Origin of the sequence: Paenibacillus sp. FSL P2-0136, from assembly GCF_037975325.1 — a bacterium.
GTDB classification, from domain to species: Bacteria; Bacillota; Bacilli; order Paenibacillales; family Paenibacillaceae; genus Paenibacillus_AQ; species Paenibacillus_AQ silagei.
Window position 1 is genome coordinate 1,094,281 of the sequence record NZ_CP150244.1, and the last position, 115,343, is coordinate 1,209,623.

General features: G+C 54.5%; 106 protein-coding genes and 1 other annotated feature (1 of these 107 running past the window's edge). Of the genes, 72 read left to right on the forward strand and 34 right to left on the reverse strand.

The annotated features are described in order from the left end of the window. Position 1: 1 nt before the first annotated feature. The 10 genes from NYE26_RS04635 to NYE26_RS04680 all read left to right on the forward strand — a co-directional run bounded on the left by NYE26_RS04635 (position 2) and on the right by NYE26_RS04680 (position 10,732). Positions 2–1,162, forward strand: a complete 1,161-nt coding sequence (locus tag NYE26_RS04635) for a hypothetical protein (protein WP_339254220.1) — start codon at positions 2–4, stop codon at positions 1,160–1,162. After that, positions 1,159–2,430 (forward strand): CpaF family protein, encoded by a 1,272-nt coding sequence (locus NYE26_RS04640; RefSeq protein WP_339254222.1) that lies wholly within the window; start codon positions 1,159–1,161, stop codon positions 2,428–2,430. Before NYE26_RS04635 ends, NYE26_RS04640 begins: the two co-directional genes overlap by 4 nt. A gap of 53 nt (positions 2,431–2,483) precedes the next feature. After that, positions 2,484–3,284 carry a type II secretion system F family protein gene (locus tag NYE26_RS04645; protein ID WP_339257317.1) on the forward strand — a complete coding sequence of 267 codons (801 nt, stop codon included), beginning with the start codon at positions 2,484–2,486 and terminating at the stop codon, positions 3,282–3,284. Positions 3,285–3,302: 18 nt separating this feature from the next. Beyond that, entirely contained in the window at positions 3,303–4,175 is an 873-nt protein-coding gene (locus NYE26_RS04650; protein ID WP_339254224.1) for a type II secretion system F family protein, read from the forward strand. A 13-nt stretch (positions 4,176–4,188) separates the two neighbouring features. Further along, positions 4,189–4,377, forward strand: a complete 189-nt coding sequence (locus tag NYE26_RS04655) for a Flp1 family type IVb pilin (protein ID WP_036727518.1) — start codon at positions 4,189–4,191, stop codon at positions 4,375–4,377. Further along, positions 4,374–5,039, forward strand: a complete 666-nt coding sequence (locus NYE26_RS04660) for a TadE family protein (protein ID WP_339254226.1) — start codon at positions 4,374–4,376, stop codon at positions 5,037–5,039. Before NYE26_RS04655 ends, NYE26_RS04660 begins: the two co-directional genes overlap by 4 nt. A 241-nt stretch (positions 5,040–5,280) precedes the next feature. After that, positions 5,281–7,440, forward strand: coding sequence for a hypothetical protein (locus NYE26_RS04665; protein ID WP_339254227.1), 2,160 nt, complete (start codon positions 5,281–5,283; stop codon positions 7,438–7,440). Between the two features lie 13 nt (positions 7,441–7,453). Further along, the gene (locus tag NYE26_RS04670; protein ID WP_339254229.1) at positions 7,454–8,446 is read left to right on the forward strand and encodes a TadE/TadG family type IV pilus assembly protein; all 993 of its coding nucleotides are present in this window, start codon (positions 7,454–7,456) and stop codon (positions 8,444–8,446) included. A 25-nt stretch (positions 8,447–8,471) separates the two neighbouring features. Continuing rightward, positions 8,472–8,981: an A24 family peptidase gene (locus tag NYE26_RS04675; protein WP_339254231.1), complete on the forward strand. Its 510-nt coding sequence runs from the start codon at positions 8,472–8,474 to the stop codon at positions 8,979–8,981. 38 nt (positions 8,982–9,019) lie between these two features. Next, a complete protein-coding gene (locus NYE26_RS04680; RefSeq protein ID WP_339254233.1) occupies positions 9,020–10,732 on the forward strand; it encodes a DUF6382 domain-containing protein in 1,713 nt (570 codons plus the stop codon). Positions 10,733–10,774: 42 nt separating this feature from the next. Here the strand turns inward: NYE26_RS04680 and NYE26_RS04685 are convergent, their stop codons facing one another. Together NYE26_RS04685 and NYE26_RS04690 are read right to left on the reverse strand one after the other, a co-directional pair. Further along, a complete protein-coding gene (locus NYE26_RS04685; protein ID WP_339254235.1) occupies positions 10,775–11,677 on the reverse strand; it encodes a TIGR01777 family oxidoreductase in 903 nt (300 codons plus the stop codon). A 22-nt stretch (positions 11,678–11,699) separates the two neighbouring features. After that, complete coding sequence (locus tag NYE26_RS04690) at positions 11,700–12,164, reverse strand: DUF2621 family protein (RefSeq protein ID WP_339257319.1); 465 nt, start codon at positions 12,162–12,164, stop codon at positions 11,700–11,702. Between the two features lie 172 nt (positions 12,165–12,336). Between NYE26_RS04690 and NYE26_RS04695 the strand changes: the two genes are divergently transcribed. From NYE26_RS04695 to NYE26_RS04760, 14 genes are all read left to right on the forward strand, one after another. Beyond that, positions 12,337–13,464 (forward strand): deoxyribonuclease IV, encoded by a 1,128-nt coding sequence (locus NYE26_RS04695; protein ID WP_036727528.1) that lies wholly within the window; start codon positions 12,337–12,339, stop codon positions 13,462–13,464. Positions 13,465–13,509: 45 nt separating this feature from the next. Beyond that, complete coding sequence (gene purU / locus NYE26_RS04700; RefSeq protein ID WP_339254237.1) at positions 13,510–14,406, forward strand: formyltetrahydrofolate deformylase; 897 nt, start codon at positions 13,510–13,512, stop codon at positions 14,404–14,406. A 274-nt stretch (positions 14,407–14,680) separates the two neighbouring features. Beyond that, on the forward strand, positions 14,681–15,463 hold the full coding sequence (locus NYE26_RS04705) for an SAF domain-containing protein (RefSeq protein ID WP_339254239.1): 783 nt from the start codon (positions 14,681–14,683) through the stop codon (positions 15,461–15,463). Positions 15,464–15,493: 30 nt separating this feature from the next. Beyond that, the gene (locus NYE26_RS04710) at positions 15,494–16,558 is read left to right on the forward strand and encodes a hypothetical protein (RefSeq protein ID WP_339254241.1); all 1,065 of its coding nucleotides are present in this window, start codon (positions 15,494–15,496) and stop codon (positions 16,556–16,558) included. Continuing rightward, complete coding sequence (locus tag NYE26_RS04715) at positions 16,555–18,129, forward strand: ATPase, T2SS/T4P/T4SS family (protein ID WP_339254243.1); 1,575 nt, start codon at positions 16,555–16,557, stop codon at positions 18,127–18,129. Before NYE26_RS04710 ends, NYE26_RS04715 begins: the two co-directional genes overlap by 4 nt. Then, complete coding sequence (locus NYE26_RS04720) at positions 18,122–19,180, forward strand: hypothetical protein (protein WP_339254245.1); 1,059 nt, start codon at positions 18,122–18,124, stop codon at positions 19,178–19,180. Before NYE26_RS04715 ends, NYE26_RS04720 begins: the two co-directional genes overlap by 8 nt. A 29-nt stretch (positions 19,181–19,209) precedes the next feature. Beyond that, positions 19,210–20,061 carry a hypothetical protein gene (locus tag NYE26_RS04725; protein ID WP_339254247.1) on the forward strand — a complete coding sequence of 284 codons (852 nt, stop codon included), beginning with the start codon at positions 19,210–19,212 and terminating at the stop codon, positions 20,059–20,061. Between the two features lie 100 nt (positions 20,062–20,161). Then, entirely contained in the window at positions 20,162–20,371 is a 210-nt protein-coding gene (locus tag NYE26_RS04730) for a hypothetical protein (RefSeq protein ID WP_036727541.1), read from the forward strand. Positions 20,372–20,376: 5 nt separating this feature from the next. Then, the gene (locus NYE26_RS04735) at positions 20,377–20,520 is read left to right on the forward strand and encodes a hypothetical protein (protein WP_155991580.1); all 144 of its coding nucleotides are present in this window, start codon (positions 20,377–20,379) and stop codon (positions 20,518–20,520) included. 15 nt (positions 20,521–20,535) lie between these two features. Next, a complete protein-coding gene (locus tag NYE26_RS04740; RefSeq protein ID WP_339254249.1) occupies positions 20,536–20,916 on the forward strand; it encodes a hypothetical protein in 381 nt (126 codons plus the stop codon). 20 nt (positions 20,917–20,936) lie between these two features. Continuing rightward, the gene (locus NYE26_RS04745; RefSeq protein WP_339254251.1) at positions 20,937–21,434 is read left to right on the forward strand and encodes a hypothetical protein; all 498 of its coding nucleotides are present in this window, start codon (positions 20,937–20,939) and stop codon (positions 21,432–21,434) included. Between the two features lie 73 nt (positions 21,435–21,507). Beyond that, positions 21,508–22,107, forward strand: coding sequence for a hypothetical protein (locus tag NYE26_RS04750; RefSeq protein WP_339254253.1), 600 nt, complete (start codon positions 21,508–21,510; stop codon positions 22,105–22,107). Between the two features lie 11 nt (positions 22,108–22,118). Next, positions 22,119–24,395, forward strand: a complete 2,277-nt coding sequence (locus NYE26_RS04755) for a hypothetical protein (protein ID WP_339254255.1) — start codon at positions 22,119–22,121, stop codon at positions 24,393–24,395. Positions 24,396–24,411: 16 nt separating this feature from the next. After that, entirely contained in the window at positions 24,412–28,287 is a 3,876-nt protein-coding gene (locus NYE26_RS04760) for a hypothetical protein (RefSeq protein WP_339254257.1), read from the forward strand. A 78-nt stretch (positions 28,288–28,365) separates the two neighbouring features. Here NYE26_RS04760 and NYE26_RS04765 read toward each other — a convergent pair whose 3' ends face one another. Next, entirely contained in the window at positions 28,366–29,010 is a 645-nt protein-coding gene (locus tag NYE26_RS04765) for a hypothetical protein (RefSeq protein ID WP_339222834.1), read from the reverse strand. Positions 29,011–29,328: 318 nt separating this feature from the next. Between NYE26_RS04765 and tkt the strand changes: the two genes are divergently transcribed. Together tkt and NYE26_RS04775 are read left to right on the forward strand one after the other, a co-directional pair. Further along, a complete protein-coding gene (gene tkt / locus NYE26_RS04770) occupies positions 29,329–31,377 on the forward strand; it encodes a transketolase (RefSeq protein ID WP_339254259.1) in 2,049 nt (682 codons plus the stop codon). A gap of 35 nt (positions 31,378–31,412) precedes the next feature. After that, positions 31,413–31,730, forward strand: coding sequence for a pyrimidine/purine nucleoside phosphorylase (locus NYE26_RS04775; protein WP_339254261.1), 318 nt, complete (start codon positions 31,413–31,415; stop codon positions 31,728–31,730). Positions 31,731–31,811: 81 nt separating this feature from the next. On the opposite strand, the gene NYE26_RS04780 is transcribed toward NYE26_RS04775, so the two are convergent. The 4 genes from NYE26_RS04780 to NYE26_RS04795 all read right to left on the reverse strand — a co-directional run bounded on the left by NYE26_RS04780 (position 31,812) and on the right by NYE26_RS04795 (position 35,855). Continuing rightward, complete coding sequence (locus NYE26_RS04780; RefSeq protein ID WP_339257321.1) at positions 31,812–32,564, reverse strand: ABC-2 family transporter protein; 753 nt, start codon at positions 32,562–32,564, stop codon at positions 31,812–31,814. 48 nt (positions 32,565–32,612) lie between these two features. After that, complete coding sequence (locus NYE26_RS04785; protein ID WP_339254263.1) at positions 32,613–33,443, reverse strand: hypothetical protein; 831 nt, start codon at positions 33,441–33,443, stop codon at positions 32,613–32,615. Positions 33,444–33,470: 27 nt separating this feature from the next. Beyond that, positions 33,471–34,286: an ATP-binding cassette domain-containing protein gene (locus NYE26_RS04790; protein ID WP_339254265.1), complete on the reverse strand. Its 816-nt coding sequence runs from the start codon at positions 34,284–34,286 to the stop codon at positions 33,471–33,473. Positions 34,287–34,955: 669 nt separating this feature from the next. Further along, on the reverse strand, positions 34,956–35,855 hold the full coding sequence (locus NYE26_RS04795; protein ID WP_327196471.1) for an NAD(P)-dependent oxidoreductase: 900 nt from the start codon (positions 35,853–35,855) through the stop codon (positions 34,956–34,958). A gap of 260 nt (positions 35,856–36,115) precedes the next feature. Here NYE26_RS04795 and NYE26_RS04800 point away from each other — a divergent pair, with 260 nt between their 5' ends. From NYE26_RS04800 to NYE26_RS04810, 3 genes are all read left to right on the forward strand, one after another. After that, positions 36,116–37,471 (forward strand): glucose-6-phosphate isomerase, encoded by a 1,356-nt coding sequence (locus tag NYE26_RS04800; protein WP_036700477.1) that lies wholly within the window; start codon positions 36,116–36,118, stop codon positions 37,469–37,471. Positions 37,472–37,597: 126 nt separating this feature from the next. Next, positions 37,598–38,230 (forward strand): YigZ family protein, encoded by a 633-nt coding sequence (locus NYE26_RS04805; RefSeq protein WP_209876642.1) that lies wholly within the window; start codon positions 37,598–37,600, stop codon positions 38,228–38,230. Between the two features lie 3 nt (positions 38,231–38,233). After that, entirely contained in the window at positions 38,234–38,815 is a 582-nt protein-coding gene (locus NYE26_RS04810) for a TetR/AcrR family transcriptional regulator (RefSeq protein ID WP_339254268.1), read from the forward strand. Between the two features lie 144 nt (positions 38,816–38,959). On the opposite strand, the gene NYE26_RS04815 is transcribed toward NYE26_RS04810, so the two are convergent. Then, positions 38,960–39,361 carry a secondary thiamine-phosphate synthase enzyme YjbQ gene (locus NYE26_RS04815; protein WP_339257323.1) on the reverse strand — a complete coding sequence of 134 codons (402 nt, stop codon included), beginning with the start codon at positions 39,359–39,361 and terminating at the stop codon, positions 38,960–38,962. A 194-nt stretch (positions 39,362–39,555) separates the two neighbouring features. Here NYE26_RS04815 and cysT point away from each other — a divergent pair, with 194 nt between their 5' ends. The 5 genes from cysT to NYE26_RS04840 all read left to right on the forward strand — a co-directional run bounded on the left by cysT (position 39,556) and on the right by NYE26_RS04840 (position 44,317). Further along, positions 39,556–40,371: a sulfate ABC transporter permease subunit CysT gene (cysT, locus tag NYE26_RS04820; protein ID WP_036727564.1), complete on the forward strand. Its 816-nt coding sequence runs from the start codon at positions 39,556–39,558 to the stop codon at positions 40,369–40,371. Beyond that, complete coding sequence (locus NYE26_RS04825) at positions 40,368–41,165, forward strand: sulfate ABC transporter permease subunit (protein WP_036727565.1); 798 nt, start codon at positions 40,368–40,370, stop codon at positions 41,163–41,165. The genes cysT and NYE26_RS04825 overlap by 4 nt, the downstream gene beginning before the upstream one ends. A gap of 2 nt (positions 41,166–41,167) precedes the next feature. Then, positions 41,168–42,232, forward strand: a complete 1,065-nt coding sequence (cysA, locus tag NYE26_RS04830; RefSeq protein ID WP_036727567.1) for a sulfate ABC transporter ATP-binding protein — start codon at positions 41,168–41,170, stop codon at positions 42,230–42,232. A 29-nt stretch (positions 42,233–42,261) separates the two neighbouring features. Next, entirely contained in the window at positions 42,262–43,335 is a 1,074-nt protein-coding gene (locus tag NYE26_RS04835) for a sulfate ABC transporter substrate-binding protein (RefSeq protein ID WP_339254270.1), read from the forward strand. A 199-nt stretch (positions 43,336–43,534) separates the two neighbouring features. Further along, complete coding sequence (locus NYE26_RS04840) at positions 43,535–44,317, forward strand: MBL fold metallo-hydrolase (protein ID WP_036727571.1); 783 nt, start codon at positions 43,535–43,537, stop codon at positions 44,315–44,317. A 185-nt stretch (positions 44,318–44,502) separates the two neighbouring features. Here the strand turns inward: NYE26_RS04840 and NYE26_RS04845 are convergent, their stop codons facing one another. Both NYE26_RS04845 and NYE26_RS04850 read right to left on the reverse strand, forming a co-directional pair. After that, positions 44,503–45,480: an SDR family oxidoreductase gene (locus NYE26_RS04845; RefSeq protein WP_036727572.1), complete on the reverse strand. Its 978-nt coding sequence runs from the start codon at positions 45,478–45,480 to the stop codon at positions 44,503–44,505. A 211-nt stretch (positions 45,481–45,691) separates the two neighbouring features. Beyond that, positions 45,692–46,630, reverse strand: coding sequence for an AraC family transcriptional regulator (locus tag NYE26_RS04850; RefSeq protein WP_339254272.1), 939 nt, complete (start codon positions 46,628–46,630; stop codon positions 45,692–45,694). Positions 46,631–47,113: 483 nt separating this feature from the next. On the opposite strand from NYE26_RS04850, the gene NYE26_RS04855 reads away from it, so the two are divergent. After that, the gene (locus NYE26_RS04855) at positions 47,114–48,877 is read left to right on the forward strand and encodes an ABC transporter ATP-binding protein (RefSeq protein ID WP_339254274.1); all 1,764 of its coding nucleotides are present in this window, start codon (positions 47,114–47,116) and stop codon (positions 48,875–48,877) included. 4 nt (positions 48,878–48,881) lie between these two features. Here the strand turns inward: NYE26_RS04855 and NYE26_RS04860 are convergent, their stop codons facing one another. From NYE26_RS04860 to NYE26_RS04870, 3 genes are all read right to left on the reverse strand, one after another. Further along, on the reverse strand, positions 48,882–49,238 hold the full coding sequence (locus NYE26_RS04860; protein ID WP_339254276.1) for a hypothetical protein: 357 nt from the start codon (positions 49,236–49,238) through the stop codon (positions 48,882–48,884). Positions 49,239–49,435: 197 nt separating this feature from the next. Beyond that, complete coding sequence (locus NYE26_RS04865) at positions 49,436–50,248, reverse strand: Cof-type HAD-IIB family hydrolase (protein ID WP_339254278.1); 813 nt, start codon at positions 50,246–50,248, stop codon at positions 49,436–49,438. A 141-nt stretch (positions 50,249–50,389) separates the two neighbouring features. Further along, positions 50,390–51,301 carry a DMT family transporter gene (locus tag NYE26_RS04870; protein WP_339254280.1) on the reverse strand — a complete coding sequence of 304 codons (912 nt, stop codon included), beginning with the start codon at positions 51,299–51,301 and terminating at the stop codon, positions 50,390–50,392. Positions 51,302–51,532: 231 nt separating this feature from the next. Here NYE26_RS04870 and NYE26_RS04875 point away from each other — a divergent pair, with 231 nt between their 5' ends. Further along, positions 51,533–52,243, forward strand: coding sequence for a metal-dependent hydrolase (locus tag NYE26_RS04875; protein WP_036727589.1), 711 nt, complete (start codon positions 51,533–51,535; stop codon positions 52,241–52,243). Between the two features lie 107 nt (positions 52,244–52,350). Here the strand turns inward: NYE26_RS04875 and NYE26_RS04880 are convergent, their stop codons facing one another. After that, positions 52,351–53,355, reverse strand: coding sequence for a lipoate--protein ligase (locus tag NYE26_RS04880; protein ID WP_339254282.1), 1,005 nt, complete (start codon positions 53,353–53,355; stop codon positions 52,351–52,353). 754 nt (positions 53,356–54,109) lie between these two features. On the opposite strand from NYE26_RS04880, the gene cobD reads away from it, so the two are divergent. From cobD to NYE26_RS04940, 12 genes are all read left to right on the forward strand, one after another. After that, positions 54,110–55,201 carry a threonine-phosphate decarboxylase CobD gene (gene cobD / locus NYE26_RS04885; RefSeq protein ID WP_339254284.1) on the forward strand — a complete coding sequence of 364 codons (1,092 nt, stop codon included), beginning with the start codon at positions 54,110–54,112 and terminating at the stop codon, positions 55,199–55,201. Beyond that, positions 55,198–56,277, forward strand: a complete 1,080-nt coding sequence (locus NYE26_RS04890) for an adenosylcobinamide amidohydrolase (protein ID WP_339254286.1) — start codon at positions 55,198–55,200, stop codon at positions 56,275–56,277. The genes cobD and NYE26_RS04890 overlap by 4 nt, the downstream gene beginning before the upstream one ends. Before the next feature lie 40 nt (positions 56,278–56,317). Then, the gene (cbiB, locus tag NYE26_RS04895) at positions 56,318–57,274 is read left to right on the forward strand and encodes an adenosylcobinamide-phosphate synthase CbiB (RefSeq protein ID WP_339254288.1); all 957 of its coding nucleotides are present in this window, start codon (positions 56,318–56,320) and stop codon (positions 57,272–57,274) included. Positions 57,275–57,369: 95 nt separating this feature from the next. After that, positions 57,370–58,113, forward strand: coding sequence for a histidine phosphatase family protein (locus NYE26_RS04900; RefSeq protein ID WP_339254290.1), 744 nt, complete (start codon positions 57,370–57,372; stop codon positions 58,111–58,113). Positions 58,114–58,797: 684 nt separating this feature from the next. Next, positions 58,798–60,258 carry a PLP-dependent aminotransferase family protein gene (locus tag NYE26_RS04905; protein ID WP_339254291.1) on the forward strand — a complete coding sequence of 487 codons (1,461 nt, stop codon included), beginning with the start codon at positions 58,798–58,800 and terminating at the stop codon, positions 60,256–60,258. A gap of 9 nt (positions 60,259–60,267) precedes the next feature. Beyond that, positions 60,268–61,329: a D-alanine--D-alanine ligase gene (locus NYE26_RS04910; protein WP_339254293.1), complete on the forward strand. Its 1,062-nt coding sequence runs from the start codon at positions 60,268–60,270 to the stop codon at positions 61,327–61,329. Further along, entirely contained in the window at positions 61,326–62,543 is a 1,218-nt protein-coding gene (locus tag NYE26_RS04915; protein ID WP_339254294.1) for an aminotransferase class I/II-fold pyridoxal phosphate-dependent enzyme, read from the forward strand. The genes NYE26_RS04910 and NYE26_RS04915 overlap by 4 nt, the downstream gene beginning before the upstream one ends. 980 nt (positions 62,544–63,523) lie before the next feature. Continuing rightward, entirely contained in the window at positions 63,524–64,585 is a 1,062-nt protein-coding gene (cobT, locus tag NYE26_RS04920) for a nicotinate-nucleotide--dimethylbenzimidazole phosphoribosyltransferase (protein ID WP_076081873.1), read from the forward strand. Beyond that, positions 64,582–65,145 (forward strand): bifunctional adenosylcobinamide kinase/adenosylcobinamide-phosphate guanylyltransferase, encoded by a 564-nt coding sequence (gene cobU, locus NYE26_RS04925; protein WP_339254296.1) that lies wholly within the window; start codon positions 64,582–64,584, stop codon positions 65,143–65,145. Before cobT ends, cobU begins: the two co-directional genes overlap by 4 nt. Continuing rightward, on the forward strand, positions 65,142–65,954 hold the full coding sequence (gene cobS, locus NYE26_RS04930; RefSeq protein ID WP_339254297.1) for an adenosylcobinamide-GDP ribazoletransferase: 813 nt from the start codon (positions 65,142–65,144) through the stop codon (positions 65,952–65,954). The genes cobU and cobS overlap by 4 nt, the downstream gene beginning before the upstream one ends. A 287-nt stretch (positions 65,955–66,241) precedes the next feature. Next, the gene (locus NYE26_RS04935) at positions 66,242–67,798 is read left to right on the forward strand and encodes a cobyric acid synthase (RefSeq protein WP_339257325.1); all 1,557 of its coding nucleotides are present in this window, start codon (positions 66,242–66,244) and stop codon (positions 67,796–67,798) included. Positions 67,799–67,800: 2 nt separating this feature from the next. Then, complete coding sequence (locus NYE26_RS04940; RefSeq protein ID WP_036727604.1) at positions 67,801–68,127, forward strand: YnfA family protein; 327 nt, start codon at positions 67,801–67,803, stop codon at positions 68,125–68,127. A gap of 445 nt (positions 68,128–68,572) precedes the next feature. On the opposite strand, the gene NYE26_RS04945 is transcribed toward NYE26_RS04940, so the two are convergent. Further along, complete coding sequence (locus NYE26_RS04945) at positions 68,573–70,183, reverse strand: methyl-accepting chemotaxis protein (protein WP_235191958.1); 1,611 nt, start codon at positions 70,181–70,183, stop codon at positions 68,573–68,575. Between the two features lie 379 nt (positions 70,184–70,562). On the opposite strand from NYE26_RS04945, the gene NYE26_RS04950 reads away from it, so the two are divergent. Further along, positions 70,563–71,270, forward strand: a complete 708-nt coding sequence (locus NYE26_RS04950; RefSeq protein ID WP_339254300.1) for a queuosine precursor transporter — start codon at positions 70,563–70,565, stop codon at positions 71,268–71,270. Positions 71,271–71,384: 114 nt separating this feature from the next. Here the strand turns inward: NYE26_RS04950 and NYE26_RS04955 are convergent, their stop codons facing one another. Next, positions 71,385–72,479: a Xaa-Pro peptidase family protein gene (locus NYE26_RS04955; protein WP_339254302.1), complete on the reverse strand. Its 1,095-nt coding sequence runs from the start codon at positions 72,477–72,479 to the stop codon at positions 71,385–71,387. A 174-nt stretch (positions 72,480–72,653) separates the two neighbouring features. Here NYE26_RS04955 and NYE26_RS04960 point away from each other — a divergent pair, with 174 nt between their 5' ends. The 3 genes from NYE26_RS04960 to NYE26_RS04970 all read left to right on the forward strand — a co-directional run bounded on the left by NYE26_RS04960 (position 72,654) and on the right by NYE26_RS04970 (position 75,460). Continuing rightward, positions 72,654–73,859, forward strand: a complete 1,206-nt coding sequence (locus tag NYE26_RS04960; RefSeq protein ID WP_339254304.1) for a PQQ-dependent sugar dehydrogenase — start codon at positions 72,654–72,656, stop codon at positions 73,857–73,859. A gap of 135 nt (positions 73,860–73,994) precedes the next feature. Then, positions 73,995–74,837, forward strand: a complete 843-nt coding sequence (locus tag NYE26_RS04965; protein ID WP_339257327.1) for an SDR family oxidoreductase — start codon at positions 73,995–73,997, stop codon at positions 74,835–74,837. A 119-nt stretch (positions 74,838–74,956) separates the two neighbouring features. Then, positions 74,957–75,460, forward strand: coding sequence for an N-acetyltransferase family protein (locus NYE26_RS04970; RefSeq protein ID WP_339254306.1), 504 nt, complete (start codon positions 74,957–74,959; stop codon positions 75,458–75,460). A gap of 19 nt (positions 75,461–75,479) precedes the next feature. Here NYE26_RS04970 and NYE26_RS04975 read toward each other — a convergent pair whose 3' ends face one another. After that, positions 75,480–75,833: a helix-turn-helix domain-containing protein gene (locus NYE26_RS04975; RefSeq protein ID WP_036727611.1), complete on the reverse strand. Its 354-nt coding sequence runs from the start codon at positions 75,831–75,833 to the stop codon at positions 75,480–75,482. A gap of 90 nt (positions 75,834–75,923) precedes the next feature. Between NYE26_RS04975 and NYE26_RS04980 the strand changes: the two genes are divergently transcribed. The 8 genes from NYE26_RS04980 (at position 75,924) to NYE26_RS05015 (ending at position 83,470) form a co-directional block, all read left to right on the forward strand. Further along, a complete protein-coding gene (locus NYE26_RS04980; RefSeq protein WP_036727612.1) occupies positions 75,924–76,184 on the forward strand; it encodes a YqkE family protein in 261 nt (86 codons plus the stop codon). Between the two features lie 362 nt (positions 76,185–76,546). Beyond that, positions 76,547–77,986 carry an RtcB family protein gene (locus NYE26_RS04985; RefSeq protein WP_339254309.1) on the forward strand — a complete coding sequence of 480 codons (1,440 nt, stop codon included), beginning with the start codon at positions 76,547–76,549 and terminating at the stop codon, positions 77,984–77,986. A 2-nt stretch (positions 77,987–77,988) separates the two neighbouring features. Further along, a complete protein-coding gene (locus NYE26_RS04990; protein ID WP_036727614.1) occupies positions 77,989–79,275 on the forward strand; it encodes an AAA family ATPase in 1,287 nt (428 codons plus the stop codon). Positions 79,276–79,864: 589 nt separating this feature from the next. Then, positions 79,865–80,368, forward strand: coding sequence for a sigma-70 family RNA polymerase sigma factor (locus NYE26_RS04995; protein ID WP_339254311.1), 504 nt, complete (start codon positions 79,865–79,867; stop codon positions 80,366–80,368). Continuing rightward, positions 80,361–81,572: an anti-sigma factor gene (locus NYE26_RS05000; protein WP_339254313.1), complete on the forward strand. Its 1,212-nt coding sequence runs from the start codon at positions 80,361–80,363 to the stop codon at positions 81,570–81,572. Before NYE26_RS04995 ends, NYE26_RS05000 begins: the two co-directional genes overlap by 8 nt. 181 nt (positions 81,573–81,753) lie before the next feature. Beyond that, entirely contained in the window at positions 81,754–82,260 is a 507-nt protein-coding gene (locus NYE26_RS05005) for a metallophosphoesterase (protein ID WP_036727618.1), read from the forward strand. Between the two features lie 15 nt (positions 82,261–82,275). Continuing rightward, the gene (locus NYE26_RS05010; protein WP_339254315.1) at positions 82,276–82,734 is read left to right on the forward strand and encodes a GNAT family N-acetyltransferase; all 459 of its coding nucleotides are present in this window, start codon (positions 82,276–82,278) and stop codon (positions 82,732–82,734) included. 25 nt (positions 82,735–82,759) lie between these two features. Beyond that, complete coding sequence (locus NYE26_RS05015) at positions 82,760–83,470, forward strand: HAD family hydrolase (protein ID WP_339254317.1); 711 nt, start codon at positions 82,760–82,762, stop codon at positions 83,468–83,470. 476 nt (positions 83,471–83,946) lie between these two features. Here the strand turns inward: NYE26_RS05015 and NYE26_RS05020 are convergent, their stop codons facing one another. Next, entirely contained in the window at positions 83,947–85,080 is a 1,134-nt protein-coding gene (locus NYE26_RS05020) for an FAD:protein FMN transferase (RefSeq protein ID WP_339254318.1), read from the reverse strand. A gap of 240 nt (positions 85,081–85,320) precedes the next feature. On the opposite strand from NYE26_RS05020, the gene NYE26_RS05025 reads away from it, so the two are divergent. Together NYE26_RS05025 and NYE26_RS05030 are read left to right on the forward strand one after the other, a co-directional pair. Further along, positions 85,321–85,893: a TetR/AcrR family transcriptional regulator gene (locus NYE26_RS05025; RefSeq protein ID WP_076081854.1), complete on the forward strand. Its 573-nt coding sequence runs from the start codon at positions 85,321–85,323 to the stop codon at positions 85,891–85,893. A gap of 201 nt (positions 85,894–86,094) precedes the next feature. Further along, positions 86,095–87,849: an SGNH/GDSL hydrolase family protein gene (locus tag NYE26_RS05030; RefSeq protein WP_339257329.1), complete on the forward strand. Its 1,755-nt coding sequence runs from the start codon at positions 86,095–86,097 to the stop codon at positions 87,847–87,849. 171 nt (positions 87,850–88,020) lie between these two features. Here NYE26_RS05030 and NYE26_RS05035 read toward each other — a convergent pair whose 3' ends face one another. After that, positions 88,021–88,953 (reverse strand): glycosyltransferase, encoded by a 933-nt coding sequence (locus tag NYE26_RS05035; protein WP_339254321.1) that lies wholly within the window; start codon positions 88,951–88,953, stop codon positions 88,021–88,023. Positions 88,954–89,210: 257 nt separating this feature from the next. Between NYE26_RS05035 and NYE26_RS05040 the strand changes: the two genes are divergently transcribed. Beyond that, positions 89,211–89,936: a DsbA family oxidoreductase gene (locus NYE26_RS05040; RefSeq protein ID WP_339254323.1), complete on the forward strand. Its 726-nt coding sequence runs from the start codon at positions 89,211–89,213 to the stop codon at positions 89,934–89,936. A 553-nt stretch (positions 89,937–90,489) separates the two neighbouring features. Here the strand turns inward: NYE26_RS05040 and NYE26_RS05045 are convergent. From NYE26_RS05045 to NYE26_RS05085, 9 genes are all read right to left on the reverse strand, one after another. Further along, entirely contained in the window at positions 90,490–92,070 is a 1,581-nt protein-coding gene (locus tag NYE26_RS05045; protein ID WP_339254325.1) for an oleate hydratase, read from the reverse strand. A 162-nt stretch (positions 92,071–92,232) separates the two neighbouring features. Next, a complete protein-coding gene (locus tag NYE26_RS05050) occupies positions 92,233–92,802 on the reverse strand; it encodes a TetR/AcrR family transcriptional regulator (protein WP_209879708.1) in 570 nt (189 codons plus the stop codon). A gap of 25 nt (positions 92,803–92,827) precedes the next feature. Beyond that, a complete protein-coding gene (locus NYE26_RS05055; RefSeq protein ID WP_209879711.1) occupies positions 92,828–93,223 on the reverse strand; it encodes a hypothetical protein in 396 nt (131 codons plus the stop codon). Between the two features lie 24 nt (positions 93,224–93,247). Continuing rightward, positions 93,248–93,772, reverse strand: coding sequence for a hypothetical protein (locus NYE26_RS05060; RefSeq protein ID WP_339254328.1), 525 nt, complete (start codon positions 93,770–93,772; stop codon positions 93,248–93,250). Between the two features lie 58 nt (positions 93,773–93,830). Further along, entirely contained in the window at positions 93,831–94,802 is a 972-nt protein-coding gene (locus tag NYE26_RS05065) for an RluA family pseudouridine synthase (protein ID WP_339254330.1), read from the reverse strand. Between the two features lie 81 nt (positions 94,803–94,883). Beyond that, a complete protein-coding gene (locus NYE26_RS05070) occupies positions 94,884–95,069 on the reverse strand; it encodes a CLC_0170 family protein (protein ID WP_339254332.1) in 186 nt (61 codons plus the stop codon). A 42-nt stretch (positions 95,070–95,111) separates the two neighbouring features. Beyond that, positions 95,112–96,335 carry a Ger(x)C family spore germination protein gene (locus tag NYE26_RS05075; RefSeq protein WP_339254334.1) on the reverse strand — a complete coding sequence of 408 codons (1,224 nt, stop codon included), beginning with the start codon at positions 96,333–96,335 and terminating at the stop codon, positions 95,112–95,114. Beyond that, positions 96,332–97,429, reverse strand: coding sequence for an endospore germination permease (locus NYE26_RS05080; RefSeq protein WP_339254336.1), 1,098 nt, complete (start codon positions 97,427–97,429; stop codon positions 96,332–96,334). The genes NYE26_RS05075 and NYE26_RS05080 overlap by 4 nt, the downstream gene beginning before the upstream one ends. Beyond that, positions 97,422–99,047: a spore germination protein gene (locus NYE26_RS05085; RefSeq protein ID WP_339254338.1), complete on the reverse strand. Its 1,626-nt coding sequence runs from the start codon at positions 99,045–99,047 to the stop codon at positions 97,422–97,424. Before NYE26_RS05085 ends, NYE26_RS05080 begins: the two co-directional genes overlap by 8 nt. 187 nt (positions 99,048–99,234) lie before the next feature. Here NYE26_RS05085 and recQ point away from each other — a divergent pair, with 187 nt between their 5' ends. The 5 genes from recQ to NYE26_RS05110 all read left to right on the forward strand — a co-directional run bounded on the left by recQ (position 99,235) and on the right by NYE26_RS05110 (position 105,991). Then, a complete protein-coding gene (gene recQ / locus NYE26_RS05090) occupies positions 99,235–101,061 on the forward strand; it encodes a DNA helicase RecQ (protein WP_076081844.1) in 1,827 nt (608 codons plus the stop codon). A 15-nt stretch (positions 101,062–101,076) separates the two neighbouring features. Continuing rightward, the gene (locus NYE26_RS05095; RefSeq protein ID WP_339254341.1) at positions 101,077–103,014 is read left to right on the forward strand and encodes a B12-binding domain-containing radical SAM protein; all 1,938 of its coding nucleotides are present in this window, start codon (positions 101,077–101,079) and stop codon (positions 103,012–103,014) included. Between the two features lie 457 nt (positions 103,015–103,471). Further along, positions 103,472–103,981, forward strand: coding sequence for a GNAT family protein (locus tag NYE26_RS05100; RefSeq protein WP_339254343.1), 510 nt, complete (start codon positions 103,472–103,474; stop codon positions 103,979–103,981). Further along, on the forward strand, positions 103,974–104,561 hold the full coding sequence (locus tag NYE26_RS05105; RefSeq protein ID WP_339254345.1) for a nucleotidyltransferase family protein: 588 nt from the start codon (positions 103,974–103,976) through the stop codon (positions 104,559–104,561). Before NYE26_RS05100 ends, NYE26_RS05105 begins: the two co-directional genes overlap by 8 nt. Before the next feature lie 578 nt (positions 104,562–105,139). Then, positions 105,140–105,991 carry a hypothetical protein gene (locus NYE26_RS05110; RefSeq protein WP_339254347.1) on the forward strand — a complete coding sequence of 284 codons (852 nt, stop codon included), beginning with the start codon at positions 105,140–105,142 and terminating at the stop codon, positions 105,989–105,991. Between the two features lie 564 nt (positions 105,992–106,555). Here NYE26_RS05110 and NYE26_RS05115 read toward each other — a convergent pair. The 4 genes from NYE26_RS05115 to NYE26_RS05130 all read right to left on the reverse strand — a co-directional run bounded on the left by NYE26_RS05115 (position 106,556) and on the right by NYE26_RS05130 (position 110,249). Beyond that, entirely contained in the window at positions 106,556–107,518 is a 963-nt protein-coding gene (locus NYE26_RS05115) for an alpha/beta hydrolase (protein WP_339254349.1), read from the reverse strand. 89 nt (positions 107,519–107,607) lie between these two features. Then, positions 107,608–108,576 (reverse strand): type I phosphomannose isomerase catalytic subunit, encoded by a 969-nt coding sequence (locus NYE26_RS05120; protein WP_339254351.1) that lies wholly within the window; start codon positions 108,574–108,576, stop codon positions 107,608–107,610. A gap of 120 nt (positions 108,577–108,696) precedes the next feature. Next, on the reverse strand, positions 108,697–109,293 hold the full coding sequence (locus tag NYE26_RS05125; protein WP_339254353.1) for a class I SAM-dependent methyltransferase: 597 nt from the start codon (positions 109,291–109,293) through the stop codon (positions 108,697–108,699). Then, positions 109,293–110,249, reverse strand: coding sequence for a TIGR01212 family radical SAM protein (locus tag NYE26_RS05130; RefSeq protein WP_339254355.1), 957 nt, complete (start codon positions 110,247–110,249; stop codon positions 109,293–109,295). The genes NYE26_RS05125 and NYE26_RS05130 overlap by 1 nt, the downstream gene beginning before the upstream one ends. Before the next feature lie 245 nt (positions 110,250–110,494). Here NYE26_RS05130 and NYE26_RS05135 point away from each other — a divergent pair, with 245 nt between their 5' ends. Both NYE26_RS05135 and trmB read left to right on the forward strand, forming a co-directional pair. Next, positions 110,495–110,668 carry a hypothetical protein gene (locus tag NYE26_RS05135; protein WP_179090500.1) on the forward strand — a complete coding sequence of 58 codons (174 nt, stop codon included), beginning with the start codon at positions 110,495–110,497 and terminating at the stop codon, positions 110,666–110,668. Positions 110,669–110,869: 201 nt separating this feature from the next. Then, entirely contained in the window at positions 110,870–111,586 is a 717-nt protein-coding gene (trmB, locus tag NYE26_RS05140; RefSeq protein WP_076160578.1) for a tRNA (guanosine(46)-N7)-methyltransferase TrmB, read from the forward strand. A 79-nt stretch (positions 111,587–111,665) separates the two neighbouring features. Here trmB and NYE26_RS05145 read toward each other — a convergent pair whose 3' ends face one another. Both NYE26_RS05145 and NYE26_RS05150 read right to left on the reverse strand, forming a co-directional pair. After that, the gene (locus NYE26_RS05145) at positions 111,666–112,805 is read right to left on the reverse strand and encodes a glycosyltransferase (protein WP_339254358.1); all 1,140 of its coding nucleotides are present in this window, start codon (positions 112,803–112,805) and stop codon (positions 111,666–111,668) included. A 53-nt stretch (positions 112,806–112,858) separates the two neighbouring features. Next, entirely contained in the window at positions 112,859–113,386 is a 528-nt protein-coding gene (locus NYE26_RS05150) for a phosphatase PAP2 family protein (RefSeq protein WP_036727657.1), read from the reverse strand. Between the two features lie 417 nt (positions 113,387–113,803). On the opposite strand from NYE26_RS05150, the gene NYE26_RS05155 reads away from it, so the two are divergent. Beyond that, positions 113,804–115,045, forward strand: a complete 1,242-nt coding sequence (locus tag NYE26_RS05155; RefSeq protein ID WP_036727659.1) for a glycosyltransferase family 2 protein — start codon at positions 113,804–113,806, stop codon at positions 115,043–115,045. Positions 115,046–115,128: 83 nt separating this feature from the next. Beyond that, positions 115,129–115,272 (forward strand) — a sequence feature (ribosomal protein L20 leader region). 57 nt (positions 115,273–115,329) lie between these two features. Beyond that, positions 115,330–115,343, forward strand: the 5' portion of a protein-coding gene (gene infC / locus NYE26_RS05160) for a translation initiation factor IF-3 (RefSeq protein WP_209879757.1). 484 nt of this gene lie beyond the right edge of the window; 14 of the gene's 498 nt are visible here — the first part of the coding sequence; the start codon lies at positions 115,330–115,332; its stop codon lies off the right edge, out of view.

The window sequence follows — 115,343 nt, forward strand, 5'->3', positions numbered from 1 at the left end:
CATGACGGCAAGAATCGTGCTTGCAGTCCGGGAGAGCCAATATATTGAACCGCTACTGCATTATCTGCACCATAGCGAATACGCGGAGATGCTGCGGATTACGGCTTTCAGCAGACTGGACGCTTTTATGGAATTTATGACAGGCGATGAGCTGCCGGATGCGGTAGCCGGGGACCCGTCCTTCATTGAAGCCTGGCTGGTGGAAGGGAGAAGTACAGTTCCCTGGGCAGTCTTAAGCGAAGGCGGAGAATTGCCGAATGGGCGGGATCTGGCAGGGGGAAGGCATATTGCCAAGTATCAGGCACTGCCGTCGCTGCTGGAAGCGATTCTCCAGTTGAGTGATCTGAAGCGGGTCCGGACGACTGCTCTGCCTAAGGAAGCAACGCTGCTGCTCGGGATTGTCTCGGCTAGCGGCGGCAGCGGCAAAACTACGGTAGCGTTGAACATGGCGAAGCAGCTTGGAGCGGTTGGCCTGTCCGTGTTCTATCTGAATCTGGAGAGTGTGGACAGCAGCGGATTCATTCTGCGGATGCCGGGCAGCCATGTTCCCGGTCTGGAGCGGCTCTTATATGAGCTAAAGGCCGGAGGACCAGAGAATAAGGGAGGAAGAGGGGAGCCGAAATGGACCGATTATGCGTTCAGACATGACAGTCTGCGGTGTGATGCCTTCAGGCCTGTAGAGAATTTCAAGGAGATGCTCCAAATGTCCCGGCAGGACACACTGGATCTACTGGAGGGGCTGGCCGGAGCCGGAAGCTATGATGTGGTTGTTGTAGACACCGGCGCTATCGAAGAGGAACGGGCCCAAGCTGTTCTGATCCGGTGCGGCATTCTGCTGTGGGTACTGAAGAATGACCAGGCCAGTATCCGCAAGACGGAACGCTGGCTCGATTATATTGCCAGTCCTCATTCCAACATGCAGCCGGAGCTGGTGAACAGGAGCCGATTCGTCATGAACGGCTGCACCGGAGTGGAGAATGAAGGGCCGCTATCCGTTGCACTCCGGCTGGATGCTGTACTTCCGTATATTCCATCCTGGGGGTTACAGCATTATGGAGAACTCTGCCTAAGCTCTCCCCTATTCATTGACGGCATTCAGCAGCTCTCCAGAGCTATCGTAGAGCCTGAATTGCCTGGGGTGTTCACAGGGATTCCTGTATGAATGAAGAGATGTTCCGCGCCCTGCGGAGCGACATCCGTGCAGGACTGGATGTTACCTCGGTCATCGGGAATGATGAGCTGGCTGCTTATATTGAACGGATCATTCTGGAGAGGGAACAACTACGCCTCCTGACTGCCCAGGAGAAGCACGAGCTGGTGAAGAAGCTGTTCGATTCCTTCCGGGGGCTGGATATTCTTCAGCCGCTGGTGGATAATCCGGCGATCACTGAGATTATGATCAACAGCCACGAAGAGATCTTTATCGAGGAAGAGGGGATGATCCGCAGGCTGCCGCTGGCTTTTGAATCGGGGAGCAGGCTGGAGGATATCATTCAGATTATCGTCTCCGGCGTCAACCGTGTGGTCAATGAATCCTCGCCGATTGTGGATGCGCGGCTGCAGGACGGCTCGCGTGTCAATATCGTACTGCCGCCTGCCGCGCTGAAGGGTCCGGCTATGACCATCCGCAAATTTCCGGAGACACCGATGACGATGAAGGAGCTGGTGAGGCGTGAAGCGCTCTCGGAGGAAGCGGCTGAGCTGCTGCGGATTCTGGTTGCTGCCAAATACAATATTTTCATCAGCGGGGGTACTGGCTCGGGCAAAACAACCTTTCTAAATGCCCTGTCGCAGTTCATCCCGCCGCAGGAGCGTGTCATTACGGTGGAGGATTCGGCAGAGCTGCAGATCGTTACGGTTCCGAATCTGGTCTCCCTGGAGACCCGGAATGCTAACACAGAGGGGCGGGGCGAGATCACGATCCGTGATCTGATCCGCACCTCGCTGCGGATGCGGCCGAACCGTATTGTCGTCGGCGAGGTGCGGGGGGCTGAATGTCTGGATATGCTGCAGGCGATGAACACCGGCCATGACGGTTCGTTGTCAACGGGCCATTCGAACAGTGCGCTGGACATGCTCAGCCGCCTGGAGACCATGGTGCTCAGCGCTGCTGATCTGCCGGTAACCGTCGTACGTCAGCAGATCAGCTCAGCGATCGATATATTCGTGCATCTGTCGCGGCTGCGTGACCGCTCACGCCGGGTGATGGAGATTAGTGAGGTTGCGGGTATCCGCAGCGGCGAAGTCATACTGAATCCACTATATGAATTTCGGGAGTCGGGCGAACAAGGTGGCCGGGTGCAGGGGAGACTTGAGGTCTGCGGCCATCCGCTTCTGCATACAGACAAGCTGCGGATGGCCGGAATCCTTGATTATCCGCTCAAGCAGTATGAGAGCAGAAGCTCTGCGAAGGAGGCGAGTGTACCTTGAACGTCATGAAGAAGAGCGACCGGCATCCCCTAGCAAGGCGACGCAAAGGGTTCATGAAGTGGACACCGCCCGTACTGCCGGTTGGCGCATCTCAAGGGGGAGAGCAGATGCTGCTGCCGGATTATACCGTATATGAGCTGACCTCCCTGCAAAAAATACTGGTCATTCTGTGTGCCGGCGCCCTGTTGTTCGGTATTGGTTACTTGTTCTATCACCGGCTGCTCCTGGCTGCACTGCTTGTCCCCGGGAGCGCCTACGGGCCGCGGCTGCTGCGCGAATATCTGCTGCAGCGCCGCCGGGCTGCGCTGAATCTGCAATTCAAGCAGATGCTGTTCTCGCTCTCTTCGTCGCTCTCGGCCGGACGTTCGGTGGAGAATGCCTTCCGCGAGGCGGTGCAGGATCTGCGGATGCTTGACCCGGAAGGCGCAAGTGACATGATCTCCGAGCTGAATATTATCTGTGCCCGGATGGAGAACGGGGAGCCGATTGAAGATGCGCTGTATGAGTTCAGCAAAAGAGCAGGAATGGAGGATGTGGAGCGCTTCGCAGATGTGTTCATGGTCTGCAAGCGTACCGGCGGGGATCTGGTTGAGATCGTACGCCGCACATCATCCATCATCGGCGAGAAGCTGGATATCCAGCAGGACATCGCAGTCAGTATAGCCCAAAAGAAATTCGAGGCGAAGGCGCTGCTGGTCTCTCCGCTGATGATGGTGATGTTCATGAGTCTGAGCGCCGGAGACTATATGGAACCTATGTATACTGGGGCAGGAATAGCGGTGTCTACACTGGCGCTGATTGCATTGTTCCTCTGTTACCTCTGGACCCATAAGATCATGGATATTTCGCTGTGAAGGAGGGTGAGTGAAGGGATGTCATTGATCTGTGGTGCGATTCTGCTTCTGCTCACAGCAGGCTGGCTCATTCTGAGGATGAGATGCGGCAGCCGTTATGCTGCTCTGCGGGAGCTGCCTATGGAAGGCCTGCGGCTGCGGCGGCTGGGTGAGCCTCTATTGTTACTAGTAGAACAGGGCAGAATCGCCAGTTATCTCCCCTCTGTGATGTTTCGGATACAACGTTCGCTACAGCGGATCTATGGTATGCGTTACAGTGCAGAACGGACCTTACTGTTTATGGGGGAGATGCTTAGCTACAGCTGGCTGCTTGCCGCAGGAGGAAGTGCGCTGACAAGCTTTACGGGAGAGCAGGCGGGAATAATCCTCGGTGGGCTCTTGGCAGTTGCACTCCCGGTGGCGATGGTTAGCGATCTGCACAAAAAGGTACGTGTACGGGAGCAGAATATTATGCTGGAGCTTCCTGAGCTGCTGAACAGTATTGTTCTGCTGGTCGGCGCAGGTGAGACGGTTCAGCGGGCGATTGTCCGCTGTGTGAACAGCCGTCATGGGGATAGCGCCCATCCGCTCTACGCTGAATTAATGAAGATGACAGCTGAATGGGACGGCGGTTACTCCTTCCAGCAGGCGTTCGAGAACTTCAGTAAGCGCTGTGCTGTACAGGAGGTCTCCATCTTCACCACTACAGTGCTGCTTAATTACCGCAGAGGCGGGGCCGACTTTGTTCTATCGCTGCGGGATCTGTCACGGATGCTCTGGGAGAAGCGGAAGGCGATCAGCCGCACACGCGGTGAACAGGCATCGTCGAAGCTGGTTTTTCCGATGGTGGTTATCTTCTTGATTGTGATTGTGCTGGTGGGAACACCGGCGATTATGATGTTAAAAATGTAGGAGGTAGAGGCGTATGTTAACGCAGATGGCAGAAGGAGTAAGAAGTTTTTGGAGAGATGAAGAGGGGCTGGGAACACTGGAGATGATTCTGATCATTGCTGTCCTGATTGCAGTCGTTCTGGTATTCCGTGAGGAGATTGTGAAGGTGGTTAAGGATCTGATCGGCACGGCCGGAGATAAGAGTCAGGAAGTCTTTGAGTGATTCCGCTGCGGGAAGATGAGGGGAGCTTCACTATCGAGGCTTCACTTCTGCTGCCGATGCTTATGGGGATTACGATGGTGCTGCTGTTCTTCTCCTTATACAGCTATCAGAAGTCGATGCTGCTGCAGATTGCCTCAGCTACTGCGGAGCGGGCTGCTTATAACTGGGAGAATAGTAACCGGGCGGTAAGCGGAAAATTCCAGACCGGAAATGTTGATCCGCTGTACTGGAGAATCGGTGAGGATGGACTATTGGCTTCGCTATTCGGTTCAGGAGCAGAGAATGGCAGTACGGCCATTACACTGCCTGGTAATGCTGAAGAAGGAGGGCCTCTGCCGGTAGTGAAGCTGCGCCGGGCATCACAGATGGTGCCTGCCGGATTACAGGGAGAAATGAGCTATGTCTACGGATTGACTGGCCGCAGAATCAGTACGGAGCTGAAGAAAGTGCTACATCTGCCTGTTCTGGACAATCTGCTAGCCGATAGAGCCGCACCTGAGGTGTATGCCCGCTCCTACGTTACGGAGCCTGTTGAATTCATAAGAACAGTGGATCTCATGCGTTACTACGGGTCGAAGTTCAAACAGGATTCCTCCGCCGGTAAGGAGGGCACCGGCACGGAGAAAAAGCATGCAGCCCAGATGCTTGATAAGCTGCATTAAGGATGACTGGTGATGGAGCAGCTTGGACCGGGGTGTTCAAGAATAAGGTTAAGGGGAAGTTCGGATGCGTATTTTCAGTCACAGCAGGTGCTTAAGCAAATCGCCTGGCCGGAGCCGCTGCTTGAATTACGGCGGTGATCCTATTAGCAGTAGTACATCCCAAGGCACAGGCAAATGGTCACCAGGATATATTGTCAGATGTCTTCGCTCAGCGGAAGGTTCGGTATCTATCTTTCTTATTATGGTGCTTGCCTTTGTATTTCTTTTTAATGCTGTGCTGATCGATTACGCACGGATTGCGGCGGTGAATGTGCAGGAGGAACGTCTGGCGAGAGCTGCTATACGCTCTGTAATGTCCGCTTATGACATTGAGCTGCGCGAGAACTATGGCTTATTCGCCTTCGGCGGCGGGGACGGCAATCAACTGCTATCGAAGGTGCTTAATGACAATCTGTACGAGAGCGGACGGGGGGATGCGTTTAACCTGCTGCCCGTGATGGTCGATTCCTCTTCACTGGACTGGAGCCGTCCGCTGGGTACCTATGAGGTCTTCCGGCGGCAGATTATAGAAGAGATGAAGTACAAAGCGCCGGTTGATTTCGCCCTGGAGCTGGCAGGCAAGCTTAAGCCGTTATCGGCGGCGATGACGGAGGCTTCACGGACAACAGAGATACTGGGTGACTTGCAGCCCTTATATGATCAGCGTGAGGAAGCGCTGGATCTTATGCTGAAGAAGCGCAAGGAAGCTGCTGACAGTGCGCAGAACCTGCAGAAGCTGCTGATGAATCCTCCGGGTGACAGTATTCCGGCGCGTTCGCTTGCATCCTTGGCCGCAAGCTCCGATATCCCGGCGATGTACGGGGATTATGTTAACAAATATTATGACGATTATTACCGTCCCCCCAAGACATGGCCGAAGTACACGGCAGTGCTATCGCAGTATCAGGTTCAGATTGGTGAAGTAACAGGCAAGATACCGGCAGTGCTGGCGGACTTCCAGGAGAAAAATAGCCGTCTGCTGGATGAAGCAGAGGCTGCACTTGAGCAGGTGAACGCGCTGAACCTTCAGATGCAGAGTGTAATTGATCAGGCGGATGCGGATGCCAGTACTGCGGGGGATGATCCTGCCCATAACTGGGACATTCCGGACACGGCCGGAGAGCTTAGCTCAGAGCCTCTTAAGAAGCTGAGAGCACAGGTGGAGGGACTTATCCTTCCCCCGGCTGAGCTTAGCGAGCTGGGGAATAACATTGGGGTACAGCGAAGTGCCGCGCTTCCCTTGGAGCCGCTGGTCTCCGGCTTGCCGTCTATATTAAGTACAGCATCCGGGCTGTATGCCGACTATTCTCTTATGAGCGCAGGGGTTCTTAATGCTTCCCGGGCAGTGCACGGCTATATAAGCAGCTACGGGCAAAACGGTACTGTTATAACGCAGGAAGCGGAACAGATTGAGAACCGCCGCACTGCTGATAGCCAGCGTAAGCAGATAGAAGGGCAGGCGAAGAAGAAGCTTGGCGATGCGATGAAGCTGCTGGATCAGATCCGGGCGCTGGGAAGCAGCGCACATGAAGCGATGGAGCAGTATGGTAGTCTGCGTCAATACTACCAGCAGAATGTGGCCTTTAACGAAGGTCTGGAGCAGGAGCCGGGGGCTACTGTGAACACTGGTGATCAATACGCTGCGGGCAAATCGTCCATGAAAGATATGGATGGGATATATGCTGCTATGGGCAGTGTGCTGGCAGGAGCCAGAGACCGGCTGTACCAGACGGAGTACTCTGCGATGTATTTCCGGCATTTCGATCTGTCTGTGCTAACCTCACTGGCCTCCGGATCTGCTGAAGGATTCGGTGAGCAGTTGGGAGAACAGCTGAAGCCGCAGGCGCAAGAGCTGGAATATATTTTGTACGGATTCTATAATCCTGCAGGCAATGTGGCAGCCGCTTATGGCGAGATCTTTGCTCTGCGGCTGGCTGTGCGGACGATGGAAGGCCTGATTGAGAAAGCAGGTATGGGGAATCCGCTTGTCGTCCTGGCTGCTGCACTGCTCTACGGCATTGAGCAGGCTATCCAGGATATGATACAGCTCTGCACCAAGGGGGAGATTCCCTTATCCAAATATATGACTGCACAGCTCAGCTATCGTGACTATCTTCGGCTGTTTCTCCTATTGCATGGGGGAGGGGAAGAACAGTTGTCCCGGATGCTTGCGCTTATCCGCCTGAATACCGGTATCAATCCGGCAGAGAAATATACATATGCCTCCGCCGGAATCACGATGGGGATGCAGCTTTGGTTTCTGCCGGGTGTAGTGAAGCTGGTGAATTACAGTGCCGGACTGCCAGGTGATGTACGGGGGAAAGTTTATTACAGACAAGCAGCGGCTGACTTTTCTTACTAAGGGGGAGGGTAGAATGAAGCGGTGGCTGAGGAAATCGCCGGACCCTAAGGATGAAGGCAGCATGGTTGTGGAGGCGGCACTGATTCTGCCTGTGTTCCTGCTATTTGTCCTGTTCCTCATCTTCATTATCCAAATGACCATGTATTCAACAGCGCTGCAGAGTACGGCTTCTGACACTGTCAAAATAATCTCAACCCATATGTACCCCGCAGCTCTGGCAATGCAGCAGCAGGAGGGGGGAGGTGGGGAGGAAGCCGGAGAAGCAGGTGAGGCTGAGCACTCAGATGATGCGGACTCCTCCACCATCTGGAGCATACCGCGCCTGTCGATAACGGAATGGAGTGAGGATTACGTGGAGAAGCTTCCGCAGCCGATGGAATCCTGGGTCAAGGCTGTGGTCCGGGAGGGAGAAGGGCCGCTGCAGAAGGTGCAGGCAGGAGCGTCCGAGGCCGCGCTGGATTTGGTGCTTAAGCCGATGCTCCGGCCATATCTATCATCGGACTGGCTAGAATATAGCAGAATTCATGTATCTAATGTTACTGTACCTGATCTGAGGCAAGGGACGCATCCGTATTTCGGTATGGTAGTCAGCTATGAGCTGCCAATGCGAGTCCCGTTCCTGAATGAAAAAATCGTGCTGGAGGCCAGCGCAGTTGAACGCTTATGGGTCGGCAACACCGATTCAACCGGGGAAGGAAATCCGGCTGAACCTGCTGAGGAGACCGGAACCATTATGATCCTGGAGAAGCCGAATCCGGGAGTGGCGAATCACCAGGGCATTATCAAGGTGAAGGTGCCTCCCGGGGCATCGGCCAATCTGTCGATCTTCTATAAGAGCGGCCAGAGTACTGCCAAGTATCTGGGCTGGAAGCAAGCGGATGAGCAAGGGTACATCGAATGGGAATGGAAGATCGGCGTGAATACTACGCCGGGTACCTGGCCCTTCGTGGTTAGTCTGGCTGATGGAGCTACGCTTCAGGCGACTTTTACAGTGGTCAAAAAATAAAAGAGTAGAGAAAAGAGGAGCACGGATGACGGAATGGGCGTTATGGGGTTGCCTGCCGTTCCTGACAGCAGCATTATTCACAGATATACGCTGGATGAGAATTCCTAACTGGATTACACTGCCTGCGCTGATTAGCGGACTGCTACTGCAGTTGATTATCAATGGCTGGCAGGGGCTGCTGTTTTCACTTTGCGGCAGCGTAGCAGGCTTCCTGCTCCTGCTGATTATGTATTTTACCGGGGCGGTGGGGGCTGGCGATGTGAAGCTCTTTGCGGCTATCGGCGCTTGGACAGGAGTGCTTTTCTCGCTTCAGGTTATTGTCTATTCGGTGCTCTTGGGGGCAGTCGTAGGCTGGATCATCATTCTCTACAGGAGGGAGACAGGACGCAGGCTACGCAGCATGATTAGCAGAACAGCCGGGTTCCTGCTGCTCCGCAATATGAGTCTGGCCAAGGGCCGGGAGGGGGAGTTACTCCGGTTTCCCTTTATGCTGGCCGTGTTTCCGGGCTTCATCTGTGCTTATATTTATTTCTGACTTGGCGCTTATTGTTGACAGCTTAGGAGGTGAAGAGATTGTTTGGACTAGAACGTGATTTCATCCAGCAGGATGGAATAACGATGCTGTTGGGCAAATCCGGGGGGCTGAGCGCAGGAGAGCTGAATATGGTGCAGGCCCGGATGCTGATGACCAGCGGGATACCGCATCATTTACGCTTGCTGCTTAGAGAAATAGATCTGCAGGTTACCCTGGAATACACGGTTGCAAGACGTAAAATGCTTGGAGCGCTGCTTAAGAGCGGGAAGCTGAGTATGACGGAATTCTTCGGGCTGATGCTGCAGATCGCTGCCGGGATGGAGGTGGGGCAGCTGTATATGCTGCGTACAGAGCAGTATGCACTTCATGAGGATTTTATCTTTATCGAAGGTCCGCTCAGCAGCGGCAAGGTCTTCCTGACTTATATTCCGTTGGAACTCACAGAGCCTGCACAGAAGCCGGGAGAAGCCTTGAAATCGCTGATCATGGTCTTCATGGGAGCCATCCAGGAGCTATCGGGTGACGGGATACAGCGGTTGCTGCAATATTGCGGGGAAGAAGCCTTTAGTCCGGCGGGGCTGAAGGAGCTGCTCGCAGAAATGCTGACGGAGGTTACACCCCATAAGGACCATGTTGAACGAAATGAGCCTGCACATCTAAGTCCTATGGCTGGCGCAGGCACCTCTGCCGCCGTACCAGGAACGAGGATAGACTGGGCGCAGCCTCAGGCTCGCAGACTGGAAGAACCGGTAAGGGAGAGGTCCGCGGCCGCAGCGTTCTCCCGTGTTCATGGAGATAAGGAGGCGCAGCCTTCCGGTTCGATGCTTAATCCCACGCCTTGGATGAGCGGTACGCCGCAACTGAAGCGGAAGGATGTATTATCAGGAGTTCAGGCAGCAACGGGTACAACAATGAGACCTGTTCAGGCTGAGGACAAGCAGAGTCCTCACAGGACGTATATATTGCTGGGGGCATTATTAGTTGATGCGTTACTATGGAAGTTTCTGTATCTGAATGACCCCCGCACATTGTGGCTGGCAGTTTGTGCTGCGGTGACTCTGATACTTGCGGTTGCATGCTGGCTGGTATGGAGTGGGAGGCTGGCTTGGAGCGAAGCAGAGGAAGAGATGGATGCTCTGGGGGAGGAGCCAGAGGATTATAACAGTACAGCCCGGAGCCGTAAGCTGAGGAGCGACCTGGAGTGGGATTTCAGCAGAAATCCGGTAAATCAGCATCGTCCTCCTGCACCGGTCCACACTCCTCAGCAACCAGAAGCAACAGTGGGGAAGAGTGGATTCACAGCCACACCGGCTGGCAGACAACAGGCTCCGGCGGGAATGACCGCCAGCAGTCCGCAGAAGAAGGAAGCGGCGATGGCTACAGCGCTGCTGACCTGGGAACCCGTTCAGGCTACAGGCAGCAGTCTTCCCCAGGCCGGAAGGACAGTGCCTTATCTGGAAAGAAGCGACCCGGATGACGGGGGAGCTCCCGAACGAATTGAGCTGAACCGCCCAAGCTTCATTATTGGACGCTCCTCTGAAGTGGCTCAGTACATTGAGAAATCGGAGGGGGCTTCACGGGTCCATGCTGAAATCTCCAGAGCCTCAGGAGGATACATTCTGAAGGATCTGGATTCCAGGAATGGGACGCTGCTTGCAGGTGAAGCTATGGTTCCCTACAAAGAATACCCGCTGACCGAAGGCAGCGTGTTCACCATTGTTAAGGGTACCTATACCTTTCGCACAGCTTAGCAGGGGTAGATGTGATGAATGGAATGGTGCGTTTGCAGCAGCCTACTGATTTTTCAGTTGCTCCAGTGCAGGCTGTAGCGTGGGATAGTTGAAGGTGAAGCCGTGATTGATTGCTTTGGAAGGAAGCACACGCTGGCCTTCCAGCAGAATCTCGGACAGCTCGCCTACAGCAGTTTTTAGCAGAAACGCCGGAAGGGGGAACCAATGCGGGCGATGGTAGACCTTGCCGATCATCCGTCCGAACTGTTCATTAGTGACCGGCTGTGGAGCTGTGGCATTAACGGGACCCTCGATCTCAGGCTGGAGAATGCAGAATTCGATCAGGCGCACAATGTCTGTAAGGTGAATCCAGGACATCCACTGCTTACCGGTGCCGATTTTGCCGCCGAAGCCAAGCGAATAAGGCAGCTTCATTTTGGGAAAAGCACCGCTCTCATTCCCAAGCACAACCCCGGTGCGCAGCTTGACCAGACGGATACCGGCATAGGCTTCACCCGCAGCCTCCTCCCAGGTCTTGACCACCTCGGAAGGGAAATCGACAACCCGGGTTTCGGAAGCTTCGGTATAGGTATCCTGCACCGACGTACCATAAATGGCGACTGCTGAGGACTGGACGATCACGCTTGGCTTATGCTGGAGTGAATTCAGCAGCTTACCGGCAGCGGCAACGGTTTCAAGACGTGATTCCATAATCGCCTGCTTCCCCTTAGGGGTCCAACGCTGGCTAAGCGAAGCTCCGGCAAGATTAATCAGCGCATCTGCGCCTTCTGCCGCTTCAGGATTGGCGGCCAGGCTGTCCCAGGTGAGATAGCTAAGCCCCGGATGATCCAGCTTGTTCTCGGGGTTCTTGCGCCCGACACTGATGATCTGATGTCCGCTCTGCAGCCAATATCCGGTAAGCTCGCTGCCGATGAATCCGCTGCCTCCGCAAATGATATATTTCATAGAGGTTGCTCCTTAATATGCTTTATTTGACCAGATGCTTGTAAGGCGCGTAGTCAATGCCGTTCTTCTCCAGGAAGGTGATCAGGAACCTGTTGTCACGCCGGGGCGTAGCAATAATGTACCCTTGGATACAGTGCTCACGGGTAACCTCAGTTGCATGACTCTCTACAGCCAGCTTGCCGATCTCAGCGGCGATAGAGTGCTTGGCAATATCGCGGAACGGGCTAGGCACCGGCTGTACAAGCTGGTCCAGAAAAGCCTTCATCTCGTCGCTCCACAGCGGACGGCTGCGTTCCACCCAGTAGTTCTGCCAGTCCAGCTTGGATTTGCCGTCAGCCTTGGGCAGTACCTTCAGGAATTTGCGGAACATAAAATAGCCGCCGATGCACATGCAGCCCAGCAGTAAAAAGGTCCAAAATGCGATGGAGTTCATAAACCAGTTGCTTGGAGATGTGGATAATAAGCTTGAGGGTAAATGGAAATGCATGAATACACCGCCTTTGACAATGATGATTGTCACTTTCCTTTTGCTCCTCTTGAGTATAGCGTATTTCCTTAGGTTTGCGAAGCGGAAGCGGCCTTTCGGGGCTTGCCTAGATTTATTCTCCCGATCACGGTAGAATAAGGGTTAATTCGTGAAGGAAAGAGGGAAATTAAGCATGCTGAAAATAGGTTCACATGTGTCCTGCGCGGACAAGGGTCTCCTGAGCGCGGCCAATGAAGCAAATGAGTACGGATCTACCTCGTTTATGATATATACGGGAGCGCCGCAAAATACGCGCCGGAAGCCGATTGAATCGATGTTCCCCGAGGAAGGCAAGCAGAAGATGCGGGAGAATGGCGTCGGCGAGATTGTGGTTCACGCCCCTTACATTATTAACCTGGGCTCCTACAAGGAAAATACCTATCAGCTGGCAGTAGATTTCCTGCAGGAGGAGATCCGCCGGACCCATGCGCTTGAGGTCAAGCATATTGTCCTGCATCCGGGTGCATTCACTGATAAGGATGCTGATTACGGCATCCAGCGCATTGCAGACGGCCTGAATGAGGTGCTGGGCGGTACGAATGAGACCGATGTGCATATCGCACTGGAGACGATGGCTGGTAAAGGCACAGAGATTGGCCGCACCTTCGAGGAGCTTGCCTCCATTATAGATAAGGTTGAATTTAATCAGCGGCTATCGATCTGTCTGGATACCTGCCACATTCATGATGCCGGATACGATATCGTGAACGATCTGGATGGGGTGCTGAAGAAGTTCGATGATACGATCGGCCTGGAGCGGCTCGGCGTGATCCATCTTAATGACAGCAAGAACCCGCGCGGAGCGGGCAAAGACCGTCATACACCGATTGGCTCTGGCTACCTAGGATTCGAGACGATCAACAATGTAGTCCAGCATGAAGCACTCGCAGGTCTGCCGTTTATTCTGGAGACGCCTTGGATTGGCAAAGACGCCAAGAAGCTCCGTCCCATGTATGAAGTAGAAATCGCCCTGCTGCGTGGCAACGTTGCTGAACGCTTCGGTGCGGAATTCCTGCAGGAGCTGGAAGAGCTGCATGCCTTTTTTGCCAAGCAGGAGCTGGATTCACGCCGTTATGTGCTGGATGTGTGGGAGCTGCTCAAGAATGATGCCAAGGCCAAAAAAGCTGATCCCCGTGAACCACTGGAACGTCTCTATGATCAAGTCATAGCTGCCGGATTATTCCCTCAGCTTAGTGAGGAAGCCGTTAATCACCGGCTGATCGCCTGGCTTGCAGGCAAACAGCTGCTCGTGAAGGCATAAATCCACATAGATAACGCAAGCAGATGAGAGGATGAACCGAGAACTATGGAATTACATGTGAAGAGAGAGCATTCAACAGGCAGACCTTATCCGGACCGGGCGCGTATGCTCATATCTTGTCCTGACGGACCGGGGATTGTAGCAGCGGTATCGCATTTTTTGTATCAGCATGGCGCGAACATCGTGCAGTCGGACCAATATACGATGGACCCGGACGGCGGAATGTTCTTCATGCGAGTAGAGTTTGACCTGCCTAAGCTGGATGAGCGGCTGGACGAGGTACGTAACATCTTCGGCGGTGTTGCCGAGCGCTTCAAGATGAACTGGCAGATATTCAAGGTAAGCCACAAGAAACGGCTGGCGATCTTCGTCTCCAAGGAGGACCATTGTCTGGTGGAACTGCTCTGGCAGTGGCAGGCGGGTGACCTGGATGCAGATATCGCGCTTGTGGTCAGCAACCACACCGATATGCAGGCTTATGTGGAATCCTTTGGCATTCCGTTCCATCATATTCCGGTCACCGCAGAGACGAAGGCTGAAGCTGAAGCGCATCAACTGGAGGTTATCGGTGAAGATATCGATGTAATCATACTGGCCCGGTACATGCAGATTATCTCCCCTTCATTCATCGAGCATTACCGGCACCGGATCATCAATATCCATCATTCGTTCCTGCCAGCCTTCGTTGGTGGTAAGCCGTACGCCCAGGCCTATCAGCGCGGAGTCAAGATCATCGGGGCGACTGCCCATTACGTGACCGAGGAGCTTGATGGCGGACCGATTATCGAGCAGGACGTTCAGCGGGTCAGCCACAGCGATGATGTGAATGAGCTGAAGCGCATTGGACGTACGATTGAGCGGGTGGTTCTGGCCCGTGCTGTCAAATGGCATATTGAGGACAGAATCCTCGTGCATCACAACAAAACAGTAGTATTTAATTAATAAGCTAATCTTGCCGTAACCATTACAACCACTCCGGTAAAAGTCAGCAACCCAGCTTAACGCAGGGGATATAGAATATCGTTCTGGCCTGGCTTTTACCGGTATTTATCTTCAGCGGGAGCTTCCCGCAGCCTCAGGCTTCACACCCTCACAAGGATAATCTAATACACTTCTCAACTACTAAGGTAAAAAAGCATTTTACCGGCATTTTGGACATAAGCGCCAAGATGTATTTTGCTATGTGCAGAAATCACATTCAAAGGGGGTAAAGGGCTTGTCAACAAAGCACGGACGTCTATTAAAACGCAATTATTTCTTCGCCGGACTCATCCTGCTCATCGGCTTCGGCGGACTGCTCGGCTATGATCTCTACTTCAAGCCTTATGTACTGTCACAAACCGTTGTCAAAATCAAGGTGGCTGGCGGGGGCTTTCTGCCTAAGAATCATGAGCTGACAGCAGAGAATCTCTATCTGGATTCCGTACAGACCAAAGACATCCCGGCAGGGGTCGTCCGTAGTCTGGAGCAGGTGGAACAGAAGATTACGAATGTCAATCTGACGGATGGCAGTATTCTGACCGAGTCACTGGTGGATGTAAGCGAGCTGGAGCCGCAGCAGGACGAAGGGATTTTCCCGATTCCCAAAGACGCCATCTATGCCATCAACGGTTCTCTCCGCAGCAGGGATAAGGTAGATATCTATCTGGTCGAAGGAGACTTACCCGCAAAAGAACGCCGAGGATACAGTCCGGCTGCTGCAGCATCTGTAGCTACTCCCGGAGGGGGACAGGCTTCAGACGCTTCTTCCCTGCTGGAAGCAGAGGCTCCGCCGGAGATCCCTGCGCGCAAAGTATTCTTAAGCGGAGTGACCGTAAACTACGTGCGTACGGAAGATAACAACGATGTACTCGACTCGGAGAACGGCAACAACAATAACCGCTTTACTTCCACCGGGAAGGTGGCAGCCCCGGAGCTGAAGCTGAAGAAGAGCGACGGTGAGCTGCTGGGAGCTTATCTCGAGCAGGGCAAGAAGCTATGGATTGTCCGGGTAGAGTAGGCGTGGACAGAAGGGAAGGGGGAATGAGACTTGAGAATATTCAGTCTGGGCATAGATCAGCTGACGATCAACGAGATTAAGCTGGCAGGATTCACCGTTATTGCGCAAAGTGTGCTGCCGGAGCCTGAGCATGCCGGAGGGCATCTGTTAATGGTGACGAGCGAGCAGGTGCCGGTAGCGGAATTAAGAGAGCTAAGAGGGAGGTATCCGGACTCTTCAATTTTGTACATCTATCTGCAAAAAGGGGTACGGGGTTACCAGGCTATACATATGCAGTGTGAGAGTCTGGGCATATTTTTCATGCCCCCGCGTTCAACCTCAGCAGCAATTATCGATAAGCTGCGCTATATGCTCGAAGATGAGCATAAGGAGAGCGGTAATGTGGTAGGCTTTTTCGGCTCGGGGCCAGGTATTGGCTGCACGAGTATTGCCAAGCTGTTCGCCAGGAGGATTGCCGCTTCAAGGCTGCGGGTGATTATGCTGGGTCTCGACCTGTACGATCCGGGCTATGACCGGAAGACGGCGGTTAGTCTGGACAGGCTGCGGCCGCGGATTACCGGTAAAATGCTGCATGATGAGGACTTCAGCTCACTGGTGAAGCAGGAAGGCTATGCCTATCTGCCCGGGAACTTCGATTACCTAAGCGCCCAGGATTATCAGGAGGAGGAGATCGAATATCTGCTGGCGAGAGCAAGTGAAAGCGCCGATGTGGTGATTGCGGACTTCGGGTCGATTCCCGAGAGCGCCGCGTGGTATGTGGGAATACAGAAGTCGCTGCTGCGCATGATCGTTACACACCCGCGGCATGAACACAGGCTGCAGCCCCTGATGGAGCTGGCCGGACATATGGACCTGCATCCGCAGGACTTCCAGTGGATAATTAACCGCAGCAATGTGGAGGAGCTAACGTCACCGAAGAGCCTGGCCCTGCGTTTTGGCAGCGAGCTTCTGCTGGAGCTACCGTATTATCCATCTTTTCCAGAGAGTCTGCCGCTGGGCAAAAAAGAGCTTCAGCAAGTGGACGATAAGGTCCACGCATTGCTTGTATCACTGGGCCTCGCCCAGGAAACCCGCAAGAAGGGGATATTTCAATGATTAACAACAAGGATGACAGCTTGACGTTGCAGCAGAAGCGGGTGCTATCCGGATGGGCTCCGCTGGACCCTGAGCAGGGCAGGCGGCAGGGACAACGGGACGAGAGCTTACAGGCGGTGCCTGGACGCGTGGACGGAACGCAGAGCAGACGGCTATTCTCACTGAAGCAGAGCGTACTGCGTACCAGTAAGCCCGGCAAAGAGGACTTCTACAGCTTCCTGCACACCATGAAAAGTGAAATGAACGCCGGGCTGGAGCGTGAGGATGACGGGTATTTCGAACTGAATGCGAAGGCGCTGGTTGGTGATCCGCAGGCGGTCAGCTTTTTCATGAACGAGATTGAGAAATATCTGCGCCGGACGCCGTTTACCGGAAAAGTGCCGGAGGCTTACCGCACAGCCGCTGAAGCGCTGTTTCATGAATGGAAGGGCTTCGGCCCCGCCTACCGCTGGTTCACAGACCGTGCCTATAGCGAATCAACGGGACTGCAGATGATCGGGCGGCAAATTTTTTATAACCATCAGGGGAGGTTTGTGGCGTATCCCTATGAGATGCCTTCGCTGGACCGGGTGGAGCAGCTTAAGCGTTCTCTCCTCAAGAGTGATCCCGGCAAGAAGCTGAACAAGGATAATCCTTCCGTTGAATTCAAAATGGATGATCCTCTCTGGCCCGGTCGATTCATTCGTCTAGCTATCTGGGTCTCCCCGCGGGTCTGGGAGGGCTTCACTACCATCTCGCTGCGGCGGCAGGTCGTTGAATTTCTGGATCTGGATGATCAGGCCGGCACGGAATGTATTCCTGCGGAAGCGATTGATCTGATTCGTGCGCTTACCGGGACGTTTCGCAACACGATTATCGCGGGGGCCGTAGGGTCGGGTAAAACCACTTTTGCCAACACGATTGTCGGCGAGCAGCTGCTCGGCTCCTCTTCCTGTATGGGCGTTGTGATGATCGAGAAGCATCCGGAGTCGATTTTACCGTATCAGATCAAAGGCCACCGGATTATTCCCATTCAGGCTTCCAATGAGGAATTGATGGAGGTCGGTGTGGAATCGTTGCGGCATGACCCGAACATTTTGTACATGACAGAAATGAGATATAACGAGTGGGAATTCTATCTATGGAGCGGTGAGAAGGGCTATGACGGCATTACGGGCACCTTTCATACCGTAGATTCAGAGGATATTCCTTATCAGGGGGCGTTTGCTGTATCTACACGGATTGGCGGCAGCCTGAAGGGGCATTTAATCTCAGCGCTGAAATCCTGTGAGCTGGTGTTCATTCTGGAGAGTGTCCCGGATGGGAAGAAACGGCTGGCACGGATCTCCGAGGTCTTTTATGAAGAGGCCAGTAATTCAGTCTTCGCCAATGATCTGATGCGCTGGGAACCGGAGCAGGCGGGCTGGACCTATAATGACAAGCTGACCCAGGCGCTGATCGATAAGATGAAGAAGAAGAATGCCAGAGCGGCACGGATGCTGCTGCAGGAGCTTGGACATCTCGCTGCGCAGAAGCCGATGACTGACCCGCTGAAGGAAAGTCTGAAGTCCAAAATCGTTTTGAATGAATGAGGAGGGAGTGCCTGTGGAGCTGCTGTTCTATATCATCCAGTTTGTGCTTCACCTACTCGTTGCAGGCGGACTCTGGCTGCTGGTCAAGCCGCTGATTGAGCGGCATCTATGGCAGTGGGGGCAAAAGCTGGATCTGCGGATGAGCTTGTTCGGCCACAAGGTCAGCAGCGCGAAGAGGAAAATGTGGCTGTACCGCCATCTGGATGATCTGCTGTATTTTGCCCATAAGCGATACGAGCCGGGCATCAGTGTGCTGCGCTTCGTCACCCGTTCGGGGATGCTGTTCCTCGGGGTATTCCTATCGAGTCTGCTGACTCTTAAAGAGCTGCCGGGGCAGATGAGCTTCAGCAATCCTTTTCTGGAAGGCATGGTGTTGAATGATGGCGCACCTGTGGCGAATGCCTGGCGGCTTCCGCTGTTTCTGGCGGTGCTCTCGGCCTGTATTCCTTATCTGCGGATGAGATATACCTATGCCCAGCGCAAGGTGCGGGGGAGCTACGATCTGCTCGATGTGATCAAAATCGCCACCAAATTCACGCATTTGTCTGCGGATTCCATTTTGTCCAAGACCAGTGACTTGCTGCCGGGGGAGAATGTGTTGAAGACGCCCTTGAGGCTGCTGGGGGCAGCGTTCGCTGGCTATAGCAATGAACGGGAGCTGAACGAGGAAGCCGGGCGTTTTGCCGGAGCGATTGGCACGACGTTTGCCGTAGAATTCGTATCGGATCTGCTCTATTGCGAGAAGGAAGGCACCCGTTATCTCAAAAGCTCGCTCATGACGCTTAACCGCTCAATGGAGCTGCAACGGGAGACTATTCTGACGGTGAAGGCCAGCAGCAGGGATGCGATCAGCCTGGGGCTGTACGGTAATCTGATTGTGCTGGTGTCTTCTGTGGGAACGTTCATGTACATGCTGAAGCCGGATGTGTATTTCAAATTGCAGTTCGAGACAACAATTGGACTTACATTTATGATGGTGATCCTGACGGGCCTATTCATCTCGTTCATGATCAGTACCATCCTCGCCAGACCCAGACTGGACTACCATTAAGGTGATGAATGATGGATAGATTACTACTTTTGATAGCTGTAACAGGTATTGTGTATCTTGCCTTACTGGTCTTTGTCAGCAGCAGCAGCCGTCAGCAGCGGTATGTGCTCCGTCTGGGCCAGCAGTGGAAGGCTTTCGGGGAACGTGTGCACAATGAGCGGCTGCAGCAATTGCTCAATCAGAGCGGACTCTCTATATCAGCAGCCAAAATCACCCTGTTCCGATATGCGGCGGCTTTCCTCTATCTGCTGGCCCAGGTAACGGGAGACTTCATACGATCAGAGCCACTGTCAATATACGATCCTCTGGTTGCTCTGCTGATTCTCGTAATTACCAGCCCGCAGCGGGTGCTGCCGTTTGGTTGGGTGCTGAGCTGGCTGCATCAGAAGACACTGATTCAAAAAGACGGGGAGCTGATCTCCTTCATCCGTCTCTATGAGAACAACCGTCTGCGCAAACGGGGATATGTGGAATTTGGCGCCTTCTGCGCCGGGACGGCCAACCATTTCAGTTACATCCGCCAGGATCTGTATGAGCTGTCGGAGCGGGCGGTGGATGAGGGGACGGAGCGGGCCATTGAATGGTTTTGCAGCAAATTCCCGGAGAACCACATGTTTATCAACGATATTCGTTCGATTCTGCTTGCGACAGAAGGGATGGATGATGACCATGAAGCAGCGAAGTATCTGCAGGAGCAGGGCAAAATTATTACCAAAATCTCAAGTGACCAATATCTGAAGAAATGGTCCTTTATCGGGGACATTTCCACGATCATCAATGTCATTCCGTCGATCGCCACCTTTCTGATGATTGTGTCGCTGGCGATGCAGTACATTATGCTGATCAAAGGGAATTTTAACGGCGTAGGGATGTTCCAATGACGAGTTCAGGCAGGCTGACAGCAAGAAAAAGAACCAAATGAAATTTTTGTTATATTCAAGAATCATTTTAAAATATACAATCAAAAGGGGGATATTAACAATGAAAAAAGACGCTATTTCTACTGGTTTGTTTATCGCAATCGGGTTCCTGTGTGTGGCTATCGTAATCGCTGTATTGATTCCTGTAGTACGGGACGTAATCGATAAAGCGGATGACAACAGACCTGAAATCCCTAAGGTTAGTCTGGTTCAGCCCGCAGATTCTGTGGAAGCAGCAGTAACGTACACAATCGCTGGCCCTTTGGTTTAACAGAGATGAAGAAGGACTCGATTTCCGTCGCTCTGTTTCTGGCTATTGGCTTTGTGATTGCCGGAATTTTTATCGCTGGGGCTACAAGCATTATCGGTGGCAGCCAGGATGATATTATTACCCATGTCAAAGCTGTCGAGAAGTATTAAAAGGAGGCGCTGCGCTTGAAGGCAACCGTCCTCCGGGCCTTGTTCATGTGGCTGGTGCTGTTCATAATCCTGCAGCCGATTTTTACGTACATTGATTATTTGCTCGACCTGCAGGTCAAAGCCAACACCTCGTATATCACGCAAAAGGCAGCGACAGAAGGGATGGTCACTGCCTCCATGAAGGCTGAGGTCATCTCTAACCTGAAGGCTGTAGGATTTCCCGAAGGCTCGATTAAGATCACCAGCGGAACAGAAGTGATCCTTGAACGCAAACAGCGGATTGATGTGTACGTAACCGCACCGCGGGTGAACCTGTTCCCCTACAATTTCTCCGGCGTATCCCAGCCGACCCAGTACTATGGACATGGCTCAATCATGAGTGAATATCTCGATTAATTAAGGGATGAAGCTAACCTATGGATTATATTATCAAGCTGGCCTTTGTCCTGTTGATCTTTATTTATTCCTGGTTTTTTCAGATTCAGAACCAGGAATGGGACCAGGTGCGCAGCATGCTTAAGGATGCCAATAATATGGCCGTCCATGACGCATCTCAGGAGTTGGACGAACCAGCGAAGGCCCAAGGCCGTCTGGTCATTGATCCCGCTGAGGCTTATACCACCTTCCGCCACACCTTGCAGAGTAATCTGGGACTGGATGACGGCTTATCCCCCTTGGCGGGGAGCCGGCTTCAGGCTCAAGTGAAGATCGTCAAGTTCGACATCGTGGATGAATCTACGGGCGATACTTTTCCGCTGCTCTATGAGGACAGTACTTACGGTATCACCAAATACATACAAGGTCCTTCGGTCATCGCCGTTATTCAAACGCAGCACCCGGTGCTGATCTCCAGAAGCAAGGTTCAAGAGGCCATTACAGTGCCGGCGGTTCAGGAGTATAAGCTGAATCGATGAACTATCCGGCAGGGTAATCCTGCACTGAGGCGAGCCTTAGCAGGTCGTACAAACTACTAAAGGAGAGATTCAGATGAAAAAGATAATGATGAAAACAATGTTAGCAACTGCACTGTTAGCAGGTTCGATTTCAGGCCAAGTAGGATCTGCACATGCGACAGCTGCAAAACCGACGGCAGCACCTATTATGAGGGACAACCTGTCTAAGTATGGATTGGTGAAGGATGTGGAGCTGCCGGTGACAGTTACGGCCGGCGGGCTGAGCTATACGTTGGAGAAGATTATGATCTTTGATGCGAAGTCGAAGGATGCCCAGGCGCTGGCTAAACAGTATGGTTACAACTTAGATGGGTTTCAGTATTTTCTTTGGACGAAAATCACTGTGGAGAACAAGAGTGGTAACGTTGTTCAACAAAACGTTAAAGATTTGAGTGCCAAGTGGCGTTTGAACTTTGGTGATCTTTCCAAAGGAGAAGCATTTGGAGCCATGCCCGAAGCGAGTTACTACAAACCTAATAGCAAACAAGCTTTGTGGGATTGGAGTCTAAAACCGGGAGAAAAGCTCAGTACGTACCAAGGATATTTGTATAGTGGAGATTTTAATTACTTTAAGGTCAGCGTAGATTACAAAGGTCAATTCGTCTCAAAATACATCGTTAAACCAAAAGCATGAGGGGAAAATTAATGAAAAACAAAAAAATATGGATTACTACTCTGATGGTCGTCTGTCTGGTACTTAAACCAACCCTTATCTATTCCGCACAAGCAGAAGGGGCTAAACAAGGTAGTATCAGTATACCAGTGACAACCGGGTTAACCGGCTCAGGAAATAGTGCAAAGACATTTTATCTGGATCTGCCCAGCGGGGTCACCGGCCCCGCGGTTAAGGCAGGGACCCTCAAATATTCAGGAAACAATAGTGTCGTAGGAGCAATCACCGTTGAGAATGGGAAGATCAAGGTCACGCTGAAGGGGAATGTGAAGGATGAGACCTTTCCTGTGCAGGGAACAAAGAGTGGGTTTGGTGATCCTTTTGTGAGCAATCCCGGGAATTCCATCTGGCGTTATGCGGATGGACGGCGCTGGCAGATCAACGATTACAAAGAAGACAAGGGATACAACGTAAGCTACAACAAAAACGCAGACGATTACGGAACACCATCTGCAGTACCCCCGAAAACAACGGTTTCAACGAAGTCTGATCCCGTGAGTCCTAGTGCAGCAACCTGGTATAAAAAGGATCAGACTCAGGTTCCATACAGTAGTGTAATTCAATCAAGCATTCAGCTTAACCCACAGAACCTTATAGGCGATTCAGGAAGTGTGAGTGTTAAGAACGGTAAATTCGTGATCACATATACAGTACCATCCAAATTAAACAGACCCGAACAAGTGTCAGACAGCTTTCCTAAAGGACAGTGGGTAGAAGGGCGGCTCTACTACGTCACCCTCCCGTACTACTTCAATGCTGAAGCCAAAGTCACATCCTACAGCTACGCCGGTTCGGTCACCTTTGATTATTCCCCACCCGACCAAGCTACGCTAAACGGAACGGCCACGCTGGAGAAGCCAAGTCCGAACCCGATCAAGCTGGAGGGCAGCAAGGTCGATGTGAAGATCGACGTTAAAGGCGAACTGCTGGGTTACACAAATTCCTCTAACATCGAAGAATGGGTATTCTATGCCAAGGAAAAAGACAGTTCAGCGAAGGCTGACATGAAGAAAGAATACGGCAAAATGCTGACCGCATCGAAAAGCTTTGACTTCCAGATCCCGGCCAGCCGGGTGACCAGTGACAGCTTCAAACAGGATTACGCGCTGACGGTAATCATTCGGTTCAAGAACCCGGTCATTACGAAGACTGGGACGATTACGTCCCTGGAGCAGAAAATGGAAGTCTCGGCCGGGGTGTACAAGAAGGACAATCCGGTCAGCTATCCATCCGTACCGAACAAGCCGACCAAGCCCGAGGGCAAGCCACCGATTGCCCGGATCAGCGCACCCAAGTATGTCAAAGCCGGGTCTGACATGATGGTATATGGAGGAAATTCCTCCGACCCGGACGGTTATATCACCGATTATGCCTGGGGAACTCCTGGAGCAGAAGGCGGGATTGAAAATACGGCCAGAGGTTATGTCTGGTACACACGGGATAAGGTCGGTCAGACATTCCCCATCAGTCTTACTGTGGTCGATAATGACGGGCTGATCGGGAGCACCAGTACCGAGGTAACGGTCATTGAACCGATTCCATCCGCAACATTGGAGATCACCGGATCGCTGAAGCAGAACCGGAAAACCACGCTCACCAACAGCAGCACAAGCCCGACACGATTCCCGATCATTAAGTCTAAAACTCAGGTCACGATCAGCGCAGTCAGCGGCGGGACTAATGCAGATATCAAATACAGCGGCAGTCTGGCCGAGCTGGAGAGCAAGGACGTTCTCTTCCGGAAGCCAGGGAAATACAAAGCAAATATTCATGTTGAGAATACAGCCGGCTATGGTGCAGATGGGGAAATCACGTTCGATATTGCACCGGACGAAGTCCCAAGTGTTTATTTTGACGTTGCCCAAAAAATGTATCGGGACCCGGAGAAGGGGAATAGAGCGATCATCCAAATTACGGACAGATCCTTTTCCACAGACAAGGATACCCTGAACCGGCGGATCTGGGAGTATCGGTACGACTCCAATAATGACGGGCGGTTTACCGATGAGAATTGGGAGATTTTCAATAATGGAAATGAGATTAATCCTAAGCTGGAATTGACTCAGGTGGGGAGATACGAGATCCGGTTGACGGTCTTTGAAGAGTTTGGTCAACCGACCATTGAGGATTACGTGACGGAGGCGGACCGGCGTTCTGCAGATTCGTATACCGATTCGATCAAACAAGCGCTGGTGGAGCGGACGGTAGAAATAGATAACCGCGCGCCAGAAGTCGATTGGGACTTGTAGGGGAGGAAGGCAGACATTGAAGAGATTCAAGAGAAGTATCATTTTGCTTATGGCCTACTTGCTGCTCATTCCCGCACTGCCGCAGCCAGTTGTCGAAATGACGAGACTGGCCAGTACGGTGCAGGCGGCAGAGGACAATTTCATTTATTACCGGGATATTGTCTTTGAAGCTGGGCGAGGGGGACATGCCAATCAGGATGATAAGGTTGTCATTGATTTCCCTGCTCTGAAGGTAACCAATCTTAAATTTAATAAAACGACCAAAAGAATGACCTATGATATTGTTCCAGGCTCTAACTTGCATGTCACCTATACAACGGGGAGGCCTGATTGGGGCGGATATACGGAGCCCATGGAAATCGAAATGTGTAGTTCCATTTATACCAAAGAGGCGTACCAGTATGAATTAAACAGAAATGCTTATGGTGATGATAATAACTGGAGCTGTAATGATCCTAGAACACCTGACTTTTATGGTCAGTATTATAACTGGTCAGCAGATTGGGGAAAGTTACACACCAATGCAGTAGCATCTCAAGGATATTATATGCCTGCTGTTATTGATGTAGATATGTCCAACATACGGAACTTGATGGCGAACACCTATCCGAATGAGTATGCACAAGGATATAACTATTATCAGCCAAGTGATTATACGCCAGGACTAGATAAAGATCCAGAAATGTTCCGCATTCGAGTGTTGGCTTGGACGAAAACCTATTGGTGGTCGCCGTACATGACTAGAGTAGCTCAATTGATACCCAATTATGCCCCTAGCCTGTCCGTAGGAACAGCGAATGGAATTACGCTGGTTAATGCTTCGGGCCTCAGCGGAATCAACATAGAGGGGTATGTCAGCGATCCAGATAACGAGGACGTTACCGTCACCGCCGAGATCCCTGGTGTCTTCTACAAGAAGACGGTGGTGCCTCAAGCCAAGCTGTCCAAACCATTCAATATCCCACTGGACGTGCTGCAAGACTCGATCCCGCCGGGGACCTACACCGTGAACATCACAGCCTCCGACCCGTCGGGAATGACCGCGAAGGCGGCGCTTACGATTAATGTCAAACAGCAGATGCGGAACAAGTCCTTTGTCCTGATCAATACCCCTGTAGAAACCAGAACGAAATTCTTTGACTCGGAATGGGACCCTAAGCGGGAAGAACGGTACCGGTTTGATCATGATCCGTATTTCTTTGATAATTCGATGGGGATCATTTGGGATTCTGGATTATGGCGAAGTTCACCCTATACGACTTTCCCGTATAGCGGGTCCTACGTGGCCACGTTCCAGGGGCGTGACAATCCCAAGGATGACGACCGGTTCGACGTGTACCGGAAATGGAGCCGGAATAACCTGTCTTCGATGACGTTCCATGTGCACCGCAAGCCAATTGCGCTATTCAGTGCCCGGCTGTCAGGCGGATGGCTGCAGATCACGGACAGCTCCTACGATTTGGATCATGTCACCGCCTCCAATAAAGGGATCATGGATTGGCAATGGCAATACAAGAAGACGGAAGGGCAAGTCTGGACCGATGGATATCCGCCGGCACAGCTACCGACCAATGACCAATATGATATCCGGCTAAGAGTGCGGGACATCGATGGCGAGAACGGGGTTGGCGTCTGGAGTGACTGGTCGCAGCAAACGGTAGGGGCGGCCGGCAACCTGCCGCCGGTAGCCCTGTTTACCGTCGAGCCCAATATCGTATCGTACCGTAAGGCTACAGCGGTTACGGACAAGTCTTTCGACCCGGACAATGATCCACTGGACGTATACAGCTGGACAGTGATTAAGGATGGCTGGCAGCAGATATGGAGCCATTGGGGCAATCCAACGGTGCCGCCGAATATCGCTGCCTATGGCGTGGGGACATATCAATTGACGCTTCAGGTCCATGATAACCGAGGGCTATGGTCGCAGCCCTACAGCCAAACGGTACAAGTCCTGAATCACCCGCCAGCAGCTGCCTTCAATATGCCGGTGGAAGTATACCGGGATACGGTCATTACGATGGAGAATATGACACCTGACCCGGATGAGGATGGGGATTGGCTAAGCTATGCCTGGAATGCCCGGATCAATAGCAGCCCGTACTATTATGCCGGAGGTAACCGAAACCAGGTGATGACCATCCGGGATCTGATCGCGCGTAGCGGCATTTCACCACAACAAGCCATTTCAGATGGCTGGGAAATGCGCCTGACAGCCTCTGACGGATCGCTTTCCTCGAATGCGACACGTATGTTCAAGGTCCTAAACCATGTGCCTACGGCCGCCATTAATGGTCCTGCAACGGCGTATCAGTTCGATACGAAGCAATACACCTCGTCTGATTTTGATGAAGATCCATCGGACATGGCCAGTCTTCAATACTTTTGGAAGGTGACCGACAGCGACAGCACCACCAAATTATATAAGACGCCGAGCATCGAAATCAGCTTCCCGGAACCGGGGATATACACCCTGGAACATTGGGCAGTGGACCAGATTGGGGCGAAGTCAAATAATGAGTCACTCAAAGTGAATGTAATCAAAAACGAAGCCCCGTCCATGACAATCACTTCTCCTCCGGGTACAACCGCGAGCCCAACGGTCCTGGATGCAGAGAAGCAGGGGGACCCGTTGATTCAGTGGACCTACTCCGATCCGGAGAATGATCCTCAGGAAAAGTACAGGCTTGAATTTTTCACCAAAGAAGGGCTATTGGAGAAAACGGTAGAGAATACAGATGGCAGCGGATCGATCCGTCAGTATCAAGTTCCAAACCCAACATTCAATCGCTTCGAGTACTTCACGGTATTGGGGCGGGCGTATTCCAAGGGCTCCTGGTCCGAGGTATCAAACGAAAAAGCCTTCATCATCGACAATCCGCCCCAGCCGGGGTTCACCCTCATTACGGATACCGGAAAGGATGCCACGAAGGTACCGATCTACCGGACGGATGTGCTTAATATCAAGAGCACGGCAACAGATGAGGATATTCCGAAAGGAGACACCATAAGTCATCAGTATTTATTGAAACCGGCGGCTGGTGTAGAGGGGCTTGTGAGCACAGAAGGCGATTTTAACAAAAAGTTTACTTCAAACGGTGTTTTTACGTATCGGCAGCTTGTTACGGACTCCCTGGGACTGTTCAGAGAGCTGTCCCATAGCATTACCGTGTTGAACCGGTTACCCAAGGTCTCAATTACCTATCCGGCAAGTGATAGCCCCAACAAGCCAACGATTGCCAGCACACTGACGCCGATCATCAAGTGGGATTACCAGGATGAGGACGGGGATCAGCAGCAGCGCTTCCGGGTGCGGATAATTAATCTGGCCACAGGTGCGATTAAGGTGCAGTCCGGTGACCAGGTATCCAGTTCAAAACAATGGAAGGTACCGGATGGAGCCTTAGCAGAGTACGAAAAATATGCTGTAGAAGTTGAGGTCTTCGATGGATTTGAGTGGAGTGTTGTGTCCGTAAGAAAGTACTTTATGGTTAACCTGCTTAGCATCAAGGGGGCTGTCCGTCATACAGAGGAGTGGAATGGCAACCGTCAGGCGTACAATCTGAAGCAGAGCGGCTCGCCTGAAAGCCCGCGGGGGTATAGTGTCTATTGGGCTGGCGAGAAATTTGTGCTGCAGGGGACAGCTACCGGACTACCGGATACCGTGCAAGTCACAATGACTGGAGGATACACGGCGGCGCTGAGTCCGACCGGGAGTGATAAGACCTTATGGACGGGTGAACTGGCCGACCCATCGTTCGAACAGCTGCCGGATGGTCCGGTTACTTTTACCTTTACCGCAACCAATGAGTATCAGACCAAGGTGGATACAGTGGCGGTAACGATTCTCGGAGATTGGACAGAATATTATCAGAGCCATCGTGTAAAATAACGCGGGACGCAATCCTTATGCCTTATGTGCTACTATGATTTTGTTTTACTTGGCATCAAGCGGGCGGAGGGTGATCGTTCAGACGATTCCCTCGGTCCGTTCTTCATGCAGCCGCAGCCTTGGGGCTGCAAAATCTGCCGGATTAGTAGTTTGGGGGTTATGTAGACTGGAACCTCTGAGGTCCGCAGAATGACTCCGGTCCATATAGTAGGAGAGTTTGCCGCTGAATATTTTGTGGGCACACAGGGATGAAGCGAAATCCTCGGGAGTAACGAAGCAGGAGGGCTTGGCTACCGGATGAACGGTGGTTTCCTCTAATACAGAGGCGACGAATTGGGAACAGAAATAGGCGTTCTCCCGGTCAATCCGGATGTTCAACAGCACACCGACCAGACCGAGCAGGTGATATTTATAACGCTCCTGATTCTGCATCATACCCTGGACATGGTTATACATAGTATTGTACTCTTCCTCACTGACTCTGAGCTGGTAGATGGCACAATCTGCACTGTTGTAGAACGGATGGATGAAGTTCTCATGGATAAGTCCGGCAATAAACGGGTTGTACACTTTTTTTCGGCCGAAGCTGTAGACCTCACGCAGCTCACTGTCAAAAGCAATCGAGGCATGATTCAGCTCCGCTTTGGTGAACCATTTAATAATTCCGCTGAAGGCCGTGCCTGTTCCGGTCAGCACAATATAAATGTCTCTGTTTGCAGTCATCTTCTGAATTCCTTTCTGCTGGAAATTATGGATAATCCGGCTAAAATTCCGCTGTGGTACTTCCATCTTACTGTATAAATCCGCTTTGTAAAACAAACTTTAGTCTTAATTAGAAACTAGACTTAAGGCTAAGTTTCTGGATTCCTATCCGTATCTCCAAAAAGAACCTCCTGAAGCACCGTGAATCTGGCACAGGCGTGCATAGACCCGACAGAAGCCGCTAAATATAAGCTGCAGCAAAAACAATTGGAAATGCTTCCACTTCCGTGATACAATAATAGTCAAAATGACATTCTTGATTCGAGGAGGATTATTGTAATGACTGAACAAGCAAAAGATCAAGCCATTCATAAAGAAGAAAACTCAACGGTGGACAACCTGGCCATCACTACGATCCGTACACTTGCCATTGATGCCATTGAAAAGGCAAACTCCGGACATCCGGGTATGCCGATGGGCTCCGCACCTATGGGATACCAATTGTTCGCCAAGACGATGAATCATAACCCGGACCACCCGACTTGGGTCAACCGTGACCGCTTCGTGTTGTCTGCCGGACATGGTTCCATGCTCCTTTACAGCCTGCTGCACCTCAGCGGCTATGATCTGCCTATGGAAGAATTGAAGCAGTTCCGCCAATGGGGCAGCTTAACTCCGGGACATCCGGAAGTCGGCCACACTGCCGGTGTAGATGCGACAACCGGTCCGCTTGGACAAGGTATCGGTATGGCTGTAGGTATGGCAATGGCTGAAGCGCAGCTGGGTGCGACTTACAATAAAGATGAACATAACGTGATTGACCATTATACGTACGCCATCTGCGGCGACGGTGATTTGATGGAAGGGATCTCTTCCGAGTCTGCTTCACTTGCCGGACACCTGAAGCTGGGCAAGCTGATTGTAATGTACGATTCGAATGATATCTCCCTAGACGGCAAGCTCAACCTTGCATTCTCCGAGAATGTTGCTAAGCGTTTTGAAGCTTACGGCTGGCAGGTTCTGCGCGTAGAAGACGGTAACGATCTTCCTGCACTGGCTAAGGCTCTTGAAGAGGCTCAAGCAGACAGCAGCAAACCGACGCTGATCGAAGTGAAGACAGTCATCGGCTACGGCAGCCCGAACAAGCAAGGTAAAGGCGGCCACGGCGGTACCCACGGCTCCCCGCTGGGTGCCGATGAAACGAAGCTGACGAAGGAATACTACAAATGGGTATATGAAGAAGATTTCTATGTACCGGATGAAGTCCGTGCCAGCTTCGCTGAAGTGAAGGCCAAAGGAATCGCCGCTAACAAAGCATGGGATGAGAAATTTGCAGCCTACAAAAAAGCATACCCAGAGCTTGCTGCACAGCTCGAAACTGCACTGAAGGGTGAGCTTCCTGCAGGCTGGGATGCTAATCTACCATTCTATAAAGCAGAAGACAAAGCTGTATCTACCCGTGTGGCTTCCGGTAATGCACTGAACGGCTTGACTGGCGGTATCCCGCAGCTGGTTGGGGGTTCAGCCGATCTGGAGAGCTCGACCATGACGCACTTGAACGGTCTGTCCCAATTCACCTCCGAATCCTATGACGGCCGTAATATCTACTTCGGCGTACGTGAATTCGGAATGGCTGCAGCCATGAACGGGATTGCACTGCACACTGGTCTTAAGGTGTTCGGCGGTACGTTCTTCGTCTTCACAGATTACCTGCGTCCGGCTGTCCGTCTGGCTTCCATCATGAAGCTGCCGGTAACCTATGTGCTTACCCATGACAGTATCGCTGTCGGTGAAGACGGTCCTACCCATGAGCCTATTGAACAGCTTGCTTCCCTGCGTATCATTCCGGGTCTGACGGTCATTCGTCCGGCTGATGCCAATGAAACCTCTGCAGCTTGGGCATACGCTATGGAGAATACCGCCAATCCGGTAGCACTGGTCCTGACCCGTCAGAACCTGCCGATCCTGGCTGGAACCGTAGACGGTGTACGCGATAACATCAAACGCGGCGGGTATGTGGTCTCTGATTCCAAGAACGGCACTCCACAGGCACAGATCATTGCTACAGGCTCTGAAGTACAGCTGGCGGTTAAGGCTCAGGCTGCGCTTGCCGAAGAAGGCATTGATGTTCGTGTCATCAGCTTGCCGAGCTGGGATCTGTTCGAGAAGCAGGATAAAGCATACCGCGATTCCGTTATCCTGCCTGAAGTGAAAGCCCGTCTGGCTATCGAAATGGCGCAAACCTTCGGCTGGGAACGTTATACAGGCGACCAGGGTGACATTCTGGGAATCACTACCTTTGGCGCTTCCGCCCCTGGCGACACCGTAATTAGAGAATATGGCTTCACTGTAGAAAATGTAGTCAGCCGCGTAAAAGCGCTGCTATAATAGACGGATCTAACGACAAAGGGGAGAATAAGCACATGAGTCAGTTTACAGGCGCGACAATTCAAAAAGCAGCCAATATTTATTACGACGGAAAAGTGACCAGCCGTACAGTTACACTGGAAGACGGCACTAAGGTGACACTCGGCATTATGCTGCCTGGCGTATACGAATTCGGCACCGATGGCCCCGAGACGATGGAGATTCTCTCCGGCAAGCTTAAGGTGCTGCTTCCCGGTACTGAAGTGTGGAAGGACATTGACGGGGCGGAAACCTTCCATGTTCCCGGCAACTCCAAGTTTGCTCTGGAAGTATTCGCATTAACTGATTATTGCTGTTCTTACCCGATTGTGTAAAAGAAAGTGGTAGAAAAAAAGCACCCCTGGAAGATTCATGGTCCCGGGGTGCTTTTTTTGTATTGTCAGCTTCAGCGGAGCTCAGCTCCCCGTGCTTTTGTAATGCCTCACGCCTATGCGCCATACCAGCAGAGACACTCCGAGGAAGGCAGCTCCAGAGGGAAGCGAGAGGAAGCCCAGCCAGCGGGGATAATCCCAGCCGCAGACGGTGGCCGCCGGATAGAAGCTGATGAACAGCATTGGGAGCACAAAGCTGAACACAGATTTTAGCATTCGCGGTAAATAGGGCTCTGGGCAGCGGGTAATCTGGTAGCTGGCGTTGGTCAGCAGAAAAATCCAGTCCAGCCCTTTGATCGTGAAAAAAGCAAGACCTGAGGTTAGCACGAACACTCCACAGTACATCAGACAGCCTCCGGCCAGCGCCATCGCCAGAATGCCGAGTCTGCTGGGCGTCAAGGGAACTCCGAGCTGTCCCAGCGCCCAGCCCGCAGCACAGATCCCTGTAAACGGCCGGACCAGCCGGTGCAGATGGAATCTGGAAGCGGCGACCTGCACGAACAGGGACCGCGGGCGGAGCAGCAGCCGGTCGAAATCGCCGGAGCGCAGCAGATGCCACGGGAAATAATCAAAGCCGCGGCATACGCTCTCGGCAAGTCCGAAGGAAGCCACCGCCAGCGAGTACACCAGAATGATATGGGCGACGGTCCATTCGCCGATATTGCCAAAGCGGGAGAACAGCAGGACGGTGGCTATGGGATCGGAGATCACCACAGTAAGCACCTGAATCAGCATCAGCCACCAGCCCTTATATTCCATGCCGGACAGCAGATGCATCCGCAAGTATTTGCAATAAATTTTACCTTCAGCAAGCATACGTTACTCTCACCCTCCCTGGACGATAATGCTGTGTAATCTGCGTTTCATGATCATCCGGCCCGCCGCGATAAAGATAAGGCTCCAGAGGAGCTGTAAGCCGATGCCGGGCAATGCGGCGGCAGGAGCCACGCTGCCTATATATAGCTGTAGAGGGATGTCGGCAAATCCGCCAAACGGCTGCAGGTACAGGAAGGTCTGCATGAAATCAGGCCAGAGCCGCAGGGGGAGGTAGGTGCCGGACAATATGCCGCTTAGCAGTAGAAGCATATAGGTCGGTCCGTCCCCCCAAGTGATATTCAGCCGGATCGCAGTCACAAGCATAGCGAAGGCCGAGCACAGCACAAACGCCATAACCGCCGACAGAAGGAAATAGAATAGTGCAGGCAATGAGGCAGGGCCCCCTAGGGCATACCCGGCAGGCATCAGGAGCCCGGCGAGTACGGTGGCCAGCCCCCTGATCCAACTGGTGCCGAGCTTGCCGGCCGAGCTTTTAACAAACCAGTGGGTGTACAGGTTCATGGGCCGGCACAGCTCGATACCGACGTCGCCGTTGTTGATTTTGCCCATAATTTCGCTGTCGATGTTCATACTCTGGAGTACAAACAGCCCCTGAGCCAGCCAAACATAGGATATGGCCTGAGGGAGGCTGAGTCCGTTATTGTTCCAGGAGCCATTCTCGCTGTATGTATAGAACACGGTGAACAGCACACATTCTATAAGCGCCCAAAACACACCGACCATCGTGCCAGATATGGCGGACACCCGGTACTGGAGCCCTTCTGCCATGCGGATTCGGAAGAGGGAGCTGCAGGCCCGCCATGTATTTCTAAAGTTCATTGTGCACCTCCTGATGGGTGGATGGGCTTAACCCAAAGCCAAGTCATTGTACATAGCAGCAATCATCGCATCCGTGTTCACTTTCATGACGACCTCCGGCGCATATTTCTGCTGCAGACCTGAGAGCTGCCCGTCATAGAGCAGTTGGCCGTGCCCGATCACCATGACCCGCTGGCATAATGCCTCAATATCGTCCATATCGTGTGTAGTCAGCAGCATCGTAATCCCGTACTTACGGTTCTCTTCCTTCAGAAAATTGCGCAGCGCGAGCTTGGATACCGCATCAAGTCCGATGGTTGGCTCATCCAGAAAGAGAAGCTTCGGCCGGTGCAGCAGTGCTGCCACCAGCTCACAGCGCATCCGCTGCCCGAGCGAAAGCTGTCTCACCGGAGTCCTTAAGAGCGCTTCCACTCCAAGTGTTGCCGATAACTCGGATAATCTTAAGCGGTAGTCGCCTGGAGGAATGGCATAAATATCCTTCAGCACGTCAAAAGAGTCTGCCACCGGGACATCCCACCATAACTGTGAGCGCTGGCCAAACATAACACCGATCCGGGATACATGCTCTACGCGGTGCTTCCATGGAATCTTGCCCAAGATAGTGCATTCTCCGCTGTCGGGTGTCAGGATGCCGCTCATTACCTTGACGGAGGTGGATTTGCCGGCGCCGTTCGGGCCAATGTAACCTACCAGTTCACCCTCCTCAATATCAAAGCTGATGCCGCCGAGCGCGTCCACCTGGGTAACATTCCGCATAAACGCTCCTCTCAGCAGTCCCCATTTCCCTTCGGGCCGTTTGTACACCTTGAAGCTTTTACGGATATCTCTCAGTCTAATTTGCATATCAGTCGCCTCCTTCGTGCAGAAGATCATATCATCAGGGGAGGAGAGGGGGACAGCCGCGTCGGGCGCCTTCTGGATCCTTGCTGCCAGGCTGCCAGGGGGAGAATCATTTATTTTCTTCATTTTCCATAAAAATGCTTGTTATGTTGACATTTCTGTGCTATATTAATTTTATAGTTAACGCAAGGAAAACGTATGTTTTTTTGTACATATACTGTAAAATAAACTTCCCGTACCGGTGATTAAATCACCGGTATTTTTGCGTTCTCACTCCTGACAAGAAGGCCATGCTCGCATAGTAAAAGGGCGCAGCCGATACTGCCTGGCTGCGCCCTGATTACAAGTTACATATACAGAATGTATGCGGAAAACAGGCATGACAAGACAGAGGCCTTGTCACCCCCAGGAATGAAAATAAGTCGGGTGCATCAGTCGCATCCCGACTTTTATTTTCGTATTAAACCGAACACAATAGGCTGAGCGTCGGCACATGGTCCAAATGTAGGTGAAAAACCGAACACAATAGGCAGGTTCTTTTTTGTACATCCGCCAACATGGCCGCATCTTGAGGCCGGGCGAGTTCAAAGGTCAGCATTGAAACTTCCTCCCCTGTTTACAATAGTGTGTGAAACACCATCATAAACAGATTCTGGAAAAGCCGCCGTTACATTAGTTACCTTCGCCGATCTTCCGGCCGATCCAGTCTTCGTAGGATTTGACCACAGCAGACAGGTCCTCGTCGCCGTAGCCGTGGTTGAAGCCTGCCTGGAACATGCTCTTGGCTACGCCGAGCATAGGGGAAGGGACGCCAGTGGAATCACTGAGCGAGGACGCCAGCTTGAGATCCTTGAGCATCAGGGCAAGGGAGAACTGGTTGCTGAAGTCGTTATCAATGATCTTCTGGCCCTTCAGCTCGGCCTGCTTGCTGCCTGCTGATCCGTTCTTCACCAGCTCCAGGAACTTATCTGCGGGTACCCCGGACTTCACCGCAATGGAGAAGCCCTCGGCGAGCGCGACATTGTGAATGCCGACCATGGCATTGTGAGCCAGCTTGGCTACAGCGCCGCTGCCGTTAGCGCCCATATGCAGCAGCAGACGGCCCATGGAGTCGAAGAGATCCCGGTGCTTCTCAATCACTTCGGCATGTCCGCCGACCATGAAGACCAGTGTGCCGTCGATAGCTGCCGGCTTGCTGCCGGTTACAGGGGCATCAAGGAAGCTGCCGCCCCGTGCTTCAACTTCAGCAGCGATCTCCTTTGCAAGGCCGGGGGAGATGGTGCTGGAATCGATTACGGTTGTTCCCGGCTGAAGGGTGGCGAGAATGCCATGGTCACCGTGGAAGACTTCACGGATCGAATCATCGTTGCTGATCATGGTAATAATAACATCCTTGCCTTCCGCTGCTGCCTGCGGTGTGGCGGCTGTCTTCGCACCTTCCTGTTCCAATGGTTTGCATTTCTCTGCTGTACGGTTATACACCGTAACCTCAAAGCCGCTTCGCAGCAGGTTCGACGCCATAGGTGCTCCCATTGTTCCGAGTCCGATAAAGCCGATGTGCTTCATTTCAATTCCACCTTTGCTTTCCTGAGATCATATTATAGAAACTAAGTTTGCCTTCATTCTATCAGAAGGTTACAGCCTGTTCCACAGAACAGGTCTGCTTATCTGCTTAGTAACCGCTTTCAGCTATTTTTTCATAAACAGGGTTCGGAAAGCCGGGGATATGCCTTAAGACCTTGCCAGTCAAGGCAAATTAAAGTATTCTAGATTATAATGTTGCAACACACGGTGTCAAATCTAAAGAGATAAACAGGAGGCTACCATTACCGATGTCCAAGAAGATTAATTTTGACTACACCAAAGCCCTTTCCTTCTTCAGCCAGACCGAGATCGACTACTTCGCCGCTCCGGTGAAGCTGGCCCACGAACAATTGCATAACAAGAGCGGAGCAGGCTCCGATTACCTGGGCTGGATTGATCTTCCTACAGCTTATGACAAGGAAGAGTTCGCCCGTATTCAGCAGGCCGCCAAGAAGATTCAGAGTGATTCCGAAGTGCTGATCGTGATTGGTATCGGCGGCTCTTATCTGGGGGCACGCGCAGCTATCGAGGCGCTTTCGCATTCCTTCTACAATAACCTGTCCAAGGACAAGCGCAAGACACCGGAGGTTTATTTTGCCGGTAATAACATCAGCTCTACCTACATCACGCATCTGCTTGACCTGGTAGAAGGTAAAGACTTCTCCGTGAACGTAATCTCCAAATCCGGTACAACTACCGAGCCTGCTATTGCTTTCCGTATCTTCCGTGCAGCACTGGAGAAGAAATACGGTAAGGAAGAAGCACGCAAACGGATCTACGCTACAACAGACAAGGAGAAGGGCGCACTCAAGAAGCTGGCTAACGAAGAAGGCTATGAGTCGTTCATCATCCCTGATGATGTAGGCGGACGTTATTCCGTACTGACACCGGTAGGGCTTCTGCCTATCGCCGTAGCGGGAATTAACATTGAAGAAATGATGCAAGGGGCCGCAGCCGCAGCCGATGAGTTCAACAATCCCGATGTGGCTACGAACCAGAGCTATCAATATGCTGCAGTACGTAACGCGCTCTACCGCAAAGGCAAGACGACAGAAATCCTCGTGAACTACGAGCCGTCCCTGCACTTTGTCTCTGAATGGTGGAAGCAGCTGTACGGCGAAAGCGAAGGCAAGGACTTTAAGGGAATCTATCCGTCCTCGGTGGACTTCTCGACAGATCTGCACTCCATGGGCCAATTCATTCAGGAGGGTAACCGCAACATTTTCGAGACGGTTATTCAAGTGGAGAAGGTACAGCATCATGTAACGATCGAGAATGATCCGGATGATCTGGACGGCCTCAACTTCCTGACCGGCCAGACGATGGACTTCGTTAATAAGAAGGCATTCCAGGGAACTATGCTGGCGCATACCGATGGACAGGTGCCGAACCTGATCGTTACCATTCCTGACCAAACGCCGTATACTTTCGGCTATCTGGTGTACTTCTTCGAGAAGGCTTGCGGGATCAGCGGATACCTGCTGGGTGTGAATCCGTTCGACCAGCCGGGTGTTGAAGCCTATAAGAAGAACATGTTCGCACTGCTGGGCAAACCAGGCTACGAGAAAGAAAAGGCAGAACTGGAAGCAAGACTTACCGAATAGTCCCACTCTAACCGCAGATCATTCATAGTAAAGTAAGTCATCAGGGAGCAGTCCATAGGTAACCACTACCAGGGCTGCTCCTAATATATATCAAGTCATCACATGCAAAGTAAGGAATGGACAACAATGCTGGAACAATACAGGACGGTACGTACCCCCGGCTCGCGGGAGGTCGTAATCCGTAAATCACGCTTCATCGGGCATGTTATGCCGGTGGAGAACGAGGAAGAAGCTGTGCAATTTATCGATTCGATCAAGAAGCAGCACTGGAATGCTACGCATAACTGCTCTGCTTATATGATCGGGGAGAGGGATGAGATCCAGAGACAGTCGGATGACGGGGAACCGAGTGGAACGGCCGGGAAACCGATTTTGGAAGTAATCCGCAGCCAACAGGTGAAGAATGTCGCTATTGTAGTTACCCGTTATTTCGGAGGCATTATGCTGGGTGCAGGCGGGCTGATTCGGGCCTATACCGATGGCGCTGTACTGGCGCTGGAAGCCGGAGAGGTCATTACACGTGTGCTGAGACGGGAGGTATTCGTGGAAATCGAGTACACCTGGCTGGGCAAGGTGGAGAATGCACTGCGGGGCCGGAATATCCAGACCGGAGAGACTTTGTTTACGGATAAAGTTACACTGCTGTGTCTTCCGCGTAATGATGAAGGTGACGCATTTATCGCATGGATAACCGATCTTACGGAGGGGCAATCCCTCGTTACGGAAGGGCGGCGGCTTTACTACAGCGAAGGGGAATAGATTATGGCAAGAAGAGCAGTGGAACAGGAGTTGTCGAGAGAAAGAATTCTGGAGGCGGCGAGGCATCTTTTCATCACCAAAGGGTACCGTGCCATTTCGATGCGCAGCATTGGTCAGCACCTGGGTTATAGCCACGGCTCCCTGTATTACCATTTCAAAGAGAAGGCCGAACTTTTCTACGCCATTGTAGTTGAGGATTTCAATCATGTGGCTTCGCTGCTGAATCAAGCAATGACCTCTCCGCCTGAAGAGGGAATGACCCGGGTGGAGCAGCTGATTATGGAGTTCATCCGGTTCGGGCTGAACCATCCGTATCAGTATGAGATCATGTTCATGATCCGCGACGAAGAGCTGCTGGCGTATTGTCGGGCAGAACAGGGCCGATGTTTCGAGTTATTTGCAAGCATTGTCCGCCGTCATATGAAGGAAGAGGGATATGTATCGGAGGACTGGCAGAACGTGCCGTTGACCTTATTCTTATCGGCTCACGGATTCATTTCGTATTATATTCAGGATAAAGTGTTGTTTGAAGATGTGAAGGAAGCCGCCCTGACACATGTCAAGGTATTAAGCCGCAGTTTATAAAAAGCTGTTTTTTTTAACAGCTCGTACTTTAGAGCGTTGCATTGGTATAACTTTGCATGGTGAAAGTGTTACAGGAACTATAAATTGTATAGAGAGCAGCTTCGCGGTCCATGCGCAGCTGCTCTTCTACAAGGGCAGGCAGTGCTAGCCTTCCATAATTTTGAGGTGGCACTGGCGTTGCCTTGGACCATCGAACTCGCAAAAATAGATGCCCTGCCAGCGGCCCAGCAGCACAGCCCCTTCATGAACAATCAGGGTCTGCGAAGGACCGGCCGTAATGGATTTCAGGTGGGAAGCCGTATTGCCCTCGGCATGGCGGTATTTAGGATGCTCCCAGGGATAGACCTCATCCAGACACATCAACACATCACGCTTCACATCAGGATCGGCGTTCTCGTTAATCGCAATCCCTGCGGTGGTGTGCGGGCAATAGACAATCAGCAGTCCGTTAAGAACTCCGCTATTCTTCACATAAGCCTGAACCTCGCGGGTAATATCCCGCATTTCATCCCGTTTGCTGGTGGTGATCTCCATAGTATGAAGCATCATGAACAGCCCCTCTCTGGTTTGGATATAACAAGTGCTACTTATACTTTAACCCAAAAACTAACAAAGTAATTGACGGCAGCAAGCGGTATTTGGTAAAGTAGGAATAACTTTAAACCAAGTATATTAATAGGAATAATCAAACCTTAAAGTCGAGTATACCGACCGGTTATCCGGAGGTGGGAGGTTGACCATTGAATTCGCTGATCAGGCACAAGGGCTGGACCTGGGGATTTAGATCAACGGTTGTACTGTATTTCGTCATTCTGATTGTGCTTCCGATCCTTGGGGTCTATTACAATTCATTCTCATCCGGGCTCGGAAGCTTCACTGAAAGTGTGAGCGATCCGATTGCCTGGAAGTCGGTCCTGTTAACACTCAAACTGGCGGTCATTGCGGCTCTTACGAATGTGCTGCTGGGCACGATGATCGCCTGGGTCCTTATCCGTTATAAGTTCCGGGGCAGGGCGCTGCTGAACAGCCTTGTTGATCTCCCGTTTGCCCTGCCAACTGCGGTTGGCGGACTGATGATTCTGCTGCTGCTGGGCCCGGGAAGCCTGATTGGGGGCCTTGCGGAATCGCTGGGCTTCACGATTGTTTTTCACCAGCCTGCCATTGTGATTGCCATGGTCTTCGTCACATTCCCCTTCGTCATCCGGGCGGTGCAGCCGCTGCTGGAGGAGCTGGACGCTTCGGAAGAAGAGGCAGCCTATACGATGGGAGCGAAGCCCAGCAGGGTCTTCCTACAGGTGATCTTGCCGTCTATGGCACCTGGCATGATCGGCGGCGGGATGCTGGCCTTCTCGCGGGCGCTCGCTGAATTCGGTGCGGTAGTTCTCGTGGCAGGCAATATTCCGGGGCGAACGCTGGTGTCTTCTGTTTATATTTTCGGTGAGGTCGAAAGTGATAATCCGGCGGGAGCTGCCGCGGTGTCGATCATTCTGTTGACCTTATCCTTCCTGATTCTCTGGCTGATCAGCCTCATGCAGATGCGGGGGAGAAGATCATGAGAAGATTGTGGATTGCACTGACCTACCTCGTGTTCTTCGTCCTGATTGCAGCTCCGCTTGGCAGGATGACAATGGGGGCCTTCAGCGAAGGCTGGAGCGGCTTCTGGAACGCCCTGACCCGGCCCGAGGCGCTGCATGCGCTGCTGATGACCGGATATGTTGTAGTGGTTGTGACGCTGCTGAATACGCTGTTTGGGATCATGACGGCCCTGTATCTGGTACGGGCGAACTGGCTGGGCCGGCGCCTCAAAAGCCTGCTGAACAGCATCGTGGATCTGCCTTATGCGGTATCGCCGGTTATCGGAGGGCTGATGATCGTTCTGCTGCTCGGGCCGGACAGTGCGCTGGGTGCGTTGTTTGAGCAAATTGGAGTGAAGATTGTGTATGCTTTTCCGGGAATGGTGATTGCTACGCTGTTCGTCACGTTCCCGCTAATGGTGCGTGAGGTGATGCCGGTACTGCAAGAGATCGGGTCCCAGCAGGAAGAGGCCGCGTCCACACTTGGCGCATATGGCTGGACGACCTTCTGGAAGGTGACCTGGCCTTCAATCCGCTGGGCGGTCATCTATGGAGTGATTCTGACGGTGGCCCGCTCACTGGGTGAGTTCGGTGCGGTGCTCGTCGTCTCAGGCAATATTATGAACCGGACCCAGACGGCCACCACACTGGTCTATCAGGATGTCGAGAATTTCAATGTTACGGCTGCGGGCGGGATAGCACTGGTGCTGGCCGCATTCTCCGCAGGACTGCTGCTGCTTATGGAATGGAGCAAGAGAAGAAAGGGAGGGCACTAATTATGCATGTAGAGGTCCGGGGACTCGATAAGCATTTTGGCGATTTTCATGCGGTGAAGGATGTCCATTTCGGCATTACCAAAGGCCATCTGATTGGGCTGCTTGGCCCAAGCGGCGGCGGCAAAACCTCGATCCTGCGGATGCTGGCGGGCCTTGAGACGCCGGACAGCGGCGAGATTATTTTCCACGGCCGGGCGGTGAACCATCTTCCGCCGCAGGAGCGTGAGATCGGCTTTGTCTTCCAGAACTATGCGCTGTTCAAGCATATGACGGTGTTCGAGAATATCGCCTTCGGCCTGAAAGTCAAGAAAGCTAGTAAGTCAGTCATCCGTGACCGTGTCACCGAGCTGGTGGAGCTGACCGGACTGAAGGGCTTCGAGAGCCGGTATCCGCATCAGCTGTCCGGGGGGCAGCGCCAGCGGGTGGCTTTTGCCCGGGCGCTGGCCCCTGAGCCGCAGCTGCTGCTGCTGGATGAGCCGTTCGCGGCGATTGATGCGAAGATCCGCCAGGAGTTGCGTTCCTGGCTGCGGGAGCTGATCGAACGTGTCGGGATCACCTCAATCTTCGTCACCCACGACCAGGATGAGGCGATTGAAGTTGCGGATGAGATTATGATCATTAACCAGGGGCGGCTGGAGCAGAAGGGTACGCCTTGGGATATCTATAAAGAGCCGAAGACACCGTTCGTGGCAACCTTCATCGGGGAATCGACGCTGATCGGGAGTGCTTCCGAGCTGAAGGGCTTCGAAGGCGCAGGCGGCGGTAAGCCGACCAAGGCGCTGATCCGTCCGGAATATATTGAGGTGGGCCATCTGCATGAATTCAAAATAGCTTCGGCCACGGAGCAGGGCGTTGTGAAGCATCTGCATTTCCGCGGCAGTGAATGGCTGGTGGAGGTTGAGATCAATGGACATAAGCTGGTCACCTACCGCTCTCTGGAGAAAGAAACGCTGACTCCGGGCCAGGAAATATCTGTGCTGGTACACCGCGCCTACCTGTTCAATGAGGAACGGAGCTGGATTCAGGAGAATGGGCTGAAGAAAGATCCGATGCCTGTATTTATCTAAAAAATAAATGAGTGGGATGTGTCGCCGGTATGTGGCTTATCAGAAGGAGCAGACAACTGCACGGATGGCTGACGGTCTTACTGCTGGCGGTGTTCGCCCTGACCGCTGCCGGCTGCGGGAATGAGCAGCCGGATGCAGGAGAGGGAGGTGCGCCGCCGCAGGGAGATCTAACGCTTGTGGTGGGCGCCTACAGCGTGGTGAAGGATGCCATGGGCGAGATTCTCCCCGGGTTCGCGGAAAAGTGGAAGGCGGATACCGGTCAAACTATCGTATTCCAGCAGTCCTATGAAGCTTCAGGCACTCAGGCGAGGGCAATTGCCGGCGGCTTCGAGGCGGATGTCACGCTGCTTGCCATGGAAGGCGATATCGGGAAGCTGGTCAAGGCGGGCCTTGTGGAGAAGGACTGGAAGCAGCGAGGCGGCGAGGCGGGCATGGTGACGCGGTCGGTTGTGGCCCTGGGAACGCGGGAGGGCAATCCGAAGGGGATTCATGATTTTGCCGATCTGGCGAAGCCGGGGGTGAAGGTGCTCTACCCTAATCCGAAGACCTCCGGCGGTGCCCAGTGGGACATCAACGCGATCTACGGGGCCGGCCTGAAGCGTTCTGAGGAGCAGGAGGGGGTGAAGGACCCTGCGGCTGCCAAGGCCTTCCTGGAGAGCATACACAGGAACGTCGAATCTCTGGATAAAAGCGGGCGGGCCTCCATGGCTGCCTTCGAGTACGGCGTAGGCGATGTGATCGTCACTTATGAGAATGAGCTGCTGGCGCGGATTGCAGAGGGTGTGAAGTATGAGGTGGTCATCCCGAAGAATACGATTCTGATCGAGAATCCTGCGGCCGTGGTGGATAAATACGCAGATAAGCACGGTACCCGTGCGGCCGCAGAAGCGCTGGTCGATTATCTGACGACGCCTGAGGCGCAGGAGATATTCGCCAAGTTCGGCTTCCGTCCCGTGAACCAGCAGGTCTATGCGGCACATGAGAGCCAGTATCCGGTTCCTGCCGGGTTGTTCGATATCAGCTATCTTGGCGGCTGGGAGGAAGTCCGCACCACGCTGTACTCCAAGCGGGGCATATGGTATCAGGTGCTGGCCGGGATCTAGGCGGGTAGAGGAGACGGAAGAGGATTAGAAGACACCTGCTTAGTGTGGAGTGCGAAGGATTAAGAGAGCTGTTCTCCGGCCGGATCAGGCTGAAGGGCAGCTCTTTACTGTCTTACAGGCCGGGGTGCAAAGGACCGGCTCCTGTTCTATAATGAACTGACGGATATTCGAGAAAAAAGATGATGAGGTGGGCAGGCATATGGATACATTAGTGTTCCTCGGAACAGGGGATGCCATGGGCGTACCCCGGGTCTACTGTGATTGTGAGACCTGTACGGAAGCAAGAACCACCGGGCGCAATAACCGCCTGCGTTCTTCTGTGCTTATAGATAACGGCAGCGGCTTCCTGGCGATTGACTGCGGACCGGACTGGCGGAGACAGATGGAGCTGCAGGGGCACCGCACCATGAAGCGTCTGCTCGTGACACATGCGCATTTCGATCATATCGGCGGGCTGCCGGAATGGGCAGACAGCTGCCGCTGGATGGGCTTCCGGGGAGAGCTGTACGCTCCGGCGGAGGTCATTCCCGTCATCCAGCGCCAATACCCGTGGCTCAGCGGGCATATCGACATGATCCCTTGCGATGACGGCATTACGCTGGATGGCTGGCAGATTAGCACATGGCGGGTGAACCATGGCAAGAATGGTTACTCCTATGCCTACAGGCTGGAGAAGGAGGAATATATCTGGGTGTACTGCCCGGACTCAATCTCTCTGACCACGGAGGAAACCAGGCGTATGCATGGAGCGGATCTGCTGGTGCTGGGAACCAGCTTTTATTACGAGGCAGCTGAGTTATCCACCCGCTCTGTGTATGATATGACCGAAGCCGCCGACCTGCTGGAGACCGTTCAGCCGCGCCGCGCGGTCTACACGCATATGTCGCATGATATCAATCTGGAGAAGGATTATATTCTGCCGGAGAAGGTTACGCTGGCCGTTACAGGGATGAGGCTTCCGCTGTGCCGGGAGCAGATCTGAGTATTGAAGGGAAGCAACAGGTTCACGGATAACCCAAAAAGGAGCTTTCCAGAAAGTTAGTTTGTACTGACTTTTTGGAAGGCTCTTGCTCGTTGTTTAGGAATTATGATGTTCTTTTGTGGGGATGGGCTCCATGCTCCATAGCCAGTAACTTTGTTCTTTGTACGATCATTTATGGGGTTTGCTTAACGCAGCGATTGGCCTGTAAAATAATCACCCTGTGCGATTTCGGCCAGCAGGCCGCGCTCCTGCGGGTTCCAGCCGAAACGCTCGCGGGTCAATGCTGAAGACACGGGATTGTCGGTCGAGACAAACGGGCCCAGCCAGCCGAAATACGAAGCGGCTTCTTCCATTTGTATCTGCTTGGATGGCACACTCGCCTGCCGCGCAATCGCTTCCGCAATCTGCCTGAAGGGCAAGCCTTCTTCCCCGGCAGCATGGAGCCGCGTGCCCGCCGGAGCCTGCTCTACGGCCAGCCTGAATAGACGCGCCGCATCAAGCCGGTGTACGGCGGGCCAATGATTGGTCCCTTGCCCGATATAGGCGGCAGCGCCCTTGGATCTTGCGGCCCGGATCAGGGAGGGCAGCAGGCCGCCTTGGTCGCCGTTGCCGTATACGATCGGCGGCAGACGTACCAGCGATGCCCTGACGCCGGATCCGGCAAGTGCGAGCACAGCCTTCTCCGACGCCACCCGTCCTCCTCCGATAGATGAGGCATCTCCTGCATCCTCCTCGGTCGCCAGCCTTCCGGGAGTGAGCGTCATAGTGGGGATCGCAATTACAAGCGCTCCAGACCGCCCGGACTGCCCGGCTCCCAATGCCTGAATGGCGCGGCAATCCGTGCCGACTGCTGCTGCCATGAAACGTGCCGCCGCCCGCCCCGGACTTCCGCCCAGCATAATCCGCATTTTTGCCGGCAGGCCGGCATGGGAGAACTTATGATAGAATGCCGTATGCACAACTGCATCGGCCTGAGCTGCTTCCCGGCGCAAAAGCTCTGTGTTCTCAATAGAGCCGCGAACAGCTCTCGTTCCAGCCGCCTCCAGCCGCTCGGCCGCTTCCTTGGAGCGTACCAGCCCGGCCACTTCATGTCCGCCCTCAAGCAGTTCCCGGACCACTGCCGACCCGATAAAGCCGCTTGCTCCCGTTACAAAAATCCGCATTCCGGTATCCTCCTTGTAGAATCAAGCCTCTAAATCCCTGTACAAAGCAGCTTGTTCCAACGATGATTTCCGCTTCGCCGCTTGGCTTATCCGGATAAGATCAGTATAGACGGCCCGATACCCTTTCATTTGACTGTTCTGCTTGATTTCTTGCCCGATTCAACGGAAAAGCCCCCCGTTGACATGATCGGGGGGGCTTGCTGGGTAGCATTCAGGAGATGAGGCCCGATTTCCATTTGGAAATATCCCGGCTCGGCGGATTTCCGAAAAAACGGCTGTAATCCCGGCTGAATTGTGAATCGCTGATATACCCGACCAGCCGGCAAGCTGTTGTGATATCCCGCCCGCCGGAAAGCATCAGCCGCCGCGCCTCCTGAAGCCGGAGCGCTTTCTGATACTGCAGCGGACTCATTGAGGTCACCGACTTGAAATATTCGCGGAACGAGGATTCGCTGAGATGAACCATGGCGGCCAACTCGGCAATAGTCAGTGATTCCGCGAAGTGGCTCCGCAGCCAATCGATCGCTTTGGCGACGCGCTGGACATTCGATCCGGCCAGCACAGTCTCGGCCACATACACGCCGATTGGACTACGCAGCAGCCGGACGAAAATCTCATCCGCTGCAAGCGAGGCCAGCAGGCCGTTATCGCCGGGCTCGTCCAGACACGCGACCAGCCGGGCTACCGCGCCGATCAAGGCAGGTTCGCCTTCCAGCACATAGCTTGCGCTGCGCTTGCCGGTTTTTGGCAGACCGTTAGGGTAGATCTTCGGTATGAGCGCAGCGATTTTGTGCGGATCGAGATAGACGCCCACGCCGAGGAAAGGCTCCGAAGAGCTTGCCTGAATCGTTTGCATGCTGATGGGCACCGCTACGGGCGCAACAAGGATACGTGAGCCGCTGTATTCGGAGGTCTGTTTGCCGATCTTGATGATTTTGGTCCCCTGCGCTGCAATCCCCACGGTTGGCCACTGCATCGTGTACATGTAATCGGACAGCTCTGTTCTGGAGTAGCGGTTGAAATACAATCCTTGTATCGCTGTCTCGGCAGTCCCGTCACGTGTAACATGAGCCTCGATCAAGCTGGCTAACCGGGAGGTTTCCAGCCTTGTTTGCTCTTCAGCTGATTCTTCAATATGTGTTTTGGCCACGACAATTCATTCCTCCTCTCTTAACCATCCATACTTTGTGCAAGTATACAATACTCTCCCCCATATTTCCCCCAAGTGATCACCAAGTATCCGTAATGATTTCCGCATAATCCCCGCATAACTCCGCAGTGTCTTTTGAAGCTATAGCATTCATTTCCCTTCACAACTGCTTTCCATGTATTTCAGCCCTAAGACCGATACGGGAATCCGCCCCCCGCCGCTGGGGTCCTTGCCAGGGGTCTAGTACACTAGTGGCATCGGAGCCGCAGAGAGTGAGCCCACGACGGGGTCGACTTCCAGTTTTATGAATATGATGCGTATATTTCTTTATTTTCAAAAAGAGAAGGAGGTACTATACTAAAACGATGTGTCAGTGGGGATGGCATTCTCCACAAAAGCACCCGCGGGCTGGACGGGGAACTCCATGACAGCAAGGTATATGCCAAGGTGCGGGGTGCGGAATTCTAAAGAGGAGCTGATGTTGTGAAGAAGAAAGGTGCTTTTGCCAGATTAAGTACATACATGCTTAGACATAAGCTGATTTATGCCGTGTTGCTGTTGGTGACGTTATTCAGTATTGTGCTCGATCTTACGATGGCCTGGTTCCTGGCCCGGATTACGGATGCTGCTGTTCGGCTGGATGTGGAGGCGTTCAAGGGACTTACCTGGTTCGGGATTCTATTCTTGCTGGTTACGGGATTGAATACCTTCGTCAGTGCGTATCTCAAGACCAATGTATCGGCCAAAATCAGAAATGAGCTGCGTCAGGACATGATGGGGCATACGCTGGCCTTACCGCAGTCTTATTTCGACCGCAATCATTCCGGTGATTTGTTGTCCCGGTTCACGAATGACAATCAGTCTGTGGGGGAAGCCTGCGGGCAGGTGATGCTGGATCTGCTGCGCAACCCGCTGCTGGCGGTAGCCTCCTTCGGCTATCTGCTCTATATTAACTGGCTGCTGGCGCTGATCTGCCTGTCCATCGGTCCGCTGCTGTTCCTGACCGGTAAAATCTTCGGCAATGCGATGCGCATCAACAGTGTGCGGGTGCAGGAAAGTATGAGCCGGACTACGGCTTTTCTGAACGATATTCTGGGCAGCAGTATGGTGTTCAAGGCATTCTCCATGGAGCGCAGGCTGCAGAAGCAATATGTTGGCTACAGTGAGGATATTGCCTCAGGAGAGAAAAAGAAAGCGAGAATCGAAGGAGCCACCGGAGCGATCTCCTCCTTGCTGGGGAATCTGACCTTCCTGCTGGCGCTGGTGATTGCCGGGTGGTTCGTGGCGAATGGAAGCCTTGAGGTTGGGGCGATGATTGCCTTCATTCAGCTGATGAATTATCTGGTTGGGCCGTTCTCGTCCCTGCCGGGCCTGGTCGCTTCCATGCAGCAGTCGCTGGGTGCGGCGGAACGGATCTTCGAGGTGATGGATGCGCCTGCTGAGGTTGAGGTGCTGCCTGAGGTCCAGACGGAGCTGCCGGGGTTCGGGGAGCTTCAGCTCGCAGAGGTGTCATTTAGCTATCCGGGCAGTGAGAAGCAGAGCCTTAACAAGGTCAGTCTGGAGCTGGCACGCGGCCAGCAAATGGCCGTAGTAGGTCCGAGCGGCGGCGGGAAATCCACCCTGTTCAAGCTGCTGCTGGGCTTCTACCAGACGGATGCAGGTGAGGTTGCGATCAACGGCCGTCCGATCAGCGGAATACCGCTGGCAGAGCTGCGCAGCTACTTCGCCTATGTGCCTCAGGAGTCGGGCCTGTATTCCGGGAGCATCCGGGACAATATCGAGAGCGGCAAGCCCGGTGCGTCAGACGAAGAGATTGTCGAGGCGCTGCGGCAGGCGAATGCGTATGAGTTCGTGACGGAGCTGCCGGAAGGCATACACACGGATATTGGCGAGCATGGCTCCCGGTTGTCCGGCGGTCAGAGGCAGCGGCTGTCCATTGCCAGAGCGATGCTCAAAAATGCGCCGATTCTGCTGCTGGATGAAGCTACGGCTGCCCTCGACAATGAGTCGGAGCGAATGGTCCAGCAGGCCATCCGTAAGCTGATGAAGGATAAGACAACGCTTGTGATCGCCCACCGGCTCTCAACGATCCAGAATGCCGATGTCATCCTGGTGATGGAGAACGGGGAGATTGTGGAGCGGGGCGGACATGAGGAGCTGCTTGCGGCGGAGGGACGGTACTCGGATCTGTATCATTCCCAGCTTGAGCAGGAGGCGGCGGAGGAACTTTTAACCCCCACAGCCTAGCTTGTTATAGAGTATCCATTGCCTGGATCACCTGTCCCAGCGCCTTCAATCTTCTTTCTAGAAGCGTCCGCTGCGGGCTCCCGGCCTTAGACTTAGCATAACTAGATTCTACGGATGGGGTTAACCCGAGAAGAACATGACGGGCTTCTGCCAGCTCGGCAGGGGGATAAGAGAGCGGCTTCTGATTCCAGACATGGTCCAGAACAGCTAACCCGATGTGCATAGCATCTAGGCGTTTCTGGACCAGAGTAGTATTGGTGCCGCTGTGCGTCATCTGGGTTAAGGCGCTCTCAAGCTTACGGATGGTCGATTGCATAGAGGCTATGGATTGCAGTTGTTCCTCATTCGATAACTCTTCCATGAAGGCACTTCCTTTCTACTTAGTATAAAAGGGTGGCGCACCGCAGTTCGTACCATGAACCTGCGGGGGGCCACCCTTTTTGGAAAGATAATTTAGATGTTCTGGGGTCCCCGCAAAGTACCTGAATATACATCGAAGCTAAAGCCCCACTTTGTGGGGTTATTTAGCATAAGATGTTCTGCTGTTGTTGCAGCAGCTTATGCTTCTTGACCTGCGTTAAGAATGAATTTATCAATGGCGTATTTCACGCCGTCCTCATTGTTGCTGAGTGTAACGAAATCTGCGATTTCCTTAAGCGCAGGAATGGCATTCGCCATCGCCACACCAAGACCCGCAGCTTCAAGCATCTCATGATCATTCCAGGAATCGCCTACAGCGATGGTCTCGGACAGGTCGCAGCCGAAATGCTTAGCCAGGAATTCAAGCGCCAGGCCTTTGGTGCCTTCATGGTGCATGATCTCCAGGAAATGCGGCTTGGACTTCGTAATATGCACCGAATCGCCGAGCAGGCTGCGCAGGATCGGGGACAGCTCATCGAGGAAGTCCGGATCGTCGATAATGAGCATTTTTGGTGTTTTTTGCGGAACCAGCTTCGTTTCCCAGTCCGGCTCGATATAGTACTGCGTTCCGTTCAGAGTCGAATAGTCAATCAGCTTCTGGTTCTCTTCGCGGGCATACAGCTTGTCGTCAATGTAAGTCTGCAGGTGCAGATCATGCTCCACACAATACTGGAACAGCTTGCGCACCGCGTCCTGCGGCACATAACGCTCATAGAGCACTGCTTCATCGAGCAGATTCTTCACCAGTGCGCCCTGATAGGTGATGATGGGCACGTTCAGACCGGTCTGGCGGGCAATCGCCTGGGCGGAAGCATAAGCGCGTCCGGTAGCCAGAGTAACTACTACGCCAGCGGCTACAGCCTGCTCCAGCGCGGTTTGGGTGGCCGGGGTCACTTCCTTGTCGTCGTTAATCAGGGTATCGTCAATATCAATGGCAATCAATTTGTACATTTGGGTTCTCTCCTAAGTATGGTTTGTAGTCCGGCTATCCGCTATAACTTCTATAGGAAGGGGGACGGAAGCACGGCTCTTTTGTCTGTAGCAATGGAACTTATTAATGCTAATCTGGTAAAAGGGTTCGCGGATTCGGGCTCAGCCCTCCGCCTGCGTTCCTGACGGCGTGGGGCTGAGCTCCGCCAGCAGCATGGCGGCCAGAATGCAGCCGCAGCCGAGCAGCGCGGATACGCCCAGCGTCTCTCCGCCGAAGAGCAGGCCGGTGACGGCAGCGAACACCGGCTCCATGGCATAGATGATCGCCACCCGGGACGGGGTGGTGTACTTCTGGCAGGCCGTCTGAATCCAGAAGGCGAAGGCGCTGGTCGGGCCGATGGAGATCAGCATAGCAGAGAGCACCTCCGGCTGGCGGAGCAGCTCTCCGCTATGCAGCAGCGGGCCGCTTCCATCCACGAGCAGGGAGGCGGCGATGCTGAGCAGGCCTACGAAGCCAAGCTGAAGCGCCGCCAGCGGCAGGGCCGGATAACGCGGTGCGTATCTGCCGGTATACGCGATCTGCAGCGCAAAAGCCACGGCGCAGAGCAGAATCAGGCCATCGCCCTTATTAAGGGAGAAGGCAGAGCCGGTAAAGGTCAGCAGATACAAGCCCCCCGCTGCAAGCCCGGCGCTCAGCCAGGTATATCTGGAGATGGCCGTCTTCAGCAGTGCCAGAGACAGGAACGGGACCAGCACCACCGACAGCCCGGTGATAAATCCCGTGTTGGAGGTGGTGGTGTACAGCAGCCCGACGGTCTGGAAGCCGTAGCCGAGGAACAGGAATAGGCCCAGCAGCAGGGCGTGCATCACCATGCGTAAGCTCAGCTTACGCCATTCCTGGCGGTAGAAGACAGCGGTAATCAAGGCCAGCAGCACGGCGGCGCCTGTAAACCGGATGCTGTTAAAAGCAAGCGGCGGCAGCACCCGTACGGCAGACTGCACGATCAGAAACGTACATCCCCACATCATCGCCACCAGTAGCAGACTTAGATCGGCGATTCGGGAGCGATTCACAGGGTTCATCCTTTCAGGGCCAGTTGAGTTGTCCAAATTGTATCCTAAAACAGGGGGCAGGACAAGCCGAAACTGTGCGGCATCCTTGGCCCCGCGGGCGTGAAGAGCCTGGAAACTACATATAAGCTGGACAAAAAAGGAAAGCCTTGGTATACTTCGGTAACCGCACACCTGTTCTTATTTCAAGACATCGAGAAGCATTTATACTTTCATCTAAGGAGCGGATTCACCATGATGGGCAAATCCCATTTAGTTATCAGCACCGGGGTTACCCTGTCCGCCATGAGCCTGCTAGGGCATGCTATTACCCTTCCTGCTGTTGCTGTCGCCGTCGTCAGCTCGCTGCTGCCCGATATCGACGAGCCGAATTCCATGCTGGTACGCAAGGCCGTGCCGGAGTTTTTGCTGCGTATTCTGCAGGTGTCGCTGATCGGAGCGGGCATTTATCTTTATTTTGCCGGGATAGCGGAGCCGCCCTGGAATATCGCACTGGCGCTGCTGGTGGGCAGCGTATCCTTCCTGCCCAGCCGCAGGCTGCGGCATCTGGTGATGCTGCTGATTGCGCTGGCCTTGTTTGCTTTTGCCGATGCCTATGATCCGTGGAACTATATCGCCGCCTGTGTGCTGGTCGTAGCTTCCATAGTTCCTCACCGGGGAATCACGCATACGCTGTATGCCGTTGCCGGATGGGGCGCGCTGCTGTACTTCGTCTCCCTTGACATGAATGACGGCGGCAGTCTGTGGATTGCCGGGAGCCTGTCCTACGGGCTGCATCTTCTCGCCGACTCCCTGACCCAGCGCGGGATCACCCCGCTGCCTCCGATTCCATTTAAGCTGCGGCTTAAGCTGATGAGCACCGGCACGAAGAAGGGCAACGCGGTGGAGAAAGTATGCGTGATGCTTACGCTGGCGCTGGTGTTGTATGTGTTCGTGCTTGTATAGCAGCGAACCCGGCAAGCATACGAAGACAAAGAACCCCACTAGCTCTGCGCAGGATGCGGCAGGTTAGCGGGGTTCTTTTAAAATATAAAATTCGGCTTGCTATGAAGCTATTCCTCAAGAAACACAAGTCCGATGAAGTCCTCCGGCTCAATACGGCCGAAGTAATGCTTCAGATCGAGATCAGCCAGCGCCTGGCGGACCTCTGCTTCCTCATAACGCTTGCCGCGCAGCGCGTTCTCCACATCTGCCACATCGCCGACGCCGAAGAAGTCGCCGTAGATTTTGATCTCCCGGATGATGGAATCTTCAATGTCCATGCGGATATCCACGAGCCCTGCGGGGAATTTGCGGGTATGCTTGACATTGCTTTTCGGCGAAAGACCGTAATTCCAGTCCCAATTCTGGTAATGCTCCTTGGAGATCTCATTGATCCGCACCCAATCGTCCATGGTCAGCTTGTACTGCGGAACGTCAGCGGCCTCCATCCCGAAGATGGAACGCAGCAGCCCCTCGCGGAATTGTTCAATCGTCATGTCAGGATTGCCCAGCAGCTCCTTGATATTGGCGACACGGCTGCGTACGGACTTGGTGCTCTTCGACTTGAACTTCTCGGGATTCACGTTCAGGGAAGCTTGCACATCATCCAGATTCAGATCGAACATCAGGGTTCCGTGGCTGAACATACGTCCGCGTGTGGAGAATTGGGCGTTGCCGGAGATTTTCTGCTCCCCGACCTGAAGATCATTGCGTCCGCTTAGCTCGGCATTCACGCCCATAGACTTCAGATAGTCGATGACCGGCTGGGTGAATTTCAGGAAGTTGTGGAAGGACTGGCCGTCATCCTTGGTAATGAAGCTGAAGTTGAGGTTGCCGAGATCATGATACACCGCGCCGCCGCCGGATAACCGCCGTACGACCTGAATGTTGTTGTCCTTTACATACTCCTGGTTGATCTCCTCGATCGTATTCTGATGCTTGCCGATGATGATCGACGGGCTGTTAATATAGAAGAGCAGGTAGCTCTCGTCCATCGGCAGGTTTTTGAGCGCAAACTCTTCAATGGCCAGATTGATCGATGCGTCTGTAATTCCGGTATTATCGATAAAAAGCATTCGTGATTCCTCCGCGTGACCATAGTAAACTGCTGTACTTATTCTAAACTAAAAGAGAGATTTCTACAAAACGGAACGGGAATGGCGGGTGGAGGGGCGGGGGCTATTGGCGGGTAGGATGGGGGAATAAGATGAATTGGCGTGGGTGGCGGATTGAAACGGTTGACGGATGAGTGTCTGAGCATCATGAACAGGTGCGTGCGGCATGTATATAGCGGTTAAATGTATTTCGTGCAACTAAAGGAAGGGAAATCAGCGGGTTTATCCGTTTAAATGCACTTTGTACAATTAAAAATAGGAGATGCTGCTATTATTTGAGATAGGGTTAGTTTTAGATGTACAAACTGCAATTAAAACGCACTCCGCGTGAATATCGGTCCCTTTAGTTGTACAAAGTGCAGTTAGAGTATTCGCAGTTCGCAGCGGCCGTCACAAATAGCATCAGCCTTGAGATCAAGTCGGGGTTACGGGGCTATGCAGAAAGTTTACGGGTTCAAGGCAGGGTGCATAGGCGATATAGCATTGACGAATTTCCGGGAATTGGCCAATAATTGGGAGAATGGTAATAGAGCTTTTGGTTAGTGAAGTGAGACATACATAGAAGTAAATTACCTGATGGAGCATTGATAGATTATCTATAGTGGACAGGGAGGATGTATGATGGGAAAATATGGACACGGAAGATATATAGGACTGGAAAGATGGACGCGGCGGATATATACAATGGGGAAATATGGACATGGAGGCTATACATATGCTTGAAAAATACGGCCACGGCGGTGATCTGCTGACCGCCGCCGAGTTATACGGGGACAGCGGCAGCGGCTTCCTGGATTTCAGCGCCAATATTAACCCGCTGGGTCCGCCGCCGGGCGTGTTGGCGCTGCTGAGGGATGCGGTCTCTGCGATCACCGCGTACCCCGATCCGGGCCACCGCAGGCTGAAGTCACTGCTGGCGGAGGACCTGGGTCTTGGCACGGATTGGATTACCGTGGCGAACGGGGCGGCAGAGTCGATGGCGCTGCTGCTGCTGGCGGTGGCTCCGCGCCGGGTGGGCATCGTGGAGCCGTGCTTCTCCGAGTACCGCCAGCTCGCGGAGCAGTTCGGTGCGGAGGTCTTGTCCGTTCAGGGGACCAGCCGGACGGATTACCGGGCTGCTGTGGACAGCATCTCCGGCCTGCTGGAGCAGGTCGATCTGCTGTTCCTCGGCCAGCCGAATAATCCGAACGGCGTCCAGTATCCGCTGGACGCGCTGCGGCAGCTCGCGCAGCAGGCGGAGACCTGCGGGACGGTGCTGGCGGTGGATGAAGCGTTCATCGACTTCATCCCGGAAGCGGACCGGCAATCTCTGCTGCCGGAGCTTGGGGCTTATCGTCATACGGTGCTGGTGCGCTCGATGACGAAGTTTTTTGCTATTCCGGGGCTGCGGCTGGGCTTCACTGCCGCGCATCCGGCTCTTGCCGCGGCCATGAGCGGCAAGCAGGTGACCTGGAGCGTGAACGGCCTGGCGCTGCTGGCCGGGGAAGCTTGCCTGCGCTGCGGCGACGGCTACGGGCAGGAGACGCGCGCGCTGATCGCAGCCGAGCGGCAGCGGCTGCGGGAGGGCTTGCTTGAGCTCGGCTGCGGCGTGCTGCCGGGCGAAGCGAACTTCCTGCTGCTGCGGCTGCCCGCTCCGTGGAGCGCGCAGGAGATGCAGCGGCGGCTGGGCGCGGGCGGCATTCTAGTCCGCAGCTGCGCGATGTACCCCGGCCTTGAAGCCGGGCATATCCGCGTCGCGGTCAAGGGCCGCGTAGACAACGACCGTCTGCTGCGGCAGATGGGGGAGCTGCTGCGGGCGGGATTGTGAGCAAGAACGGCGGCAGTGCAGGCTGCGAGCGCGCGAAGAGGGCTAATCGGAGCGAACGGAGAGGAGCGAAGGATATGAAGGAAGCAAAGGAAGTGCAGGAAGCGAAGGTAAAGCTGCCCTTTAAGGCCGAAGACGGGGAGCAGACGTACCGCAGTAAGGTGTGGCCCGGGCTGACGCTGGAATGGCGGGAGGGCCATCTGCTGGTGGAGTTTCCGGCTGAAGCGGATAGTATATCGAGTGCAGTATATGGTGGAGGCGCGGGGCGTCTGAAACGTGCGGTGAACCAATACGTCAGCAGGGACTACGAATGCAGCAATCCGGTGCAGGATCTGGAAAACAAGCTTCAGGAGTGGGGCTACCCGCTGGAAGGCTGCGCAGGCCTGATGACAGCAGTTCCGCTGGAGCACGCCGCTGTAGCCGAGGAGGATACGGGATCAGCGGGGATATTCTGCTGCGTAACAGCGGCGGCGGGCAACGCGGCCCGGGCCGGGTCGGAGCGTAGTGTGCTTGCGGCCTACCGTCCGGGCACGATCAATATCATGCTCGGCATCGACGGCTGGCTGTCCCAGTCGGCCATGGTCAATGCTATCATGACGGCCACGGAAGCGAAGGCTGCGGCGCTGGCAGACCTCGGAATCACGGATTCCGAGAATGGGCTTGGCGCAACGGGAACCACTACGGATGCCATTGTGATCGCAGTGAGCGGAAGCCGCCGCTATGCTGCGGAGCATGTGTATGCCGGAACGGCGACTGACCTCGGCGGAGCCATTGGCAGACTGGTGTACAGCGCGGTGACGGAGAGCCTGCGCTCAGTGAAGGCAGCGCAATCCGAGAGCAGGGCAGAGGCGGAAGGATTGCAGGCTGTACACGGAGTAAACTCGGAAGCATCGCAGGCAAAGCAAGGAGTACACGCGGGAGCGTTACAAGCTGCACATGGGGGGCACGCTGAGGTATCGCAGGTTGGGCACGGAGTACAAGCGGATGTGTTACAGGAAGCATACGGAGTACACGCGGAAGCTTCACAGGATGCACGGTCTGCTCAGCCTCATGCCGCTCAGAGCGGCGGCCGGGAATGACGAACACGGACTGCTATACAGAGCGGCGGGGTGAGCCAAGGTGAAGCTTGCTATCATCCTGCTCTCTGCTTATATTGTGGACCGGGTGGTTGGTGATCCGCGCAGCCTGCCCCATCCGGTTATTTACATAGGGAAGGTCATTAGTGCTCTGGAGCGGGGGATTCGCCGCTTCGCCTCAGCTCCAAGTGCTCTGAAGCGGGCCGGTATTCTTCTTCCGCTGCTGGTGGCGGGCGGCGCTTGGGCGCTGACCGCGCTGCTTGTTATGCTGCTCGCCCGCCTGTCTCCCTGGCTTGCCGAAGTCTGGCTGATCTCGACCACCATCGCCTCCAAGGGATTGAAGGATGCAGGCATGGCAGTATACACCGAGCTGCGTTCAGGAGATATTCCCGCCGCGCGCCGGGCGCTGGGGATGATCGTGGGCCGGGATACGGCTCATCTGGACAGCCCGGAGATTGTGCGCGGTACGGTGGAGACGGTCGCAGAGAATATCGTCGATGCGATCATCTCTCCGCTGTTCTTCGCCCTGCTGGGCGGGGCGCCGCTGGCCATGGCTTACCGTGCGGTGAACACGCTGGATTCCATGGTCGGCTACAAGAACGATAAATACCGCGACCTCGGCTGGGCATCGGCCCGCTTGGACGATGTCGCCAACTACATACCGGCGCGGTTGACCGCACTGCTCTTAACCTTATGTGCTGCGCTCCTGCGGCTGGAATGGCGGAGATGCTGGCGCACCGTGCGCCGGGATGCCCGCCTTCATCCCAGTCCAAACAGCGGCTACCCGGAATCGGCAGTTGCCGGGGCCCTCGGCATCCGGCTGGGCGGCGAGAATGTATACCATGGCATCGTCTCCTTCCGCGCTTACATGGGTGATCCGCTGCGGACGATGGAGCCGGAGGATATTATTGTGACTTCGCGGATGATGATGTGGTCATCCGCAATATTTGTCTGCATCTGTGCAGCCGTTGCCCTGCTATGGCACGGGATCGGGGGCTGAGCGGGGTGAAAGCTGACCATTGCCAAGCAGAATGGAGTGGAGGTTCTCCTCGGGGAAATTCCAGCGCGCCAAGAAACCTGTTACAGCCAGTGCAAATGGAACTGGTGCTGCTGCGTCACGGCTATACGCAGTGGAACAAGGAGCGGCGCTATTTAGGCAGGACAGATCTCCCACTGCTACCGGGGGAAGCGCATCGGCTTGCTGATCTTCGGTTGCAGTCTGCACTTAGCGGGGAATTTCAGCAAGTCTATTGCAGCGACCTGCGCCGGTGCCGAGAGACTCTAACAATCCTGACTCCGCACCTGGAGCAGAAGGCGGTCTATGATTCCCGGATGCGGGAGATGGATTTCGGTGCCTGGGAAGGCTGCACCTATGAGCAGCTACAGGATAATGGACATTACCGCAACTGGATCGATCATCCCGAATCGGTAACGCCGCCGGAAGGGGAGTCATGGGAGGACTTCACGGGCCGGGTGGAGGCTGTCTGGGGTCAACTCCAGCGGGAAGCAGAGCTAGGAATTGAAGCAAGAGCAGAGACAGACGCAACAGGTTCTGTTGCTGCGCTGCCAGGTGCGGATTCGGCAAGCCGAGAAGAGTGCGTCCAAGGAAGAGATATGCCAAAGACCACAGCACGGGAGCTAGAGTCAAAGCAGGCACCCGTGGTTTATCGTGTGCTATTGGTGACCCACGGCGGTGTCATCCGGCAGCTGCTGGCGCGGATCATCGAAGGCGTGACATTCTATACCGCAGCAGCACCGGCTCCAGGTGAGGTTACGGTCCTGCATCTGCGGAAGGTTGGAGGAAGCTGGCGGATGGCAGCGGAGAATGCTAACGGGTGAATGTGGCGTAACTACTAACGCTGACGATTCCACTATCGCAGATACTGAAGATTCCGCTAACGAATACGCTATCGCTAACGAGATACTGACGATTTCCCTGACGATAACGCAACCGCTGATGATTCCGTGCAACTGCTAACGGGTGAGTTGCACTATGTACATCAGATTGGTCTAATAACCGTGCCAAAACACGTTCTACTGTATTTCCTGCAACAGAATATCAGCAATTGCCCCCATAACGGGCAAAATCCAAATTTCTAATGTACATAATGCAGCAGAACACGAAAAAGTGTCAATATACGCTAATCTGACTGTACGAAATACAATAGAACCCTCAGGAGAGCGCCCGAATGGTGTCTAGAGCCAACTGGTATAATCACATCATGTCCCTGTCCCGCCGCACCCGTCGTTTAGGTCCCATGTGGGTACTCGTAGCAGCACATCAGCATTCCGGTCCCATGCGGGCACTCGCAGTATTATATCTGGAACGTCTGGTCCCGGGAGCATTGGCAGCCTCTCATCAGACATTCCGTTCTCAACAGGCGGGGACGCCTACCAGCACCGCAGGCGGCACATTCCCGCCCCTCATCCCCCACAGAACCACGCCCGGAAGAAAATCCCGGGGCGGTGGTTCTTTTTTTACGGCAGCGTCTGTGCCATGATAGCTATGGAGGCGATCACAGGATGTTTAAGGATTTCAAGCTCATTGCCGGGCGTCCGGTATCGATCCAGGTGAAGGATTACATGAAGCATCTCATCATCAAAAGCGCGCTCCAAGGCGGGCAGAAGCTGCCCTCGACACGTGAGCTGAGCACCTTGCTGAAGGTCAGCCGGAACTCGGTGATCTCGGCTTATGAGGGGCTGGAAGACGATGGCTTTGCCTATACCGTACAAGGCCAGGGCAGCTATGTCGCACAAGGCGCGGCAGCGCAGAACGGTGCGGAAGCCGCCCCATGGACGCTGGACTGGACAGAGCGGCTCAGCAGCCAGGCGCTGCTCGCGGAGGAGCTGGACATTATGAAGCGGGGGATACGCGCGGAGAAGGGCACGATTTCTTTTACCAGCATCGCCCCGGATGAGCGCCTCTTCGATCTGGATCATGTGCGCAGAGCGTTCCTGGAGCGTATGTCCGTAGAGGGCAACGTTCTGCTGAATTATGGATATGCCAAAGGCTATAAGCCATTAATAGACTATCTCAAACAATATATGGAGCATAAAGGCGTAGATCTGCGCGGCAAGGATTTGCTGATTACGAACGGGTTCACGGAGGGTTTCGACCTGGTGCTGTCGGCTCTCGGCAAGCGTCATGGCACAGTGGTCTGCGAGAATCCGACGCATCATACGGCGATCAAGAATCTGAAGCTGCACGGCTTCGGAATTCACGGAGTCACGATGGAGCGGGACGGCATCCACCTCGGGGAGCTGAAGCAGGCGCTGGAGGCGCGGCAATATGACTGTGCTTATCTGGTTCCCTCCTACCACAATCCCACCGGCATCGTCATGTCTCCCGAGAAAAGACAAAGGCTAATGAAGCTGATGCAGGACTATAACGTGCCGGTGATTGAGGACGGGTTCAACGAGGAGCTGCGGTATTCCGGCGCCCATGTGGCTCCGTTAATTGCGGCGGCGGGCGGCGGGAATGGCGTGGTGTATCTGGGGAGCTTTTCCAAAGTCCTGTTCCCCGGGCTGCGGGTGGGCTGGGTGCTGGCGGATGAGGAACTGATCTATTATCTGGAGAGTGTGAAGCGGGCGCGGACCATTCATACCTCGACGCTCGACCAGTCCATTCTGTATCAATACCTGCTGGGCGGCAACCTGGAGAAGTATCTCAAAAAAGCCCGGCTGGAGTATAAACGCAAATACGAACTGACCTTAGCCTGTTGTAAAGAGCATATTCCGTATGCCTCCTTGTCGGGTGATGGCGGGCTGCATCTGTTCGTAACGTTCGCGGAAGGCTTCAATACAAGGGAATTGCTGGCGGCTTGCCATGCGCGGGGAGTTATTTTTACGGCGGGAGACATCTTCTTCACAGACGGTGCAGGACAGAATACGTTGCGGTTGGGATTCTCCAGGGTGGCGGATGAGGATATCGTGAGGGGTATTGCAATCATCGGGAAGACAGCACGGCAAATCATGGGAGAATGAGGTGCGGATATGCTAAGAGTAGGTGTGATTATGGGCGGGGTGTCGTCCGAATATGAGGTGTCGCTGAAGACCGGCAGGGAGATGCTGAAGGCGCTTGATCCGGCAAAATACACAGCGGTTCCGGTACACATTACCTCGCGCAAAGAGCTGCTTAAAGGGGTAGCGGGACTGGACTTCGCTCTGCTCGCCCTGCATGGGGCCTACGGGGAAGATGGTACGGTGCAGGGAGCCCTGGAGACGCTCGGAATCCCGTATTCCGGTAGCGGGGTGCTCGCAAGCAGCTTATGTATGGATAAAGGGCTGGCCAAGACGGTCATCCGCAGCAAAAGCATCCCCACACCCGATTGGCTGTGCTGGGACAGCATGGACGAATATGCCCCGGAAGCCGTGCAGCGGCTCGGTTATCCGGTGATGGTGAAGCCGAATTCCGGCGGGTCCAGCATCGGCATGACCAAAGTAAGAGGGCCAGAGGAGCTGCGGGCGGCGGTGGAAAAAGCTTTTTCCAGTGCGGATGGAGGCTCTGTGCTCATTGAACACTATATCCCGGGACAGGAGATTACCTGCTCTATCCTGGGGGGAGAAATGCTGCCGGTCATCGGCATTCAATCGCTGGGTGCGGACTGGTTCGATTATGAGGCCAAATACGAGCAGGGCGGCGCGGAGGAGCAGATCATCCGGCTGCCGGATGCGTTGCAGGAACAGGTGCGGAAGGCGGCGTTAACCTGCTACCGGGCGCTCAAATGTGCAGTGTATGCACGGGTGGATATGCTGCTGCAGGATGGCATCCCTTATGTGCTGGAGGTAAATACATTGCCAGGAATGACGGCAACCAGCCTGTTGCCCCAGAGTGCAGAAGCTGCCGGGATAGACTTCAGCAGCCTGCTGGATGAGATCATTACCGGATCGCTGCGTGAGCGCGGGGGGCTGCAAGGTGCATCTGGAGAGGGAGCGCGGACGGTTGCGGATACAGGAGTTAAGCCGCAGAGGCAAGTCAAGGAAGCGCAGCAAGCCGATCATACCCATCAAACCCCTCAAGCGCAGCCTGTAGAATATGGAGGTGTCAGGCTATGAGCATGATGAGAAGGGATAATGCCGTCATCATTAATCCGCGGTTACAAGAGATTCCGCCTTCGGGCATCCGGGCTTTTTTTGATCTGGCTGCGGGTAACAACGATATTATCTCACTGGGAGTGGGCGAGCCGGACTTCGCAACACCCGCGCAGGTTAGAGCTGCCTGCATTCGTGCGCTGGATCGGGGGGAGACGGGGTACACCTCTAACAGCGGACTGCCGGAGCTGCGGGAGGAGATTGCGGGCTATATGCAGACCAGCTTCGGATTGCGTTACGATCCTGCGGATGAAATCTTGGTTACGGTGGGCAGCAGTGAAGCGGTGGATCTGGCGCTGCGGGCCTTCATGGCTCCCGGGGATGAGATTCTGATTCCTTCTCCGGGATATGTTGCTTACGCGCCTATCGCCTACCTGAACGGCGGGACGCTGGCACCGGTGGAGACGAAGGTGGAGGAAGGCTTCAAGCTTACGGCAGAAGCCTTGCGCAGAGCGATTACCCCACTCTCCAAGCTGCTGATTGTGAATTTTCCGAGTAATCCAACCGGGGCGGTCATGACGTACGAGGACTGGCTGCCGGTGGCTGAAGTGGTGAAGGAGCATGACCTGATCGTCATTTCCGATGAGATCTATGCCGAGTTGACCTATGACAGCAAGCATGTAAGCATCGCTTCCCTGCCCGGGATGCAGGAGCGGACGGTGGTGATCAGCGGGTTTTCGAAGGCTTTTGCCATGACGGGCTGGCGGGTGGGCTATGCCTGCGGGAACCGTGAGCTGCTCTCGGCCATGCTCAAAATCCATCAATACACCGCCATGTGCGCCCCTGTACCGGGACAGATTGCTGCTGCTGAAGCCCTGCGCAGTGCGCTCCCGGATATGGAGCGGATGAAGGCATGCTTCAAAGAACGCCGCTCGCTGATCGTGGAGGGCCTGCGGTCCGCCGGATTATCCTGCCATATGCCGCAGGGGGCCTTCTATGCCTTCGCTTCGATCGGCCGCACCGGGCTCGGGTCAGAAGAGTTCGCCTTGCGCCTGCTTCAGGAGGCAGGGGTTGCCGTAGTACCGGGCCATGTGTTCGGAGCCGGAGGGGAAGGCTATATACGCTGCTCCTACGCCGCTTCTACGGCGAAGCTGACCGAAGCGCTGGAGCGGCTGGACGACTTCATGAAGATGTCAATGCTGCATAGTGTTGCAGGTAAAAATGTAATTGTAAGATGATTTCATATCACCTATAATCCTTAAAGGAAGAAATAGGGATATTGTAACAGCATTCCGGCCCGCCGCCGGATCAGGAAGCCCCCTTCTTCATTTGGAGGGGGGCTTTTGGGCTTGTAATGGGGGAAGGCTGGGGAGCCGGCAGGAGCTTGATGGTGCTGAAAGTTGGCGGGCGGGTAGACGGTTGGCAGGTAACTAGGTAATTGTGGCGGGATGTAGGCTGGCGTAAGAGAGCAAAGTAGGCGGGGGAGGAAAGAGAGGGAGAAATCCCTTTGATCCTAAAGTGCTTAGGTGCACAAGTGCACCTGATTTCAGCGAAATGGGCCCAGTCGATCGAATGAGGGGTATTAGTGCACCTGATTTCGGCGAAATGGGGCTAGGCGGTCAAATGAGGGGTATTAGTGCACCTGATTTCAGCGAAATGGGCCCAGGCGGTCGAATGAGGGGTATAAGTGCACCTGATTTCGGCGAAATGGGGCCAGGCGGTCGAATGAGGGGTATAAGTGCACCTGATTTCGACGAAATCGGCGAAATGGGCTAGGCGGTCAAATGAGGGGTATTAGTGCACTTGATTTCAGCGAAATGGGGCTAGTCGGTCAAATGAGGAGCAATAGTGCACCTGATTTCAGCGAAATGGGGCCAGTCGATCGAATGAGGGGTATTAGTGCACCTGATTTCAGCTAACTTGACCTACCACACGACTACACCATTCCGCCACCCCCGCACACCCGCACCCGCACCCTGCAACTTTTACACTGTATGCTCATACAGTTGCATCACCTCCAAAGAAGCATTTTGACTAAATTTCTCCTTCTCATACAGGCTTAGACTCTTCTGTTCACTAACGAGCGGCATGGCCTGCAATACTTGCGAATTTAAACTTAATGACTGTTACACAACTTCAACGTAACCTGATCAGCAGACACAGATGTATTCTTGCAGCGGGAGTCCGCTTCCGCACTATCTAATAGGAGGCATTATTAATGATCTCAGCCATTCAAGAAGTAACCGGACGGATCGCCCCGCCTGACGAAAAAGCTACACTGCGCGCAGTGCTCCGCCTGAACAGTCTGACCAAGCCGCCCGGAAGCCTCGGGCGGCTGGAGGCGCTGGCTGTCCGGTTGGCCGGAATCTCCAAAGTAGAGCAGCCCTGCTACAGCAAACGAACGGTAGTGGTTATGGCCGCAGACCATGGGGTCTGCTGTGAAGGCGTCAGTGCTTTTCCGCAGGAGGTCACCATGCAGATGGCCTATAACTTCCTCAGCGGCGGGGCGGCTGTGAATGTGCTGGCCCGCCAGGGCGGTGCTGAGGTACAGTTCGTGGACATCGGGATCAACGGCGATATCGAGCACCCGCAGCTGATTAACCGTAAGGTCCGCCGGGGCACAGACAATATGGCAGCAGGCCCGGCGATGAGCCGGGAGGATGCACTGCGCGCGATTCTGGCCGGAGTTCATGTGGCGCAGGAGGCGGTGAAGAATGGAACGGAGATTTTCATTACCGGGGAGATGGGCATCGGGAATACGACAGCCAGTGCGGCGGTCTTGTGCGCACTCGAAGGCATTCCGGCAGAGACGGCGGCTGGGCGGGGGACAGGCATTAACGATGAGCGGCTCCAGCACAAAATCTCGGTAATTGAACGTGCCCTCGAGGTGAATAACCCTGACCCCGCAGATCCGGTTGATGTGCTCGCCAAGGTCGGGGGGCTTGAGATTGCGGGGCTGGCCGGGCTGATTCTCGGAGCGGCGTCCCTGCGGATTCCGGTTATTCTGGACGGCTTCATCTCCGGGGCGGCAGCCTTGATCGCCCGGGCACTGGCGCCGGAATCCACAGCGTATATGATCGCTTCCCATGTCTCTGGTGAGCAGGGGCATAAGCTGATGCTGGACCGCCTCGGTCTGGAAGCGCTGATTGATATGGGCCTGCGGCTGGGAGAAGGCACTGGGGGTGCACTGTGTTTGCATTTCATCGAAGCGGTCTGCCGGATTATGCGTGAGATGGCAACCTTCGAGAGTGCGGGCGTCTCCGGATCGGAGAGCGTATGAGCATTCTGGTCACGGGAGGGGCACGCAGCGGCAAAAGCGGCTTCGCCGAGCGTCTGACCCGCAAGCTGGCTGACTCGCGGCAGGCGGTCTATGTGGCAACCGGACAGGCTTTTGATGCGGAGATGGAAGCGCGGATTGCGTTGCACCGGCAGCAGCGGCAGGCGGATGCGGACGGCTTCCAGTGGGAGACACTGGAGGAGCCGCTTAAGCTCGCAGCGCTGCTGGAGCAGCTCTCCGGCAGCGGCCAGACTGTGCTGGTGGACTGCCTGACGCTCTGGCTGTCGAATCAGCTGCTGGCTGTGGAGCAGAGGAGCGACAGGCAAAAATTCGTGGAGGATGAAATTGCTGGTCTGGAGCAGGCGGTCTCCGGCTTCGAGGGAACGCTGATCCTCGTTACCAATGAGGTCGGCGGCGGCATTGTGCCGGAGTATCCGCTGGGCCGGCTGTACCGTGATTTGGCCGGAAGGATGAACGCCCGGCTTGCTGCCCGGTGCGGGCAGGTATTTCTTGTTACCGCCGGAATCCCGGTTGAGCTGAGAAGCCGGGAGTATCTTCTGTGAGTGCGCGGGGGAGCGCCGCAGCCGCGTTTCAGTTCCTGACGCGGTTTCCGGTCAGAAGCAGCGGGGAGTTCTCGCCGGAGCTGCTGCGCGCCAGCGTGGTCTATTACCCGCTCGTCGGGGCAGCCATCGGCCTTAGCACGGCGCTCGGTGCCGCAGCGACAGGCTGGCTGCTGCCGGCTTGGCCTGCCGCTGTCGTCACCCTCATCCTGTGGGTGGGGCTGACCGGCGGGCTGCATTTGGACGGCTGGATGGACACTGCCGATGCCCTGCTCAGCTACCGCTCCAGGGAGCGGATGCTGGAGATCATGAAGGACAGCCGTGTCGGCGCTATGGGCGTGCTGGCCTGCGTGCTGCTCCTGCTGCTGAAGGCCTCGCTGCTGGCGGCATGGCTCGAAGGCGGCAGCTTCAGCCTGCTGCCGCTGCTCCTGCTGCCGCCGGTCTGGGGCCGCTGGTACATGGTGCGGGCGATGGCCCGCTATCCCCTGGCCCGCGGCAATGAAGGGCTGGCCGCCACCTTCGGCGGGCTGCCTGCCCGGCAGGAGCGGCGCGCGGGCCTGAGCGCCGCACTGCTGACGCTGGCCGCTGCCGCTGCGCCTCTGGCGCTGGGCGCGGGCGGCGGGGCCTGGCCGCTGCTGGCGGCTGCGGCCATCCTGGCGCCGCTGGCTGCGGCGGCCGGCGGCCGGCTCGCTGCGCGGCGGATTGGCAGCCGGCTCGGCGGGCTCACCGGCGACGTCTACGGCGCGCTGGGCGAGCTGCTGGAGACGGTGGTCCTGCTTGTGCTGGTACTGGCCCAGCACAACCTGCCTTAGCGGGCTGAGCGGCAACTGCCCGCGTGCGTCTGAATTGTGTGCCATGCCTACGCAGCATTTAAGCGCCGCTTGGCACCGCTTCGCCCGGCGCATGAACCGGCCGCGCCGGCCCTTCACCTATACGCCGCACCACCCGGCGACCAACACCTGCGCGCCGACAAGCCGGCAGCAGCAAGAAAGCGAGGAAGATGAACATGGAAGATACAGCCTCATATATAGGCGCAATAGGTGCACTAGGCGCAGCCCGGTCAGCGGAATCCGGGCCTCGGCGCCCCGGCGCCGTGCTGATGATCCAGGGGACAGCCTCCGATGTCGGCAAAAGCCTGGTCACTGCCGCCATCGGGCGGATTATGACCCGGGACGGCTACCGGACGGCCCCGTTCAAGTCGCAGAATATGGCGCTGAATTCCTATGTCACAGCGGACGGCAAGGAAATCGGCCGTGCTCAGGGGATGCAGGCGGAAGCCTTCGGCATTACGGCTACCAGCGATATGAATCCGATTCTGCTGAAGCCCTCCGGGGAGATGAGTGCGCAGATTGTCGTGCATGGGGTGCCGCATGCCGCCCTCAGCGCGAGGGAATACCGTGAGAAGTTCCTTCCCGAAGCTAAGGACACCGTAATGGATGCGCTCGGGAGGCTGCGGGAAGCTTATGATATTGTGCTGATGGAGGGTGCGGGCAGTCCGGCGGAAATCAATCTTAAAAGCCGGGATATCGTCAATATGAATCTGGCCGGATGGGCAGATGCACCCGTGCTGCTGGTCGCCGACATTGACCGGGGCGGGGTCTTCGCCTTCATCGTCGGCACCCTGGAGCTGCTGGAGCCGCATGAACGCGCCCGGGTGAAGGGCTTCATAATCAATAAATTCCGCGGGGATGTCTCCCTGTTACAGCCCGGACTAGACTGGCTGGAGGAGCGTACAGGCATCCCGGTACTCGGGGTGCTGCCGTTCCTGCCGCAGCTGCGGATTGAGGCGGAGGATTCCGTGGTACTAGAAGGAACGTCCGGCCGTCAGCGGGAGGAGTCCGCGAAGGAGCTTGATATCGCCGTCATCCGTTATCCGCGGATCTCCAACTTCACCGACTTCGATCCGCTGGAGGAGGAGCCGGATACCGTCTTACGCTACGTGCAGTCGGCAGATGAGCTGGGAACGCCGGATGTAATTATCCTGCCGGGCACGAAGAACACTGCTGCTGACCTGCAATATCTGCGCGAGCAGGGCTTCCCTGCTGCAATCGAGCGTGCGCTGGAGCGGGGAACGCAACAGCTTGCCGGAATCTGCGGCGGGTATCAGATGCTGGGCTTGAAGCTGCTGGATCCCCATGCCGTAGAGAGTGCGGAGCCGGGAGAGAGTGAGGGGCTGGGATATCTGCCGCTCTCGACAGCTTTTCTCCAGCACAAGACTACGGTGCGGGTGAGCGGCGGGCTGGCTGCGGATCATCCCCTGCGGTTAAGCACCACAGCCAATGGTGTAACACCGGAAGTTTTGCCTGTCGCTGGTTATGAGATACATATGGGAACAACCACGAACCACGATCCGTCTTCTGTACTCAGCCTGTTTACGCTGGCCGGACCGGAAGGACAGGCTGTACCGGAGGGTTGGGGAACCCGGGACGGTAGAGTCTGGGGCAGCTATCTGCACGGGCTGTTCCATAATGATGCCCTGCGCCGGAGCTGGCTGAACGGACTGCGCAGCTCCAAGGGGCTGACACCGCTAACGGCGACCTTCTCGGCTGCCGAACTCCGTGAACAGGAATTTGACCGGCTGGCAGATGCTGTGGAGTCCCATTTGAATATGGCTGCGGTATATGCAACCATGGGTCTGCCTGGAGGGGGAGAATAGCCATGCTGCTTGCAGTGCTGCTGTTTGTTGTAGCTGGTCTCGCTGAGATCGGCGGCGGATACCTCGTCTGGCTCTGGCTGCGGGAATCGCGCCCGTTATGGTATGGATTAGCAGGCTCGGTTATCCTGATCGCCTATGGTATAATCCCGACCCTGCAGAAGTTTCCTTCGTTTGGCCGGGTATACGCCGCTTATGGCGGAGTATTCATCGTACTGGCTGTACTGTGGGGCTGGCTGGTGGACCGCAAGACGCCGGATCTCTACGACTGGATCGGGGCCGGCATCTGTGTCATCGGGGTATCCGTCATTTTATGGGCGCCAAGGCACTGAGCAACAACCTTCACTTTTCCATAAAAAAAGCAGTTTCAAAGGCCACATCGCCTCGGGAACTGCTTTTCTATTGTATTAGCTGGTCCGGCGGATCTTCAAGCTCTGTATCAGTATCAGCGTCAAAAATAGTTGGATTTTCGGCACTTGTTCATGCACCACAGGCACCTTGCTAAGCAATAGTTGGAAAAAAGGCACTTAAAAAAGCTGGAATTACCGAAAAAAGAGAATTCACCCGATAATAAGTTACACTTTTCTAACTAAAATCCTCTAACGTTCCAAAATTGCGGAATTAAGATACATTTATCCAACTAAATCCTGCATCACGCTAACGGCAGCAGCATTCGCAGAGGTCCCAGCACTCCCTTCCACTAAACAAGATACCGTTTGAAAATCAATTTACACTATAAGCGCTCCCGCTATCTCCACATGACCGCTCTTAGCACCCTCAAATCTTAAACTGCTGAGCGGCCTTCTGCAGCTTCACGGCCTGCTGGTAGAGGTGCTCGACAGTTAGGGCATGGCCCTCCAGCTCTTCATGCTGGCGTGCCGAGTTGTCGGCAAGCGTGTCTGCGTTCTGCTGCGACTTGGCGGTAATCTGCGCCGTTTCTTCTACAGAGGCACTGACTTCCTCGGTACCTGCTGAGATCTGCTGGGTTGCGGCAGAGACGGACTGGATGCTGTGATTGATGCTCTGAATGAGGATCAGCAGGTGGTTGAAGGCGTTGCCTGCTTCGACCACCTTATTCACTCCGGAAGCCACTTCAGCGTTGACATGGTTCATTTCGGATACGGACTGGTTCATATCCTCCTGCAGACTCAGCAGGAATTCACGGATCTGCTCATTGGATTCCTTGGACTGCTCAGACAGCTTGCGCACTTCCCCGGCCACCACAGCGAATCCGCGGCCATGCTCCCCGGCACGGGCAGCCTCAATGGAAGCATTGAGCGACAGCATCTGAATTTGCTTGGTAATCTCAGTAATCCCCTGCACGACTTCACCGATCATCAGCGAGCGTTCGTTCATCAAGCGGAACTGCTCCAGTGACTGTTCGGAGGCCTGCTCTACCTGGCGCATCTGCTCCACTGCACTCTGGGCAATATCATTGCCGCTCTGGGCTTCGGTGGAAGCCTCGCTGATCTGCTCGGTGACCTCACCGGCGGCGGAGGCAATATGCTGGATGCCCATATTGATCTCATCCATGGCGCGGGAGTTATCCATCGCGCTGCTGGCAATCATGGTACTGCCCTTGCCGATCTCTTCCACAGAGGCCGCTGAATGTTCAGCCATCTCATTAAGGATCTGGACACGCGTCTTCAGATCATTGGAATCGGCTACTACTGTCCCGGAGGTATCCAGCACATGTCCGATCATCTCCTTCAAGCGCTCACTCATGATGCGGAAGCTCTCGGAGAGCTGTCCGACTTCATCGGTACCCTTAAGCGTGAGCGCTTCGGTGAAGTCGCCGCCTGCCAGCTTGTTGCTGTAGGCCGCAAGCTTAGAGATCGGACGGGTGATTCTGCGGCTCATGAAGCCAGCAGCAGTGACGCCTACCACCAGCGCCAGCAGGGTAATTCCTGCGCTTGTCCACAGGATGCTGCTCATTTTGTCTTGGACGAAGTTCATATCGGCGCTTGCAGCTACAATCATGGTTGTTCCGGGAACACCGACATAGGCACTTTTATGTATACCGTGGCTATCACTATAGATTTCACTAAGCCCTGTCTTTCCTTTGGAGGCTTGCTCCATGGCAGGCGATACTTCTAAGGCTTCATCCGGCTGGAGCTTGGCGCCATGATCTGCGGTCAGGACAGTGGCCTGGCCATCCTTCAGATTGATGAGGAAGAGAGTATCCACATCCAGCTTTTTACGCTTGTCTTCCAAATAGAATTCGACATTGGTCCTGGCCTGCTCATTCTTGTTCAGGGTCTGCTGCGCACTGGTTGCATTCAGGTTCTTATAGGCATCCTGGGCGGCGGCACTCAGAGACTTGTCGATCTGCGGAATGACATAGCTGTTAATGGTGCCGATAGATATAATGTAGAAGCTGATACTCAACGTAAGAGAAGTGAGTAGCAAAACGACAAACAGCAACAGCGTAAATTTGCGACTAATTGATTTTTTGAAGCCAAACATGGCATTCGCTCCTTTTTACGTGAAATGCATCTTAATCTCCATATTCTATAGAATTAACCTCCGGTTGAATAGTGAAAATTTGCAATATACTGCATTATTTTCAGAAATAACTGAATATTTAATGACTCTATCACTATTTCGGCAAAAAGAAGCAACGAAATGCCGTTTTTCTGAAAATTTAAAATTTCATAGCATGTTAGCTTTGTATGTGATAGAGTAGTAATGTTTTGTTTCTTGAATACTGCGATCCGCGGTTCGTAACCATCCCGCGTAACCAAAACTAGGAGGAATACCAGGCATTATGTTTAATTTGTTGTGGGGCGTTTGTTTTGTTGTCGTTAATTTTGTGTTTTTTCTGCTGTGCTACCGCTTATTCGGTAAAAAAGGGCTCTACGCCTGGGTCGGCATGGCGACCGTAGTCGCTAATATCCAGGTCGCCAAGACGATTGCGATGCCGTTCGATATCGTGATGACGCTGGGCAATACGATGTATGTCACACTCTATATGACCAGTGACCTGCTCAATGAGCGGTATGGCCGGGCTGAAGCGCGGAGCGCTGTATGGTTCGGCTTCTTCACGCTGCTGATGACGACCGTCATTATGCAGATGGTGCTGGTGTTCAAGCCGCAGGAGACGGACATTGCCCAATCCGCGCTGCAGACGATATTCGGCCTGATGCCGAGACTGGCGCTGGGCAGTCTGACCGCTTATTTTATCAGCCAGTTCCTGGATGTACGGCTCTACGCCTGGATACGAAAATATTATGGCAGCTCTAAGCAGCTATGGATTCGCTCGAACGGCAGCACGATGATCAGCTCCTTTGTCGATACGCTGATCTTCTGCACGATTGCTTTTGCCGGAACCTATGACATGAAGGTGTGGACCGAGATTCTGCTGACCACCTACCTGTCCAAGTTCATCCTCACGGCCGCCGGCACGCCGGTGCTGTATCTGGGCCGTTCCTTCAAATTTGCCGAAGAAGAGCAGAAGCCTGTTATCCGGGACTAAGTCTCCCCATTATAAAGCCCCAGCCCCGAAGATCGGGAGACTGGGGCTTTTGTGTGCCGTGATTTATAGTGGGCTCGCGCGCTAAGTTTGAGGCTTCCTGAACGCTCAGCAGAATTACAGGTTAAGCACTGTCCATTCTTTGGGGAAGCGGGTCAGCGTCTGCGGACCTTCGGCGGTGACCAGCACATCATCCTCAATGCGCACACCGCCGAGACCCGGCACATAAATCCCAGGCTCTACGGTGAAGACGTTGCCGTTCTGGATAATATCCGTATTCAGCCCGTGCAGCGAAGGATATTCATGGGTGTCCATGCCCAGCCCGTGTCCGACACGGTGCATGAAGTACTCTCCGTAACCTGCGGCGTCAATGACATCACGTGCCGCTTTGTCGACAGAACCGAAGGACGCTCCGGCCACGGAGGCGGCAATGCCCGCTTCATTGGCAGCAAGCACAGCACTATATATATCACGCAGTCTGCTGTCCACTTCACCTACCGCGAAGGTGCGGGTAATATCGGAAGCGTAGCCTCCGGCATACACACCGAGGTCGAACATAAGCAGATCGCCCGGCTGAATAAGGCGTTCGCCCGGTACGCCGTGTGGGAGGGCCGTTTTCGGACCGGACAGCACCATCGTGTCGAAGGAGGGGCCGGAGGCACCGGTTTTTTTCATCAGATACTCCAGCTCCGCTACCAGTTCAATCTCGCTGACGCCGGCTTTGACATGTGCCAGACCCTGACGGAGAACCTCCTCCACCAGCTCGGCGGCATGCTGCATGATGCGCACTTCCTCCGGGGTCTTGACCGCGCGCATCGCCCGTAGCAGATGGCCGATATCCTGGTAGGAACCGGCGGCGACCGCTTCTGCGAGGAGTTCATACCGGCTGACGGAGAAGTGTTCCTTCTCGATGCCGATGCTGCCCGGACTAACATTGCCGAAGCGTGACTTCAGCAGAGCGTACGGGTTGTCCGTGTCACTGTGTGTCAGAATCGTCTTCACCGAGGAGGCGGCATGCGCGGCTTCGGCGTCCAGCGCCGGAACGATCAGCACCGGTTCCTCGCCCCGGATCAGCAGCAGGCCCAGAAAACGTTCATGCGGGTTACTGGCAAAGCCCGTCAAATAGTACACATGCTTGGGATCGGTTACGAGCAGGGCATCCAGGCTTGCGGCTGCCATGTCCTGCTCCAGTTGTTGCAGAGCTGCATTCATTTCATTAGTTCCCCTTTCATCTACACGCTTGAACAGCAATGTTCCCATTATAATTCATAAAAATGGATGCTGCACCTCCCGTTATCACTGCAGCCTCAGTCGTTTGAGGAAGAGAAGCACAGGGTAATAGTTGCCACAATCAGGATCTGATAATACTTGAAGGAGGTTAGGAATATGAATGGATCAAAAATAAGGTTACTCTCCCGGACCTGTCTGCTGCGTGTAACACTGGTCTTGCTGATGATGTTGCTGTCAGCCTGCACTTCCGCTGCACAGGAGGATAGTCTGCAGGAGAATGGGGCAGAAGGCAGTCCGCCGGTCAACGCCCAGCCTGATGAAGCTCCGGGTGTATCCCCGGATTTCCCCTATACTGCTGAGACTTTAGCCAGCGGACTGGAGGTTCCCTGGGAGATGGCGTTTACAGCGGATGGACGAATTTTCATTACAGAGCGTTCCGGCAGCCTGCGTGTCATGGAGAACGGCAAGCTGCGCGATGCTCCGCTGCTGAAGCTCTCGGATCCTTTTGTCAGCAAGGGAGAAGGCGGGCTCTTGGGGCTTGCGCTGGATTCTGATTTTGAGCAGAATGGACGGGCTTATGTCTACCACACATACCGTACCGAAGAGGGCGAACCGGCGAACCGGGTGCTGCAGCTTCAGATTGGAAGCAGCTCAGCAGAGATCAGCCGGGTTCTGCTGGATCAAATACCTGGCGACAACAATCATAACGGCGGACGGATCAAGATCGGCCCGGACGGGTACTTGTACATCACCACAGGTGACCGCTATGATCCGGAGCTGGCGCAGGACAAGAATAGTCTGGGCGGCAAAATCCTGCGGATTACGGCCAGCGGCTCCATCCCTGCGGATAACCCATGGCCCGGATCGCCAGTCTACAGCATGGGCCACCGCAATGCCCAGGGGCTGGCCTGGCAGCCGGAGAGCAGGGCGCTCTACAGCTCCGAGCATGGCCAGTCCAATCACGATGAGCTGAATCTCATCAAGGCCGGAGCCAATTATGGCTGGCCGCTGATTGAAGGCGATGAGACCGGGGACGGGCAGCCGAAGCTTATGGCTCCGCTGGTCCACAGCGGGAAAGAGACCTGGGCTCCTTCAGGAATGACCTTCATTACGCAGGGACCCTGGGCCGGTGAGCTGCTGGTTGCCAATCTGGCCGGACAGCAGCTCCTAAGGGTATCGCTGCCGCCTGCGGGCGGAACGCCTTCCATTACCAGCCTGTTCAAGGAAAAGTACGGGCGAATCCGTAATGTGGCGGAAGGGCCGGATGGTACTCTGTACCTTATGACCAACAACCGCGACGGCAGAGGAGATCCGCAGGCGCAGGATGACCGGCTGATTGCGCTGCGTCCGGACTGGAAGTGAAGAATGGCCGTTTTTTGACTATGTTAACCCTCTGAAATGATGTAACATAACCTTAACTAGCATATACTTACTCGGATTAGGCCAGGCCGCTACAATTGCCTATAGGACCTATATGCAGGAGAGGGGAAGATGTCCATGCAAGGAAAAACGGTGCTGGTCACCGGTGCAAACTCCGGGATGGGGCTGGCTACAACCGTGGAAATGGCCCGCAGGGGAGCAACTGTCATTATGGCCTGCCGCAGCCTTAAGCGGGGGGAAGAGGCTCTTGCCGAAGCGGTGCGGCAGAGCGGCTCCAGCCAGATCCGGCTGATGCTGTGCGATCTCGCTTCCTTCGATAGCATTCGCGCTTTTGCCGGGGCGTTCACTGCCGAATATCCTGTGCTGGATGTTCTGATCAATAACGCAGGGGTGGTAGCGCTGAAGCGTGAGCTGACAGCAGATGGCTACGAGCTGGATCTGGGCGTGAATCATCTGGGGCACTTTCTGCTGACCCACCTGCTGCTGGATAACCTCAAGGCTGCTGAACAGGGGCGGATTGTTGTCGTGGCATCGGGAGCGTATAAGATCGGCAAGCTCTATCTGGAGGATCATACGCTGTCGCGCGGCTTCAATCCGGCCAAAGCGTACGGCCGCTCCAAGCTGGCGAATATTCTCTTCACCCGTGAGCTGGCTGCGCGCCTGAAGGGAACGCAGGTGACGGTGAACAGCCTGCATCCGGGTGCAGTGGGAACGAGCATCGGCGTGAACCGGGAGACGGGCTTCGGACGCCGGGTTCTGAAGCTGGTGTCCTACTTCTTCCTCACTCCAGAGCAGGGGGCGGATACGGCCATCTATCTGGCGACTGCACCGGAGCTGGACGGGGTAAGCGGGCAATATTATTACCGCCGCAAGATCAAGGAACTGACGCCACGGGCGGAGGATACAGAAGCGGCCGCACGATTATGGAAATGGAGTCTGGAACAGACCGGGCTTGAATAATGCTGTTTCAGTGAGGTTGCTTCAGCTTTACTGAAACTGTAGAACTGCTGCGTAATAAGACCGGCTTGGAGTATAATTACTCTACGGATGTTCATACCACAATTAGGAGGACGTACAGCATGGATTGGCAGGCTTACAGTATAGAGGATGCAGTAATAGAGGATTTGGAAGCAATTGTGGAGATCTATAATTCGACGGTTGCCGGAAGAGTGGTAACTGCGGATCTTGAACCGGTAAGCGTAGAGGAGCGGGTGGGATGGTTCCATGAGCATAACAGCCATCACCGGCCGCTGTGGGTACTGAGACAGGGGGGCGAGATCGCGGCCTGGTTCAGCTTCCAGTCGTTCTACGGACGTCCGGCTTATAATGGAACAGCAGAGATTAGTGTCTATGTAAATGAGAAATTCCGCGGCAGCGGTGCGGGAAGTATTCTGCTGGCCAAGGCAGTGGAGGAATGTCCGCGCCTTGGGCTGCAGAATCTGGTCGGGTTCGTATTCGGCCATAACGAGCCCAGCCTCGCCCTGCTGCGGAAGTTCGAATTCAAAGAATGGGGGCTTTTGCCGGGAGTCGCGGTGCTTGACGGCATCCCGCGCGATCTGGTCATCATCGGCCGCAAGCTGTAAATATATAAATCGACAGGCTTTATTGAGGTTGCGGAGGAGCGCTGAAGGCGGAACGGCATTCCTCTTCCGTAATCCATGATTCCGACCAGACCTGGAGATCGCGGATGACGGATTCCAGCGCCCGGCCTTTGCCTGTAAGCGAATACTGGATGCGGACGGGGGTCTCAGGGAATACCTCGCGCAGCACGATGCCTTCCTGCTCCAGCTCCTTCAGCCGTTCGGACAGCAGCCGGCCGCTGACAGGCAGCGAGGACTCAATTTCCCCGAAGCGCTGGGGACCCTGCAAAAGCTGATAGATGATTAAGCCCGTCCAGCGTCTGCCGATAATATCCATGCTTTTTTGTAATCTTGGACATAACTCTGTGGATTTCATTAGGCTCACCTCTTACTGTACATTATAAACGAAAAGACCTGTGCCTAAAACAAATTTGAAGGATTATAGGCGCATGAAAGGATGATTCCCATGGCAAAAAAGAAGAAGAACACACCGGCCCCGCGCCCTGCGGCAACGGATGCTCCGGCAACCCTGAAGGATATGCTGAGCGGCGAGGTTCTGGAGAAGCTAAAGGCGCAGTCCGATGCGCTCAAGGCAGAAGAACGGGACAAGAAGGAGGCTGTCCTAAAGGCAGCCGAGGATAAGCGCAAGGCCGAGCAGAAGCGGCTGGAGAATGATTTCGGCCATCTGCTGGAGAACAGCAATCAGGACTGGTCCAAATTTAAGTAAAATAATTTTTTACCAGAATAAGGGTTGACAATCTGCTGCAAGGCCATATATTATTGGGTTTATCATTTAGAGAAGGGAGGCTGATGGATCATGATTGGAACAAATGAACGGAACAGACAGCAGGATCACCTGACAACCGCATATGTACGATCTGATCTCATCGCCTTCGTCCGGAAGACATAATGCGCAGGGTATTGCTGCTGATGTCTGAACTGAATACAGGTGTGCTTTGAACGGGTGCAAGCTTCAACGGGAAGCTGCACTTAGCGCGCCGGGAGCCGCATGATCAGAACTGGTCTGCGGCTCTTTTTTGTGTACCTGGAAACCCAACCTGAGAGGAAATGAAAATAGATATGAATAGCATGAAGCAACAAGCGGAAGAGATGTCCCGCTATAAACATGAGGTGGCCCTTCCGGGCGGCGACCTCAAAATCTACGCCAGTGAGCAATTATTCGGCACGCTGGATTACAAGGTCTTGGAGATGGCTAATAACAATCTTCAGATACCAAATATCGAATATATGAGCTATACCCCGGATGTACATGTAGGTGTCGGAACCTGTATCGGCACTACGGCTGTCTGGGATGCCGAATCAGGCTATGTGTCGCCGTCCATTGTGGGCAGCGACATCGGCTGCGGGATGCGCGTGCATCTGACCAACCTGCACGTGGATGATCTGCGAGAAGTGAAGCTGCGCCGCAAGCTGGTCCGGGCCATTGAGCGGTATCTGCCGATGGAGGCCCAGCAGCGCGGCCACTACAGCGATATCCGGCTGGAGAATATCGTACGCAAGGGACTGCACGGCCTGCCGAACAAATATATCCCGGACAGTTATACGCCGAAGAAATCAAGTGCGCTTTCCCACGTGGAGATCAGCAAGCTGGGCTTCGACGAAGAGATTCTGAATGAGCTGCCGGACATGGCCTGGCACCGGGGCCACCGCCAGCTCGGAACTCTTGGCGGCGGCAACCATTTCGTGGAGATTCAGGCGATTGAGATCGCAGAGGAGCAACGGGAGGTGGCGGAAGCCTGGGGGCTGAAGGACGGGCAGATTGTCGTCATGATCCACTCCGGCTCACGGGCCTGGGGCGGCATGGTCAATCAATTCTGTACCCCGGCCTTCGCCAAGGTCATGGGCCAGCTGGGGCTGGGCAGCGCCGACCCGCGCTTGATCTATGCGCCTCTGGCGCATCCGCAGGCGCAGCGCTATGTTAATCTGATGTACTCGGCACTGAACTATGCGGTGGTGAACCGTCACCTGATCGCTTATGGAGTCCGTGAGGGTTTCCGTGACGTCTTCGGCACGAAGTGCGAGCTGCGCACCCTTTACGATCTGATGCACAATTACGCCTGGGAAGAGAAGACTTCCTCAGGCAGCAAGTTCGTACACCGTAAAGGGGCTACCCGAGCGTTGCCTGCGGAGCATGCGGATAATCCGCGCCCTTATGCGGGGACCGGACATCCGGCGCTGATTCCCGGCTCGATGGGTACGGCCTCTTATATCATGGTCGGCCAGCCCGGAGGGGAAGAGAATTATTATTCCATCTGCCATGGTGCAGGACGTATCCGCTCCCGCTCGGCCACGAAGCGGCTCGTGAGTGTCCAGGAATTCTCCCGGTCGATGAAGGTGGGAACGGAAGACGAGATTGTCGTGAACCAGCATTCCCTGGAATCTATCATTGACGAATCCCCCCAAGCCTATAAGAATGTAGATGAGATCATAGAAAGCGTTACGGGGGCCGGCCTGGCTGCCGTTGTGGCCAAATGCAAGCCGCTCGCAGCGATAAAGGGGACGAAATAAGGATGGAGCAGGAGAACAAGAAACCGGCTGTAATCTATGAATATGATGAAGAGAGAGCCGGCATTATCAAAGGCTACGATGTGTATGCCCGCCTGGTGGACGGTATCCTTGAAGCCCTCTACACCCGGTACGGTGTCCGTTACGAGCTGTATGCCAGCGATGATCCCAATAGCGAATACTGGAAGCTGCTGGAGAACGATGTGCAGAGCGGGAATGCCGGGGTGGAGCATGTGGCGCGGATTTTTGACCGTCTGGAGGACCGGACCTTCGTGTTCGATGATGAGAAGGAGCAGCCGGAGTACCATATCCATCTGTCGGTCCGCAATAATGTGCTCGCTTATCCGGCGATGGGCATTGCGCTGGCGCGGGTCCCCGTGTTCCAGGAGAACGGGATTAACTTTCAGGATTATGTATTTGCCGCATCGGATCAGCAGCTGCAGTTCTTCCTTGGTAATGTGCGCAAGCGTCAGCGGGAGCAGAATATCAACAAGGTGACGGTGTTTACCGACCGGCGGAACGGGATTTCCCGTGAGGATGAGCCGATTACGCGTGCGGTTAGGCGTGAAGAGGTGATTTTGGACGCCGGTATCAAAAAAGAGATCTACCGCTCGCTCGACCAGTTCTTCGATAGCGACCGGAGCTTCTATGTGACCTATGATATCCCGTACAAGCGGGGAATTCTGCTCTACGGGCATCCGGGCAACGGCAAGACCACCCTGGTCAAATCCATTGCCGGAAGCGTGCCGGGACCGGTGCTCTATTGGCAGATTACGGAGTATACGAGCAGCGAATCGGTGAATGAGGTGTTCGAGGCTGCGGCCCGGCTGGCGCCGATGGTGCTCGTGATTGAGGACATCGACTCCATGCCGCAGGAGGTACGCTCCTTCTTCCTCAACACGCTGGACGGGGCCACCTCCAAGGAGGGGATCTTCCTGATCGGCACGACCAATTACCCTGACAAAATCGACCCGGGTCTCATGAACCGCGCCGGGCGCTTCGACCGGGCCTATGAGATCAAGATGCCAAGCGAGGCGTTGCGCCTTGAATATCTGCAGCTGCGCGGCTTCTCCGCCTTCGCCGGTGAGGAAGGCACGGCCACTGCTGCGCGTCTGACCGGGGATTTCTCCCTGACCCAGCTCGGTGAGCTGTATGTCAGTGCTGCACTGGAATGGCATGAGAACGGCACGGCAGATGTGGAGCTTCTTGTGCGCGGCATGCGCGGCGAGCTGGACAAGGGCCGCAAACGGGAATGGATGAAGGATGCATCGTCCAGCATCGGCTTTTATTGAGTAAAATACGTGGAGAGCAGGCTGCCAGCGCGAATGAGGCTGGGGAATGAATCGCCAGAGTTAGCATACAGGGGGCCGGGAGGCTCCCTTTGTGCTGAATTTGAGCTCCTCCGCCGTTGCTGGCTGCTAGCCTTCGGTGTTTACAAATTAGAGTTTTTGGGGTCATCTGGGGAGTTATGCGGACACAGAGGACGTTATTTGGCGAAAAAGACGGCTTTTCTGCTCGTATCGGACTCAGGAGCCCCTATATTGTATTGTGGAGCGTAAACGGAGGCCGGAGAGGGGGCTTAACGGCATCTGAGTCCGCCAGGCATGCGAAATGCTGTGTTCCGGCCAAATAAGGGATCTCCAGTCCGCAACGGGAGTGGCGGGGTTCGCACCCCCGCACATGGCCCCCTGCACATCGCGCCCCCTGCACGTCGCCCCCTGCACCATCGCATCTCGGCCCATTGCACCCTAGCGGATCCCGCACCACCGCCTCCGGGGAAGATGGACTTTGCTTGCGAACAAAATGGATGATTTCAGGAAATTTCGTACAGAGGTGTAACTTTTCGCATTCTCATACGTGGATGGAGTAAGGGGGGAGGAGATGGAGCCAAATTCGCTGGATGAACTATATGAACAATATGTTGACGACATCTACCGCTATCTGCGCTCCCTCTGCCAGGACCATCATGCGGCTGAAGATTTGATGCAGGATACCTTTTACCGGGCGTATCTGTATCTGGAGGATTGCCGGGAGGAACGGGTTAAGCCGTGGCTGTTCCGGGTCGCATATAATGCATTCGTGGATTATAAGCGCAAAGAGAAGCGGAGCGTGGCGAAGGAAGGCGCATATTTCAGCAGCCTGCCCCACCCGGAGACTACGGAGGGCACCTTGCTCAGGCAGGAACGGTGGGAGGAAGCGGCGCGGGCGCTTAGCCTGTTGCCGGAGGGGCAGCGCCATGCCCTGCTGCTGCACGATGTGCACGGGCTGAGCTATAAGGAAGCTGCTGGCATTATGGAGGTGGGCTTGTCCCAATACAAGATACTCATATTCCGCGCCAGGCAGAAGCTGCGTGAGGCGGATCGGAGGAGGAACGAGCATGAGTGAGGAATTCAAAGAGAAGTTGCGCCAATACAGCGAGGGTACCCTCCCGGAGGAAGAGCGTGAGGAGCTGGAGAGTGAGCTGGCGAAGCTTGAAGCGTATCAGTTGTATCTGGAGGAGCAGATGGAACGGGAGGAGCAGGACGGGCAGGTCACCGGGAGTTGGACCAAGACGGACCCGCAAGGAAGCGCAGCACCAGGGTTCAAGAAGGCGAAAAAGAAGCGAAGAGAGAAGTCCATTATTCGCCGGGGCAAATGGAAGGCGCGGATTAACAATACACTTACTGTATTTTCGGCGTTCCTGATCTTTACGGTCATTAGCAGTATTATCACAGTAGTCTTCTACAACACCGGAGACCGGGGTGACACTTACCGTGATGTGGTAGAATCAGCGATTGCCGTTACCCGCCCCAACACCACGGTGCGGCTGTCATCGGATGCACATTATTTTTTCCGGATGGAGTTATCCGGGAATATGCTGAAGCAGGTGGGCAGCGAGAGCATTCAGGTCGGTAATTATTCACAGAATTTCCTTCTGGGACTGGCCAATAATGGTATATATAATTGGATGGATGAGCGGAACGGGTCTGGAAAAGTGTTCTATTATCCGTCTGCGAAGGGCGGCGCCGTTGGAGGGGATGATAATGACCAGTGGAAGAGGCTTGCGAAGCTTCCTGAAGGTACGGTTGCTGAGGCGTATCTGTCACTCGGCCATTTATATACCACAGATGAACTCCTGAAGCAGCTGGAGCCGCTGAACCTTCAGCCTGTCTGGTTCGGTGCCGATACCGGACCTTCAACGAGGAATGACGATGTGGTTGTATATCCGCTTGGCTTCCCCTATTATCCTATCTGGTATAAGGATGATATGAAGAGATCAGAGGTCACCAAGGAAAAAACAGGCTGGTTCAGCTCCGTATCCTCCTACAGCAGTGTGTCGCCTTCCGTTGAGGCATACGGGAGCGGAGAACTACGAGATGCCAATTTCATCAAGACCCTTAAGCTGCTGCAGCAGCATCAGACACTCGCGGGCAAAGCGGTGTATATCGAACAGTTAGACACCTCCGTGGCCTATCTGGAGCAGAACGGGGTCAAGCTCTACGGAGCCGTTGTCACTGGACCGGTCAAGGAGTTGCTGAAGCTGCGCGAGGCTTCGTGGGTAAGCCACCTCCAGGTAGGGGAAGTACGGCTCTGGAACTGGACGGAGTGAGGATCGCTATATATGAAAATGGCTAAAGGATCAGATCGCGGTGCCCTGAAGCTTCAATTTGCATTCCCTCTTCAGGGCATCGTACAATGATAGAACGTAAACTTGGATTTGAACATAAAAATGGCTGGGGATCGCATTTTACCGCGCTTCTTAGCCATTTTGAATAAGGAGGAGAATGCAGATGAAGATTGGAGTGGTATCGGATACACATCTCTCAAGCCGGGCCAAGGGGCTGCCGTCCGTGCTTATGAAGGAATTTCGCCAGGTGGATATCATTCTGCATTTGGGCGACTGGGTGTCGCCGGAGATTTACGATATGCTCGCCGAGCTTGCTCCGGTAGAGGGGATTGCCGGGAACAACGATGGCTATGAGATTATTGAGCGCTTCGGCGAGAGCAAGATCCTTACGCTTGAAGGCATGCGCATCGGAATGATTCACGGACACGCTCCGTATTCCCGCAAAGGGACGGACGGTAATGCGCTGCTCGCTTTTGAAGGCCAGGACGTAGATTGCATTCTCTTCGGGCATTCCCATCAGCCGCTGATGCGCCGGGAGAACGGGATTCTGCTGTTTAACCCCGGATCGCCCACGGACAAACGCAGGGAGAAGCAATATTCCTTCGGCCTGATGGACATTGAGGATGGTAAGATTACCGCCCGTCATGTCTTTTATGATTCCAGGGAATAAGGGGGATTACCTTTGTTGAATTATCGTTTTGAACGGGCAGGTCTTGAGGATGTGGAGGAGCTTGTACCGCTGTTCGATGAATACCGCAGCTTCTACGGCCAGCAGCCGGACAGGGAAGCCGCCAGGGAATTCCTGCAGGCAAGACTGGAGAACGGAGAGTCTGTTGTTTTCATGGCTGTTGCCGGTGAGGGTGAAGACAGGAGGATGTATGGTCTGGCACAGCTCTATCCCTCGTTCTCTTCCATCACGGTCCAGCCGGTATGGATTCTGAACGATTTGTTCGTAACGAAGGAGCAGCGGGGCCAGGGACTGGGCTCACTGCTGCTTGAAGGCGTGAAGGGCTTCGCCCAGGGGACAGGAGCCAAAGGTCTGACACTGTCCACCATGATGGACAACACCGGTGCCCAGCGTTTGTATGAAGCCCATGGATATGAGCGGGACGAGAGCTTTTTCACTTATCATTTATATTTCTGAAGATATAGTTAGGAGAGTTATAGTGGTGGAGACAAGCAGTAAGCTGGCTGTATTTTTTGATCTGGATGATACACTATATGACCACCTGATCCCTTTCAGGGAAGCCGTACGTGAGGTGCTGGCTCCTGAGGAGGACAAGCTGGATTATGCGGAGCTGTTCTACACGGTAAGGCATCACAGCGACTTGCTGTGGCCGAAGTATCTGCGCGGGGAGATGGAGCTGGAGGAGACGCGGGTGCTGCGGCTGGAGCTGGCTTTTGCCGAATATGGGTTGCCGCTCAACCAGGAGCAGGCGGTGCAGATACAGGCCTCCTATATTGCCCGCCAGTACACGATTGAGATGATTGACGGCGTAGCAGAGCAGCTTCAGCGGTTCATTAGCCTGGGCCATCCGGTAGGCATTATCACCAACGGCCCGCAGGAGCACCAGATGGGCAAGCTGCGCGGGCTGGGCATCGACCGGATCATTCCCCCGGAGATGATCTTCATCTCGGATGCTGTCGGTCTGGCGAAGCCGGACCCGGCCATCTTCGCTCATGTCAACAGGGTGACGGGAACTACACCGGAGAACAGCCTTTATGTGGGCGATACCTGGGCCAACGATGTAGTAGGCGCGCTGGCGGCAGGCTGGAAGGTATGCTGGTACAATCCGCGCGAGCGGCAGCCGGGCACGGACCATACGCCGAGCTATATTTTCAAGAATTATAAGGAGTTCGGTGCGTTACCGCTGGTGTGAAGCCTTGCTTCCGGCCGGTGCTTCAGCGGCCCATTCTCTTTGGAGCGCTGAAAGGGAAAAATCCCATTAAATCGCACTGAAGTAGGTGAAACGGACAATTTAAAGGGAAAAATCCCATTAAATCGCACAAAAGTAGGTGAAACGGACAATTTAAAGGGAAAAATCCCATTGAATCGCCCGGAAGTTGGCGAAACGGATAATTGAAAGTAAAATCTGCTTGAATCACACCGACCGGGCCAAATGTATGCGATAACCCGAACGCAATGGAATGAGGGGCCGCTGGTGAATGCGGCCTTCAGTAGATGGTAGTCAGTAACACAAACAAAGGTGCCCTCCGCCAAAGGAAGGCACCTTTTACTGTTGTTGTTCATCGGATCAGCTATAATAGTTAAGCTACCAGATCCGTGGCTAAGTTGAGCCGGGTTATCTTCAGCTCCTCATCCGCTACGTTTCCGCATCTCCCGCACCACAGACTATTAATTAGCGAAGCTATAAGTCGAATCGGTCAGATTCAGCCGTTTCTTCAGCTCAGAGGTGGCATAGATCTTGTTGTCATCTGTAATGAAGAAGGCCTCCACCTTCTCCGGCAGCGCTTCGAGATACTTCATGCCTTCTTCCAGGCCCATGAGGAACACACCGGTGGAAAGAGCGTCCGCGTCTGTCGCGTTGGGGCTCATGATGGTGATACTCTTCAGCCCGTTCTGGGAAGGAAAGCCTGTACGCGGATCGAGGATATGGTGGTAACGCACTCCGTCCTGCATGAAGAAGCGCTCATACACCCCGGAAGCATCAATGACCTCATCGGTAATCTTAATCGTGCCCAGCTGGGTGCCCCGGCTCTGATCGGGGTCCTGCAGGCCGATATTCCACTGGGAGCCGTTCGGCTTGTTGCCAAGGGCGATAATGCTGCTGCCGCCGAGATTGATCATTGCGCTGTTCAGGCCCTGAGCCTTGAGATAGTCGGCGATCCGGTCAGCCGCATAGCCTTTGCCGATTCCGCCCATGTCCAGCACCATGCCTTCTTTGGCCAGCTTGACCGTCTTCGCAGCCTCATCGACAATCACATCCTTGTAATTGACCAGACTCCGGGCCTTGTCGATCGCCGCCTGGTCAGGCACATGCTCCCCGCCTTCGCCGATCGCCCATAGATCCACAAGCGGGCCAACCGTCGGATCATACAGTCCGTCCATTTCCTCAGCATATTTGAGGGAGAGCTTCACAATATCCAGCGTTTCATCAGACACAGCAACGGCTTCTTTGCCGGCGGCTTGATTCACCGCGTACAATTCCCCGTTCGTCTTGGTGCGGCTGAACTCGATATCCATCCGTTCCAGCATAGCCTGAATGTCGTCCATATTCTTCTGTTCCACCGTATCGCCGAACACCTTGATATTCACAACCGTATCATAAATATAAAACGTCTGCTCCAGGGACTTCGTATCGCCGTCTTTGGAGGCAGTAGCGCCGGGGGTTCCGGTAGCAGCAGGGCTGTCTTCACTCTTGTTACCCATTGTAAGCCAGACTACCACAGCCGCAGCGATAACAACGACTAGAGCAGCCAGAATTACAACGCTTTTTTTGTTCTTAGATGTTTTTTTGATTTCAGACATATTCCACCATCCATACAATTAGTTTCGTGGTTGCATCTTTACTATCATACCCCAGAAAGAACGACAATGGATACTCATTTGGTGACATTTTGTGCAGAAGAGCGGCTTGCGGAGTGCCGAATCCGGTGATATTTTGATGAAAATATTGTCTTCTTCCCGGTGGCGTGGTAAATTGGGTGGTAATTAATGACCGGAAATAAATTCTAGTCAATTTGTATTCTAGAGAATGGAGTGTTACCCATGTCCATTGACCGTAAAGCATTAATCCTGCAGGCAGCAACCCTGTCCTTTGTTCAATTTGGCTATAAGGCTACGACTATGGATCAGGTATCCAGAATTGCCAATGTGGGCAAAGGCACGATCTATACCTTTTTCAAAACCAAGGAAGAACTGTTCGAGGAAATTCTGGACAAGGCGACCTCTGAATTAACATCGGTGATGAGCCGTGTGGCTGCGCAGCAAACTTCCTTCGTACATAAGCTGCTTAATCTGCTGGATTCCATTCTGGAATTCCGCTTGGACCATGAGCTGTTCGTGAAGCTGGCCCAGGAGGTACGGGACATCGGTACGGCCCAGGCGCTCGAAGGAGTGAAGCGGATGGAGGGCTATGCGCTGGACTTCCTGCAGCAGCAGATTGAGGAGGCCATCGGGAGCGGAGAAGTGAAGCCTTGCGATGCCAGTGTGGCGGCGTTTATGATTCTGCGGATGTATCTGGCTCTGACCACGGAATGGAACAAATCCCATGAGCCGCTGGATCAGGACAAGATCAAAGAGCATATGATTCTGTTCATCTCCACCGGAATACTGCAATAGAGGCAAACAAGCGAATTGTTGTAATAACTAAACAGAGCTTCAGATTGTACGTTGAGCTGTTCCGGCACCCCGGGCTATAATGAAAGCGTTAATGAAAACGATTATGGCGCAGCTGAAGTCTAGAGCTGGCATGGCGGCGGGGTACTGCTGTCCTGTTCCAGATGGATGAGAGCGCCTTCAGACAAAGTGAGGCTGATGGTTATGGAAGAGTATAACAGCGGTATCGGGCTTGGCGGGCAGGAGGGTCCGGCGGCACCTCAAGATCCAGTGGAGCGCCGTGACGGCTTCTTCGTCATGTTCGAGACGGCGATTGAGGCAACCGCCCGGGCGGAGGGCAAGCCCTCGCAGGAGGTCTATCTGGAAGGCAATTATCTGATCGATAAGGCCAAATACATAGGCGGGGTTACGGATGAGCAGATGCTGGCGATGCTTAGAGACTGGACCGGCTTCCGCAAGCTGGTGCACAGCATTGGAGTGTCTGTGAAGACGGCGGAGGAAGGGGCTGCGGTCACTTTTCTTATGCAGAATTGGGGCAGAACCAGCAAGTATGAGACCGGCACACAGCTGCGGGTCCCCTGCCCGGGCGATGGAACGGAAATCCTAGTGAAGCTGGAGGAGACAGAGTGGTCTGAGGAGGATGTGGCTCCCGGCAAATACGCCTTTGAATTCAGTAAGGAGGGGGAACTGGCGACAGCGAGCATCGTTCTCTACTTGAATGACGGGTACACGGCGCCTGAGCTGACAGCTGAACCTTCCGTAGACTTCGAGTCGTCTGCTTACCGCGCGATGATTGCGAAGTCTCTGCTGTATGCGGGCAATAACCGGCGGCTGAAGCGGGCTATGGACAAGGCTGCAAGCGGAGAGGATGTGACGATTGCTTATATTGGCGGGTCCATCACACAGGGGGCCGGAGCTAAGCCCATTCATACGGAATGCTATGCCTATCAGTCGTACTTGAGATTTAAGGAGCTATTCGGCAAGGAGGGTGGAGAGAATATTCATTTCATCAAGGCCGGGGTTGGCGGGACTCCCTCTGAGCTTGGGATGATCCGCTATGAGCGGGATGTGCTGAGGGATGGTGCAGCCGCTCCCGACATCGTAGTGGTGGAATTTGCCGTGAATGATGAAGGGGACGAGACGAAGGGCAACTGCTTCGAGAGTCTTTGTCTCAAAATCCTGTCTGCGCCGAACCAGCCTGCCGTCATTCTGCTGTTCAGTGTCTTCGTGAATGACTGGAACCTGCAGGACCGCCTCTCCCCGGTAGGCAGACGCTATAATCTCCCTATGGTTAGTGTTAAGGATGCAGTAACAGAGCAGTTCCGGCTGAGCAAGTCCGAAGGGAATATCATCTCCAAACGGCAATTCTTCTACGATATCTATCACCCCACGAATGACGGGCACCGCGTAATGGCGGACTCCCTGGGCTACCTTTTCGCCGAGACCGCCCGGATGGGATTGGATGAAAAGGAGCAGGATATACTGGCGGGACCACCTGAGCTCGGCAATGATTTTGCCCATGTCCGGCTGCTGGACCGTATAAGTGATCTGGGCAGCGCAGGTACTGCGATTGCTATTGAAGCAGGCGGCTTCCACGGTACGGATGAGGAGCTGCAGCAGGTGGAGATGGATGCCAATCCGTTCGGCACTCCGCAATTCCCGCATAACTGGATGCACACGGCTGCGTCCGGTGAGGATTGCTTCAGGCTGACAATCACCAGCAAGAATCTGATCCTGGTCTTCAAGGATTCGGGCAACCCGGATGTAGGCAAGGCGGAGGTCTATGTGGACGGGAAGCTGGTTCTGACGGCAGATCCGCATGTGAATAGCTGGACGCACTGCAACGCTGTGATTCTATACAACAATGAGCAGAGCGGGGAGCATGTGGTGGAGATCCGGATGGCGCCGGAGGATCAGGACAAGAGCTTCACGATCCTGGGCTTTGGCTATACGGCTTAAGAATAATATAAGGGTGCCACAGAGGCCGCATTGAAGCAGCCGCCTGTGGCACCTTTTTTCTAATGTACTGACCAGAGGGTGTATGAACCGGATGTATGGGGCACAGGGCCCCCAGCATCCTTAAACTGTTTGGTTCTGTGCGCACTAGCGGTTCTTCGCGGAATGCTGTACCTAATCCAACATGAATTCCCTGTACTTGTTCTTGCGGGGGTTGAGGATGAAGAGGATGCCACTGGCGTAGCCGGAGACGGCATTGAAGTTCCGCTTGAGCGTAGACTTGACGGCGAGGTAAGACAAGGTCCAGAGCAGAGCTGCATAATTCTTCACGGGTGCTTTGCGCAGATTCAGCAGATAATAATGGTTGACTGCGGTCGCCCGGGCGACCCGGCCTGCCTTGTCGCGAGAGCTGGGCGATTCATGATGCATGATTTTCAGCTCCGGGTTAATCACGAGCTTGCCGTATCTGCTCGCCAGATGGCACATATAGATATCGTCCGCTACTGCATAGCTGGTCATCCAGGGGTACGGCTTCATATCCCGCAGCGCCGAGCTGCGGAAGGACATGTTGCAGCCATGGAAGAAATCCGTCTCAAAAATATTCTCGGTCTCCCCCCATAAGAGAAGAGACCCGGCCAGTGTGCTGGCCGACAGTCTGCCTGGCGAAGCCGACATTTGACAGGTGAGCCTGCCGAGCAGCTTGCCCGATTTGCTGCTGGAGAGACCCTTGGCGATTCCGCCGACTCCGGCAATGGACGGATCTGAGGCGTAGGTGTCGAGCAACCGGCGGATATAGAGCGGATCGTCCAGCTCCGCATCGTCATCGAAGCTGAGCAGAATCTCCCCGTCGATGAGCCCGAGGGCCTCATAGCGGGAGAGCCAGACGCCGGGCTTGGTTTTGCGGTAATAGCGCAGGCTGGCATCCGGAAGACGCCCGAGCACCTCACGGAAATACTCCAGCACCGGTTCTTCGATCTCACCGTCGTCCACGATCAGCAGTTCGATGGAGACATTCTCCAGCCCGCTTTGCGCGCCGATGGACTCAATGCAGAGGGTCAGATCGCTGATCCGGTTACGTGTGGGAATGACTATAGACAGGTCATGCATGCCGCTGACTCCTTTCGGGACGCCATAGACCGTCCGCTTTGAATTAGAGATGTTGCTCTAATTTTACCTGCCCGGCCGGGCGTACGTATATACCTCTTTCGTTTACTTTTCTCCCGGAAGCCAGCAGGGAAGAGAATGTATGGGACATTCAATGGGAAGGGGCCGTTCAGAAAGTTTGTTTGTAATTTTCGGTTTTCAACTATATAATAGTAAGTGAAATGCAATACCAATACCATTACCATTCAGGAGGAATTCCCATGAGAATAGATATATGGTCTGATTATGCCTGCCCGTTCTGCTATATCGGCAAAAGACGGCTGGAGCACGCGCTGAGCCAATTCCCGGGCCGTGACCAGGTGGAGGTCGTGTTCCGCAGCTTCCAGCTGGACCCGAATGCACGCACCGATGAGACGAGAGATATCCATGAGCTGCTGGCCGGTAAATACGGCATGACCCGTGACAAGGCCAAGGAGATGAACGCACAGCTGGCCGAGCAGGCGCAGGGTGTGGGTCTGGAGTTCAATTTCGATACGATTCAGTCCACGAATACCTTTGACGCTCACCGCTTGAGCCACTATGCCGCTACTCAGGGCAAGGCTCCGCAGATGACCGAACGGCTGCTGCGTGCTTATTTCACCGATACACTGAATGTAGGTGACCGTAAAGTGCTGGCTGAGCTGGCTGCGGAGGCCGGACTGGATCAGGCTGAAGTTACTGCGGTGCTCGACAGTGAGGCTTACGGCGACCGGGTCCAGGCTGACATTGAAGCTGCCCGGCAGCTGAACATCACTGGCGTTCCCTTCTTCGTCTTCAATAATAAGTACGCCGTATCTGGCGCACAGCCGGGTCCGGTCTTTACTGAGGTGCTGGACACGGTATGGGCGGAGGAACAGAAGGGTCCAGAGCTTCAGGTGGTCGGCCAGCCGAAGTCCGGGGCTGCACCGTCTGCTGACGGCTGCGATGACGGTTCCTGCAGCATCTGATTAGGATCAGTGGCAGGTATGAGATAAGCGTTGCAGCAAGCTGTGCCTGGACGGGACGTACGATTCATTCTGGTTACGGACTATAGTTCCGCTATTTGCGCCAAAAGGCCATTTGGAGCGGCGCGGCGGACTCAGAGGACGTTATGCGGAGATTTTGGAAGCGAAATTGCAGGATATTCGGCACTTAAGCGCACTGGAGTCCGTAGCGCTGCCGTAAAAGATGATTTGGAACAAATAAGCGCACTGGAGTCCGCATAAGCGTGCTCCATCCAGTCAGGCGGCTACACCCTGATCGAAACAGGCTAAAAGTACGGCATTCCTGCCGCCACTGGCCCTTCCTGGCAAGTTTGCATCAAATGGACGCACCAAACCCCCGCCGCATGAAATTCATGCAGCGGGGGTTTTTGTTCAAATATAAGAATTTATATGTTGCACACGATAAATTATCCTTCTATTTCTCGCTGAAACGGTACCGTCCTTTAAAAGGACGGCAAAGCCGTTTCCACTTGCTTACAGTGACCACTGGCCTGGAGCGGGAAACCGAATCATTCCGTTACCGGAACGAGGTCACCAGACTGGAGAACAGTGTGCGGACATCGTTCTGGTACGCATTGATCGGCTCCACCGGACGGTTCAGGCCGAACAGGGTGTAGACGGCGATGCGGGCGGCACGGACTGAATACTCTTCTGTGAAAACGATATCGTCCGGGATCTCGCAGTATTGGCCGATAAAGGCCAGGTTGGTGGAGCCTTCAGGCACCACCTGCGGCCGGTCGCTGTTCAGGCGCGGCATGAACTGGGAGGTGATATACGGCATCATGCAAGGAATACAGTTGGCGGTAGCCATGATCTCTTCCTTGTGCGCCTCGAAGTGCAGATGTCCGATCAGCTCCTCCAAAATCTCCTCGCCGGTACAGTCGCACATTTTTTTGTGTACATAATCGCCGACCTTGTCCGGGTACAGGCCATATCCCCAGAAGACTCTGACATGCTCCGGCTGGTTGCGGAAATGCGGCTGGAACGCCAGCACGACCGACATGAACCAACTGGAATCCTTGAACGTTACAAGTGCGCCGGTACCGGCCCGGTTGCGGGTGAACTTCTCCATCAGGTCGAAGAACTTCGAGTCCTGGAAGGTCACCGTGAAGGATTCCCATTTGGATTCGTCCACATGATCGTCGAAGGAAGAAGGATTGCCGAGACCCGGCTTCTTCGCGGCGATTGTCTCCCACAGCTTCCATGAGCTGCCCTTACCGTTCATCCTGGGAGCGGAGGTCATCGATCCGAGGCTGGAGCCTTCGGTCATCGAGCCGTTCGTCACAATGACCCGGTCGCCTTCATGAACCTGGATCGTGTCCTCCACGCCATCGCGGACGACCTTCATCGCTGTCACAGTAATGCCGTCGCCATCTTTGAATTCCAGATCGGTTACTGTACATTTCAAGGTGAAATCTACGCCCAGCGGCTCCAGATATTGATGCAGCGGCAGAATAATGGAATCATATTGGTTATATGGGGTCCGGGTTACGCCTTCAAGGGTTTGAATTCTAGGGAACTCGTGCATGAAGCGGAGCATATACCGCTTGAACTCAACTGCACTATGCCAAGGCTGGAAGGCAAAAGTGGTCGCCCACATGTACCAGAAGTTCGTTGTGAAGAAATGTGGTCCGAACCAGTCGTTAATCCGCAAGGTGCCCATGGCTGGCTCCGGCGTCATGATCAGCTTGCCCATGGCCAGGCGGTCTGCCATATCGAAGCCCATTGAGGTGACGTCCAGAACCTCACCCTTGCTGTTGATCAGCCGGGCCTGGCCGCGGGTCGGATTGGATTCGTCGAATTGAATGATTTCTTCCCGCAGCGTCAGCCCCGGTTGATCAATGGACGGAATGGTACTTAATAGCTCCCACAGGTTCTCATAGGTCTCATCGTTCAGCATCCGGCCGCCGCGAATGACATATCCATGCTCTGCATCGCCGGCACCGTCATTGCTGCCGCCAAGGATCTTCATTTCTTCAATAATGTGAATGTTCTGTCCGGGAAAACCGCAGTCTCTGACCAGATAGGCCGCACCCGCAAGGGATGCAATGCCACCGCCTACGAAATATACCTGCTCGTTACCGTACTCTTTTTTCACTGATTACCGCCTCCATAGATTTGCTTGAATACTAGACCTGAACCGAGTGTAATCCAGTCCCGCCCTGGAGGGTATCATCAAAGCGCTTGATCTGTATAAAATTTGGACATATGGAACAAAGTGTAACGTTTTTGAGCGGAAAAAAAGCCGCAGCCTCTAAGGTTACGACACAATGTTCTCATATTTATGCAGCGCCTTCAGAAAGTTCCCTTCTATCAGGACGCTCAGCTTCCCGATCATCTGCTCCGGCGGCTCCTTCATCCCGTCCTGCATCCACTGAATGACCAGTCCGGTGAAGGCCAGCGTGTAAAAGTTGGCGATGAACTGCTTATCCGGCGTCCCGACATCCAGCCCCGCGGCCAGTTCGTTGATGACGCCCATAACGAGATCATTCGTCACCTCATACAGATACGCGTCCAGATGCCTCCGTCCGAGGGAGTCCAAGGTATTGCTGCAGAACGCCTTATTGTTCCCGATATAGCAGAATATCCGGTAGAAACCGTCTGTCCAGGTGCTGTAGCTGCGGTACTGGGCAATGCTCTCGACAGCCTCCGTCCTGTAGATCCAGCCCAGCAGATCATAGATATCCTGAAAATGATAATAAAAGGTCTGCCGGTTCACGCCGCAATCCTCGACCAGATGACGGACGGAGATTTTGTTCAGCGGAAGCTCCTCCATCAGGTCTTTGAGCGAGCGGGCGAGCGCATTTTTGGTCAGCAGGGAATTGGACATAAGGGTCATCAGCTCCTAACAGGAATCAGCGTGTGCGCCAATAGTGTATCAGCAGCCGGCCGCCCTCGGCGATCAGACCCAGAGCGAAGCCGCCTGCTGTAAACAGGCCGAAGGAAAGAAAGCCCGCAAGATCCTCGAAGCCCGACATCTCACGGTAAGTGTACAGGTACATCAGGAAGAGCCCCGCCACAGTTCCAGCGGTTGAGAAAATCCACACAAGCTGTGCACCCAACCAGCCGAACCCGTTGACTATACCGGAGATGACAAGGGCAAGGATGGCCCAGCGTAGGGCAAGAATAAGGTTGAAAGGCTCACCTAACCACATATACCGGTGCAGAATCAGCGATAGCCACAGCAGCAGCGCGTAACCGGCAGACCATGCCAGCCAGCGGCCCGTCCGGGCAGGAGGCAGGAAATTCATTATCAGCTCACCCCATGTATAGCGTTATACCTCTTCCAGTTCCTCTGCGCTCTGCAGCATGAACTTCAGGAGGTTCGGAAGGTCTTCCATTTGCTCTTCGGTAATTTGCCGTTTGAATTGCAGTTCAACACAGTTATTGTACGTATCGTCTGTCTGTCCATAGCGGAAGCTGAGCGATTGCACAGGCTGGAATTCGGGTCCCCAGATTCGGGTCAGAATCTCTTCAATGGCCGGGCACTGCACATTCACATCTTCTATCTCCATATAAAAGCGTAAGAAAAGACTGCATCCCGGATCGCTGCCCGGCGTCTCCAGAATCTCATCGCTGAGGTCCTTCACTGTGGACTGGAGCAGAATCTCGGACGTCACATTCAGGCCTCCGGTCAGCTTGAACGCGAGGCTGAATTCACGCGACATCAGCGCGAGATTGAGCAGATCGGACCGGTCAGTTACAACTAGAACCCCATCCAGATTATCGTAGTCGTAGATCTGGTTCTCCAGGGCGATTTTGATATTGTCAAAAACAGTAGGGTGGAACAAGAGCGGCACCTTCTATCGTTTCTCTATAATATATTATGATTTGCTGTTGGCACTCACAGCTTAGGAATTAGTTCGTAGGTGCCGGTGCCGTGTATTTCAGAAAACTCTTCGGAATCGCGCTCTCAAACGTTAGAATTTCACCTGTGGTCGGATGGACGAACGAGAGCACGCGGGCATGCAGGCCGAGGCGGCCGACCGCCTTGGTCTCAGCGCCGTACTTCTTGTCCCCGGCAATCGGATGTCCGATGTCGGACATGTGGACACGGATCTGATTCTTCCGTCCGGTCTCTAAGTGCACCTCCAGCAGGGAGAAGTGGCGGTTCGCCTGGATCAGCTTATAGCGGGTTACGGCGTGCAGCCCGTCTCCCTCATGCGGACTGGAGTACATCTTCAGTGTGGAGGTCTCCTTCAGCCAGGAGCTGATCGTGCCTTCGGATCTCTTAACGGCGCCTTCCACCAGAGCCACGTAGGAGCGTTCCTTGACGGTCTCCTTCCAGCTGTTCTGGAGCTGCTGCTGAATCGCCTCGCTGCGGGCAAACATCATGACACCCGAGGTATCACGGTCCAGCCGGTGCACCACATAGACGCGGTTCTTCGGGTTGCTCAGGCGGACATGCTCCATCAGCTGGCGGTAAGCCGTCAATTCATTATCTTCACCGGTAGCGATGGACAAGAGCCCCGCATCCTTCTGGATCACGATAATATCGTCATCCTCATGGACAATGGTCAGTCCGAGCATCTCCTTGGTTTCGGCAGGCTTCTCATGGTCAATCGTCACGGTCTGGCCGGGATGGAGCGGATGGTTATGCTTCGTCACCGGCTTGCCGTTCACCGCAACCTGTCCGCGGGAGAGCATGGATTTGATCGAGTTGCGCCCCTTGTTCGTAATCGTCTTCAGCAGAAAAGCAAGCAGCTCCGCAGGCTCGGCTACCGTATAGGATTTGGGTGCAGCTGCCGGCTTGGCCGGGGCTCCGGATCTAGCGCCCTGTTTATGGTTAGAGGTTCTGTTCCCCTGATTTCTGGTTCTTCTTGTATTCATGACCGCATTCTCCGTCCTTTAATAGGTTACTCCTCAATATACCATGGGCCGTGAAGAAATACTACGAAGGGACGTGGGGCACTAGATATAGAGGAGCAGGCCGATACAGATTATCAGGGAGAGCAGGATATAGCTCCAGGCTATGATCTTTGCGTACTTTTTCTCCCGGAGCCAGCCCCGGTTACTGTAAATTCGGATATCTACAACCAGCAGAAGCATGGCCGAGAAGAACAGCATCCCGGCAAGGCTTCCCAGCAATCGGATCATACGCTTCCTCCTCCATAGGCGGTTACCTGCACGGGCTGGCGCTTAATCATGCTTGAGGCCCACTCTGCGGATATGCAGGGTCAGTCTGATATCTACACCAACACTGCTGTACAGGCTCTCCCAGTCGTTTTTGCCGTGGATATGCTTCCTCCAGTAGGCGGGATGATGGCTTCGGATCTGTTCGCCCATGCCAAAAATATCGGAGTGGTCCTGCTGGGTCTGCTTCACCAGTCCGGTCAGCACCGTCTGGATCTGCTGCTCGAAATCCCGCTCGATCTCATGCAGCTTCTGTGGGGAATTGACAGGAATGTCACTGCTGTAATGCTCGTCCAAATCCCCCTCCAGGAAGATCTCATAGGACAAATAGGGCTTGCCGTCCTTGATATAGCTCCGGGTGCGGGTGAAGCGTTCATTGATCTTGGTCATGACAATCCCTAGCTCCTGCGTACGGAGCAGAGTGGAATAGCCGCCGGGGTCCATCCCCTGCATCGCCATGAACCCGCCGATCTCTATAGGGGCAGTCTTGCTGACCATCTTGCCGCGGCTGAAATAAGCCAGCCCTTTGATCAGAATATTATCCTTGTTGCGAAGTGCCACATAAGGCAGATAAGCGCTTTGTCCCCACCTGGAGTCGGCTGACCAGAAGGTGCCGATATAATCCCGGGGGAATTTGCCGGAGGAGACGGACTTCTCCATCATGGACAAAATATAAAGAGTAGGCACACGCTGCAGCGGCGGGTTCACATCCATGAAGGCGGACGCGCGGCCCTCGGAGACGAGCAGCCAGGTTCTGCGCCGGATTTCCGGGTTGCGCCGCAGATAATCATTCAGCTCGGCGAGACTGTCCCGGGCAATCTCCTCGCTGATGATGATGATCCGCAGGTGAACCAGATAACGCGGGTCGGCTATCTGCTGCTGCAGATTATTCATGGCATCGTCGAGGGAGATGCCGCGCACGCTGACTACCCAGACGGGACTGGTTTTGCCTTCCCCTGCGCTGCCGCCGGTGCCGGGGCCCAGCGGGACTCTGCCCGGGACGGCAATCTGAGCGGTGACACTGATCATCTCCGTAGGCAGAGAGTTATCATGGATGTGAGTGACCCGGTCTTCTTTTTGCGTATCGTCTGCAGGGATCTTGTCAATGGATAGGCCGAGAACCAGCGCGCGGTCCTCAATCTCCACCTGATCCCAGCATCCGCTGAGCAGCGGGGCGGCTATAGTGAGCAGGAGGAGCAGGGCGAGCGTGCGCGGAAGCTGTATTTTCATGAGGTCACCTTCTTCTTGTGGCGTCTGAGCAGATAGACTGTCCATAACAGCAGCGGATAGCCGAACATCAGCATCATGCCGGCATTGCCCAGATGAAGGGCCCATCGGTAAGATTCGAACACATTTGAGGGCAGCATGGCCAGGATGAACATCACCGGCAGCAGGACCGTGGAGGCCGTCCGCTGGTCGCGGAATCGCAGCAGCTTGTGCAGCAGATAGGCAGATATGTAATAAGTAGTGTAGATCGTCGTGTAGACAGAGATGACCCAGATAATAATGAAGATAGCATCCAGCCGCTCCAGGAACCCCTCTCCAAAGGCCGCCGAACGAGCCATCTCCAGAGTAGGGTAGATCAGCAGCTTGGTCTCCTCGGCACCGAATATCCCTACAGAAGCAATGACGATCAGCACGTAGATTGCACCCGACAGGAAGATGGCCCAGGCCCCCGCGCGGAGGGCATGCCCAGGCTTCTCCATGAATGGAATCAGCAGCACGATGACGAAGGAGCTTTGGAACAGATAGGTGGCCTCCCGCGCCCCTTTCCAGAACTGGAGGCCGGGAGCCATCAGGACAGGCTGCAGATTGAGCATATCCACATTTTTGAGCGAGAGCAGAATGGTGGCCAGAATAGAGCCGACAATCAGCGGCAGATAGAAGAAGTGGATATAGGAGAACTTCACAACGTTGCGCCTGGAGGACAGGAGACTGATGAGCAGCATCAGGAAGATGGTTGCTTCGATCGGTGTTTTTTTGTACAGCACAGTTGTGGCGACATCCCCGAACTGGCGTACAGTGAGGCCGGTGAGTACAATGAACAGCAGCATAATCACCACAGTGAAAATAGCAGCAAGCGGGCGTCCAATCAGGCGGCGGCTGAACACGAACAGGGTCTCCTGCGGAAACCGCTGGCAGAGAGAGGCCAGCAGCCAGTAACTGATGAAGGAGAACAGTACGCCGCAGAATGCAACAAGGGGAGCGCTGCTGTTGCCTGCTTCGGTCATATAGCGCGGAAAGCTGAGGATGCCCACTCCGATAATGGTGCTGCTGATCACGGCTGCTGCGCGCAGACTCGTAATCTGGCGCGGATTATTCATCGGTCTCATCTCCCTGCCTGAGAATCTGGTCAATCTCTGCGGTTGGCACGCTGCGGGGCAGTCTGTCCGTATCCCGGGCATGCAGGAAGCTGGGGCGGCGGCGCATCCACCAGAGCGGCACCCGCACCAGCGTATCCTTCAGATCACGCCACTTACCGGGGATGTAGGGGGACATATAGGGAACTCCGAAGGACTCCAGGTAGAGCAGATGATTCAGAATCAGAATCGTACCAATCATAACCCCGTAGAGGCCGAACATACCGGCCAGAAGGATCAGCGGAAACCGCAGCATACGCAGGGCGATCGCTGCATTGTAGGCGGGGGTGGCGAACGAGCCGATCGTCGTCAGAGCCACAATGACAACCGTGATCGGGCTGGCGAGTCCTGCGCCCACTGCAGCCTGTCCGATGACGAGGACGCCTACAATAGATAATGCCCCGCCGATCATCTGCGGCAGCCGGATCGTCGCTTCCCGCAGCACCTCCATGGATACCTCCATAATCAGCACCTCCAGCACAGCCGGAAACGGCACACCCGCCCGGCCGCCCGAGATCGCCACAGCGAAATCTGTAGGCAGCAGTTCGGGGTTGTACGAGATGACAGACACATACAACGCCGGGAAAAACAGCGAGCAGGCCAAAGCAATCAGCCGGATGATCCGGATCAGGCTGCCCATAATGAAGCGTTCCGTATAGTCATCCACCGTCTGGAAGAACTGGTTGAAGAGGGCGGGAACAATCAGGGCAAACGGGGAGCCATCCACAAGAATGGCGACCCGTCCTTCCAGAAGGGCGGCCACAGTTTTGTCCGGCCGCTCGGTGCTCTGAACCTGAGGGAAGGGGGACAGCGGCTGGTCTTCGATGAACTGCTCGATGTATCCGGCATCGAGGATGCCGTCCGTATGAATCAGCGAGACTCGGCGCATGACTTCAGCGACCAGACTGCTGTCAGTGACACTGTCAATGTAACATAGAGCCACCCTTGACTGGGTGCGCTCTCCGAGCGGGCTGATCTCAATGCGGAAGTCCGTGCTCTGCAGCCGGTAACGCAGCAGGGAGAGGTTGTTCTCCAGCTTCTCCACATAGCCTTCACGCGGCCCGCGGATGACCTGCTCCGTCTGCGGCTGCTCGACCCCGCGCATCTCAATCTGGCGCATTTCCATGCGAAGCGCCTCTGGAATCCCGTCGATCAGCAGAATCAGGTCGCCCTTCACGGCGGCTTGGGGGAGTGCGGACAGATCGGCAGTCGTGGTGCCTTGAGTGACCTGGACAGCTGTACTCCAGATATAATGAATCATTCCGCCCGTATCCTCCGGGACCTCAGACTGCCCTGGAGGCGGTGCCATTAACGGTTTCAGCACATGCTCGCGCACCTGCTCCATATTCACGAGTGAGGAGAAGAAGAGCATTGCAGCAGGATAAGCCCCGAAGAGCAGGAAGTCGCGTACGACCAGGTCGCCGTTCTCTCCGAGCCTCGCCTGAAGCTCCGGCAGATCGGTCTTCAGCTCTCCTGTCAGCCTGCTGCCGCTCAGCCTGCTGCCGCTAGCAGGCTTCTGCTCTGAAGAAGAAGACTGTTGCTTATCTATGTAGGAGGCATATTTATCTTTCCAGTCTTGCAAACGGGCGACCTCCTTCATAGGGCAGATGGATGAATCTATATAAAGTGTTGCTTGATCGTACGGTTTTTATGTAATTTCTATGTGTAAGGCCCGGAAGGAGTGCTATGATATCTGCTTCAGGCGGTTGCTTGGCAGCCGGTTGCCCGGTAAACTAAAAGGTAGAAAGCCTTAAGGAGTTTGAAGAGATATGGAGATGCAAGGATCATTAATGGAGCAGGCCCAGGCCGAGCTGCAAAAATATTACGGTTATCCCGATTTCCGGGACGGCCAGAAAAAAATTGTGAACAATCTGCTGGAAGGCCGCGATACGCTGGGCATTCTGCCTACCGGAGGCGGTAAGTCCATCTGCTATCAGGTTCCGGCGCTGCTGCAGCCGGGGCTTACCCTGGTCGTCTCACCGCTGATCTCCCTGATGAAGGATCAGGTGGATGCTCTTACGACGGCAGGGATTCCGGCTGCTTATATCAACAGCACCCTGAGCGGCAAGGAAGTGAATGAGCGCATCCGTGCGGCCCGCCGCGGCGACTTGAAGCTGCTCTATGTAGCTCCCGAGCGTCTGGAGCTGGACTGGTTCCGCCTGGAGATGGCGGGACTGAACATCTCCTGCGTAGCTGTGGATGAGGCGCACTGCGTCTCGCAGTGGGGCCATGACTTCCGCACCAGTTATCTGGCAGTGTCCCCGTTCGTGGAGCAGCTGCCGCAGCGTCCGATTCTGGCGGCCTTCACCGCTACAGCTACCCCGGAGGTCATGGAGGATATGGTCCGGCTGCTGCGCCTGCGCGAGCCGGGCGTCTTCATGACCGGACTTGGCCGCGACAATCTGGCGATGTCCGTGCTGCGCGGAGAGAACAAGCGCGAGTTCGTGCTGGATTACGCGGCTCAGCATGCCCATCAGCCGGGCATCGTGTATGCCGCCACCCGCAAGGAGGTGGATGATCTCTATCAGCGCCTCCAGGCCGCAGGAATCACCGCCGGGCGCTATCATGCCGGAATGAACGACCAGGAGCGGGCGGACAGCCAGGAAGGCTTCCTCTATGACGATATCCGCGTCATGGTCGCCACGAATGCCTTCGGGATGGGGATCGACAAGTCTAACGTGCGTTATGTCATCCATTACAATATGCCGAAGAACATGGAAGCTTATGTTCAAGAGGCGGGACGTGCCGGGCGTGACGGGGAGCCGAGCGATTGTATCCTCCTGTTCAGTGCGCAGGATATCATGACCCAGAAATTCCTGATTGAGCAGAACCCGCAGGACCCGGAACGTAAAGCCAACGAATACCGCAAGCTCCAGCAGATGATTGAATACTGCTATACCACCCGCTGCCTGCGCAGTGCGCAGCTCGACTATTTCGGCGAGAGTCATGACGATGATCACTGCGGGATTTGCAGCTCCTGTACCGACGAGCGTGAACTGGTCGATATCACCGTTGAAGCGCAGAAGATCTTCTCCTGCATCCACCGGATGCGGGAGCGTTATGGCGTGGCGCTGGTCTCATCCGTGCTGAAGGGCTCACGTAACCAGAAGGTGCTGCAATACGGGTTCGAGAAGCTGCCGACTCACGGCGCTATGTCCAGCCGCAGCGAGAAGGAGATTACCGAGATCATCAATATGCTGATCTCGGAAGGATATCTGGCCTTGTCCGAAGGCCAGTATCCGGTGGTCCGGCTGCAGCCGCTGGCAGCCGAGGTGCTGCGCGGCCAGCGCCAGGTGCATCAGCGCGTGGCCCGCACGCTGGTCACCTCCGGCACGCGGGACCGCAGCCGCTCGCGCGATACTTCGCCGTCTGCGGTCAACGAGACGGTGTTCGAGCAGCTGCGTCTGATCCGCCGCGAGCTGGCGGGGCGCGAGCATGTGCCGTCGTACATCATTTTCAATGATGCGACGCTGCGCGAGATGAGCGTTGTCTGTCCGCAGACGGAATCGGAGATGCTGAGGGTGAAGGGTGTCGGTGAAGTGAAGTACCGGAAGTACGGCAAGGCCTTCCTGGAGTTTTTTCAAAATGACATGTAAAGAAGGTTATAAGGCATGAGAATCATCCTGGCCACATTAAATGCCAAATATATTCATACGTCGCTTGCGATCCGGCTGCTGAAGGCGTATAGCGAGCATGAGTTCAAGGATATCCTTTTGGCGGAATATACCATCAAAGATCCCGCGATGAACATCGTGTCTGACCTTTTTCAGAAGCAGCCGGATGTGATTGGCTTCTCCTGTTACATCTGGAACATCGAGGAGACCATCAAGCTGGTCGGTATTCTCAAGCAGGTCATGCCGGAGGTCAAGATTGTGCTGGGCGGGCCGGAGGTATCCTATGAGCCGCTCTACTGGATGAAGCGGGAGGCCGGAGTGGACTTTGTCGTGAACGGTGACGGAGAAGAGACCTTCCACCATCTGCTGCAGGAGATCCGGGATGAACATAAGTACCATTTCGTATACGGTGCGGCTTACCGCAAGGGGGAAGAGCTGATCGTCAATCCTCCCCGTCCCAAAAGCGATCTTAACACCCTGCCGACCCCGCACCGCTTCGCGGAGGATCTGCCGGAGCTTAGCAAGCGTATCGTGTATTTTGAGACGAGCCGGGGCTGTCCCTTCAACTGCCAATTCTGCCTGTCCAGCATTGAGGTGGGCGTGCGTTATTATGATATCGAACGGGTGAAGTCCGATCTGCTCTATCTGATTGAGGGCGGGGCCAAGGTGATCAAGTTCCTGGACCGCACGTTCAATATCAACCGCAATTATGCGATGGAGATGTTCCAGTTCCTGATCGATAATCATCAGGGCTGCGTGTTCCAGTTCGAGATTACCGCTGATATTATGCGTCCCGAGGTGCTGGATTTCCTGGCGCAGAACGCCCCTCCGGGCGTCTTCCGCTTCGAGATCGGCGTCCAGTCGACGAATGACGAGACCAATGAGCTGGTCAAGCGCCGCCAGAACTTCACCAAGCTGTCGCGCACTGTGATGAAGATCAAGGCCAGCGGCAACATCGACCAGCATCTCGATCTGATCGCCGGATTGCCAATGGAGGATTACGACACCTTCCGCAAGACCTTCAATGACGTCTTTGCCATGGAGCCGGAGGAGCTACAATTAGGGTTCCTCAAAATGCTGCGCGGCACCGGGCTGCGCGCCCAGGCCGCCAAATATGACTATACGTATATGGAGCATGCGCCATACGAAATTCTCAGCAGCCATGTGATGCCGTTCGCCGATATTATCCGGCTCAAGCGGCTGGAGGATGTGCTGGAGAAGTACTGGAACAGCCAGCGGCTGGCTCATTCGGTCAAGTACCTGATCCGCCATGTCTTCCCGTCTCCGTTCGACTTCTTCCAGGAGTTCGGTGACTACTGGGAAGAGCGGGGCTGGCAGAAGATCGGGCATCAGCTGGAGGATCTGTTCACCCGGCTGCATGACTTCCTGACGGACCGGGGCACGGCCTCTATGGACATAGTCACCGGCCTGATGAAGCTGGACTACTTCCTCGCCCACAAGTACAAGCCCCGCAAGATCTGGTGGGACGATGTGCTTGATAAAGCGGAGTGGGCGAAGCACCTGAAGCAGATCGCCAGTCAGCCGGAGCTAATCTCGGCCAAGCTGGCGGAGGCCGGACTTAGCGAGCGGGAGCTCCAGAAGTTCATCGTGCTCGACGAGCTGCCGTTCCGGCTCGATCCGGTGCTGGAATCGATCAGCGGGCTGCGCTATGACGGGGAGCTTGGCGCTGAGGCGGCGGTTGGAGCCGCTGGCGAAGGTGAAGCAGTTGCCGCAATCAAGGCCGAAGTATTGCCTCCGGCGGTTGCCGGGGGAGGCGGGAGTGAAGGCCGGGCGGCTGCAACGGCGGTCGCCGCCGGGAGCGGGGTGGCCCTGCCTGGTCCGCACCCCGGGGCAAGCGATGGCCGCACGCTGCTGGTCGTCCTGTATCAGCAGGACGAGAGCCAGCGGGCGCAGTATTATACGCTGCCTTTGTAGGGGAATGCCCCTGACTACACTGGACACCTGCCTGCCGATGCGGATGTATGCGAAAAACCGAACACATCCGGCGTTCCGTGGGCGCGTGAACCAAGTGTAATCGAAAAACCGACCACATTCGGCGTTGCGTGCCCACGTGGGCCAAATGTAATCGAAAAACCGACCACATTCGGCGTTGCGTGTGCGAGTGAGCCAAATGTAATCGAAAAACCGACCACATTCGGCGTTGCGTGCCCACGTGGGCCAAATGTAATCGAAAAACCGACCATATTTGGCGCTGAGTGGGCCCGTGGTCGAAATGTAATCGAAAAACCGATCACATTCGGCGCTGTGTGGGCACGTGAGCCAAATGTAATCGAAAAACCGACCACATTCGGCGAAGCGGCCGCAAGGGAGCATGAGCGGGAGTCGGTTACCTATGGGGGGCATACAGTTGAGACAGGAGCAGCACATATCATTGTTTAGGTACGGAGACGAGCACGGGGAGCAATTCAAGGACCAGTTACTTGGCTTTAAGCTTCCGGCGGAGCAGGAACAGTTCACCGGACTGCCGGAGGAGACACTTCAGGACCTCAAGGAGGATGCCGGTAAAGCCGGAGTGGTTATTGCTCACGATGAACATGCGGTGGGCTTCTTCATCCTACATACTGGTGAAGGTATCTCGAATTTCTACCAGGACTACGAGGGAGCAGTTCTTCTCCGGGCCTTCCTGATGGACTGCGCCAGCCAGGGCCGCGGGTTCGCCAAAGCAGCGATGGCACTGTTGCCGGACTTCGTCCGCCGCCATTACCCTGAAGCCCGGCAGATTGTTCTGGCTGTGAATGAACGCAATACCGCCGCTAGTCAGCTCTATCTCCGCGCCGGATTTCAGGATCACGGCCTGCGGCGCAGTGGTAGCAAGGGAACACAGCTGATTTTGCAATATGGGCTGTCTGGCGGGAGTGTGGGGGATTTGGGCGATGGATAGTTGCGATGAAATGTATAACCGTCTTACGGAGCTATTCACCCGCAATACACTGCTAATGGATATTTTTAAGCGTGCCCAAGGCTTGGCCCCGTTCTCTTACTACATAGGTGCAGGATGCTTGGTGCAAACGGTGTGGAATGAGCTTACCGGGCGTGCGCCGGGGTACGGAATTAGTGACATCGATATTATTTATTATGATGCGGCCGATTTGAGTTATGCTGCTGAGGATGCGATGGTTGCGAAGGGCAGGGAGCTTTTTAAGGATATTGCTATCCCGGTCGATCTCAAGAATCAGGCCCGAGTTCATTTGTGGTACCCCCAGAAGTTCGGTGTGGAGATCCAGCCCTACACATCGCTGGAAGCTGCAATTAATAGCTGGCCAACCACGGTGACTTCTCTGGGAGCACGGCTTGAGCTGAACGGTGAATGGAAGATTTATGCCCCATTTGGTCTGGAGGATTTGTTTCAATTAATTCTACGCCCCAACAAAGCACTGATCAGCGAGAAGATCTACGAAGCGAAGACGCAGAAATGGAAGTCGAAGTGGCCGGAGCTTACAGTGGTCCCTTGGGGGCAGTGAGACTCTGACCGTTTTTGGGCGAATAGACGGCGGAGCTTATCCTCCCGGGGAGACCCGGATTTGGGAATCTAAGGAGCTGCTGAGGAACCGTGTAGAGAAGGTGATTGACCAATATCTCGGGTTCCAAAAGGTGATCATTACCGGACACGGCATGGCTTTTCGTACCTTGATAGGGGAGGCTGCGGAAACACCACATGCTTCTATCAGCGAATATACAAAAACTCCGGAGTCTTCTGAAATATAAGCTATTTTCAAAAACACTTCTTTTATAAACACTTCATTGTATTTATCTCCATTAAGTGTTACGTTAAATGATGAGATGCAATTAAAGGAGCATATACCTTATCATGTGGATTACTCTGTAAGGATAAATTAACCGGAAGAATGCCAGCATTAGTGGAGAACACTATGCTATTAGGCATGTCTTTCTTTAATCTTACAGGGTATGCAGGGTGAGCTTGGTTCATAGACCGACTTCTGCGGATACCTTAGGGTATCTTTTTTTGTTGCCGGGACACCGCATCTCAATGGCTTCTTATCTGCTTATCCTCCTAAATCGTGAATGGGGGAACTACTATATGCAACCTAAATTGATTTTTATCGAGGGCTTACCCGGCTTCGGGAAATCCACCACGGCGCAGCTGATTTATGACATTCTTGCTGAGTCGGGCACTAAAGCTCAGCTATTCCTGGAGGGGAATTTGGATCATCCGGCGGATTATGATGGTGTCGCTTGTCTTACAAAGGCAGAGTACGATGAGCTGTTGGGGATGTGGGCCGATTCAAGGCATGTATTAAGTCCGCGGACAACTGTTCATGACAGCCATTACCTGGTGGAATACCGGAAAATCCTAAATGAACACAGTTCCCGGGTTCCAAAGGAAGGGACGGATATTTTTGCCCGGAACGATGTGTATGAATTGTCGTTCGCGCAGAACAGGGAGCTGATTACAGCAAGATGGAGGCAGTTCGCGGAAAAGGCCTTGCAGGGGGCGGACACGTATGTGTTCGATTGCTGCTTTATCCAGAACCCGGTAACAATGGGGATGATTAAGCATGGGGCAGCCGAGGAAGACATTATAAGCTACACGTTGGAGCTGGAGGCCATCACGGCCGGATTGAATCCGCTGCTGATCTATATTGAACAGGACGATCTGGAGCATTCTTTCCGCAAAGCAGTCCGCGAAAGACCCCTGGAGTGGTCAGAGGGGTTCATTGAATATTACACCAAACAGGGGTATGGCTTTAAACAGGGGCACGAGGGCTTAGAAGGAACTCTGAAGGTTCTTGAGGCCAGACTGAAATTAGAAGAAATTATATATAACCGCATAAACATGCACAAGATCAAAGTCAATAATTCCTCGTATGATCTTCCGGCGTATAAGCAAGATTTAGCGGGGAGACTGGTAGGATATTTAGAGCGTGAATAAAGGGTCCTCGTAGAGTTACTGTTAATACCTGAGGTGATAATTTGGGTTTTGGCGCGGTAAGTGGAGCTTAAGCGGTAAATGAGGCTTAAGAAGAAGCCTGGAAATCGTGTATGAATTACAACATTCGCTGCTTCTGGAGCGTCAACATGGCGAAATCCTGCACAGAATGCAACAACTGGTGCTTCTAAGAGCGTTAATTTGTTAAAAATAATGCAAAAAGTGCAACATTTTCTACTGTGACGGTGCTGATAGGGTGGAGATCCTGCAAAAAGTACAACAATTGCTACTGCAGGATCAGCGGCAGACCTTACGTTACAGCTAAGGTGAGAATTACCACAGAGCTTAACTAACTGCTACGGTTAAATATTACCGCAGAGGACGCTATACAGCTGCTACGGCAAAATAATCGAAAGAGAGGCACTCCGTCCGGGCGGAGTGCCTCTCTTGTCGTACTATACCTGCGGATCAAAGTGCAGTGGCGACATAGGTATGCACTGTGTTACACCACCGTAAGCATCAGACCAACGTCAGCACCAGACCAGTAAGTGCGTCTGCATCAATAGGCTAATCCGCCGTAGGCTGAAGCCGCATGGATTCGGCAGGCAGGTGCCGGGCGAGCCAGTCCAGCACATCGGCCGTGACCTCGTCCCGGTTGACCTCATTCAGCATCTCATGCCTTCCTCCCGGATACAGCTTGCATTCTACATCCTGAAGCCCCTGCTTCCGGTATAACTCAGCCAGACGCATCACCCCTTGACCGTTCATCCCCACAGGGTCCTTCTCGCCCGCAAACAGGTAGACCGGCTTGTCGCTGCATAGGTGCTGAAGAGTGGACCTGGTATGAAGCTCACGCAGCAAATGGAAGAAGTCCCGGAAGAAGCGGGTGGTGCAGATCGCCCCGCAGTACGGGTCTGCAATGAACTTATCTACCTCCTCCGGATCACTGCTGAGCCAGTCAAAAGCTGTGCGGACCGGAGAGAAGGACCGGTTATAAGCGCCGAAAACAATGCCATTCAGCAGTACACTGCGGTGATGGTCGCCCTGTAGCCTTAACTGCATAGCCGACAAGGATTCTGCCAGCCGCAGCATGCTCCGGGGACCATTGGTGCCGCTGAGGATGAAGCCGCTGTAAATCTCATGCCCCTCTTCGCACATGAGCTTCTGAGCCAGAAACGAACCCATGCTGTGCGCGAACAGGTAGATAGGGGCATGCTCATGCCGGGAGCAGGCAACTCCCGCAAGCTGCAGCAGATTGCGCCGCATCCAGTAGAAGCCGTTCTCCCCGCTGTCACCGAGCAGGTTGACTCTGCCGGCGGTTAGGCCATGTCCCCGGTGGTCATTGGCATATACGGCATAACCGGCTGCGGTGAGCGCCGAGGCGAACCGGGCATACCGCGCAGCCGTCTCACACATACCATGTGCAATCTGCACAATCCCCCGAATCTCCGTTCCCGCCTCCGGCAGCCATTCATAGACATGGATTTTGACATCTAAGGGATCAGTCATGGAAAAAGTGTTCTCAGTCATCGCCTGTCCTCCTGAAAATGAAGTTCAGCATTCCTAGCGTAAAGAGTACCTGGTGCTACCCTGATCCAAGTGAAACACAGTCCGTCTGCTTAAGGCAGATAAGAGCGCAGCACGGTAGATTGTCCTTCAATGCTGTAAGCGCCCAGGCTGGAAGGGAGCAGATAGCATTCGCCCGCTTCGTATGGCTGGGAGCCGCCCTCCCAGATCAGGTGGCCGCTGCCCTCGCAAATCACCAGGATGGTGAAGCTGTCATCGGTGGTGGTGAGCTGCCATTCGCCGGACACCAGACCTTTTTCCACGATAAAATAAGGGGAGGAGGCAATCTGCAGCCATTCACCGGCCACTGCACCATCGGTCTTCATCGAAGTCGCGCCTGCGCCTTCATAGGCAGTAACATTCAGGGAATCCTCGATATGCAGCTCGCGCGGCTTCCCGTCCAGACCCGGACGGTCGTAATCGTAAATCCGGTATGTAGTGTCAGAGTTCTGCTGGATCTCCGCTACAACGACACCTGCACACAAGGCGTGTACAGTCCCGGCAGGAATATAGAAGGAGTCACCGGCAGCTACAGTCACTTCCTGCAGGCTGTCCATAACCGTTCCGTTTTCCAGCGCGTCCTTCAGCATCTCGCGGGTGACGCCTTCCTTCAGGCCGTAGATGATTTTGGCGCCTGGCTTGGCGTCCAGCACGTACCACATTTCGGTTTTGCCCAGCTCGCCCTTGGGGAGTCCGGCATAATCATCCGTAGGATGCACCTGCACGGAGAGGTTGTCATTGCAATCCAGCAGCTTGATCAGCAGCGGGAATCTTCCGCCTTCTTCCGTGATGCCCTTGCTGCCGAACCACTCGTGCCCGAACTGCTCACGGATGGCATCCAGGCCTTGTCCGGCCAGCTCGCCGTTGACTACTGAGGAGGTGCCGTTCGGATGATCGGCAATCATCCAGCCTTCGCCGATATGGCCTTCCGGCAGATCCAGGCCGAATTTCTCCAGCGCCCGGCCCCCCCAGACACGTTCTTTGAATTCCGGCTGAAATTTCAGAGGATATGGTTTCGTCATTACAACATCTTCCTTCCTGATAATAGAATTGGTGATTTGTCTTGTCCCGGGCTGTCAACCCGATGATGGTGTCCCGGGAAAATACAATCGCTGCGAAAACTGGGCGATTGCAACCTCTGCTCAGCTTCTTTTCTTCTCTACCGCTACAACATAAGGGGCAGACTCGCGCTGAAGCTGCCGGTACACGATAGTCTGCGCGTCCTGCTGGGCCAGTCCGGCGGCCCAGGCTTCGACAGCGGCGGCTTCGCGGCCGCCGCCTTCGTGGCCGGGATACAGCACGGCCGTGATGATCCCGCCCGGGCGGAGCAGCGCAAGCGCCGCCTCCAGCGCGGCCAGCGTGCTCTGCGGCTCGGTGATGATGGTCTTATCGGCATCGCCTGCGGGCAGATAGCCGAGGTTGAACATCACCGCCGAGACCGTTCCGCGCCAAGCGGGCGGAACGGCTTCAGCCATGGCTGCATGGCTCTGCAGCAGCAGCGTCACGGGAGCCAGCGCAGCAGGCGCTTCCTCCCGGGCCAGCCGCAGGCGCTCGCCGGCAAGAGCCAGCGCCTGCGGCTGGATGTCGAACCCGTACACCCCGCCGCGCGGCCCGGCCGCCTTGGCGAGGAACAGGGTGTCGGCGCCGGTTCCCACGGTGGCGTCGATAGCCCGTCCGCCGGGCGGGAGCCGCTCAGCGATCAGCTTATGGGCGAAGCTAAGGACAGACAGGAAGCCCATCAGCCCTTCCTCCAGTACTTACCCTGCCAGGTGTCCCTGGCAACCAGCTCCTGGTCAATGGCATTCAGCACTTCCCACTTCTTGAGGCTCCACATCGGGCCGATCAGAGCATCGCGCGGGGCATCGCCGGTCAAGCGGTGGACGATCATGTCCGGCGGCAGAATTTCCAGCGAGTCGGCAATGAGTTTCACATATTCATCCTGCTCCAGGAACCGCAGCAGCCCGGCTTCATACTGCTTCACCATCGGCGTTTTGCGCATGAGATGAAGCAAGTGGATTTTGATCCCCTGAACCCCCATATTCGCTACAGCAGCTACAGTCTCCAGCATCATCTCATGCGTTTCCTGCGGAAGACCGTGAATGATATGGGTACACACCCGGATGCCGTGACGGCGGAGCTTCGCAACAGCTTCAGTATAGCAGGCGGTATCATGCGCGCGGTTAATCAGATCCGAAGTGGACTGATGAATGGTCTGAAGCCCCATTTCCACCCATAGATAGGTGCGCTGGTTCAGCTCCGCGAGATACTCCACTACATCATCCGGCAGGCAGTCGGGGCGGGTGGCAATGGCGAGGCCGACAACCCCGGGCTGCTGCAAAATGACTTCATAATATTCCCTTAGCTCCTCGACAGGAGCATACGTATTGGTATAGGCCTGGAAATAGCCGATATATTTGGCATTCGGCCATTTCTGATGCTGGCGGTCGCGGATATGGTTGAACTGGGTGACGAGATCATCCCGGCGGCTTCCGGCGAAATCGCCTGACCCTCTGGCACTGCAGAATGTACAGCCTCCTTTGGCGATGGAATCGTCACGGTTCGGACAGGTGAAGCCCGCATCGAGCATGACCTTGAACACCTTGGTATCCATCTGCCCGCGCATTTCGTAGTTCCAGGTATGGAACCGTTTATCCCCCCACAGAAGCGGAGAGGAGGCCTGTAAAAGATTAGACATGTGCAGCTCCTTTCATTAACCTTCCCATTGTATCAAAAATCCGTGATGAACGTAACAATCCCTCCCGGAAATCCGCCGAAAAAAAACTAAAAATAGGCTGTGAATTACCGCCATTCGGCTTGAAAATGCTTACACATTATGTTATATTTAAAGTGTTAAAAAAGCCGCTGCAGCAACCACAATCTTATGCTTGAATTCATAATTTCGTGTCGTACGGTCCATACTAAACCTTAGAGGTGATAACGATGAATTCTCCAACGGTATTTGCTGATAACAAAGGTTCGATTGATGTGCAGCTGACTCCCGATGAAGCTCTCGCCCTGACAGGCGTAGAATTCAACGGCAACCACAAGATCAAGACAGAAGCGCAGCGGAAGATCCGCAATGCGTTCGAGAAGACCTTCGAGTTCGATAAATAAATGGCAGTCCGCTGAACGGCGGGCCGGTATTACAGATACAACACGCACGGAACTTTCGACCAGTCCAACAGGGGCGGGATGGAGGTTCCTTTTCTTTTGCTGAAATCCCTTTACTTTTGCCGGTAAGTTCGGCACAATATTGCAAGTGGCATTTATCCTATTCACAGATAAGGCAATAAAGAGATAAGCGGAGGAGTACCTATGCGTTTACGCGGAAGAAAAGGAATACGTGAAAGTCTTGAGGAGCAGACCGATCTGGTCATCCTGGAACCACGCAGCCTGAAGGGGCGCTGGTCCGAATTGTTCGGCAATGATCATCCGATTCATGTGGAGTTCGGAATGGGCAAGGGACAGTTTATCAGTCAAATGAGCTTCAAATACCCGGAGATTAATTTCATCGGCGTGGATATGTATGACGAGCTGGTGCGGCGCGCAGCCGAGAAGGCCCGGAATGTATGGGAGCCCGCAGGAGAAGAGACACCGCCCAACGTGAGAGTGGCCTTGGCCAATATCGATTACGCGGAGGAAGTTTTCGCTCCAGGGGAGCTGGAACGGATCTATCTCAACTTCAGTGATCCCTGGCCGAAAAGCAAGCATGCCCGCCGCCGTCTGACGCATCCGCGTTTTCTGGATAAATACCGCGGACTGCTCAGTCCGCTCGGTGAGATCCATTTGAAGACGGATTCCCGCAGTCTGTTTGAATTCTCGCTTAATGCCTTTGCGGACTATGGCCTGCAGATGAAGAATATTTCGCTTGACCTGCATGAGGGCGGCGTGATCAACGAAGAGCATGTAATGACCGAATACGAGACCAAGTTCTATGGACGGGGCGTGAACATTCACCGCTGCGAGGCAATTGTCGGAGACGAGGCGCTGAAGCAATATCAGGCCACCCGTCTGGACAAGTACCGCCTCTAAGCTGCATTACCTGCAATTACAGCAAAAGGCAGTTCGGTTCATTCATACCGGACTGCCTTTTGCGTTCTTACCTGGTTCTCTACTCCCCATGTTCTGCGCGCGGTTTATCCAGCATATCAATAATGCTTTGGGCGCTTTGCAGCGGGTTGTACCTGGAGATGGCCTCCAGATGGGCCTTGCGCGCCGCACGGACATTTCCGTAATCATTCAGCAGCCGCTCCATCCACCGGTCAACTACATCGAGGGAGCTGATCGGCTCTCCCAGTCCGGCGGCAGTGAAGTACCGGCAGTTCTCTTCTTCCTGGCCCGGCAGCGGAGAGTGGAAGAGCATCGGAATGCCCTTGGCCAAGCCTTCGCTGCAGGTCATGCCGCCCGGCTTGGTGACCAGCAGGTCGGACACCTCCATCAGCTTGTCAATCTCCCGGGTGAAGCCCAGCAGCCGGATGTTGGGATGCCTGAACCGCGGGTCTTGCATCATCTCCTGCAGCAGCTTGTCATTCTGGCCGAGGCAGAACACAATCTGCACCTTGTCCCGCCATCCGGCCAGAGCCGCATTGACTACTTCGTCATTCATCATGCCCCATCCACCGCCCATGACCATGACCGTCGGAACACCAAGCAGCTTGAACTGCTCTTGAATGTCTTCCCGGCCGTGCTGCTCCCAGAAGCTCGGGTGTACAGGAATGCCGGTTACCCGGATCTTGAAGGCGGCAACGCCCCGGCGGCGCAGCTTCGCTTTGACCTCAGGGGTGGATACCAGATAGCGGTCTACCTGCGGGCTGATCCAGCTGGCATGGGCGTCATAATCTGTAATGACCGTAATCAGCGGGGCCTTCAGCGATGGATGAAGCCGCTTCAGGCGTGAGATAACAGCACCGGGAATGAAGTGGGTACAGACGATAATGTCCGGCTTCAGCTGCTTCACAATATTTTGGGCATGCGTATAAAACAAGCGGTGCAGGGCAAGTGTGGTAAGACGATTGAATGATTTCTGGTGACGGTACACATAGCCCATCAGCCGGGGCTGGGAGGTAACCGTCTTGCGGTATGCCGAGACAATGAGCGGGGCCACCTTGGGATTCAGGAAGCTCCCCAGCTCCAGCACCTTGGTCTGCACCTCCGGAGACAGCTTCCGCAGGCTGCTCGACAGCGCATATGCAGCCTGGGTATGCCCGGCACCGAAGCCCTCTGACAGCAATAATATTCTTTTTTTGCGCAATGTATAGTTCACCTGTTCCCTAGAGGTATTGACCGGCCGGCGCCCATTAGGCATCATATCCAGAGGGCGAGCGTACCGGCTGCGACTCCAGACCCAATGACCGCTCCTGCGAGGACATCAGATGGATAATGCAGCCCGAGGTAGATCCGGGAGAAGCCGACTGTGCAGGCCAGAGGAAGCAGGACCGCAGTCAGGACAGGAAAGGCTATCATATAAGGAACCGTTGAGGCGAAGATAGCGGTCGTATGGCCTGAAGGAAAAGAATGATCCTTAAGCGGATTGCGGAACGTATTGGTGTCCGGCAGGGCCAGATAGGGCCGCAGGCGCGGGTAGAGCTTTTTGGCGATAGCGACGGGCACATGACTTATCGCCAGCGCGGCCAGTGCCTGAAGTCCTGTAGTTCTCCATGGCTGCGGGCACACTGCCCAGACTAGGAGATTGATGCCGATCGCGCTTGTTGCACCTCCGAGATGAGTGAGGTAGAAGAGCCAGAAGTTCAGAAACGGATTGTGCATCCGTCCGTTAATCCATTGAAACACCCGCTGCTCCAGGAGATGCAGTTTCTTGAATAAAGGTCTCATATCATGTCCCTCCGATAGTCCGGCTAAAAGAGTTCTGGCGCAGCTTAAGCAGCAGATTTCACGGCCTGAAGCTGTCTTTATCATACTTTTTTAAGGTAGCCCGTTCAAGAAAAAGCTCGGGTCCGCTCGAAAAATGTCTCTTTTGACTTGTGAGCCCCAAAGCGACTACAATGATTCAAGCAGGAAGATCGCGTTTATAAGGTAACAGAGAAATAAGGAGCCAGCCAGTACACTGGAATCCATATTCATATCTTGTGAAACGGGACATAACACAATTCGGAATCCTGCCCGGAACTAAGGGGAAATTCTTGTCTACAGTAAGGGATGCAACAAAAGGGTCAGATAGAACGTTAGCAAGTTAGAGAGAGAGAAAGAGAAAAAACATCAAGATTTGGAAAAAGGGGGCATCTAAAGATCATGACAGACGCATTGTTTGTTACGCTCCAAGTGATCTTGGCGGCAATCGCAGTTTATCAGTTTGCATTTTCGCTGTTTGGACTGCGCAAGAAGAAGAACAAGGTTAGGCATGCGCCGCAAAAGTCATTTGCCGTACTGGTCGCCGCACACAACGAGGAAGAAGTGGTTGGCGCTCTGATGGAGAACCTGAAGCAGCTTAATTATCCCCAGGAACTGTACGATGTATTTGTCATCTGTGACAACTGTACGGATAATACCGCTGCGATCGTGCGGGAGCACGGCATGAATGCCTGTGTACGTACCAACAGCAACCTGCGCGGTAAAGGCTATGCCATCGAGTGGATGCTGAAGGAGCTGTGGGCGCTGCCCCGCCAGTACGACGCTGTAGTCATGTTCGATGCCGACAACCTCGCACATACAGAGTTCCTGACAGAGATGAACAACGATCTGTGTTCAGGCGGACGGGTCATTCAAGGCTACATTGATACGAAGAACCCGGAGGATTCTTGGATCACGGCTGCTTACGGCGTATCCTACTGGTACATCAACCGGCTGTGGCAGCTGTCGCGCCATAATCTGAAGATGGCCAACTTCCTCGGCGGTACAGGCATGTGCTTCGAGACGAACCTGCTGAAGGAAATGGGCTGGGGGGCAACCAGTCTGGTTGAGGATTTGGAATTCACCATGCGCAGCGCCTCCAAGGGCGTATATCCAAGATTTAATTATGATGCCAAAGTATTCGATGAGAAGCCGCTTACCTTCAAGGCTTCCTCCAGACAGCGTCTGCGCTGGATGCAGGGTCATTTCACCGTAGCCCGCCGTTACTTCTTCCCGCTGCTGTGGCAGGGGATCAAGGAACGCAGCCTGACGAAGTTCGACCTGGCACTGTATGGAGCGAACGTATACATTGTGTTGCTTACGTTCCTGATGACTGCCGTAATGTTTGTGGATAATGCTGTGTTTGGCGGTCCGCATATTGCGAATATTTACGGACATCTGCCGCTGTGGCTCGGGTACTTTGCCGTAGGGGCGAACATTCTAACCTTCCTGCTGGCCATGGCGCTTGAGCGGGTGAAGTTTAAGAAGGTCTATCTGTACCTGCTGGTGTTCCCGGTCTATCTGCTCTCGTGGTATCCCATCACGTTCTATGCGTTCTTCACGCAGAACAACAAGCAGTGGAGTCATACCAAGCATACGCGCGTAGTCCGGCTGGAGGAAGTGCAGAGCAAGCAGGTTTCATAATCCGCACTGTAAATTAATAATTTCTGAGGATGTTGACATCTTCAGTCTGATGATGTATAGTATTCAAGTGTGCAAAACATAGGGATTGCAAGCAGAAGCACCGGCTTCTCACCTGACAGGCTAACAGCCTGCTGGTTTTGATCTCAATGCTTTATGAATGGTTACAATTCATGAACGTTGATCAAACGGGGTGTCGGGGAATTACCGGCATCCCTTTTTTATGGAGAACCGTAATATATTATCTGAAAATTATTCGGAGGTGGAGGATTATCAGTAAGGAACATATGATCAATGATGA

Excerpts from the sequence above, each read along its gene's own strand:
- NYE26_RS04790 (WP_339254265.1), bottom strand. The coding sequence starts at position 34,286 with ATGCAAATTAGACTGAGAGATATCCGTAAAAGCTTCAAGGTGTACAAA.
- NYE26_RS04955 (WP_339254302.1), bottom strand. The coding sequence starts at position 72,479 with ATGAATGCAGCTCTGCAACAACTGGAGCAGGACATGGCAGCCGCAAGC.
- NYE26_RS04695 (WP_036727528.1), top strand. The coding sequence starts at position 12,337 with ATGCTGAAAATAGGTTCACATGTGTCCTGCGCGGACAAGGGTCTCCTG.
- NYE26_RS05130 (WP_339254355.1), bottom strand. The coding sequence starts at position 110,249 with ATGTCTAATCTTTTACAGGCCTCCTCTCCGCTTCTGTGGGGGGATAAA.
- NYE26_RS04825 (WP_036727565.1), top strand. The coding sequence starts at position 40,368 with ATGAGAAGATTGTGGATTGCACTGACCTACCTCGTGTTCTTCGTCCTG.
- NYE26_RS04750 (WP_339254253.1), top strand. The coding sequence starts at position 21,508 with ATGAAAAAGATAATGATGAAAACAATGTTAGCAACTGCACTGTTAGCA.
- recQ (WP_076081844.1), top strand. The coding sequence starts at position 99,235 with ATGGAGATGCAAGGATCATTAATGGAGCAGGCCCAGGCCGAGCTGCAA.
- NYE26_RS04675 (WP_339254231.1), top strand. The coding sequence starts at position 8,472 with ATGACGGAATGGGCGTTATGGGGTTGCCTGCCGTTCCTGACAGCAGCA.
- NYE26_RS05115 (WP_339254349.1), bottom strand. The coding sequence starts at position 107,518 with ATGACTGAGAACACTTTTTCCATGACTGATCCCTTAGATGTCAAAATC.
- NYE26_RS04745 (WP_339254251.1), top strand. The coding sequence starts at position 20,937 with ATGGATTATATTATCAAGCTGGCCTTTGTCCTGTTGATCTTTATTTAT.
- NYE26_RS04690 (WP_339257319.1), bottom strand. The coding sequence starts at position 12,164 with ATGCATTTCCATTTACCCTCAAGCTTATTATCCACATCTCCAAGCAAC.
- cobU (WP_339254296.1), top strand. The coding sequence starts at position 64,582 with ATGAGCATTCTGGTCACGGGAGGGGCACGCAGCGGCAAAAGCGGCTTC.
- NYE26_RS04970 (WP_339254306.1), top strand. The coding sequence starts at position 74,957 with ATGGATTGGCAGGCTTACAGTATAGAGGATGCAGTAATAGAGGATTTG.
- NYE26_RS04765 (WP_339222834.1), bottom strand. The coding sequence starts at position 29,010 with ATGACTGCAAACAGAGACATTTATATTGTGCTGACCGGAACAGGCACG.
- NYE26_RS04640 (WP_339254222.1), top strand. The coding sequence starts at position 1,159 with ATGAATGAAGAGATGTTCCGCGCCCTGCGGAGCGACATCCGTGCAGGA.
- NYE26_RS04915 (WP_339254294.1), top strand. The coding sequence starts at position 61,326 with ATGAGCATGATGAGAAGGGATAATGCCGTCATCATTAATCCGCGGTTA.
- NYE26_RS05055 (WP_209879711.1), bottom strand. The coding sequence starts at position 93,223 with ATGAATTTCCTGCCTCCTGCCCGGACGGGCCGCTGGCTGGCATGGTCT.
- NYE26_RS05025 (WP_076081854.1), top strand. The coding sequence starts at position 85,321 with ATGTCCATTGACCGTAAAGCATTAATCCTGCAGGCAGCAACCCTGTCC.
- NYE26_RS04940 (WP_036727604.1), top strand. The coding sequence starts at position 67,801 with ATGCTGCTTGCAGTGCTGCTGTTTGTTGTAGCTGGTCTCGCTGAGATC.
- NYE26_RS04715 (WP_339254243.1), top strand. The coding sequence starts at position 16,555 with ATGATTAACAACAAGGATGACAGCTTGACGTTGCAGCAGAAGCGGGTG.
- NYE26_RS04995 (WP_339254311.1), top strand. The coding sequence starts at position 79,865 with ATGGAGCCAAATTCGCTGGATGAACTATATGAACAATATGTTGACGAC.
- NYE26_RS04635 (WP_339254220.1), top strand. The coding sequence starts at position 2 with ATGACGGCAAGAATCGTGCTTGCAGTCCGGGAGAGCCAATATATTGAA.
- NYE26_RS04865 (WP_339254278.1), bottom strand. The coding sequence starts at position 50,248 with ATGTACAAATTGATTGCCATTGATATTGACGATACCCTGATTAACGAC.
- NYE26_RS04810 (WP_339254268.1), top strand. The coding sequence starts at position 38,234 with ATGGCAAGAAGAGCAGTGGAACAGGAGTTGTCGAGAGAAAGAATTCTG.
- NYE26_RS04805 (WP_209876642.1), top strand. The coding sequence starts at position 37,598 with ATGCTGGAACAATACAGGACGGTACGTACCCCCGGCTCGCGGGAGGTC.
- NYE26_RS04720 (WP_339254245.1), top strand. The coding sequence starts at position 18,122 with ATGAATGAGGAGGGAGTGCCTGTGGAGCTGCTGTTCTATATCATCCAG.
- cobT (WP_076081873.1), top strand. The coding sequence starts at position 63,524 with ATGATCTCAGCCATTCAAGAAGTAACCGGACGGATCGCCCCGCCTGAC.
- NYE26_RS05040 (WP_339254323.1), top strand. The coding sequence starts at position 89,211 with ATGAGAATAGATATATGGTCTGATTATGCCTGCCCGTTCTGCTATATC.
- NYE26_RS04950 (WP_339254300.1), top strand. The coding sequence starts at position 70,563 with ATGTTTAATTTGTTGTGGGGCGTTTGTTTTGTTGTCGTTAATTTTGTG.
- NYE26_RS04860 (WP_339254276.1), bottom strand. The coding sequence starts at position 49,238 with ATGGAAGAGTTATCGAATGAGGAACAACTGCAATCCATAGCCTCTATG.
- NYE26_RS04980 (WP_036727612.1), top strand. The coding sequence starts at position 75,924 with ATGGCAAAAAAGAAGAAGAACACACCGGCCCCGCGCCCTGCGGCAACG.
- trmB (WP_076160578.1), top strand. The coding sequence starts at position 110,870 with ATGCGTTTACGCGGAAGAAAAGGAATACGTGAAAGTCTTGAGGAGCAG.
- NYE26_RS05105 (WP_339254345.1), top strand. The coding sequence starts at position 103,974 with ATGGATAGTTGCGATGAAATGTATAACCGTCTTACGGAGCTATTCACC.
- NYE26_RS04670 (WP_339254229.1), top strand. The coding sequence starts at position 7,454 with ATGAAGCGGTGGCTGAGGAAATCGCCGGACCCTAAGGATGAAGGCAGC.
- NYE26_RS05035 (WP_339254321.1), bottom strand. The coding sequence starts at position 88,953 with ATGCATGACCTGTCTATAGTCATTCCCACACGTAACCGGATCAGCGAT.
- NYE26_RS05020 (WP_339254318.1), bottom strand. The coding sequence starts at position 85,080 with ATGTCTGAAATCAAAAAAACATCTAAGAACAAAAAAAGCGTTGTAATT.
- NYE26_RS05075 (WP_339254334.1), bottom strand. The coding sequence starts at position 96,335 with ATGAAAATACAGCTTCCGCGCACGCTCGCCCTGCTCCTCCTGCTCACT.
- NYE26_RS04685 (WP_339254235.1), bottom strand. The coding sequence starts at position 11,677 with ATGAAATATATCATTTGCGGAGGCAGCGGATTCATCGGCAGCGAGCTT.
- NYE26_RS05095 (WP_339254341.1), top strand. The coding sequence starts at position 101,077 with ATGAGAATCATCCTGGCCACATTAAATGCCAAATATATTCATACGTCG.
- cobD (WP_339254284.1), top strand. The coding sequence starts at position 54,110 with ATGCTTGAAAAATACGGCCACGGCGGTGATCTGCTGACCGCCGCCGAG.
- NYE26_RS04780 (WP_339257321.1), bottom strand. The coding sequence starts at position 32,564 with ATGCATCTGCTGTCCGGCATGGAATATAAGGGCTGGTGGCTGATGCTG.
- NYE26_RS05110 (WP_339254347.1), top strand. The coding sequence starts at position 105,140 with ATGCAACCTAAATTGATTTTTATCGAGGGCTTACCCGGCTTCGGGAAA.
- NYE26_RS05065 (WP_339254330.1), bottom strand. The coding sequence starts at position 94,802 with ATGAATACAAGAAGAACCAGAAATCAGGGGAACAGAACCTCTAACCAT.
- NYE26_RS05080 (WP_339254336.1), bottom strand. The coding sequence starts at position 97,429 with ATGAATAATCCGCGCCAGATTACGAGTCTGCGCGCAGCAGCCGTGATC.
- NYE26_RS04960 (WP_339254304.1), top strand. The coding sequence starts at position 72,654 with ATGAATGGATCAAAAATAAGGTTACTCTCCCGGACCTGTCTGCTGCGT.
- tkt (WP_339254259.1), top strand. The coding sequence starts at position 29,329 with ATGACTGAACAAGCAAAAGATCAAGCCATTCATAAAGAAGAAAACTCA.
- NYE26_RS04975 (WP_036727611.1), bottom strand. The coding sequence starts at position 75,833 with ATGAAATCCACAGAGTTATGTCCAAGATTACAAAAAAGCATGGATATT.
- NYE26_RS05050 (WP_209879708.1), bottom strand. The coding sequence starts at position 92,802 with ATGTCCAATTCCCTGCTGACCAAAAATGCGCTCGCCCGCTCGCTCAAA.
- purU (WP_339254237.1), top strand. The coding sequence starts at position 13,510 with ATGGAATTACATGTGAAGAGAGAGCATTCAACAGGCAGACCTTATCCG.
- NYE26_RS05000 (WP_339254313.1), top strand. The coding sequence starts at position 80,361 with ATGAGTGAGGAATTCAAAGAGAAGTTGCGCCAATACAGCGAGGGTACC.
- NYE26_RS04650 (WP_339254224.1), top strand. The coding sequence starts at position 3,303 with ATGTCATTGATCTGTGGTGCGATTCTGCTTCTGCTCACAGCAGGCTGG.
- NYE26_RS04645 (WP_339257317.1), top strand. The coding sequence starts at position 2,484 with ATGAAGTGGACACCGCCCGTACTGCCGGTTGGCGCATCTCAAGGGGGA.
- NYE26_RS04985 (WP_339254309.1), top strand. The coding sequence starts at position 76,547 with ATGAAGCAACAAGCGGAAGAGATGTCCCGCTATAAACATGAGGTGGCC.
- NYE26_RS04735 (WP_155991580.1), top strand. The coding sequence starts at position 20,377 with ATGAAGAAGGACTCGATTTCCGTCGCTCTGTTTCTGGCTATTGGCTTT.
- NYE26_RS04655 (WP_036727518.1), top strand. The coding sequence starts at position 4,189 with ATGTTAACGCAGATGGCAGAAGGAGTAAGAAGTTTTTGGAGAGATGAA.
- NYE26_RS05005 (WP_036727618.1), top strand. The coding sequence starts at position 81,754 with ATGAAGATTGGAGTGGTATCGGATACACATCTCTCAAGCCGGGCCAAG.
- NYE26_RS04730 (WP_036727541.1), top strand. The coding sequence starts at position 20,162 with ATGAAAAAAGACGCTATTTCTACTGGTTTGTTTATCGCAATCGGGTTC.
- NYE26_RS05070 (WP_339254332.1), bottom strand. The coding sequence starts at position 95,069 with ATGATCCGATTGCTGGGAAGCCTTGCCGGGATGCTGTTCTTCTCGGCC.
- NYE26_RS04755 (WP_339254255.1), top strand. The coding sequence starts at position 22,119 with ATGAAAAACAAAAAAATATGGATTACTACTCTGATGGTCGTCTGTCTG.
- NYE26_RS05150 (WP_036727657.1), bottom strand. The coding sequence starts at position 113,386 with ATGAGACCTTTATTCAAGAAACTGCATCTCCTGGAGCAGCGGGTGTTT.
- NYE26_RS04910 (WP_339254293.1), top strand. The coding sequence starts at position 60,268 with ATGCTAAGAGTAGGTGTGATTATGGGCGGGGTGTCGTCCGAATATGAG.
- NYE26_RS05155 (WP_036727659.1), top strand. The coding sequence starts at position 113,804 with ATGACAGACGCATTGTTTGTTACGCTCCAAGTGATCTTGGCGGCAATC.
- NYE26_RS05120 (WP_339254351.1), bottom strand. The coding sequence starts at position 108,576 with ATGACGAAACCATATCCTCTGAAATTTCAGCCGGAATTCAAAGAACGT.
- NYE26_RS04775 (WP_339254261.1), top strand. The coding sequence starts at position 31,413 with ATGAGTCAGTTTACAGGCGCGACAATTCAAAAAGCAGCCAATATTTAT.
- NYE26_RS04965 (WP_339257327.1), top strand. The coding sequence starts at position 73,995 with ATGCAAGGAAAAACGGTGCTGGTCACCGGTGCAAACTCCGGGATGGGG.
- NYE26_RS04835 (WP_339254270.1), top strand. The coding sequence starts at position 42,262 with ATGTGGCTTATCAGAAGGAGCAGACAACTGCACGGATGGCTGACGGTC.
- NYE26_RS04875 (WP_036727589.1), top strand. The coding sequence starts at position 51,533 with ATGATGGGCAAATCCCATTTAGTTATCAGCACCGGGGTTACCCTGTCC.
- NYE26_RS04900 (WP_339254290.1), top strand. The coding sequence starts at position 57,370 with ATGGAACTGGTGCTGCTGCGTCACGGCTATACGCAGTGGAACAAGGAG.
- NYE26_RS04800 (WP_036700477.1), top strand. The coding sequence starts at position 36,116 with ATGTCCAAGAAGATTAATTTTGACTACACCAAAGCCCTTTCCTTCTTC.
- NYE26_RS04990 (WP_036727614.1), top strand. The coding sequence starts at position 77,989 with ATGGAGCAGGAGAACAAGAAACCGGCTGTAATCTATGAATATGATGAA.
- NYE26_RS04665 (WP_339254227.1), top strand. The coding sequence starts at position 5,281 with ATGGTGCTTGCCTTTGTATTTCTTTTTAATGCTGTGCTGATCGATTAC.
- NYE26_RS05135 (WP_179090500.1), top strand. The coding sequence starts at position 110,495 with ATGAATTCTCCAACGGTATTTGCTGATAACAAAGGTTCGATTGATGTG.
- NYE26_RS05030 (WP_339257329.1), top strand. The coding sequence starts at position 86,095 with ATGGAAGAGTATAACAGCGGTATCGGGCTTGGCGGGCAGGAGGGTCCG.
- NYE26_RS04815 (WP_339257323.1), bottom strand. The coding sequence starts at position 39,361 with ATGCTTCATACTATGGAGATCACCACCAGCAAACGGGATGAAATGCGG.
- NYE26_RS04845 (WP_036727572.1), bottom strand. The coding sequence starts at position 45,480 with ATGCGGATTTTTGTAACGGGAGCAAGCGGCTTTATCGGGTCGGCAGTG.
- NYE26_RS04840 (WP_036727571.1), top strand. The coding sequence starts at position 43,535 with ATGGATACATTAGTGTTCCTCGGAACAGGGGATGCCATGGGCGTACCC.
- NYE26_RS04935 (WP_339257325.1), top strand. The coding sequence starts at position 66,242 with ATGATCCAGGGGACAGCCTCCGATGTCGGCAAAAGCCTGGTCACTGCC.
- NYE26_RS05125 (WP_339254353.1), bottom strand. The coding sequence starts at position 109,293 with ATGGGCTTCCTGTCTGTCCTTAGCTTCGCCCATAAGCTGATCGCTGAG.
- NYE26_RS04905 (WP_339254291.1), top strand. The coding sequence starts at position 58,798 with ATGTTTAAGGATTTCAAGCTCATTGCCGGGCGTCCGGTATCGATCCAG.
- NYE26_RS04880 (WP_339254282.1), bottom strand. The coding sequence starts at position 53,355 with ATGCTTTTTATCGATAATACCGGAATTACAGACGCATCGATCAATCTG.
- cysA (WP_036727567.1), top strand. The coding sequence starts at position 41,168 with ATGCATGTAGAGGTCCGGGGACTCGATAAGCATTTTGGCGATTTTCAT.
- NYE26_RS04785 (WP_339254263.1), bottom strand. The coding sequence starts at position 33,443 with ATGAACTTTAGAAATACATGGCGGGCCTGCAGCTCCCTCTTCCGAATC.